This is a genomic window from Pseudoxanthomonas composti, assembly GCF_004122095.1.
GTDB lineage: Bacteria > Pseudomonadota > Gammaproteobacteria > Xanthomonadales > Xanthomonadaceae > Pseudoxanthomonas_A > Pseudoxanthomonas_A composti.
The window spans coordinates 1-115,343 of the sequence record NZ_SAWZ01000010.1 but is presented as its reverse complement, the minus strand read 5'-3'; the positions used below and the strand labels follow the sequence as shown (position 1 = coordinate 115,343).

89 protein-coding genes, 1 other RNA gene, 3 pseudogenes and 1 riboswitch (1 of these 94 running past the window's edge) are annotated in these 115,343 nt (G+C 68.6%); of the genes and pseudogenes, 16 read left to right on the top strand and 77 right to left on the bottom strand.

Going from position 1 to position 115,343, the window contains the following annotated elements:
• From EPA99_RS16180 to fhuE, 3 genes are all read right to left on the bottom strand, one after another.
• Window positions 1-997, bottom strand: partial view of a TonB family protein gene (locus EPA99_RS16180; RefSeq protein ID WP_129472279.1) — the 5' end (the start) only. It extends 1,088 nt beyond the left edge of the window; the window shows 997 of its 2,085 coding nt (coding positions 1-997); the start codon lies at window positions 995-997; the stop codon falls past the left edge of the window.
• Window positions 987-1,355: a BlaI/MecI/CopY family transcriptional regulator gene (locus EPA99_RS16175; RefSeq protein ID WP_129472278.1), complete on the bottom strand. Its 369-nt coding sequence runs from the start codon at window positions 1,353-1,355 to the stop codon at window positions 987-989. Before EPA99_RS16175 ends, EPA99_RS16180 begins: the two co-directional genes overlap by 11 nt.
• A 138-nt stretch (window positions 1,356-1,493) precedes the next feature.
• Window positions 1,494-3,677, bottom strand: a complete 2,184-nt coding sequence (gene fhuE, locus EPA99_RS16170) for a ferric-rhodotorulic acid/ferric-coprogen receptor FhuE (protein ID WP_129472277.1) — start codon at window positions 3,675-3,677, stop codon at window positions 1,494-1,496.
• Between the two features lie 317 nt (window positions 3,678-3,994).
• Here fhuE and EPA99_RS16165 point away from each other — a divergent pair, with 317 nt between their 5' ends.
• Window positions 3,995-5,956: an acetyl-CoA hydrolase/transferase C-terminal domain-containing protein gene (locus EPA99_RS16165; RefSeq protein WP_129472276.1), complete on the top strand. Its 1,962-nt coding sequence runs from the start codon at window positions 3,995-3,997 to the stop codon at window positions 5,954-5,956.
• A gap of 89 nt (window positions 5,957-6,045) precedes the next feature.
• On the opposite strand, the gene EPA99_RS16160 is transcribed toward EPA99_RS16165, so the two are convergent.
• The 4 genes from EPA99_RS16160 to EPA99_RS16145 all read right to left on the bottom strand — a co-directional run bounded on the left by EPA99_RS16160 (window position 6,046) and on the right by EPA99_RS16145 (window position 14,122).
• On the bottom strand, window positions 6,046-7,398 hold the full coding sequence (locus EPA99_RS16160; RefSeq protein ID WP_129472275.1) for a virulence factor family protein: 1,353 nt from the start codon (window positions 7,396-7,398) through the stop codon (window positions 6,046-6,048).
• Complete coding sequence (gene mprF, locus EPA99_RS16155) at window positions 7,395-9,977, bottom strand: bifunctional lysylphosphatidylglycerol flippase/synthetase MprF (protein WP_129472274.1); 2,583 nt, start codon at window positions 9,975-9,977, stop codon at window positions 7,395-7,397. The genes EPA99_RS16160 and mprF overlap by 4 nt, the downstream gene beginning before the upstream one ends.
• Before the next feature lie 351 nt (window positions 9,978-10,328).
• Window positions 10,329-11,933: a SulP family inorganic anion transporter gene (locus tag EPA99_RS16150; protein ID WP_129472273.1), complete on the bottom strand. Its 1,605-nt coding sequence runs from the start codon at window positions 11,931-11,933 to the stop codon at window positions 10,329-10,331.
• 260 nt (window positions 11,934-12,193) lie between these two features.
• Window positions 12,194-14,122: a CocE/NonD family hydrolase gene (locus EPA99_RS16145; RefSeq protein WP_129472272.1), complete on the bottom strand. Its 1,929-nt coding sequence runs from the start codon at window positions 14,120-14,122 to the stop codon at window positions 12,194-12,196.
• Window positions 14,123-14,462: 340 nt separating this feature from the next.
• Here EPA99_RS16145 and EPA99_RS16140 point away from each other — a divergent pair, with 340 nt between their 5' ends.
• A complete protein-coding gene (locus tag EPA99_RS16140) occupies window positions 14,463-17,471 on the top strand; it encodes a TonB-dependent receptor (RefSeq protein WP_129472271.1) in 3,009 nt (1,002 codons plus the stop codon).
• 34 nt (window positions 17,472-17,505) lie between these two features.
• Here the strand turns inward: EPA99_RS16140 and EPA99_RS16135 are convergent, their stop codons facing one another.
• From EPA99_RS16135 to EPA99_RS16125, 3 genes are all read right to left on the bottom strand, one after another.
• Complete coding sequence (locus EPA99_RS16135) at window positions 17,506-17,994, bottom strand: GNAT family N-acetyltransferase (protein ID WP_129472270.1); 489 nt, start codon at window positions 17,992-17,994, stop codon at window positions 17,506-17,508.
• Between the two features lie 84 nt (window positions 17,995-18,078).
• Window positions 18,079-18,930, bottom strand: a complete 852-nt coding sequence (locus EPA99_RS16130; RefSeq protein WP_129472269.1) for a hypothetical protein — start codon at window positions 18,928-18,930, stop codon at window positions 18,079-18,081.
• On the bottom strand, window positions 18,930-19,409 hold the full coding sequence (locus EPA99_RS16125; RefSeq protein ID WP_164978678.1) for a DUF3574 domain-containing protein: 480 nt from the start codon (window positions 19,407-19,409) through the stop codon (window positions 18,930-18,932). Before EPA99_RS16125 ends, EPA99_RS16130 begins: the two co-directional genes overlap by 1 nt.
• 200 nt (window positions 19,410-19,609) lie before the next feature.
• Between EPA99_RS16125 and EPA99_RS16120 the strand changes: the two genes are divergently transcribed.
• The gene (locus tag EPA99_RS16120; protein ID WP_129472268.1) at window positions 19,610-22,033 is read left to right on the top strand and encodes a TonB-dependent receptor plug domain-containing protein; all 2,424 of its coding nucleotides are present in this window, start codon (window positions 19,610-19,612) and stop codon (window positions 22,031-22,033) included.
• A 419-nt stretch (window positions 22,034-22,452) separates the two neighbouring features.
• On the opposite strand, the gene EPA99_RS16115 is transcribed toward EPA99_RS16120, so the two are convergent.
• From EPA99_RS16115 to rluD, 5 genes are all read right to left on the bottom strand, one after another.
• Entirely contained in the window at window positions 22,453-25,527 is a 3,075-nt protein-coding gene (locus tag EPA99_RS16115) for a ligand-binding sensor domain-containing diguanylate cyclase (protein ID WP_164978677.1), read from the bottom strand.
• Between the two features lie 153 nt (window positions 25,528-25,680).
• Window positions 25,681-26,190 (bottom strand): thiol-disulfide oxidoreductase DCC family protein, encoded by a 510-nt coding sequence (locus tag EPA99_RS16110; RefSeq protein WP_129472266.1) that lies wholly within the window; start codon window positions 26,188-26,190, stop codon window positions 25,681-25,683.
• Window positions 26,180-26,719: a DUF4166 domain-containing protein gene (locus EPA99_RS16105; RefSeq protein WP_129472265.1), complete on the bottom strand. Its 540-nt coding sequence runs from the start codon at window positions 26,717-26,719 to the stop codon at window positions 26,180-26,182. The genes EPA99_RS16110 and EPA99_RS16105 overlap by 11 nt, the downstream gene beginning before the upstream one ends.
• Complete coding sequence (gene pgeF / locus EPA99_RS16100) at window positions 26,704-27,456, bottom strand: peptidoglycan editing factor PgeF (RefSeq protein WP_129472264.1); 753 nt, start codon at window positions 27,454-27,456, stop codon at window positions 26,704-26,706. Before pgeF ends, EPA99_RS16105 begins: the two co-directional genes overlap by 16 nt.
• Entirely contained in the window at window positions 27,453-28,442 is a 990-nt protein-coding gene (rluD, locus tag EPA99_RS16095) for a 23S rRNA pseudouridine(1911/1915/1917) synthase RluD (RefSeq protein WP_129472263.1), read from the bottom strand. Before rluD ends, pgeF begins: the two co-directional genes overlap by 4 nt.
• Window positions 28,443-28,569: 127 nt before the next feature.
• Here rluD and EPA99_RS16090 point away from each other — a divergent pair, with 127 nt between their 5' ends.
• The gene (locus EPA99_RS16090; RefSeq protein ID WP_129472262.1) at window positions 28,570-29,448 is read left to right on the top strand and encodes an outer membrane protein assembly factor BamD; all 879 of its coding nucleotides are present in this window, start codon (window positions 28,570-28,572) and stop codon (window positions 29,446-29,448) included.
• A 304-nt stretch (window positions 29,449-29,752) separates the two neighbouring features.
• On the opposite strand, the gene EPA99_RS16085 is transcribed toward EPA99_RS16090, so the two are convergent.
• The 5 genes from EPA99_RS16085 to sucC form a co-directional block, all read right to left on the bottom strand.
• On the bottom strand, window positions 29,753-31,393 hold the full coding sequence (locus tag EPA99_RS16085; protein ID WP_129472261.1) for an NAD+ synthase: 1,641 nt from the start codon (window positions 31,391-31,393) through the stop codon (window positions 29,753-29,755).
• A 1-nt stretch (window position 31,394) separates the two neighbouring features.
• On the bottom strand, window positions 31,395-31,706 hold the full coding sequence (locus tag EPA99_RS16080) for a CcdB family protein (RefSeq protein WP_129472260.1): 312 nt from the start codon (window positions 31,704-31,706) through the stop codon (window positions 31,395-31,397).
• A gap of 7 nt (window positions 31,707-31,713) precedes the next feature.
• Window positions 31,714-31,962, bottom strand: a complete 249-nt coding sequence (locus EPA99_RS16075; RefSeq protein WP_206733785.1) for a type II toxin-antitoxin system CcdA family antitoxin — start codon at window positions 31,960-31,962, stop codon at window positions 31,714-31,716.
• 262 nt (window positions 31,963-32,224) lie between these two features.
• Window positions 32,225-33,100, bottom strand: coding sequence for a succinate--CoA ligase subunit alpha (gene sucD, locus EPA99_RS16070; protein WP_129472259.1), 876 nt, complete (start codon window positions 33,098-33,100; stop codon window positions 32,225-32,227).
• A gap of 24 nt (window positions 33,101-33,124) precedes the next feature.
• Complete coding sequence (gene sucC / locus EPA99_RS16065; protein ID WP_010342227.1) at window positions 33,125-34,294, bottom strand: ADP-forming succinate--CoA ligase subunit beta; 1,170 nt, start codon at window positions 34,292-34,294, stop codon at window positions 33,125-33,127.
• Between the two features lie 181 nt (window positions 34,295-34,475).
• Here sucC and EPA99_RS16060 point away from each other — a divergent pair, with 181 nt between their 5' ends.
• From EPA99_RS16060 to coaE, 7 genes are all read left to right on the top strand, one after another.
• Complete coding sequence (locus tag EPA99_RS16060) at window positions 34,476-36,095, top strand: sensor histidine kinase (protein WP_129472258.1); 1,620 nt, start codon at window positions 34,476-34,478, stop codon at window positions 36,093-36,095.
• A 67-nt stretch (window positions 36,096-36,162) separates the two neighbouring features.
• Entirely contained in the window at window positions 36,163-37,584 is a 1,422-nt protein-coding gene (locus EPA99_RS16055; RefSeq protein ID WP_129472257.1) for a sigma-54-dependent transcriptional regulator, read from the top strand.
• A 292-nt stretch (window positions 37,585-37,876) separates the two neighbouring features.
• Entirely contained in the window at window positions 37,877-38,296 is a 420-nt protein-coding gene (locus EPA99_RS16050; protein WP_129472256.1) for a pilin, read from the top strand.
• Between the two features lie 445 nt (window positions 38,297-38,741).
• Window positions 38,742-40,466 (top strand): type IV-A pilus assembly ATPase PilB, encoded by a 1,725-nt coding sequence (gene pilB / locus EPA99_RS16045; RefSeq protein ID WP_129472255.1) that lies wholly within the window; start codon window positions 38,742-38,744, stop codon window positions 40,464-40,466.
• 127 nt (window positions 40,467-40,593) lie between these two features.
• Window positions 40,594-41,856, top strand: a complete 1,263-nt coding sequence (locus EPA99_RS16040; protein ID WP_129472254.1) for a type II secretion system F family protein — start codon at window positions 40,594-40,596, stop codon at window positions 41,854-41,856.
• Between the two features lie 3 nt (window positions 41,857-41,859).
• The gene (locus tag EPA99_RS16035) at window positions 41,860-42,723 is read left to right on the top strand and encodes a prepilin peptidase (RefSeq protein ID WP_129472253.1); all 864 of its coding nucleotides are present in this window, start codon (window positions 41,860-41,862) and stop codon (window positions 42,721-42,723) included.
• 20 nt (window positions 42,724-42,743) lie between these two features.
• Entirely contained in the window at window positions 42,744-43,367 is a 624-nt protein-coding gene (gene coaE, locus EPA99_RS16030; RefSeq protein ID WP_129472252.1) for a dephospho-CoA kinase, read from the top strand.
• Window positions 43,368-43,431: 64 nt separating this feature from the next.
• Here coaE and EPA99_RS16025 read toward each other — a convergent pair whose 3' ends face one another.
• The 3 genes from EPA99_RS16025 to EPA99_RS16015 all read right to left on the bottom strand — a co-directional run bounded on the left by EPA99_RS16025 (window position 43,432) and on the right by EPA99_RS16015 (window position 48,657).
• Window positions 43,432-44,397 carry a Nudix family hydrolase gene (locus EPA99_RS16025; RefSeq protein WP_129472251.1) on the bottom strand — a complete coding sequence of 322 codons (966 nt, stop codon included), beginning with the start codon at window positions 44,395-44,397 and terminating at the stop codon, window positions 43,432-43,434.
• Window positions 44,398-44,800: 403 nt separating this feature from the next.
• Window positions 44,801-47,527, bottom strand: coding sequence for a preprotein translocase subunit SecA (gene secA, locus EPA99_RS16020; RefSeq protein WP_129472250.1), 2,727 nt, complete (start codon window positions 47,525-47,527; stop codon window positions 44,801-44,803).
• Window positions 47,528-47,706: 179 nt separating this feature from the next.
• Window positions 47,707-48,657: a M23 family metallopeptidase gene (locus EPA99_RS16015; protein ID WP_129472249.1), complete on the bottom strand. Its 951-nt coding sequence runs from the start codon at window positions 48,655-48,657 to the stop codon at window positions 47,707-47,709.
• A gap of 23 nt (window positions 48,658-48,680) precedes the next feature.
• On the opposite strand from EPA99_RS16015, the gene EPA99_RS16010 reads away from it, so the two are divergent.
• A complete protein-coding gene (locus EPA99_RS16010; protein ID WP_129472248.1) occupies window positions 48,681-49,154 on the top strand; it encodes a DciA family protein in 474 nt (157 codons plus the stop codon).
• Between the two features lie 176 nt (window positions 49,155-49,330).
• Here EPA99_RS16010 and lpxC read toward each other — a convergent pair whose 3' ends face one another.
• The 16 genes and pseudogenes from lpxC to mraZ all read right to left on the bottom strand — a co-directional run bounded on the left by lpxC (window position 49,331) and on the right by mraZ (window position 66,230).
• Complete coding sequence (gene lpxC, locus EPA99_RS16005) at window positions 49,331-50,245, bottom strand: UDP-3-O-acyl-N-acetylglucosamine deacetylase (RefSeq protein WP_129472247.1); 915 nt, start codon at window positions 50,243-50,245, stop codon at window positions 49,331-49,333.
• Between the two features lie 252 nt (window positions 50,246-50,497).
• Window positions 50,498-50,629, bottom strand: a pseudogene (locus EPA99_RS19175) (cell division protein FtsZ); the annotation flags it as partial.
• Window positions 50,630-50,715: 86 nt separating this feature from the next.
• Window positions 50,716-51,781: pseudogene (ftsZ, locus tag EPA99_RS16000) on the bottom strand (cell division protein FtsZ); the annotation flags it as partial.
• A gap of 122 nt (window positions 51,782-51,903) precedes the next feature.
• Window positions 51,904-53,139, bottom strand: coding sequence for a cell division protein FtsA (ftsA, locus tag EPA99_RS15995; RefSeq protein WP_129472245.1), 1,236 nt, complete (start codon window positions 53,137-53,139; stop codon window positions 51,904-51,906).
• Entirely contained in the window at window positions 53,136-53,900 is a 765-nt protein-coding gene (locus tag EPA99_RS15990) for a cell division protein FtsQ/DivIB (RefSeq protein WP_129472244.1), read from the bottom strand. Before EPA99_RS15990 ends, ftsA begins: the two co-directional genes overlap by 4 nt.
• Window positions 53,897-54,856, bottom strand: coding sequence for a D-alanine--D-alanine ligase (locus tag EPA99_RS15985; RefSeq protein WP_129472243.1), 960 nt, complete (start codon window positions 54,854-54,856; stop codon window positions 53,897-53,899). Before EPA99_RS15985 ends, EPA99_RS15990 begins: the two co-directional genes overlap by 4 nt.
• Complete coding sequence (gene murC, locus EPA99_RS15980) at window positions 54,853-56,298, bottom strand: UDP-N-acetylmuramate--L-alanine ligase (protein ID WP_129472298.1); 1,446 nt, start codon at window positions 56,296-56,298, stop codon at window positions 54,853-54,855. The genes EPA99_RS15985 and murC overlap by 4 nt, the downstream gene beginning before the upstream one ends.
• Window positions 56,298-57,347 (bottom strand): undecaprenyldiphospho-muramoylpentapeptide beta-N-acetylglucosaminyltransferase, encoded by a 1,050-nt coding sequence (murG, locus tag EPA99_RS15975; RefSeq protein ID WP_338325403.1) that lies wholly within the window; start codon window positions 57,345-57,347, stop codon window positions 56,298-56,300. The genes murC and murG overlap by 1 nt, the downstream gene beginning before the upstream one ends.
• A 68-nt stretch (window positions 57,348-57,415) precedes the next feature.
• Complete coding sequence (ftsW, locus tag EPA99_RS15970; protein ID WP_129472241.1) at window positions 57,416-58,771, bottom strand: putative lipid II flippase FtsW; 1,356 nt, start codon at window positions 58,769-58,771, stop codon at window positions 57,416-57,418.
• Entirely contained in the window at window positions 58,771-59,856 is a 1,086-nt protein-coding gene (mraY, locus tag EPA99_RS15965) for a phospho-N-acetylmuramoyl-pentapeptide-transferase (protein WP_129472240.1), read from the bottom strand. Before mraY ends, ftsW begins: the two co-directional genes overlap by 1 nt.
• Window positions 59,846-61,228 carry a UDP-N-acetylmuramoyl-tripeptide--D-alanyl-D-alanine ligase gene (locus tag EPA99_RS15960; RefSeq protein WP_129472239.1) on the bottom strand — a complete coding sequence of 461 codons (1,383 nt, stop codon included), beginning with the start codon at window positions 61,226-61,228 and terminating at the stop codon, window positions 59,846-59,848. The genes mraY and EPA99_RS15960 overlap by 11 nt, the downstream gene beginning before the upstream one ends.
• Window positions 61,225-62,712, bottom strand: coding sequence for a UDP-N-acetylmuramoyl-L-alanyl-D-glutamate--2,6-diaminopimelate ligase (locus tag EPA99_RS15955; protein WP_129472297.1), 1,488 nt, complete (start codon window positions 62,710-62,712; stop codon window positions 61,225-61,227). The genes EPA99_RS15960 and EPA99_RS15955 overlap by 4 nt, the downstream gene beginning before the upstream one ends.
• Window positions 62,713-62,717: 5 nt before the next feature.
• Window positions 62,718-64,574 carry a peptidoglycan D,D-transpeptidase FtsI family protein gene (locus EPA99_RS15950; protein ID WP_129472238.1) on the bottom strand — a complete coding sequence of 619 codons (1,857 nt, stop codon included), beginning with the start codon at window positions 64,572-64,574 and terminating at the stop codon, window positions 62,718-62,720.
• Window positions 64,571-64,834 carry a cell division protein FtsL gene (ftsL, locus tag EPA99_RS15945; RefSeq protein WP_129472237.1) on the bottom strand — a complete coding sequence of 88 codons (264 nt, stop codon included), beginning with the start codon at window positions 64,832-64,834 and terminating at the stop codon, window positions 64,571-64,573. The genes EPA99_RS15950 and ftsL overlap by 4 nt, the downstream gene beginning before the upstream one ends.
• Window positions 64,831-65,769 carry a 16S rRNA (cytosine(1402)-N(4))-methyltransferase RsmH gene (gene rsmH, locus EPA99_RS15940; protein ID WP_129472236.1) on the bottom strand — a complete coding sequence of 313 codons (939 nt, stop codon included), beginning with the start codon at window positions 65,767-65,769 and terminating at the stop codon, window positions 64,831-64,833. Before rsmH ends, ftsL begins: the two co-directional genes overlap by 4 nt.
• 14 nt (window positions 65,770-65,783) lie before the next feature.
• Window positions 65,784-66,230, bottom strand: coding sequence for a division/cell wall cluster transcriptional repressor MraZ (gene mraZ, locus EPA99_RS15935; RefSeq protein ID WP_129472235.1), 447 nt, complete (start codon window positions 66,228-66,230; stop codon window positions 65,784-65,786).
• Between the two features lie 419 nt (window positions 66,231-66,649).
• Here mraZ and EPA99_RS15930 point away from each other — a divergent pair, with 419 nt between their 5' ends.
• The gene (locus EPA99_RS15930) at window positions 66,650-67,210 is read left to right on the top strand and encodes an OmpA family protein (protein ID WP_206733784.1); all 561 of its coding nucleotides are present in this window, start codon (window positions 66,650-66,652) and stop codon (window positions 67,208-67,210) included.
• Between the two features lie 14 nt (window positions 67,211-67,224).
• On the opposite strand, the gene rnpB is transcribed toward EPA99_RS15930, so the two are convergent.
• An RNA gene (gene rnpB, locus EPA99_RS15925) (RNase P RNA component class A) lies at window positions 67,225-67,583 on the bottom strand.
• 89 nt (window positions 67,584-67,672) lie between these two features.
• Window positions 67,673-68,512 carry a 16S rRNA (cytidine(1402)-2'-O)-methyltransferase gene (gene rsmI / locus EPA99_RS15920; RefSeq protein WP_129472234.1) on the bottom strand — a complete coding sequence of 280 codons (840 nt, stop codon included), beginning with the start codon at window positions 68,510-68,512 and terminating at the stop codon, window positions 67,673-67,675.
• Between the two features lie 204 nt (window positions 68,513-68,716).
• Here rsmI and EPA99_RS15915 point away from each other — a divergent pair.
• Window positions 68,717-69,982: pseudogene (locus EPA99_RS15915) on the top strand (penicillin-binding protein activator); the annotation flags it as partial.
• Window positions 69,975-70,355, top strand: coding sequence for a YraN family protein (locus EPA99_RS15910; protein WP_241688428.1), 381 nt, complete (start codon window positions 69,975-69,977; stop codon window positions 70,353-70,355). The pseudogene EPA99_RS15915 and the gene EPA99_RS15910, both read left to right, overlap by 8 nt.
• A 65-nt stretch (window positions 70,356-70,420) precedes the next feature.
• Here EPA99_RS15910 and EPA99_RS15905 read toward each other — a convergent pair whose 3' ends face one another.
• The 10 genes from EPA99_RS15905 to EPA99_RS15860 form a co-directional block, all read right to left on the bottom strand.
• Complete coding sequence (locus EPA99_RS15905) at window positions 70,421-71,998, bottom strand: CocE/NonD family hydrolase (RefSeq protein WP_129472231.1); 1,578 nt, start codon at window positions 71,996-71,998, stop codon at window positions 70,421-70,423.
• Between the two features lie 343 nt (window positions 71,999-72,341).
• Entirely contained in the window at window positions 72,342-73,292 is a 951-nt protein-coding gene (thiL, locus tag EPA99_RS15900; protein WP_129472230.1) for a thiamine-phosphate kinase, read from the bottom strand.
• Between the two features lie 61 nt (window positions 73,293-73,353).
• Window positions 73,354-73,818, bottom strand: a complete 465-nt coding sequence (nusB, locus tag EPA99_RS15895) for a transcription antitermination factor NusB (RefSeq protein ID WP_129472229.1) — start codon at window positions 73,816-73,818, stop codon at window positions 73,354-73,356.
• Window positions 73,815-74,282, bottom strand: a complete 468-nt coding sequence (gene ribH / locus EPA99_RS15890; RefSeq protein ID WP_129472228.1) for a 6,7-dimethyl-8-ribityllumazine synthase — start codon at window positions 74,280-74,282, stop codon at window positions 73,815-73,817. Before ribH ends, nusB begins: the two co-directional genes overlap by 4 nt.
• Before the next feature lie 139 nt (window positions 74,283-74,421).
• Window positions 74,422-75,534 carry a 3,4-dihydroxy-2-butanone-4-phosphate synthase gene (ribB, locus tag EPA99_RS15885; protein ID WP_129472227.1) on the bottom strand — a complete coding sequence of 371 codons (1,113 nt, stop codon included), beginning with the start codon at window positions 75,532-75,534 and terminating at the stop codon, window positions 74,422-74,424.
• A complete protein-coding gene (locus EPA99_RS15880) occupies window positions 75,531-76,136 on the bottom strand; it encodes a riboflavin synthase (protein ID WP_129472226.1) in 606 nt (201 codons plus the stop codon). Before EPA99_RS15880 ends, ribB begins: the two co-directional genes overlap by 4 nt.
• A gap of 129 nt (window positions 76,137-76,265) precedes the next feature.
• Window positions 76,266-76,482: riboswitch (FMN riboswitch) on the bottom strand.
• A 109-nt stretch (window positions 76,483-76,591) separates the two neighbouring features.
• Window positions 76,592-77,674, bottom strand: coding sequence for a bifunctional diaminohydroxyphosphoribosylaminopyrimidine deaminase/5-amino-6-(5-phosphoribosylamino)uracil reductase RibD (gene ribD / locus EPA99_RS15875; RefSeq protein WP_129472225.1), 1,083 nt, complete (start codon window positions 77,672-77,674; stop codon window positions 76,592-76,594).
• 60 nt (window positions 77,675-77,734) lie between these two features.
• Entirely contained in the window at window positions 77,735-78,262 is a 528-nt protein-coding gene (nrdR, locus tag EPA99_RS15870; protein ID WP_129472224.1) for a transcriptional regulator NrdR, read from the bottom strand.
• Between the two features lie 131 nt (window positions 78,263-78,393).
• The gene (gene glyA / locus EPA99_RS15865) at window positions 78,394-79,647 is read right to left on the bottom strand and encodes a serine hydroxymethyltransferase (RefSeq protein ID WP_129472223.1); all 1,254 of its coding nucleotides are present in this window, start codon (window positions 79,645-79,647) and stop codon (window positions 78,394-78,396) included.
• A 270-nt stretch (window positions 79,648-79,917) separates the two neighbouring features.
• Complete coding sequence (locus tag EPA99_RS15860) at window positions 79,918-80,430, bottom strand: RcnB family protein (protein WP_129472222.1); 513 nt, start codon at window positions 80,428-80,430, stop codon at window positions 79,918-79,920.
• Window positions 80,431-80,658: 228 nt separating this feature from the next.
• On the opposite strand from EPA99_RS15860, the gene ettA reads away from it, so the two are divergent.
• Window positions 80,659-82,320 (top strand): energy-dependent translational throttle protein EttA, encoded by a 1,662-nt coding sequence (gene ettA, locus EPA99_RS15855; protein ID WP_129472221.1) that lies wholly within the window; start codon window positions 80,659-80,661, stop codon window positions 82,318-82,320.
• A gap of 391 nt (window positions 82,321-82,711) precedes the next feature.
• Here the strand turns inward: ettA and EPA99_RS15850 are convergent, their stop codons facing one another.
• The 26 genes from EPA99_RS15850 to EPA99_RS15725 form a co-directional block, all read right to left on the bottom strand.
• The gene (locus EPA99_RS15850; protein ID WP_129472220.1) at window positions 82,712-84,163 is read right to left on the bottom strand and encodes a DUF1501 domain-containing protein; all 1,452 of its coding nucleotides are present in this window, start codon (window positions 84,161-84,163) and stop codon (window positions 82,712-82,714) included.
• A gap of 15 nt (window positions 84,164-84,178) precedes the next feature.
• On the bottom strand, window positions 84,179-85,936 hold the full coding sequence (locus tag EPA99_RS15845) for a DUF1800 domain-containing protein (RefSeq protein WP_164978676.1): 1,758 nt from the start codon (window positions 85,934-85,936) through the stop codon (window positions 84,179-84,181).
• 139 nt (window positions 85,937-86,075) lie between these two features.
• Complete coding sequence (gene pncB, locus EPA99_RS15840) at window positions 86,076-87,272, bottom strand: nicotinate phosphoribosyltransferase (RefSeq protein WP_129472218.1); 1,197 nt, start codon at window positions 87,270-87,272, stop codon at window positions 86,076-86,078.
• A gap of 22 nt (window positions 87,273-87,294) precedes the next feature.
• Window positions 87,295-88,290, bottom strand: a complete 996-nt coding sequence (locus EPA99_RS15835) for a glycoside hydrolase family 113 (protein ID WP_129472217.1) — start codon at window positions 88,288-88,290, stop codon at window positions 87,295-87,297.
• Complete coding sequence (locus tag EPA99_RS15830; protein ID WP_129472216.1) at window positions 88,272-89,789, bottom strand: hypothetical protein; 1,518 nt, start codon at window positions 89,787-89,789, stop codon at window positions 88,272-88,274. Before EPA99_RS15830 ends, EPA99_RS15835 begins: the two co-directional genes overlap by 19 nt.
• Window positions 89,737-91,641, bottom strand: a complete 1,905-nt coding sequence (locus EPA99_RS15825; RefSeq protein ID WP_129472215.1) for a glycosyltransferase family 2 protein — start codon at window positions 91,639-91,641, stop codon at window positions 89,737-89,739. The genes EPA99_RS15830 and EPA99_RS15825 overlap by 53 nt, the downstream gene beginning before the upstream one ends.
• Window positions 91,642-91,645: 4 nt before the next feature.
• Entirely contained in the window at window positions 91,646-92,548 is a 903-nt protein-coding gene (locus EPA99_RS15820; protein ID WP_338325400.1) for a hypothetical protein, read from the bottom strand.
• Entirely contained in the window at window positions 92,545-94,401 is a 1,857-nt protein-coding gene (locus tag EPA99_RS15815; RefSeq protein ID WP_164978675.1) for a cellulose biosynthesis cyclic di-GMP-binding regulatory protein BcsB, read from the bottom strand. Before EPA99_RS15815 ends, EPA99_RS15820 begins: the two co-directional genes overlap by 4 nt.
• Before the next feature lie 262 nt (window positions 94,402-94,663).
• Entirely contained in the window at window positions 94,664-95,530 is an 867-nt protein-coding gene (locus EPA99_RS15810; protein ID WP_129472213.1) for a glycosyltransferase family 2 protein, read from the bottom strand.
• Between the two features lie 125 nt (window positions 95,531-95,655).
• Window positions 95,656-97,098 (bottom strand): DUF1501 domain-containing protein, encoded by a 1,443-nt coding sequence (locus EPA99_RS15805; protein WP_129472212.1) that lies wholly within the window; start codon window positions 97,096-97,098, stop codon window positions 95,656-95,658.
• An 8-nt stretch (window positions 97,099-97,106) separates the two neighbouring features.
• Entirely contained in the window at window positions 97,107-98,864 is a 1,758-nt protein-coding gene (locus EPA99_RS15800; RefSeq protein WP_129472211.1) for a DUF1800 domain-containing protein, read from the bottom strand.
• Between the two features lie 190 nt (window positions 98,865-99,054).
• Window positions 99,055-99,885 carry a glycosyltransferase family 2 protein gene (locus EPA99_RS15795; RefSeq protein ID WP_206733783.1) on the bottom strand — a complete coding sequence of 277 codons (831 nt, stop codon included), beginning with the start codon at window positions 99,883-99,885 and terminating at the stop codon, window positions 99,055-99,057.
• 14 nt (window positions 99,886-99,899) lie between these two features.
• Entirely contained in the window at window positions 99,900-102,125 is a 2,226-nt protein-coding gene (gspD, locus tag EPA99_RS15790; RefSeq protein WP_129472210.1) for a type II secretion system secretin GspD, read from the bottom strand.
• 14 nt (window positions 102,126-102,139) lie between these two features.
• Window positions 102,140-102,943 (bottom strand): general secretion pathway protein GspN, encoded by an 804-nt coding sequence (locus tag EPA99_RS15785; RefSeq protein WP_129472209.1) that lies wholly within the window; start codon window positions 102,941-102,943, stop codon window positions 102,140-102,142.
• Complete coding sequence (gene gspM, locus EPA99_RS15780; RefSeq protein ID WP_129472208.1) at window positions 102,933-103,577, bottom strand: type II secretion system protein GspM; 645 nt, start codon at window positions 103,575-103,577, stop codon at window positions 102,933-102,935. Before gspM ends, EPA99_RS15785 begins: the two co-directional genes overlap by 11 nt.
• Window positions 103,574-104,725, bottom strand: coding sequence for a PilN domain-containing protein (locus EPA99_RS15775; protein WP_241688427.1), 1,152 nt, complete (start codon window positions 104,723-104,725; stop codon window positions 103,574-103,576). Before EPA99_RS15775 ends, gspM begins: the two co-directional genes overlap by 4 nt.
• Window positions 104,722-105,570: a type II secretion system minor pseudopilin gene (locus EPA99_RS15770; protein WP_129472207.1), complete on the bottom strand. Its 849-nt coding sequence runs from the start codon at window positions 105,568-105,570 to the stop codon at window positions 104,722-104,724. The genes EPA99_RS15775 and EPA99_RS15770 overlap by 4 nt, the downstream gene beginning before the upstream one ends.
• Window positions 105,567-106,271, bottom strand: coding sequence for a prepilin-type N-terminal cleavage/methylation domain-containing protein (locus tag EPA99_RS15765; protein ID WP_129472206.1), 705 nt, complete (start codon window positions 106,269-106,271; stop codon window positions 105,567-105,569). Before EPA99_RS15765 ends, EPA99_RS15770 begins: the two co-directional genes overlap by 4 nt.
• On the bottom strand, window positions 106,214-106,636 hold the full coding sequence (gene xpsI / locus EPA99_RS15760) for a type II secretion system protein XpsI (RefSeq protein WP_129472205.1): 423 nt from the start codon (window positions 106,634-106,636) through the stop codon (window positions 106,214-106,216). Before xpsI ends, EPA99_RS15765 begins: the two co-directional genes overlap by 58 nt.
• 2 nt (window positions 106,637-106,638) lie before the next feature.
• The gene (gene xpsH, locus EPA99_RS15755; protein ID WP_129472204.1) at window positions 106,639-107,109 is read right to left on the bottom strand and encodes a type II secretion system protein XpsH; all 471 of its coding nucleotides are present in this window, start codon (window positions 107,107-107,109) and stop codon (window positions 106,639-106,641) included.
• 12 nt (window positions 107,110-107,121) lie between these two features.
• The gene (gene gspG / locus EPA99_RS15750; protein ID WP_206733782.1) at window positions 107,122-107,550 is read right to left on the bottom strand and encodes a type II secretion system major pseudopilin GspG; all 429 of its coding nucleotides are present in this window, start codon (window positions 107,548-107,550) and stop codon (window positions 107,122-107,124) included.
• 27 nt (window positions 107,551-107,577) lie between these two features.
• Window positions 107,578-107,964, bottom strand: coding sequence for a hypothetical protein (locus tag EPA99_RS15745; protein ID WP_129472203.1), 387 nt, complete (start codon window positions 107,962-107,964; stop codon window positions 107,578-107,580).
• 6 nt (window positions 107,965-107,970) lie between these two features.
• On the bottom strand, window positions 107,971-109,185 hold the full coding sequence (gene xpsF, locus EPA99_RS15740) for a type II secretion system protein XpsF (protein WP_129472202.1): 1,215 nt from the start codon (window positions 109,183-109,185) through the stop codon (window positions 107,971-107,973).
• 163 nt (window positions 109,186-109,348) lie between these two features.
• A complete protein-coding gene (gene gspE / locus EPA99_RS15735; RefSeq protein WP_129472292.1) occupies window positions 109,349-111,058 on the bottom strand; it encodes a type II secretion system ATPase GspE in 1,710 nt (569 codons plus the stop codon).
• Between the two features lie 160 nt (window positions 111,059-111,218).
• Window positions 111,219-113,096, bottom strand: a complete 1,878-nt coding sequence (locus tag EPA99_RS15730; protein WP_129472201.1) for a S8 family serine peptidase — start codon at window positions 113,094-113,096, stop codon at window positions 111,219-111,221.
• A gap of 147 nt (window positions 113,097-113,243) precedes the next feature.
• Window positions 113,244-115,343, bottom strand: a 2,100-nt coding sequence (locus EPA99_RS15725; protein WP_206733781.1) for a YadA family autotransporter adhesin, incomplete at its 5' end; no start/stop codon positions are given.

Here is a 115,343-nt window from a genome sequence, read left to right as displayed (position 1 = left end):
CGCTCGGACGCGCATGCACCTCGAACGGATGCGCCTGCCCCGCCGCATCGAGCTGGATCTGCAAGCCGTACATGGCTTCGTCAGCCGCGCCCGCCGGCGCCTTGACGGCCGGGGCCGAAGGCTGCTGTGCCCAGGCCGCGTAACCGCCACCGGCAAGCAGGGCCAACAACAGCACCGAGGAGACAGCACGCTGCCAACGACGGGGAATGGGACGTTTCAACATGGCGATCCGCTCCTTGATCGGGTGGGTATGCCAGTGACAGCCCACCGGCAAGGCAAGATCGTCCAGCTGGGTCTTGAGCATGGCCTGCGCGTAGGCGCGTCGCGCCTGTGGATGGCGCCGCAGCACGCGCGCATCGCAGGCCAGCTCCTGGTCGTGGCGGTAGTGCCTGGCGGCCAGGTGCAGCAGCGGGTTGAACCAGTGCAGGCAGCGCAGTAGCGCCAGCAGCGCGTTGCAGAGCAGATCGCCGCGGACGATGTGCTGGCGCTCGTGCGCCACCACCAGCGCGCGCTCGGCCGCGTCGTAACGCTGCAGGAAATCGGCCGGCAACACGATGCGCGGGCGCAGCACCCCGGTGACGGCCGGCAACCCGGCGCTGGTCGCGGCCACCTGCAAACCGGGGCGATGCATGCGCAAGGGGCCCAGCCTGCGCAGGAAGCGGCGCTGTTGCCAGACCTGCAGGGCCGCCACCACCAGCACGCCCGCAAGCCAGCACAGTCCCAGCGGCAGCGACCAGTCGAAGGCGGGCCCGGCAGGCAGTGCAGCCAAGGGCTGCGCGGCACCGACCTGCGCGGTCATCGCCAGCGGCACGAGCGGGCGCACCGGGGCGGGCAGCAATACGGCGCCCAGTGCCACCGGCACCAGCGCCCACAGCGCATAACCCGCGCCAGCCCCGCCCCAGGCGCGCACCGGCCTGCGCAGCAGCAGCACCAGCGCCATGGCCACACTGCTGGCCACGGCGGTCTCGGTCAGAAGAAAAATCAGTTCACGGAGCATCGTCCAGCTCCTGCACCAGGCGCTTGAGATCGGCGATGTCCTGCGCCGAGAGCTTGCCGCGCTCGGAGAAGTGCGCCACCAGCGGCGCCACGCGGCCACCGAACAGGCGCTCCAGCAATCCCTCGCTCTGCTGCTGCACCCAGGCCTGGCGCGTGAGCAAGGGCGAATAGAAATACCGGCGCCCTTCCTTGGTGGCCTGGATCGCGCCCTTGTTGAGCAGGCGGTTGAGCAGGGTCTTGACCGTCGGCTCGGCCCAGTCGCTGCGCCCGGCCAGCGCCGCCACGACGTCTTCGGCGGTCTGCGGACTCCGCTCCCACAGCACGTCCATCACCACGGCCTCGGCATCGCTGATCGCCATATCGTTTACGCCTGTAATTTTTATTTAAATTACACCCGTAAACGAAGCCGCGTCAACATCGCGCTGCGTGCTGCACATCCCACACACATGCAAAACGCCGGACATGCCGGCGTTTTGCGTGCGAAGACCGCGATGCGATCAGAACGACCAGATGAATGTCACCTGCCCGTTGCGCTTTTCGCCGAAGGCGCCGTAGCCGTTGATCTGGGAGAGATATTCCTTGTCCAGCAGGTTGTTGACGTTGAGCTGCACGCTGAACTGCGGGGCGATGCGGTAGCGGGCGAACACGCTGACCAGCGCGTAGGCGCCCTGCTCGATGCGGCCATAGGCCGGCACCGGGTAGTAGATGCGGTTCTGCCAGTTGGCGCCGCCACCGAAGGTCAGCTCGGTCAGCGAGCGCGGCGTATAGCTGGTGAAGAACTTCAGCGTGGTCTGCGGCAGGCGGCTGTTGATGTCCGCGCCATTGATGTCCTTGGCCACGTAACGCGAGGCGCCGAAGCTGGCGTTCCAGCCTTCGCGCAGCTCGCCATTGAGCTCCAGCTCGAAGCCACGGCTGACCGTGCCGCGCGCGGCGATGGAGGCGAATTCGCCAGGACGGCCGATGATGGGCTCGCCGGTGAGCTGGGCCACGTTGTCCTGCTCGATGCGGAACACCGCCAGCGAGGCGTTGAGGCGGTCGTCGAACCAGGCGCCCTTGACCCCGACTTCGTAGTTCTTGCCATCGACCGGGTCGAGATAGTTGTCGTTACGGTCGCGGGCGACCTGCGGTTGGAAGATCTCGGTGTAGCTGGCGTAGGTGGACCAGGTGTCGTCGATCGCATAGACCAAGCCGGCGTAGGGCGTGGTCGCCTTGTGCGAGCGGTCGGCCAGTTCGCCTTCGCTTTCCCAGTCGGTGTAGCGGGCGCCAAGGATGGCCGTCAGCGGATCGGCCAGCGCCAGGCGCACCGCGGCGTAGCCGGCCTTCTGGGTGATCGACCCCTCGCTGGCCAGGGCCAGCGGGTTCCAGTTGGGCTGGGAGATCGCGCCGGTCCAGCCCAGGTAGCTGGTGAAGGGGTCCCAAGCCAGGCCCGGCCCGCCCACCTGATAGTCGCCGTAGTTGGCGTAGTCGCGCTTGTTGTAGCTCAGCCCGGCCATGAACTGGTGCTGGCGTCCGAACAGTTGGAACGGGCCCTCCACGTAACCATCCACCGCATCGACCTTGCGCTCGGTGTTGTAGAAGCCAGCCGAGGGCGACACGCCGGTGCCGGTCACCGGGTCGAAGAACGAAGCGCCGGTACTCCAGTCGTTGTAGGCCGGGTAGAACAGCTTGTCGTCGGCCTTGGTCTCATCGTGGGTCAGGCCAAGCCGGATCTTCCAGTCGTTTTCGAAGGCATGGGCCAGGGTGGCGAAGGCGCGCTTGCTGGTGGTGTCCCAGTAGGTCCACTCGGCCGCGGAGTTGAAGGTTTCGTCGTACGGCGTGCGGCTGCCGTCGGAATACAGCATCGGGAAGCCACCCCAGGTGGCGCCGTTGGCGCGCTTGTGCTGGTAGTCGTAGCCCACGCTGAGCTGGGTGCGCGGGGTGAGGTCGGCGTCGATCACCGCATAGCCCAGCGTCTTGTACTGGTCGTAGCGCTCCATCTGCGATTCGGTGTCCAGGTAGCTGCCGATCACCCGGGCGCGCACGCTGCCGCTGGCGTTGAGCGGGGTGGTCACGTCCACCGTGGTGCGGGTACGGCCCCACTCGCCGACGTTCAACATGACGTTGCCGGTCAGCTCGGCGCTGTCGGCATGCTTGCGCACCAGGTTGACTGAAGCCGAGGGATTGCCCGCGCCGCTGAGCAGGCCAGTGGCGCCGCGCACCACCTCCACGCGGTCGTACAGCTGCAGGTCCAGGCCCGAGTCGCCATAGCTCCAGTTCTGCACCATCTGCGTGGGCAGGCCGTCGAACTGGTAGCTGTCGATGTAGAAACCGCGCGCGTAGAACTCGGTGCGCTCGCTATCGGACTGGGTGCTGCTCACACCCGTGGTGTTGGCCAGCACGTCAATGATCTCGTCCAGGTTCTGGTCCTGGATGCGCTGGTGGCTGATGATGCTGATGGACTGCGGGATCTCCCGCGCCGACAGATTGAAGCGGGTGCCGGCGGTGGTCTTGCGCACCGAATAACCTTCCGCGCGTTCGCCGCGGACCATCAAGGTATCCAGCGTGGTGGCCTGGTCCTCATCGCTGGCCGGTGTCTCATCGGCCAGGGCCGGGCCCAGGGCGGACAGGGCCAGCGCGCCCAGCAGGGCTTGGGACAGTACGCGGCGCGGCAGCAGCGGGGCAACACGGGGAGAACGGGTCATGGGCAATCCAAGTCGGTCAGTAGATGCAAAGGCACCCGAAAGGCACAGGCCTGCGGGGGCGAGGGACACACAGGGCCGGTGCGGGGACGTCCTGCCAGCAGGTCGCCATCGGCGTTCGACCAAGGCCGGGGCAGTCCATCGAGGTGGAGACCCAGCAATCGGACGATTTTAATGAAAACAATTCGCATTTGCCATGTCATTCGCGACACCGGCGCGTGGGCGGCCCTGGCAGGGACCTCGGGCGCCAGGCGCTCCCCCGGCCGCGCTTGCCACCACCGCGACAATGGCTGGACGGGGGCGCGGCCATGCTAGGCCCCATGCCTGAGCACCTCACCACCCTGTCCGACGCCGTCGACCTGCTCCTGTCCCGTGTCCCCGGTCCGCTGCGGCTTGCCGCGCCGCTGGGCCTGGGCAAGCCGCATCGCCTGCTCAACGCGCTCTACGAGCGCATAGCGGCCGATTCTTCGCGCGCGCTGCACCTATACACCGCCCTGTCGCTGGACCCGCCCGAAGTCGGCAGCGGCCTGCAGGCGCGATTCTTCGGACCTTTCGCCGCGCGCCACTTTGGCCAGGACTTCCCGCGGTTGCGCTACGTGCAGGCGCTGCGTGCCGATGCTCTGCCGGCGCATATCCGGGTGGAGGAGTTCTACATGCAGTCCGGCGCGCTGCTGCGCAGCCGCCAGGCCCAGCGCGCCTACACCAGCCTCAACTACACCGCCGCGGCCGATGCGGTGGCCCAGCGTGCGCCCAACGTGATCGTGCAGAAGGTCGCCCGGCAGCCGCACGGCACCGCGCTATCGCTCTCGTGCAACAACGACACCACCCAGGACCTGCTGGACGCCATCGCCCGGCGCGGCCTGCCGCGGCCGCTGCTGGTGGCCGAGATCGATCCGCACCTGCCCTGGCTGGGCGGCAGCGCGGCGGTGCCGGAGGATTTCTTCGATGTGGTCCTGTCCCCACCCGGCCCGCACCCGGCGCTGTTCGCCCTGCCGCGCCAGCCGGTGGGCGATGTCGATTACGCCATCGGCCTGTACGCCAGCGCCGTGGTGCGCGACGGCGGCACCCTGCAGATCGGCATCGGCGCCCTGGCCGACGCGCTCAGCCACGCGCTGGTGCTGCGGCATACCGACAACGCACGCTATCGCCAGGTGCTGGCGGCGCTGGACCCAGGGCTGCCGGAACATCCGGCGGTGGTGGAGAGCGGGGGGCTGGAGCCCTTCCAGACGGGCCTGTACGGCTGCAGCGAGATGCTCAACGAAGGCTTCCGCCAGCTGGTGCAGCACGGGGTGATCCGTCGCCGCGTGGTCGATGACCTGCCCCTGATGCAGCGCCTGCAGCAAGGCAGCGCCAGCGACGCGGACCGGCAGCGGCTGCTGGAGGAAGGTCAGTACCTGCACGGCGCCTTCTACCTGGGTTCGCCCGAGTTCTACGACTGGCTGCGCAACCTGGACCGCGAACAGCGCCGGGCCATCGGCATGCGCCGCATCAGCCAGATCAACCAGCTCTACGGCGGCGATGAGGCGCTGGAGCGTCTGCAGCGCCAGCACGCGCGCTTCTTCAACACCTGCATGATGGCCACACTGCTGGGTGCGGCGGTCTCCGACGGGCTGGAGGACGGGCGGGTGGTCTCCGGGGTGGGCGGGCAGTACAACTTCGTGGCCATGTCCGATGCGCTGGAAGATGCCCGCAGCGTCCTGATGCTGCGGGCCACCCGTGCCGAGGCTGGGGGCAAGGCCGCGTCCAACCTGCGCTGGAACTACGGCCACACCACCATCCCGCGGCACCTGCGCGATCTCTACGTCACCGAATACGGCATCGCCGACCTGCGCGGGCAGGCCGACGAGGACTGCGTGGCACGCATGCTGGACGTGGCCGACGCGCGCTTCCAGGCGCCATTGCGGCAGCAGGCGATCGCCGCGGGCAAGCTGGGCCAGGAGCACGCCGTGGCTGTATCGGCCTCCGGCAACACGCCCGAGGCGCTGGCCGCCGCGCTTGGGCCCTTCCGCCGCGACGGCACCCTGCCCGACTACCCGCTGGGCAGCGACTTCACCGCCACCGAGCAGCGCCTGGTGCGCGCCCTGGGCTGGCTGAAGGACCACACGGCCACACGCCGCGCGCGGCTTGCGAACTTGCTCGGCGCGATCGTCTCGGGCGGCACTGCGGACCCGGGCTGCCTGTCACGCATGGGACTGAATGCACCCGGCAGCCTGAGCGCCTGGATCGAGGCACGGCTGCTGGCGTTGGCGTTGGAACGCACGCGCCAACACCCGATGGGCTGAACACCTGAAGGCCAGAACGGCAGAGACCACTGGGGCCGCGAACCTTCTGGCGGCGCGGCCTTGTGGGAGCTGGGTCATCCGAGGCGCGCTCAAGGCGCCTTGGGCACCCGCTGCAGGATCACCTCGGCCAGGCGCGCGTAGTCGCCACCGAAGTGATGCCCGCCTGGCAGCGAGGTCACCTGCACGTGCGCCGGCGGGATGCGGTCGCACAGCGAGTCGTTCTCGCCCTCGCCCTTGACGCACAGCGTCTGCGCGGCACTGAGCTTGCTGGCCTCGGGCAGGATCGGCAGGCCATCGTCGTCGTCCACCGACATCCAGTTGGTGACATGGAACTCGAAGGAGGCTTTCTCGCTCAGACCCATCAGCACCGTCTGCGCGATCTGCGCGCGGGTGGACGCCGGCAGGCGATTGATGGCGAAGGGCAGCACATCGGCGCCCTGCGAATAACCCAGCAACAGCACGCGCTTCTTCTTCCACTGCGGGCCGTAGTAGCGCAGCACCCGGTCCAGGTCCTTGGCCAGTCCTTCGGGCTTGCGCGGCGTCCAGAAGTAGCGCAGGGAGTCGAAGCCCACCACCGGAATGCCCTTGGCCGCCAGCGCCGCCGCCACCTCCTTGTCCAGTCCCGCCCAGCCGCCATCGCCGCTGAGCAGCACCGCATAGGTGTCGCTTTCGGCGGCCGTGGCTTTGACCTCGATCAGCGGCAGGTCCTTCAGGCTGCCGGGGGCCGGCGGCGTGTCGTCCATCGCGCTGGTCTTGCCCAGCGCGCGGGTCGCCGCAAGCACGCCTTGCACGGAGGGTTTGCGACTGAGCGCCGCGCCCTTCATGCCCTGCTGGAACGCGCGCAGCGCTTCGACCTGCGCAGGCGCTGCCAGCGCGACCCAGGGCGCGGCCAGCGGCGTGACCGGCCGCAAGGCGACTTCGGTCTTGGATGCACCGGCTTGGAACAGGTCCGCCTGGTCCTTGCACGGCGGCTTGCCCCAGTCCAGCACCGGTTTGAAGCCAGTGGTGACCGCGCCGGCGAACACCGCCGGCTGCGCCTTGGCGCTCATCGCATAGGCGATCGAGCCCCCCGCGCCCACGCCCACCAGCACCGGCGTGCGGTAGCCCGGCAGGCGCGCATAGCCCTGCAGGTAATGCGACAGGTTCTCCAGGTCGCCGGCCGGAAAGGTGCAGGTGCCGCCATCGGCGATGAAGGCCTTGCGCAGCTTGGCCGTATCGATGCCGGCGACGAAGGCGCCATCGGCCGCCAGCGCGCTCGCCAGGGCTTGCGCGTGCGCATCCCAGCCCTGCGCGTCGGACAGCAGCAGCACCGCACGCGCGGCTTCGCCCTTGGGCCGATAGAGGGCCACGTCCTCGAAGAAGCCATGCGACAGCCGCTCCTGCGCGGCGCAGGGCGCAAGCGCGGCCAGGGACAACACCGCAGCGAGAAGCGGACGGATCATTTCGAGATGACTCCCTTGTAGCCGCCGCTGATCAGGGCCGCGATGTCGGCCAGCGTGAACAACGGGGTGATGCCCCCGGGCGAGGCCAGATAGCGCGCTTCCCAGCGGGGATCGAACTTTTCCTTGAACGAGCGCAGCCCGCGGAAGTTGTAGAAATTCTCGCCATGCGAAAACAGCATGCGGCCCAGCCGGTGCCACTTCGGCGCCAGAGCGTGTCCGGCCATGCCCGACAGCGGCGCCATGCCCAGGCCGAAACGCTGGTAGCCCAGCGCGGCGAAGTGCTGCATCAGGCGGGCAAACAGGAAATCCATGGTGCCGTTGGGCATGTCCTCGGCGTGGCGCATGAGATCCACGCTGGCCTCCTGGGCGGTGCCGGTGGACAGCAGCGAGGCGAAGGCGATGACCTTCTCGTCCTTGCGCACCACTGCCACCGGGTTGCGCAGGATGTAGGCATCGACGAAGGCGCCCACCGAGAACCGCTTCTCGGCGGTCTTGTGCTTGGCCAGCCAGGCATCGGAGACCGCGCGCAGTTCGGGCAGCAGGGCGGGCACGCGTTCGATCTCGATCACCTCGAAGCTCATGCCCTCGCGCTCGGCGCGATTGACCGCGGTGCGCAGGTTCTGCCGGCGCTTGCCCTGCAGGCTGAAATCGGCCAGCGGCACATAGGCGTACTCGCCCAGCTTGAACAGGCGCAGGCCGGCATCCAGGTACAGGGTGAGCGACTCCGGGCGCACCTGGTAGAAGCAGGCGCGCGCACCGGCATCGCGCGCTTGCTCGACCAGGCGCCACACCAGCTCGTTCCATTCCTCGCGCGGGCCCACCGGATCGCCCAGCGCCACCCACGAGCGGCCCTTGCGGCCGAAACTCAGGAACGCCTTGCCCGAATCGGAGAACAGCAGGTGCTTGTCGCCAGTCAGCGCCAGGCCGGCGTCGGCACTATCGCTGGCGCGGACGATCTCCGCCGCGCGGCTCAGCTCGGCCGGTCCGGGCAGGGCCAGCGCGGAGGGATGCCCGCGCAGCAGCTGACGGATGGCGATGGCCAGCATCAGGATGGCGATGGCCACCATCGCCCGCAGCGAACGGGGCGCCTCGGCATCGAACTCGAACCGCCACCACAGCTGCTGCCGGTACTCGACATCCTGGTAGGAAAAGAACAGCAGCCCGGTCACCGCCACGCAGATGGCCGCCATCGCCAGCAGCCAGCCGCCGCTGAAGGGCACGGCCAGCAGCGAGGCGCGGCGGTTGAACTGCTTGTGCGAGACCGCCAGCGCCAGGGTCAGCGTGGCCAGCAGCAGGAACTCGGTCAGCGCCACGCCCTTGGGCAGGGCCAGCAGCAGGGCCACGATGGTCATCACCAGCGCCGCCCACCACGCCGCATCCAGGCGCCGCAGCAGGGCCCGCGCCACGAACAGCAGCACCACGCCGATGATGGAGCTCAGGAAATGCGAGGCCTCCACCAGCGGCAGCGGCACGCTCAGCGACAGCAGTTGGATCGCCTCGACGGTCGAGGGCGTCACCCCGGACACCAGCAGCATCACCGCCACCACCAGGGTGAAGGCGGCAAGCAAGCGCGGCGCCAGGCTGGCCACCGCGCGCGCGACCGGCGTGGTGGTGGCATTGCCGACCTCGTGCGAGACCAGCACCAGCAGCGCCAGCAGCAGCGGCAACAGGTAGTAGATGATGCGATAGAGCACCAGGGCGCTGGCCAGGGCCTCCGGTGAGATACGCCCGCCCAGGGCAACCAGCATCACCGCTTCGAACACGCCCAGGCCACCAGGCACGTGGCTGATCACGCCGGCCACCATCGCCGCAGCGAAGAAGCCGATGAAGGTAATGAAATCGATGGTGCCGGCCGGCAGCAGGAACCACAGCACCGCGCCGGTAGCGACGATATCCAGTGCCGACAGCGCCAGCTGGCCCCAGGCCAGGGCCGGGGTGGGCAGTTGGATCGTCCAACGGCCGATCCTGGCCTGCCCCTTGTGGCACATCAGCAGCAGCCACAGCGTCACCAGCAGGGCCGCGCCACCAATGACCATCAGGATGCCCGGTGGCAGGCGCAGCACCGGCGCCAGCGCCTGCGCATCGACCATCAGGCCGACCGCGCCCACCACGCTGATGCCCAGCCCGAAGGCCAGGGCATTGAAGGCGATCGCCTTGGTGATGGTGCCCGGCTCCACGCCGGCCGCGCCGTACAGGCGCATGCGCACCGCCCCGCCGGTGAACACCCCAAGGCCGATGGTGTTGGCCAGCGCATAGGCGATGAACGAGGCCTTGGCCACGATGGGATAGCGCACCTTGGCGCCGACGTAGCGCAGCGAGGACGCGTCGTACCCGGTGAGGCTGGCGAAACTGACGGCGGTGGCGCCCAGGGCCAGGGCCAACTGCTGCCACGGGGTGGCGCGCATGGCCTCGACCACCGCCGCGTAATGGATCTGCGTCCAGAAACCGTGGAAGGCCTCGGAGACCAGCCCCACCAGCACAATGGCGCCGGCCAACAGCGCCACGGTCTTCCAACGCGCGCCGTACTGTAGCAGTCGGCTGGTCCAGACCTGGGAAAAGCGGCGTAACGTCAGGCGCATCGAATCCTTGGAACGCGTTGGCGTGACGGGCTGTGAGAAGCGGCACATGATGCGCGCAGGCATCGGCTGCCATCAATGGGCCGCCCCGTTTCGGCACCGCGGGCCATGATGCCAGTCAGGCGACAGCCAGTCTTCACATGTCGCGCCGGGCTGACCGCGACGCGGCGGCCACCGGCAGGTGGGCCAGCCCCTGACCCGCTGATCAACGGCAATGTGCCAAGCGCCCCGCTGCGCAATCCATCACAGGTGCAAGCGCAGCGGCGGCGCCTGCAATCCACAGGCGCGGCCGACCTGTGGGAGCGTTGATTCGAGGGGCGCGCCGGCCAGGCGCCGGCGCATCGGGTGCAAGCCTCAGTGCCCCGCCGCGCCCTTCCTGACCGGCAGCAGCGACAGCGCGGCCATCAGCGCCGCCAGGGCCAGGTAGGCGCCCACGAACTGCCAGCTGATGGTGCGGGCCAGCCCCTCCAGCTGCCACGGCAGGTAGACGCCGCCGCGCGGATCGACCGAATGGATCAGCCCGAACAGCGTCAGCAACGCAGCCACCAGCAGGAACCCCGCCCCGCGCAGCAGGCGGCCATCGACCATCGCCACCACCGCCGCGGTCCACAGCATCGCGGTGATGATGAAGCCGTTGCCCAGGGCCAGGATCACCGCCAGCTCCGGCAGGCCGTGACCGTCCAGCGTGGTGCGCATGGCCGCCATCTGTTCCGGCGCGATCCAGCCCGGCGCCTTGATCGCCAGCAGGTAGGCCACCGACGGCAGGAAGCCCAGCACCATCGCCCCGGCGTGCTTCTGCGGCGTGGCCTGGAACGCCTGCGTGGTGATGTCGATGGCGACATACACGATGATCGGCGCCAGCACCGCCATCGGCAGCCACTGCACCAGACCCGAGACGATGCCGAGCATGCCGCCGATGCCGATGAACACCCCCGTCAGCAGCGTGTAGCCACTGCGCGCGCCCATGTGCTTGTAGGCCGGCTGGCCGATGTAGGGCGTGGTCTGCGCCACGCCACCGCACAAACCCGCCACCAGGGTGGCGAAGGCTTCCACCAGCAGGATGTCGCGGGTGCGGTAGTCATCGCCGGCCGCGCGCGCGCTCTCGCTGACGTTGATGCCACCGACCACCATCAGCAGGCCGAAGGGCAGCAGCAGCGGCAGGTAGGGCACGGTCGAGGGCAGCCCATCGATGAAACCCAGGGTCGGCAGCGGCAGCACCACCTGCGGCGGCGTCCACGCCGGCAGCGTGAAGCCCGGTGCGCCCAGGCCGATCGAGCCAAGCCCGTAGTACAGCACCGTGCCGACGATGAAGGCCACCAGCACGCCCGGCAGCGGAATCGGCAGGCGCTGCCCGGCGATCAGCACGTACAGCAGCAGGCCCAGCGTCACCAGGCCGACGATGGGCGAGCGCAGGGCTTCCACCAGCGGCAGGAACCCCATCAGCACCAGGGCGATGCCCGCGATCGAACCCAGCAGCGACGCCCGCGGCAAGGCACGCGTGACCGCCTCGCCGAAGAAGGACAGCACCAGCTTCAGCAGGCCCATCACCATCAGCGAAGCCATGCCCAGCTTCCAGGTGGCCACCGCAGCGGCCTGCGGGTCCAGCCCCTGGGCCTTGAAGCCGAGGAAGGCCGGGCCCAGCACCAGCAGCGCCATGCCGATGCTGGTGGGCGCATCCAGGCCCAGCGGCATCGCGGTGACATCGGCCCGGCCCGTGCGCTGGGCCAGCCGGCGCGCCATCAGCGTGTACAGCAGGTTGCCGACCAGCACGCCGAAGGCGGTGCCGGGAAACATGCGGCCGAACACCACCTCGGCGGGGAACTGGAACATCCCCACCAGCGCCATGGCGATGAAGCCCAGGATCGACAGGTTGTCGACCACCAGGCCGAAGAAGCCGTTGAGGTCGCCGGCGACGAACCAGCGCGGGCGCTCAGGGGACTGCGATGAGGGGCTGGGCATGCAGGAAGGCACCACGAAGGGGGACAGCGATGCTAGGCGGCCAACCCGTCGTGGGCAACGACACCACTGGGACACAGCCAGCCGTTCTGCTGGCAGATCCGCCCACGCGCGCAGGCTTGGGGCGCAGCGCGCGCCTGGGCTGGTCCATCAGCCAGGTGGGTGAGGCCGCCAAGCGCGGCTGCACTGTTCGATCCGCCGGCCAGCGCGCTCACGCGCCCGTCTCCGGCCACGCCTGCGGCCGTGCGCTGCTGCGGGGCGGCTCAGCGATCGGCCGGCAGCGGCGCCGGCACCCCCTCGACAGGCAGGATCAACGCGCTTGCCTGCGGCCCACCCAGCTGCACGGTGATCTGCGCGGGCAGGTAGTCCTCAGGCTTGGCCTGGAAGATGTTCTCCACCCAGCGCTGCGGGTTGCGGTCGTACAGGGGGAACCAGCTGGACTGCACCTGCACCATCAGGCGATGGCCGGGCAGGAAGGCATGATGGGCCTGGGGCAGGGAAAACTTGAGGGGCGTGAGTTGTCCCGGCGTCATCGGCACGGGCCGCGCCGGATCCTGGCGATAGCGCGCGCGCAGGATGTCTGCCGCCACCATCAGCTGATACCCGCCCATCTCCGGTTGTCCGGGTACCGCATCGGGATAGACATCGATCAGCTTCACCACGAAGTCGCCATCCTGCGCGCTGGTGCTCACCGTGAGCTCCACCTGCGGCATCCCTGTGATGCGCAGGGGCTGGGTCAACGGCTCGGTCACGAACGAAAGAACATCCGGTCGCGCGCCCATCTCGCGCTGGTCGGTCACCAGCCAGTGTCCCCACGCGCTGTCCTTTTCGCTGGTCAAGATGGGCAGGGGCAGATACGGCACCGGCTTGGCCGGATCGGCGGTGTAGCCTGCCTGCCCCGTCGCGCCGGGCGTGAACCCCGCCCGCATGCCTGGCTGCAGGTACAGACGCCGGGGCTGTACCGGGCAACCGCTGGCGCACGCCCGTGGTAGCTCGGACATGGACTCCCATCGGTTCTCGCCGGTCCGGAAGGCGTTGACGTGCGCCAAGCTCAGCGCTGGCGCCTGGTCCTGGAGGAAATGGTCCAGGAACGGGCGCAGCATGTCGTGCACGAAAGTCCGGGAGGTATCGCTGCCCAGGCGGATGGCGCCCAGCGCGCTGCCCTCGCCTTGTTCGCCGCCGTGGTTCCAGGGCCCCATCACCAGCCACAGGCGCGCCCGCTCGGCCTCATCCCTGGCTAGCGCGCGGTAAACGGCCATGGCCCCGTAGATGTCCTCCTGGTCCCAAAGGCTGTGGACGAGCATGGTGGGGACCTCCAGCGGCTGCTGCGCCAGCACGCGGTCCACCGCCTGCTGCTGCCAGAACGCGTCGTAGGCCGGGTGCGCCAGCAGCTTGCGATAGAAGCCGATGTCCTCCATCCCCCGGGCGCTGGCCAGGGCGCCAGCCGAGCCGCCACGCAGGAACAGGGTGTACTGGTCCGGGGTGTCGTCCCACCAGGTGACGCTGTTGGCGCGCGTGCCCACCTGGCTGTAGATGTAGGGCAGGTTGATCTGGCGGAAGGCCCCGTTGTGGAACCAGTCGTCCCCTTTCCAGTTGTCGACCATCGGGTTCATGGCCGCCACCGCCTTCAACGCCGGATGCGGTTTGACCAAGGCCATCAGGCTGGTGAAGCCGTCGTAGGAGATACCCAGGATGCCGACCTTTCCGTTGCTCTCGGGCACATGGCGCGAGAGCCAGTCGACCGTGTCCCAGGTGTCGGTGGCGTGGTCGGTCGCACTGTCGTTGAGCGGCCCGCGCAGCGGACGGTTGACGATGTAGGCGCCCTCCGAGCCGTACTTGCCGCGGATGTCCTGCACCACGCGGATATAGCGGCCATCGGCGAAGAGCTCAGGGAAGTTGTCGTAGCCTTCCAGCGCATCGACCAGATGGCTGCTGCGCAGGTGCCCGGTCATGCCCTCGGCATCGTAGGGAGTCCGCGTCAGCAGCATCGGCAACTGCCTGCCTCCCCGTGGCAGCACGATCACCGTGTGCAGCTTGACCCCGTCGCGCATCGGGATCTCCACCGTGCGCAGGTCGTAGTCGAACCCTGCGGTCACCCGCTCGAATTTCTCCGGCATGTCGGCTGCGGCCTGCGCCAGCACCTGTTGCGGAGACCACATCAGCAGCGCCAGCAGCGCCAAGGCAATACGCATCGCACAGCTCCGAGTCACGGGTTTAAAGACCGCCTTAGATCTGCCTGATGCAAAAACCGGAGCCTCAGGCTGGGCGGGAGTGGAAGCGGTTACATCGAGCTTACATGAAACTGTTGTGAAAACGTTTGCAGGCTGATAGAAAGATGACACGACTGACAGCTTTGTCAGTCCGGGGCTAGGACCGATAGGGACGTCTGCAGTCGCATGACCCTGCAGGAACGTGCCGCGCGCGGCGCGTCGCAGGACCGCTTTTTTTCGACCCGCACCATCCGCCATGTCACTGGCCCGCACCCGGGCCGGTGCGGTGGCGCGCACCCTCACTTCCCGGAGAAACGCACTCATGTCCCCCACCCGTTCAACCCTGGCGCAGGCCCTCGGGTTGGCCCTCATGCTGTCCGTCGCGCCGTCGGCGCTTGCCCAGTCCACCACTGGCACCCTGTTCGGCCAGGCCCAGGCCGGCACGGTCATCCACATCCAGAGCGCCACCGGTGCCGGCCGCGATATCCCGGTCGAGGCCGACGGACGCTATCGCTCGCCGGCGCTGCCGGTAGGTCAGTACACGGTGACGGTGACGCGCGATGGTGTGGACGTGGGCAGCCGCCAGCAGGTGCTGGTCAAGGTGGGCGTGGCCACCGAAGTGTCCTTCTCCAGTACCGCCACCGATCTGGCGGCGGTCAAGGTCTCCGCCGCCACCGTGCCTGCCATCGACAGTTCCTCGGTCGATTCGCGCACGGTCATCACCGCCGAGCAACTCGCGCGTCTGCCGCTGGCCCGCAATGCCGAAGACATCGCCAGGCTGGCGCCGGGCGTGGTCGCCAACAGTGGTGGCTTCCGCAGCGACACCGGGAAAGAACTGGTGAGTTTTGGCGGCTCCTCGCCCACCGAGAACGCCTACTACATCAACGGCTTCAACACGACCGACCCCCTCAACACGGCCGGCGGCCTGACCCTGCCCTATGGCGCGATCGACCAGCAGGAGGTCTATACCGGCGGCTACAGCGCGCAGTTCGGCCGCTCCGATGGCGGTGTGATCAATGCCATCGGCAAGCATGGCACCAATGCATGGCACTACGGGGCGCAGGTGCTTTGGCAGCCCGACTGGGGCCGCGCGACGGCGAAGAACTCGCACTACGCCAACGGCGTGCCGGACTCGCCGTTGGCAGGCGATCTTTACCTCTACAACGGCGCCAGTCGAACCGACGACTACACCATGTCCCTCTACGCCGGCGGCCCCATCGTCAAGGACCACCTGTTCTTCTTCGCCGCCGGGGAACTGCAACGCAACTGGGGGGGCAGCACCAACACGCTGGACAGCGGCGGCAACTACGTGCGCACCACGACCAAGATGCCCCGCGGCTACGCCAAGGTGAACTGGAACATCACCGACAACCACATGCTCGAACTGACGGGCGTGCGCGACAAGTACCAGACCAGCAGCAACGTCTATGGCTACGACTACGACACCTTCCAGCGCAAGGACCTGCTCTACCGCAACGGCGATACCGAGCATGGCGGCGACATGTGGGTCGCCCGCTATACCGGCTATCTGACCGATGCGCTGACCTTGACCGCAACGTACGGCGAGATGGACACCAAGATGTACCAGGCCCAGCCGCCGGACTACGACCCGGGCGTGGCGCGCGTGGACAACTGGACCTATCAGAACCCGGCCTACAACGGTGGCAGCCCGATCTTCAACAACCAGGTCCAGAGCGACATCACCGAGCCCGACCGCGGCAACCAGTCCAGCAACCTGCGCCTGGACCTGACCTGGGTGCTGGGCGATCACACGCTCAGCGCCGGCATCGACAACATCCGCTCGGAGGCCATCGACCAGGGCGGCCGGGCGCCAGGTCCAGGCTACGTGTGGGTCTATCAACGCGCCGATGACCCCAGCCTGCCGCTTGATGCCTCCCACGGCATCGGCGCGGTCGCCAACTTCCCCAACGGCGCCCAGGGCTATTACGTCCAGCGCAACACCTGGAGCGGCATCACCTCGGTCAGCTCTTCGCAGAAGGCGCAGTACCTGGAGGACAAGTGGCGGGTGGGCGATACCCTGTTGCTGAGCCTGGGCCTGCGCAACGACCAGTTCACCAACTACAACTCCGATGGCGTGCCCTACATCCGCCAGACCAAGCCGCAGTGGGCGCCGCGGCTTGGCGCGGCCTGGGATGTGCATGGCGATTCGAGCTTCAAGGTCTACGCCAATGCGGGCCGCTACTACCTGGGCCTGCCGTTGAACCCCGGGTTGCTTGTCGCCGCCGGCTTCTACAACACCACCCAGCTCTACACCTACTCGGGCATTGCCGCCGACGGATCCCCGACCGGGCTGACCACCATCTCCGAGGAGTACTCAGCGCTCAACCAGTTCGGACAGGCGCCAGACCCGAAGACGGCCACGGCGCGCAACCTGGAGCCGGAGTATCAGGACGAATACATCCTGGGCCTGGAGAAAACCCTGGGCAGCGACTGGGTCTGGGGCGTCAAAGGCACGTTTCGCAACCTGCGCAACGCCATCGACGACTTCTGCTCGATGTGGCAGGTCGTGGAAGCGGCCAACGCCGCCGGGCACGACGTGGTCAACTACAACAGCTGTTACCTGATCAACCCGGGACGCTCCAACACCTTCACCATGGTCGATAGCGACGGTCGCTATTTCGACTTTACGATGAGCAACGACGCACTGGGCTTCCGCCAGCAGCTGATCCGCAAGTACTACAGCCTGGAAGCGGTGCTGGAACACCCGGTGGCCGACAACTGGTACGGCAAGGCCAGCTACGTCTTCTCGCGCAGCTATGGCAATACCGAAGGACAGGTCCGTTCCGATGCCAGCCAGGGCGGCACGTCCACCAGCTACGACTGGGACAACTGGACCATCATGGAGCACACCAACGGTCCGCAGAACAACGACCATACCCACCAGCTCAAGCTTTACGGCTATTACACCTTCTCGCCGGAGTGGCTGGTCTCGGCCAACTTCGCGGCGATCTCGGGAACGCCTAGGCACTGCCTCAGCTACTACGGCACCGAGCAACTGGATCCGCTTGGCTATGGCAGCGTCTACCACTTCTGCAACGGCGAGCCTTCGCCGCCCGGCAAGCAAGGACGCATGCCCTGGATGACGCAGCTGGATCTGGGGGTGACCTGGACGCCGGCCTTCGCCGCGCACCGCCTGGCCTTCACCGCCAGCCTGTTCAACGCGTTCGACCAGCAGGCAGCGTTGCAGCGCTACGCCTTCGCGCAGAACTCGCCCAGCAGCGATGCCAGCCCCAACAACCCGCTGTTCCAGACCGTGACCATTCGGCAGGCGCCGCGGGCGCTACGGCTCTCGGTCTCCTACGACTTCTGAGCATCCGCCCCCGGCCGCGACCCGGCCGGGGGCCTCACAAGGACAAGTGCAGGAACTGATTGAAGTCGCTGGCGACATAGTCGGAGAACGCCGGGCCGCTGGCGAAGCCGCGGCGTTGGTACAGCGCCAGCGCGGGCTCGAAGGCCGGGCCGCTGCCGGTCTCCAGGCTCAGGCGGCGCAGCCCCTGCGCCCGTGCCTGGGCGATGATGTGCTCCAGGATCGCCGCCGCCGCGCCCTGGCGCAGGAAGTCCGGATGGGTGCGCATGGACTTGAGTTCGGCCGCGCCATCGCCCAGCTGTTTCAACGCACCGACCGCGGCCAGCGCCTGGCCCTGCCAGGCACTCCACACCGTGACCTCCGGCGCCTGCAGGCCCGACAGGTCCAGCGCGAAGACACTGCCGGCCGGCGAGTTCTCATGCATCTGCCGTAGGTGATAGGCCAGCAGCGCGCGGACCGGCTCTGTCGTCAGGTCGTCCTGGCGGATTTCGAAGGCACAGCGTTGCAGCGGGCTGTCGGCAGGCATGGGAGGGGAAGTGTGATGGGGGTCCGCCGATCATGTCGCCTTGGCGCCTGACAGAAAAGCCATCTTTCGATAGCGCAGGCCTGTCTAAGGGGTCTGCAGCGGATCGAGCCTGAGCCAGCCGCTGATCGCGGCACGCCCAGGGCCCCCATGGCGGACCTGCAGCCAGGTGCCCCCATCATCGAGATCGAGCAGTTCCACGCGCTCGCCCGCACGCAGCATGCGCCGGGCGCGGCCTGCGCGCGGCGCGTCGTACAACGCCATTTCCGACACCGCCACGGTCGCGGTGGCGCCGGCCTGCGGCGTCTGGCCCAGGAACCGGTGCAGGACGCGGCCGTGGGCGTCGTAGGTCGTCCAGCGCGACAACGGCAGCGCATCGTCCTGGTCATCGGAGGGAAGCTCCAACGGCGGGAACGCGAGCTGCTCCAGCAGCTGCTGCGACTGGTAGACGTAGAGCTGACCATCGTCGGTATAGCGGTACACGTCCGTGTACCACATCGGACCGCCGCGACAGCTGCTGGTCAAGGTGCGCGTGGCCGCGTCCGGCAGCAGCGCCCAGAAGCCCTCGCAGCTGGTGGGTGCATTGGTCGGCACCTCCAGCAGGCCAAAGCGTTGCCGCGCCGGATCGAAGCGATAGACCACGTTGGCCAGGTTCACCTGGCCCAGCGTGGCGGACAGCACCAAGTCCTGCCGGCCGTCGAAGTCGTAGTCGTCATGGCCCAGCGCCACCTGGCCATCCCAATCCTCCACCGGCGCCTGCAGCACCTGCATCGCATCGCCGGGGAGGAAACGCACCTGGACGCGGCCTTCCGGGGTGATGGCGACCTCGGCCTGGCGGCCCGGCTCGATCTCCACACGCATCGTGTCGGCCGCCGCCGCGGCCGCGTGCAGGCGCAGGGCCAGCAGCAGCGCCAGGCAAGCCGCGCAGCGGGCGCGCATCAGAATGAGACGTCGACCGGCTGCCGCGACCACAGCACCGACTGGTGGCCGGTGGCCTGCTTCCATGCCAGGCGAATGGCCTCGATGTCGGCGCGGCGCTTGGGGCTGTCCTCGTGCAATACCACCAGCACCTTGGTCTTCAGGCGGTTGGGTTCGGCCGCGCCGCGGAACAGCCACTGGCCGTAGGCATCGAACACGGTCAGGCCATCGGGAAAGCGCGGCGTCACCTCCTTGTCCAGGAAAGCGCGCCACTTCTCGTCGCTGATGCCCTCGGTCTGCGGACGGTCGGCTGCGCCGCTTTCCTCGCCCACGCCGAAGTACAGCTCGCTGCGCACCCAGCCGCCCGCCTGGGCCGGGCGCAACGCGTCGCCCTGCAGGGTGGCGGTGGCGGTGGCGGCCGCCGGTGCGCGGGTCGCAGGCGTGGTGGTGCAGGCACCGAGCGCCAGCAGCGAGGCCAGCAGCAGGGGTCGAAACATCATGGAAGACTCCGGGGTGTGGGGACGGGAGGATGGGCCAGGCGCGCCGCCGCGGGTCATGGCCGGTGCGCATTGTCTTATTCGCCTCCGTCATGAGTCAGGCAGTGGCCCAACAATTAACGGCGGGATAATATATCGCTCCATCCGGATGAATGTAATGGATTAGTTCTCCGGGACCCCACCCTGCACACCGGAGCCGTTGCATGTCCCGTTTCGCCCTTGCCCCGCTTGGCCTGGCCATTGCCGCCAGCCTGTCCCTGCCCGCCCATGCCCAGGAAGCGGCGACCAACCTGGATACGGTGATCGTCACCGGCACGCGCGCGGCCGACCGCACGGTGCTGGAGTCGACCTCGCCGGTGGATGTGCTGACTGCCGAGGATCTGCGCCGGGCCGGCGTGGTCAATGGCGAGCTGGGCAGCGCGCTGCAGAACCTGCTGCCCTCGTTCAACTTCCCGCGCCAGTCCAACTCCGGCGGCGCCGACCACGTGCGCGCCGCGCAGCTGCGCGGCCTGTCCCCCGACCAGGTGCTGGTGCTGGTCAACGGCAAGCGCCGCCACGTCTCGGCCCTGGTCAACACCGACAGCAAGATCGGCAAGGGCACCACCCCGGTGGACTTCAACGCCATCCCGATCAGCGCGATCAAGCGCATCGAGGTGCTGCGCGATGGCGCCGGCGCCCAGTACGGCTCCGATGCCGTGGCCGGGGTGATCAACGTGATCCTGGACGATGTCCCGGAGGGCGGGGCCTGGGAAGCCAGCTTCGGCGCGCACCACACCGACGTCGAGCCGATCGACCGCACCGTTACCGACGGCCAGACCAGCTTCGTCAGCGGCAAGGTCGGCACGCGCCTGGGCGATGACGGCGGCTTCTTCCGCGTCGGCCTGGAGCTGAAGAACCGCGAGGCGACCAACCGCGCCGGCTTCGATCAGATCCCGCCGTGGGAACAGACCGATGCCAACCTGGCCGTGCAGGGCCAGCGCAACTACGTGCTGGGCGATGGCGCCACCAAGGGCCTGAACGCCTGGCTCAACGGCAAGCTGCCATTCGGCCAGAGCGGCGAGTTCTACTTCTTCGGCACCTTCAACCAGCGCGACACCCAGGGCGCCAACTATTTCCGCTATCCGGAAGGTGCCTCCAACTGGCCGCAGGTGTATCCCAACGGCTACCGCCCCATCTCGCTGGGCGAGAACCGCGACACCCAGGCCGTGGCCGGCGCCCGCGGCCAGTGGGGCAGCTGGGCCTACGACGCCAGCCTGGACTACGGCCGCAACGACTTCACCTACCGGCTGAAGAACTCGCTCAATGCCTCGCTCGGCCCGGACAGCCCGACGCGCTTCAAGACCGGCGACTACGCCTTCGACCAGACCGTGGCCAACCTGGACCTGAGCCGGGTCTTCGACGCCGGCGGCGCCACCCACACCCTGGGCACCGGCGTGGAGCTGCGCCGCGAGCAGTACCAGACCGGCGCCGGCGACCCGGCCAGCTACGCCGCAGGCCCCTACACCGATCGCCCGACCGGCTCGCAGGCCGGTGGCGGCCTGACCCCGCAGGACGAGGCCGACCTGTCGCGCAATGTGGTCAGCGCCTACGGCAACGTCTCCAGCCAGTTCGGCGAGCGGCTCTCCACCGATGCGGCCGTGCGCTACGAGCACTACCAGGACTTCGGCGGCCAATGGACCGGCAAGCTGGCCGCGCGCTATGAATTCGCCCCGGCCTTCGCGCTGCGTGGCGCGGTCTCCAACAACTTCCGTGCCCCGTCCCTGAGCCAGATCGGCTACGAGGCCACCTCCACCGGCTACGACGCTGCCGGCCGCCTGACCCAGGGCCGGCTGTTGTCGGTCAACAACCCCATCGCGCGCGCGCTGGGGGCCAGCGATCTCAAGCCGGAGAAGTCGCTGAACTACAGCCTGGGTTTCACCAGTCGCCTGGGCGAGCACTTCGACCTGTCGCTGGACCTGTTCCAGATCGAGATCGACGACCGCGTCGCCTTGTCCGAGGACATCAGCGGGCCGGCCTTGACCAGCTTCGTGCAGGACAACTTCGGCGTCAGCGGCGTGCAGAGCGCCAGCTACTTCATCAACGCGGCCGATACGCGCACGCGCGGTGCCGAGTTCGTCGGCAACTGGCGCCACGCGCTGGGCGATGGGGAGCTCCTGCTCACCGGCACCTGGAGCTACGCCAAGACCGAGCTGCAGAACATCGTGGCCACCCCGGGCCAGCTGCTGGCGCTGGACCCGGACTACGTGCTGTTCGGCCTGGAGGAGAGCAACACCCTGACCGAGGCCACCCCGCGCACGCGCGCGGCCATCGCCGCTAGCTGGAGCAATGCGCAGTGGTCGCTGCAGTCGCGCCTGACCCGACACGGCAAGGCCACGCGCGTGTTCGACTTCGGCGGCGGCTACGTCCCGCGCCAGACCTACAGCGCCGAGTACCAGCTGGATGCGGAGGTGGAGTACCGCATCACGCCGAAGTGGAGCGTGGCGGTGGGTGGCCAGAACCTTACCGACCAGTACCCGGACAAGTCCAACGAGGACATCTACTACTTCGGCAACCTGCCCTACGACGTGCTCTCGCCGATCGGCAGCAACGGCGCGTATTACTACGGCCGGGTCCGGTACACGTTCTGATCGTTGCCGGGTCGCGGGCGGCGCGGGGGCGGCACTGCCAAGACGCGCCGCTGCTCGCGCCACGGGACCTTCCGTTATTGCGGGAGGGGGATGGCGATGGTGGATGGAGAAGCGTAATCCACCCTACGTCGCTGACGGCGATGGTGGATGGTGAAGCGTCATCCACCCGATGTGCTGCGCAGGGTGGACAACGCGAAGCTTGTCCACCATCGATCAGACGCCCCGTCGCGCAACGATGCGCTGCCATGCCCTACTCCAGGCAGGCGTCCATTCGCAACGACCAGGCCGCTTTGACACTACGCTGTGGGAGCGGCTTCAGCCGCGAAGAGTCCTTCCCAGGAAAGCCTCTTCGCGGCTGAAGCCGCTCTCTTACGATCCTGCAGCTTGCGTGCAAGGGAGCGCCGCCCCCCGCTCGTCACTCAGACCCGGCTATCCGGCGGCACGCGCAAGCCCCGATCGCTCGCGCAACGCACCTGGTTGCGCCCGCCTCGCTTGGCCGCATACAACGACTCGTCGGCGCGTGCCAGCAGGGCAGTGAGGCTATCGTCCTCCGGCATCAGCGTCGCCACCCCGAAGCTGGCGGTCACGCGCAGCAGCTTGCCATCGATCGGCACCTCCAGCCGCTCCAGCGAGGCACGCAGGCGCTCGGCGAACTCACAGGCGCCCCGCGCCGGCGCGCCCGGCAGGCAGATCAACAGCTCCTCCCCGCCGTAGCGACCGACTGCGTCCTCACCGCGCAAGGCCTGCCGCGCGGCCACCGCGCAGGCACGCAGCACCGCATCGCCGGCCGGATGGCCGTGGGTATCGTTGACGCGCTTGAACTCGTCCAGGTCCATCATCACCAGCGAGAAGGGGCGGCCGCAAGCGCGCGCCTGGGCGAACTCGCCTTCGGCGATCTCCAGCACGCGACGTCGGGTCAGCACACCGGTCAGCCCATCGACATTGGCCATCTCGTCCAGTCGCGCGTTGGCATCGCGCAACTCCCGCGTGCGCGCATCGATGATGCGCCCCAGCTCGGCGGCCTTGTGCCGCGACCAGCGCTCGCGCAGGTACAGCAGCAACAGCATCAGGCCGAGCACGCTGAGCACCATCAGCGCGCGCGCCCAGCGGGTCTCGTAAAGCATGGGCTGCAGCACCAGCGGGATCTCGGCCTGCACGGTGCGGGCCCCCAGGCCCGACGTGGTCGCCCGCAGCTCCAAGGTGTACTGCCCCGCGGGCAGGTTGGTGTAAACGGCCGTGGGCGGCATGCCGGCTTCCACCTGCGTCCACTCGCGCTGGAATCCGGACAGGCGATAGGCATAGGTGGTCTCGCGCACGGCGCGGAAATCCAGCAGAGCGAAGTCCGCGCGCAGGTCGCGCTCCCCTGGGGCCAGCGTGATGCGCTGGCGGCCCTGCCCGTCGCGGAGCAAGGCGCGGGCCGCGCCGTTGACGCTCAGGCCGGTGAGCACCAGCGGCAGCGCGTGGCGGTCCTGGAGGCGCGTATCGACCCGCTGCGGACGGATCACCACCAGGCCCGAGGCACCGCCGAACAGCACTTCACCGTTCGGCCCCAGCGTGCCGGAATCGTAGGAGAAGCCCCCCGCCTGCAGGCCATCGCGCTTGCCGATGCTGCGCAAGGACAGCGCATGGCCGTCGATCCGCGCCACGCCGGTGCCGGTGCTGAGCCAGACATCGCCCTGTCGGTCGACCACCACGCAATTCACGTGCAGGTCGGGCAAGCCATCGCGGATGGGGTGGAACTGCAGGTCGCCCTCCGGCAGCGGGGTCCGCAGCCAGGCGATGCCGCCGAAGGTGCCGATCCAGACCCGGCCGTGCTTCGGGTCCGCCTTCAGCGGGGTGATGTAGTCCTGCGGCAGGCTGTCCGGGCGCGCCGGGTCGTGGCGATAGCTGTCAAACCCCTCGCCATCCGCCCACTGGCGCGAAAGGCCACCGACCGTGGAGATCCACCACCGCCCCTGCACCCTGCTGAGCGCCTGGATCTGGTCGTTGACCAGGCTGGTCGGGTCGCCAGGACGATGGACGAAGCGACGAATGCGACCCTCGCGCAGGTCCACCCGGTACAAGCCGTCGTAGGTGCCAACCATCGCCTCGCCATCGGCGTGGGCCAGCGAAATGACCCGCGTGTCGATCTGCGGCAGGACACGGCCGGTGACGGTCAGCGTCTGCGGGTCGATGCGGTACACGCCTTGCGCGCCGACCCAGATGCCACCATCGGGCGCCATCATGATCGCGCGGATGTACTGTGATGCCTGGCTACCGGGCAGGTCGATCTTGCGCGAGGTGCCGGCCTTGAGGTCCAGCACGCTCAGGCCGCCGCGACTCAGGCCCAACCAGATCCGGCCACGCGCATCGACCATCACCGCCGAAACGCGATTGCCCACCAGCTCCGGCACCTTCGACTCGCCGCCGCTGATGAGGGTGGCGACCGGCTCGGTTTCCTCATAGCGCGAGAGCCCCAGCTCGGTGGCCAGCCACACATTGCCCGAGCGGTCGCGCAACATCTGTCGGATACCGTCGCCGGACAGGGACGAGGGGTCGGTGCGGTCCGAACGCAGCAGGCTCGCGCTGGCGCAGTCGGCGGTGCAGTTCACCATGCCCATGCCGTCGATGGCCACCCACATGCGGCCGTCGTCGAATTCCAGAAAATCGCGCACGGTGCGCGCCCCAGACAGCGAGCTCGGCCCGGACAGCGTGGGCGGGCTCCACTGGCGTCCGTCGGGGTCGATCAGGATGACGCCGCTGCGCCCGGTGCCGACCCACAGCCGTCCCTTGCGGTCGCGGTGCAGCGACCAGACCAAATCCTCGCGCAGGGTCTGGGCGAATGCGCCCTGCCCCTGGACCCGGTCGAACGTGGCCTGACCTGGCCGGCGCACGAACAGGCCCGGATTGGCCGCCAGCCACAGCGAACCATCGCGCTCCTCCAGCGCACGGAAGATGCGCGGCGAATACCCTACAGGAAAGCCTTCCAGCGCGATCGGCACCGCCTTGCCGGTGGCAGGGTCGTAGCGATCCACGCCCTGCTCGGTGGTCACCAGCACGGTTCCCGCCTGCGCATGGCTGAGAGAAAACACCTTTTGCGTCAGCAGTCGCTGGCGGCCCAGCGCCACCGGTTCGAAGCGGCGCGTGCGTGGCTGATAGACCACCAGGCCGCCGGTATTGGTCCCGACCAGCACGCGGCCATCGTCCAGGGCGAGCAGCGCGCGCACGTAGCCATCGGGCAGCTTGCCGTCGGCATCGTCCACAGGCTGGGAGAACACCGTCATGCGGTGCCCATCGAAGCGCGCCAGACCGCCGAACGTCCCGATCCACAGTGCGCCATCGGCGTCCTGGGCCAACGCGCTCACCGCTTCGTGCGGCAGGCCATCCTGGGTGGTGATGCGTTCGAACCATGGCCGCTCGAACGCTGCCCAGGGATCTTCGGCCGCGCGCGCAGGCGCAACCGCAGCTGCGATCAGCAACAGTGGCCACAGCGCATAGCGCGCCAAGGCCCTCATGCGGACAGCGTCCATCGCGCCTCAGCCGTACCGTCGGGCCGGAAGCGGAAGCTGGCGGGCGTTCATCACGCTGGCGTGTCCTTCGAGTACATCTGCGGACCTTATCGGCTTCTCGAACAGACGCTTGAGCATGGAGCGCGATGCCTCGCCGGACTATGGGAGGAAGCGATGCGCCTGCGCCGGATCGGGCAGCGGACACCGGTCGCGGCGACCGAACAGCCGATAGCGATGGCGGGCGATGCACCGGTACGCCGGGTCGCGCAGGGCGCGTGGCAACAGGCGCAGCGGCGCCAGCAGGCGCCAGAGGCCTCCCAGCCCGGTGAGCACCCGCAGGACCGCATCGCTGTCGGTCCAGGCCCGCCGCGGTTGGTCGGCCTGTGCATCTTCCACCAGGAGGAAGGACACAGGATCCTTCGGGTCCAGCCCCTGCGCGGTCAGCAGGTCAGCCCCCGCACGGCCCTGCATGGCGGCGAACCGGTAGCGGCCGGCCTTGTCGTGCCGGAGCAGGAAACGCACCCAGCCCCCGCAGAGCACGCAGACGCCGTCGAAGACGATGATGCCGCCAGGGCCAGGCGCGGATGCGACAGACGCATGTCCAGCGACACCGGCGCGTTCACGCGGGAGCCCCTGCCGCAGGCGCTCGCGCTCAGTCTCACGGGACATCGAGCCAGCCCCGGTAATGCACCAGCAGCCCCAGCATCGGCAGCCGCGCGTACACATCGAAGGTGTAGCGCGCCTCCAGCGCCGATTCGCGGGCCACCACGCCGCCAAACCAGCGCGCCGGCAAGGCCAGCCACCCCCACAGGCGCACCCGTGCGACCGTCCAGTGCAGGTCGCCGTCGCAAACCGCCAGGCCGAAGCCGAATTCCACCGGGCCCAGCCGCTCGCACAGCAGGCCATCTTCTGCCCACAACTGCGAGGGCATGGCGCGGCCGCCGATGTGCCGGACCCAACGCTCGCCGGACCCTTCCGGGACGATGTTCACCTCAACGCGCCCTTCGCCGGCCGGCGGCAGGTGCGTCAGCCACGCGCACAGCCGCGCCAGCGGATGGCCGCCACGGCGTACGCGCACCAGGCCCGCGTAGCGGCGCGCCGGTCCTGGCCGGTGCAGCGCCAGGACCGGCGCCCGCAGCGCCCCGGCCTGCTCGCCCAGCACACGCAGGAACAGGGCGGGCGCTAGGGCTGGATCCATGCCAGGGTCGCCATCCGGCCGGTGCGTGCATCGCGGCGATGGGAGAAGAAGCGGCCGGCCTCGGTGATCGTGCAGTGCCCACCTCCATGCACCTGCCACACCCCGGCAGCGGCCAGGCGCCGCCGTGCCAGGGCGTACAGATCCACGTGCCAGTGGCCGGGGCGCGTCGGGACGAAGGCCACCTGCGCACCGGGGTCCGTCCCGGTGAAGGCGTCGTAGACCTCCTGCCCGATTTCATAGGCCTTGGGTCCGGCCGCAGGGCCCAGCCAGGCGACCAGCTGATCGGCCGGTGTCCGCATCGCCGCCACGGTGGCCTCCAGCACGCCATCGGCCAGGCCGCGCCAGCCCGCATGGGCCGCCCCGATCTCCCCGCCCGCGCGCGCGGCCAACACCACCGGCAGGCAATCGGCGGTCAGGATCGCCAGCACCACGCCAACCTCGGAGGTCATCGCGGCGTCGGCTTCCGGCTCATCGCCGGTCGGGCGCGCGCCCATGCGCACCACCTGCGTGCCGTGCACCTGCCGCAACCAGCGCGGCGCCGACGGCAGGGCGAAGGTGGACACGGTCAGGGCGCGGTTGGCTTCCACCATCTCCGGGCGGTCGCCCGTGGCGGTGCGGTGGTTGCCCAGGTTGAAGTGGTCGAACGGCGCGGCCGACTGCCCGGCGCCGTGGCGCAGGGTGGTCAGCGCCCGCACGCCGGGCACGCCCAACTCCGCCTGCAGCGCCGGCCCGCTCACGCCCGCTGCGCCTGCTGATCCTCGCGCAAGGCCGCCAGCAGCGCCAGCATGTCCGCCGGCACCGGCGCGCTGGCGCGCACAGGCTGCCCGCTGACCGGATGCACGAACTCCAGCGTCTCGGCATGCAGGGCCTGGCGCTTGAATCCGCGCAACGCGGCTACCAGCGTCTCGCTCGCGCCCTTGGGCAGCTTCAGCGGACCGCCGTAGAGCGGGTCGCCCACGATCGGGTAGCGGATGTGCTGCATGTGCACGCGGATCTGATGCGTGCGCCCGGTCTCCAGGCGGCATTCGACCGCGGTGTGGGCGCGGAAGCGCTCGCGCAGGCGGTAATGGGTGACCGCATCGCGGCCATCCTCACGCACGGCCATCTTCAGGCGATCGCGCGGGTGGCGGTCGATCGCCGCCTTGGCCGTGCCGCCGGACACCATTGCCCCCACGCACACCGCCAGGTACTGACGGTGCACCTCGCGCGCGGCCAGCTGCGCCACCAGGCCGGTGTGCGCCGGCAGGGTCCGCGCCACCACCATGACCCCGGAGGTGTCCTTGTCCAGGCGGTGGACGATGCCCGCGCGCGGCAGCGCCGACAGTGACGGGTCGCGGAATAGCAGCGCATTGACCAGGGTGCCGGTGGGGTTGCCGGCGCCGGGATGGACCACCAGCCCGGCGGGCTTGTCGATCACCAGCACGTCGGCGTCCTCGTACAGCACCTGCAGCGGGATGTCCTCCGGCAGGGCGTGGGTCTGGGTCTCCAGCACCGCCTCCAGGGTAGCCAGCTCGCCGCCGCGCAGCAGGTCGCGTGGGCGCGCGATCTCGCCATCCAGGCGCGCATCGCCGGATTTGATCCATTCGGACAGGCGGGAACGGGAGAACTCGGGGAACAGCTCGGCCAGGACGGCGTCGAAGCGGCGGCCAGCGGCGCTGGCCGGCACGCGCACGCTGCGCGGACCGTCTTCGTCCTGGGGATCGGTGAGGCGGGAATCGGACATGGGAAACCGGAATCTGGACGGCCTGGGGCCGAAATGCGGGCAATGTTGGCCGGGATTCATGGCCCGGTCAGTGCCTAGGCTATCATCGCGCTCTTGTTTCCCCTGATGCGGCCCACTCCGCCTGCTCATGTCCCAGCGCCTCAACGCCCGCTTCTCCTCCCCGTCCTCGCTGTTGCGCACCGCTGGCCTGTTGCTGCTGGTGGTGGCCGCCGTCACCGGCTGCGGCCGCACCAAGAAGGATCCCAACGCGACCCGTCCGGTCGAGGAGATCTACAACGAGGCCCACACCTCGATGACCCGCGGCAACTGGGATGTGGCCACCCGCACCTTCAAGCAGCTGATCGCCCAGTACCCCTACGGCCCGTACAACGAGCAGGCGCAGATCGAAACCGCCTACGCCCAGTACAAGTCCGGCAACATGGACGAGGCGGTGTCCACCATCGACCGCTTCCTGCGCACGTATCCGACCAACAAGAACGTCCCCTACATGTACTACCTGCGCGGCCTGGCCAATTCCAGCCGCGATACGGTGTTCCTGCAGAAGGTCTGGAGCCTGGACGCCAGCCGCCGCGACCTGTCCACCCCGCTGCAGGCCTATAACGACCTGAACGTGGTCAGCGAGCGCTACCCGAACAGCCGCTACGCCAACGATGCCCGTGCGCGCATGACCAAGCTGCGCAACCAGTTCGCCCGCCACGACCTGGATGCCGGCCTGTACTACCTGCGCCGCGACGCTTACACCGCCGCCATTGGCCGCGCCAAGTACCTGCTGGAAACCTATCCGGGCAGCGAGTACCAGAACGACGCCATCGCCCTGCTGGCCGATGCCTACACGCACCTGGGCAACAAGGCCCTGGCCGACGACGCGGTGCGCGTGCTCAAGCTCAACGATCCGCAGCACCCGTACCTGACCGGCGATTGGCCGAACTACCCCTGGAACATCCGCAAGCTCAACCCCTTCGCTGGCGAGAAGTCCGCCGTGGACAACGACCCGCGTCGCAACTGACCGGACCGCAGCCCGGTCGAACGCCTCGGTGGACAAGCTCCGCGTTGTCCACCCTACGTAGGGTGGATGGCGCCTTTCCATCCACCATCGCCGCAAAACGAGCAGCGCTGATGCATGGAGGCATGTGGGCCTCCTCGCCCAAACGCCCCCGCGCGCAGCTCCCGCGTTCTCCAGCCACAGCCGGCGCGCCGGTGGACAAGCTTAGCGTTGTCCACCCGACGTAGGGTGGATGGCGCTTTTCCATCCACCATCGCCGCGATACGGACAACGGGGACATGACGTCGGTCAGCCCCGGCCGCCAGACTCACCCGATGTAGCGGTTGGTAATCGGATAGCGCCGCTCGCGACCAAACGCGCGCAGCGACAGCTTCGGCCCCGGTGCGGCCTGGTGACGCTTCCATTCGTTGATGCGCACCAGCCGCAGCATGCGGTCCACCGTGGCCGCATCGAAGCCTTCGGCCACGATCTCCTCCCGCGACTGCTCCAGGTCCACGTAGCGGAACAGGATCGCGTCCAGCACCTCGTACGGCGGCAGCGAATCCTGATCCTTCTGGTTCTCGCGCAGCTCGGCCGACGGCGGCCGGTCGATCACCGCCTGCGGGATCACCTCCCGCCCTGCCTGGCGATTGCGCCAGTTGGCCAACGCGAACACCTCGGTCTTGTACAGGTCCTTGATCGGCGCGTAGCCGCCGCACATGTCGCCATAGATCGTCGCGTAACCCACCGCGTACTCGCTCTTGTTGCCCGTGGTCAGCAGCAGGCCGCCGAACTTGTTGGCCAGCGCCATCATGATCGCCCCGCGCGTGCGCGACTGCAGGTTCTCCTCGGTCACATCCAACGGCATGTCGCCGAACAGCGGCGCCAGGGCCGCCAGAAACCCCTTGAACGGGGCCTCGATCGACACCGCCTCCAGCTTCACGCCCAGCGCATCGCACTGCACCTGCGCCAGATCGTTGGAAAGCCCCGCCGTGTAGCGCGAGGGCAGGCGCACCGCAGTCACATTGCCCGCGCCCAGCGCATCGACCGCCAGCGCCAGCACTACGGCCGAATCGATCCCCCCGGACAGGCCCAGCCACACCTTGGAAAACCCGTTCTTGCCGCAGTAATCGGCGATGCCGCGCACGATGGCGCGCCAGGCCAGGCCATCGCGGCTCTCATCGGTTTCCTCCTGCCACTGCACCGAGGTGAAGCGGCGCGCGCCGGGCAGGTAGTCGGCCACCAGCCACTGTTCGGAGAAGGCGGCCGCGGCGTTGTGCACGGTGCCATCGCCATCGGCCATCACCGAGGCGCCATCGAACACCAGCGCGTCCTGCCCGCCGACGACATTGAGATAGGCCAGGGCTACCCCGGTCTCGCGCGTGCGCTCGACCAGCAAGGCATCGCGCTGGGCCAGCTTGTCGCGCTCGAACGGTGAGGCGTTGGGCACCACCACCAGCTCGGCGCCGGCCCTGGCGGTGTCGGCCAGCGGCTCTGAGAACCACAGGTCCTCGCAGATCACCACCCCGACCGGTGTGCCCTTCACCTCGAACACCAGCGGGCCGCCGTCGGGATCGACATGGAAATAGCGCCGTTCGTCGAACACGTTGTAGTTGGGCAGCTCGCGCTTGCGATAGGTCTGCGCCACCGCGCCATCGCGCAGCACACTGGCCGCGTTGTAGAGCACGGTGCCGGCCGCCTGCGGCCAACCGACCACCGCGACGATTCCGCGCGCCTGCAGCGCCACTGCCTCCAGCGCCGCCTGGCAATCGGCCAGGAACGAGGGCCGCATCAGCAGGTCTTCCGGCGGGTAGCCACTGATGGCCAGCTCCGGAAACAACACCAGGTCCGCCTTGAGGACATCGCGCGCGTGCACAATGCCTTCGGCGATGCGTCGCGTGTTGCCGGCCACGTCTCCCACCGGGAAATCGAATTGGGCCAAGGCGATGCGCAGCGTCTTTTCGCTCATTTCATATCCCGGAAATCAAAAGGTCCAGCGCCGCCATGATGGTGGCGCGCTCGGAGGAAAGATCGGTGACGGGCTTGCCCAAGGCCTTGCAGGGAATGCCCGCCAGCAGCGGCGTGTCCAGCACCCAGGGCTGCCCTTCCACCCATAGCGTGGGCATCAACCGCGTGGCGGCCACCCCGGCCAGGTCCGGTGGAATCAACGGAACCACCACCCGCGACCCCATCGCGCCGATCAGGTCGCTCTGGACGTCGAGCAGGTAGGGCACGCGCAGGCGCGAGCGAGGATCGGCATTGGCATAAACGGTGAACTGCATGGCGTTTTCAGAACCCCCGCACGCCCTCGCTCCATACCCCATCACGCTCGATGCGCTCGTTGTAAGCCTGAATGGCGCGGTCATTCTCCTGCAGCCACTGCGCACGCAGGCGCGCACGCACTTCCTGCTCTAGGGCGCGCTCCAGGGTCGCGGACAGATTGATCTCCAGGGCGCGGGCCTGGTCGAGCAGCTCGGCGCTGACACTGAGATTGGCCGGACGCTTGGCATAGGCGACCCGCTCTTCCTTCATGCGCATGGCAGAACTCTCCTCACAAGCGATGCGCATCGAGTATGCGCATGCAGCGCACCACTCGCAACCCGCCCAGGCCATCCGAGTGGCATGGGTGACTGCTACCTTGCGGCCACGGGGCCACAGGCAGCCGCCCAGCCTTGATCATCCGCCGCACCCTGCCGCAGAAGAAGGCGCTCAAGGGGAGATCGGATGCGGGCTTCGCCCACGAAAAAGGCCGCCCGGGGGCGGCCTTTCCCAACACCGACAGCAAGCTGCCAGGCGCTACTTACTTCACCAGCTCGGCGATCGCCGCGCCCAGGTCGCCCGGCGAGCGGACGGTCTTGACGCCAGCGGCTTCCATCGCCGCGAACTTGCCCTCGGCCGTGCCCTTACCGCCCGAGGCGATCGCACCGGCGTGGCCCATGCGCTTGCCGGCCGGGGCCGAAGCGCCGGCGATGAAGCCGACAACCGGCTTCTTGACGTGCTTGGCGATGTACTCGGCACCGGCTTCCTCGGCGTCGCCGCCGATTTCGCCGACCATGATGATGCCTTCGGTCTGCGGATCCTCGTTGAACAGCTTGAGGCAGTCGACGAAGTTCAGGCCATTGATCGGATCACCACCGATGCCGATGCAGGTGGACTGGCCCAGGCCGACCTCGGTGGTCTGCTTGACCGCTTCATAGGTCAGCGTGCCCGAACGCGAGACGATGCCGATCTTGCCCGGCTTGTGGATGTGGCCCGGCATGATGCCGATCTTGCACTCGCCCGGGGTGATCACGCCGGGGCAGTTCGGCCCGATCAGCACGGTCTCCGGGAAGGAGCGGGTCAGCACGTTCTTCACGCGCAGCATGTCCAGCACCGGGATGCCTTCGGTGATGCAGACGATGACCTTGATGCCGGCCGCGGCCGCTTCCAGGATCGCGTCGGCCGCGAACGGCGGCGGCACGTAGATCACCGAGGCGTCGGCGCCGGTGCTCTGCACGGCATCGGCCACGGTGTTGAACACCGGCAGGTCGATATGGGTGGTGCCGCCCTTGCCCGGCGTGACACCGCCGACGACCTGGGTGCCGTACTCGATCATCTGGGTGGCGTGGAAGGTGCCCTGCTGGCCGGTGAAGCCCTGCACGATCACCTTGGTGTTCTTGTTAATCAAAACAGACATGGAAAGTTCCTTCGGTGTCGTGGATCAGGCGGCGTTCTTGACAGCTTCAACGACCTTCTTGGCGCCGTCGTTGATGTTGTCGGCCGGGATGATGGCCATGCCGCTGTCGCGCAGCAGCTGCTTGCCTTCTTCCACGTTGGTGCCTTCCAGGCGCACCACGACCGGAACCTTGACGCCCACTTCCTTGACCGCCGCGATGATGCCCTCGGCGATCATGTCGCAGCGGACGATGCCGCCGAAGATGTTGACGAAGATGCCTTCGACCTTGTCCGAGGACAGGATCAGCTTGAACGCTTCGATCACGCGCTGCTTGTTGGCGCCGCCGCCCACGTCCAGGAAGTTGGCCGGCTCGCCGCCGTTGAGCTTGATCACGTCCATGGTGGCCATGGCCAGACCGGCGCCGTTGACCATGCAGCCGATGTTGCCGTCCATGGTGACGTAGTTGATGTCCAGCTCCGAAGCGGTCACTTCGGTCTCGTCTTCCTGGGACTTGTCGCGCATGGCGACCAGTTCCTTGTGGCGGAAGTTGGCGTTGTCGTCGCTGTTGAACTTGCCGTCCAGCGCGTACAGGTTGCCGTCGTCCAGGATGGCCAGCGGATTGATCTCCACCAGCGCCAGATCCTTCTCGTTGAAGATGCGGTACAGGTTGACCATGATGCTGGCGAACTGGCCGGCCTGCTTGGCGGTCAGGCCCATCTTGAAGCCGATGTCGCGGCCGTGGTAACCCTGCACGCCCTCGACGAAGTCGACGTTGAGCGTGTGGATCTTGTCCGGGGTTTCGGCGGCGACCTGTTCGATCTCCATGCCGCCTTCGCTCGATGCGATGTAGCTGATGGTGCGGGTGCCGCGGTCGACCAGCACCGACAGGTACAGCTCCTTGACGATCTCGCCGGCGGTGGTCACCAGCACCAGGTTGATCGGCAGCTCGACGCCGGCGGTCTGGTAGGTGGCCATCTTGGTGCCGAGCAGCTTCTCGGCAACGGCCTTCACATCGTCGGTGGTCTTGCAGAACTTGACGCCGCCGGCCTTGCCGCGGCCACCTGCGTGGATCTGCGCCTTGACCATCCAGGGGCCGGCGCCCAGCGACTTGGCGGCCTCAACCGCTTCTTCCGGAGTAGCCGCGACCTTGCCGGCCGGGACCGGGATGCCGTACTCGGCAAGCAGTTGTTTTGCCTGGTATTCGTGAAAATTCATGCGTCACCGTGGGAAATGGAAACGACCGCTGCGGCCTGGGGCCACCGTCGCCTGACGGCAGCCCGGTTGGGGCGAGCGGGCCGCCCATTCTCGCCCAGGCTCTGCTGTGGCGCAAAATCGTCAAAACGGAAAGGCTGGGGTTTTTCCTATACTGTGGGCGTCTCAGCAGGGAAGTAGACGCTTGTTCAAGCCCGCATCGCTGATCGCCCGCGTCCAGTCCGTCCCCAGCCGGGAGCTGTACTTCTTCGCCCTGTACCGGGTCCTGGAAGCCGGGATCCTGGCCGGACTGCTGTTCAGCCCCCTGGCCGACCTGCTGGGCGAGGTCCAGAACCAGACCCTGGTCGTGGTGACCTCGGTGGTCTACCTGCTCTTTGCCGCCTTCATGCTGGTGTTCGGCCGACGCGAACGCTGGCTGGTCCCGGCGGTGCTGTTCGGCGCGGCGGTGGATATCGTGGTGGCGGGGATCGTCACGGCCAACCTGCCCAGCGCGACGGCCGGCATCGCCATGCTGCTGCTGTTCAATGTGGCTGCGGCGTGCTCGATGCTGCCCCTGCAGCTCGGCCTGGGCGTGGCGAGCCTGGCCGCGGCAAGCGCGCTGCTGGAGTTCATCACCGGGCTGTTCACCGGCCGGGCGGTCGGGCGCTCCCTGGCCGAGGTGACGATGTTCGCCATCACCTACCTGGCCGTGGGCGCCCTGGCCGCGCAGATCGGCATCCGCGCCCGCCGCAACCAGGAACTGGCCGACCGCCGCGGCAAGGAGGTGGAGAACCTGTTCGAAATCAACGAGCTGATCATCCGCCGCATGCGCACCGGCGTGCTGGTAGTGGACGGGGAAAACCGCATCAAGCTGGCCAACGAGGCCGCCAACCTGCTGCTGACCGAGGATGACAGCCTGGCCGAAGGCGATGGCCAGGGCGTGCACCTGCCGCAGGTCGCCCCAGAGCTCGCCCGCCGCCTGCAGGCCTGGCGCAATGGCTGGGAGGTCAACGAGAGCCCGATGACCATTTCCGCCGAACAGCCCGAGGTCCAGCCGCGCTTTGCCCGGCTGCTGGCCGGCAGCGAGCTGTCCATCGTGTTCCTGGACGATGCCACGGTGGTCTCGCGCCGGGCCGAGTCGCTGACCCTGGCCGCGCTGGGCCGCTTCTCGGCCAGCCTGGCCCACGAGATCCGCAACCCGCTTGCGGCCATCAACTACGCGGTGCAGCTGCTGGAAGAGTCCGACGACATCAATGTCAGCGACAAGCGCCTGCTGGAGATCATCCACCAGCAATGCCAGCGCACCAACGGCATCGTCGAAAGCGTGCTCGGCCTGGCCCGGCGCGAACGCGCCAGCCCCGAGCATGTGGACCTCAACGCCTATGTGCGCCGCTTCGTGGACGACTACCGGGCCTCGATGTCCATCGAGACCGACAGCCTGGAGAGCGTCCCGGCCCCCAAGGTGGTCTCGGCCCTGGTCGATCCGCGCCACCTCAACCAGGTGCTGACCGTCCTGGTCACCAACGCCTTGAACTATGGCCGCATGCCGGAGGAGCCGGCGCGGGTGCGCCTGCGAGTGTTCCAGGTCGACCATCGCTCGATGATCGACGTAATGGACCGCGGCCCGGGCATCCCTCAGGCAGTGGCCGCGCAGCTGTTCCGGCCGTTCTTCACCACCTCTTCCCACGGCACCGGCCTGGGCCTGTACATCGCCCGCGAGCTCTGCCGGGCCAACCAGGCGACGTTGGAGTACGTCTCCATGCCCGGCGGCGGCAGCTGCTTCCGCATCGCCCTGCCCGGCCCGCACACCCTGCTGCCGGCCTGACCGACGCCATGGGTCGCAATCCGCCGCAAGCGGTTAGACTTTGACGCGTGGCACATTCGAGCAGACCATGACCGAGACCCGTAGCGCCCTGATCGTCGACGACGAACGGGACATCCGCGAACTGCTGACGCTGACCCTGGGGCGCATGGGCTTGCGGATCGATACCGCGTCCAACCTCGCCGAGGCCCGCGAGCAGCTGTCCCGCAACCGCTACGACCTGTGCTTCACCGATATGCGCCTGCCCGACGGCAACGGCATCGAGCTGGTGGGCGAGATCGCGCGCAAGTATCCCAAGACCCCGGTGGCCATGATCACCGCGTTCGGCAACGTCGAGCTGGCAGTGGACGCGCTGAAGGCCGGCGCCTTCGACTTCGTCAGCAAGCCGGTGGACCTGTCGGTGCTACGCGGCCTGGTCAATCACGCCTTGCAGCTCAGCAGCAACGAGCGCAAGCCGGCCACGCCCGCCCCGCCGCAGCACGCCATGCGCCTGCTGGGCGACTCCCCGGCCATGGCCAGCCTGCGCGAAACCATCGCCAAGGTCGCCCGCAGCCAGGCCCCGGTCTACATCCTGGGCGAATCGGGCGTGGGCAAGGAACTGGTCGCCCGCACCATCCACGAGCAGGGCGCCCGCGCGGCCGGCCCCTTTATCCCGGTCAACTGCGGCGCGATCCCGGCCGAGCTGATGGAAAGCGAGTTCTTCGGCCACAAGAAGGGCAGCTTCACCGGTGCCCACGCCGACAAGCAGGGCCTGTTCCAGGCCGCGCACGGCGGCACGCTGTTCCTGGACGAGGTGGCCGAGCTTCCCCTGCCCATGCAGGTCAAGCTGCTGCGCGCCATCCAGGAAAAGGCCGTACGCGCGGTCGGCGCGCAGGGCGAAGCCCAGGTGGACGTGCGCATCCTCTCGGCCACCCACAAGGACCTGGGCGAGCAGGTCCACGACGGCCGCTTCCGCCACGACCTGTACTACCGCATCAACGTCATCGAGCTGCGCGTCCCGCCGCTGCGCGAGCGCAGCGGGGATCTGCAGCAGTTGGCTGCGGCCATTCTCTCGCGCCTGGCCGAAAGCCAGGGCCGCAACACGCCCGGCCTGACCATGGCGGCGATGGACGCGCTGGCGGCCTACCCGTTCCCGGGCAATGTGCGCGAGCTGGAAAACGTGCTCGAGCGTGCCCTGGCCATGGCCGATGGCGACCAGATCGACGCGGCGGACCTGTTGCTGCCACAGACCCTGCCCCGCAGCGCCGGCGCCGCGGCGGTGACCAGCGGCGCGCCAGCGCCCGCCGCCGCAACAGCCCCCTCCATGACCGAGCCCGCGTTCGGCCTGTCCGATACCGAGGGCGACCTGCCCAAGCATCTGGAACAGATCGAACGCGCCAGCATCCAGAAGGCCCTGGAGGAAAACCGCTGGAACAAGACCAAGACCGCCGCCCAGCTCGGCATCACCTTCCGCGCCCTGCGCTACAAGCTCAAGAAGCTCGGCATGGAGTGACGCAGGCGGACCCTGAGATGTGCCCGCCGTCACTCCGTGACCAAAAAGCGCCAGCGGCCATCGTTCACGCAGACCTCACGCGTCAGAAAGTGACAACAATCGTCATCCGCGTTCAGCCAAGAGTGTGCTGCGAGTCAAAACCCTGCCACGAAGCACGCCAGCGCAAAGTTGGCACGCCTTCTGCGTACTCCATCCTGCCCGTGGGATGAACCAGGGCACCCACGGTCCAGCATTGGGGGGACACGGGGGAAAACGTGTCCACACCAACACTCCATCGAAAGAGGAATTCCAAATGAAGAAGACCCAGCAGGGCTTCACGCTGATCGAACTGATGATCGTCGTGGCCATCATCGCCATTCTGGCCGCCATCGCGCTGCCGGCTTACCAGAATTATGTTGCCAAATCGCAGGTTGCTGCGGGTCTGGCGGAAATCACCCCCGGCAAGACCCAATATGAAGTGATGGTCAACGAGGGCAATGCCGCGAACATTACGCCCGCGCTGATCGGCTTGGCTAACTCTCAGCGATGCACGGTCACCACGCCAACTCCGGGCGAGACGGGCTCGATTGTCTGCGCCTTCCAAAATGTTAGCCCCAGGATCGCGGGCAAGAAGATCACCTGGACTCGCGCCGCTACTGGCGTGTGGACCTGCTCCACAGATATTGCTGCGGCAGACAAGCCCAAGTACGCACCGGCCACCTGCCAGGGCTAACCAAAGCTATTTAGAAAGACCCTGCTTAGGCGGGGTCTTTTTTTTTAAAGATATCGAATCCCGCATGTTGATCCGGTACGACGCCGCCCGCAGCGGATTTGCACTGACGGATTTGATGCTTACTGCTACGATTGCCAACATAAGGCACTCCTCCATCAAGCTTCTTTAAGGGCGAGCTCAGGCTGTTCAGCAAGCCAGATGGCACTGCAGTTGATACGTAGCAACTTCGGGCTCGGAAAATCTGAAAAGCAGAGAACTTGGACACTTCGCTTGGGCGAAGCTGCATATGTCCGCTGCCTCGCGAACGAGTCACAGGTATCGCCAGAGAAAACTGCCGCTTCAATTTAGCATCAGTGAATTTTAGACTTCCAGTGCAACGTCATCGGCCATCTGTTACTGACCCAGAGACTGCGATTAGCACTTGCAATATGCAACGGAAACATTCATGAGCATAGCCACATCTCATAATCTGGTTGGCATAACCGGCATAGCACGCAGATTAGTGACAGACGGCGCAATGGATGAAACCTCTGCGCGCAAAGCCATGGCCGATGCAGCACAGGCGAGACAGCCGTTGACCCAGTGGCTTAGCGAGAAAAAACTCGTCTCATCAGCGGCGATGGCTGCCGCCAACTCTATCGAGTTCGGCATTCCAATGATGGACACCAATGCGTTCGACCCTAGCTACAGCGCGATCAAGCTGGTTAGCGAAGAACTGCGCGAAAAGCATCAGGTTTTGCCGCTATACAAGCGTGGCAACCGGCTTTTTGTAGGCATCTCTGACCCGACACTGACGCGGGCTCTGGATGATGTGAAATTCCACACTAATCTGGTGGTGGAACCCATTCTTGTACCGGAAGACCTGCTGAGGCGAGCACTGGAACAGTGGAGCAGTGCCAACGAGGGCTTCGGCAGTGAAGGCAATGACGACGACGGACTAGAGAACCTCGAAAGCAGCGGTGGCGATGAAGACGGCGAAAGCACGGGCACCCATGCAAATGGCGACGACGCGCCGGTGGTGAAATTCGTTAACAAAGTACTTATTGACGCCATCAAGAAGGGCGCTTCCGACATCCACTTTGAGCCTTACGAGACAGACTATCGCGTTCGCCTGCGTATCGATGGCCTGCTCAAGCAGGTCGCTAAGGCTCCACAAAAACTCAATCAGCGCATTGCCGCGCGCCTGAAGGTGATGTCGCAGCTGGACATTGCCGAGAAGCGCGTGCCACAGGATGGTCGAATCAAGCTCAATCTTTCCAAGACCAAGCAGGTGGACTTCCGTGTCAGCACGTTGCCAACCCTATTCGGAGAGAAGGTGGTCTTGCGCATCCTGGACGGCAGCGCTGCCAAGCTGGGCATCGACAAGCTGGGCTACGAGCCAGACCAACAGAAGCTGTTCATGGATGCCATCCACAAGCCCTACGGCATGGTGCTGGTGACAGGCCCGACCGGCTCGGGCAAGACCGTGTCGCTGTACACGGCCTTGGGCATACTCAACGACGAGACCCGCAACATCTCTACCGCCGAAGATCCGGTGGAAATCCGCCTGCCAGGCGTCAATCAGGTTCAGCAGAACAACAAGCGGGGCATGACCTTCGCCGCTGCGCTGCGCAGCTTTCTGCGTCAGGATCCGGACATCATCATGGTCGGCGAGATCCGCGACCTGGAGACGGCTGAAATCGCAATCAAGGCCGCCCAAACCGGCCACATGGTGCTCTCCACCCTGCACACCAACGATGCACCTCAAACCATCGCGCGTCTCATGAACATGGGCATTGCGCCTTACAACATCACCAGTTCGGTCACGTTGGTAATCGCTCAGCGCTTGGCGCGCCGCCTTTGCAACAATTGCAAGCGCCCGGTCAAGATGCCGGAGCACGCCCTTCTCGCGGAGGGTTTTACCCAGGAAGAAATCGACACCGGGTTCACGTTGTTTGAGCCCGCCGGCTGTGACGAGTGCACGGAGGGTTACAAGGGCCGGACGGGCATCTATCAGGTCATGCCGATGAGCGACACGATTTCCAGCATCATCCTGGCTGGCGGAAATGCCATGCAGATCGCCGAGGCTGCGCAGACAGCAGGAATTCGAGATTTGCGGCAGTCGGCGCTCTGGAAGGCCAAGCAAGGCCTGACCAGTCTGGCCGAGATCAACCGCGTCACCAAGGATTGATCGGTTTTTTGCCGCTCTCCGCGCCGATAATCGTGTACGTTAGCTGAAAAAGCCCTTTCGTATAAATATGCCGCTAACATGCGGCCATACACCTGGCGTGGGATGCCGGGTTCCACGGGGAGACATCATGGCCGCCACGCGCACCGCAATGAAAAAGCCTAATCCCATCGGCGGAGGCACCAAGGAATTGGCAACCTTCGTGTGGGAAGGCGCCGACAAGCGCGGTGTCAAGATGAAGGGCGAGCAGCAGGCACGCAATGCCAACCTACTGCGCGCGGAGCTGCGTCGACAGGGTGTCACCCCGACCGTGGTGAAACCCAAGCCTAAGCCGCTGTTTGGCGCTGCGGGCAAGACGATCAAGCCCAAGGACATTGCCTTCTTCAGTCGCCAGATGGCGACGATGATGAAGTCTGGTGTTCCGATCGTTGGCGCGCTGGAGATCATCGGCGGGGGCCACAAGAATCCTCGCATGGCTAAGCTGGTCAATGGCATCCGGGCAGACATCGAGGGCGGCTCCTCGCTTTCGGAAGCGATCAGCAAGTATCCGGTTCAGTTCGACGAGCTGTATCGCAACTTGGTGCGCGCCGCAGAGGGCGCCGGCGTACTGGAAACGGTCCTGGACACCATTGCCAATTACCAAGAGAACATAGAGGCCATCAAAGGCAAGATCAAGAAGGCGTTGTTCTACCCGGCGATGGTCATGGCAGTGGCCCTCTTGGTGAGCGCTATCCTTCTCGTCTGGGTAGTGCCGCAGTTCGAGGATGTCTTCAAGGGATTCGGTGCCGATCTGCCCGCTTTCACTCAGATGATCGTCAACCTTTCACGATTCATGGTGGCCTACTGGCTGCCGATTCTTGTCGTCTTGGTGGGCGTGGTCGTCGGCTTCATTTTCGCTTACAAGCGATCAGTTCCAATGCAGCATGCGATGGACCGATTCGTTTTGAAGGTGCCGATCATCGGTCAGATCATGCACAACAGCGCGATCGCGCGTTTCTCACGCACTCTGGCGGTGACGTTCAGAGCGGGGGTGCCGCTCGTGGAGGCCATGGAAACCATTGCGGGCGCAACCGGCAGCTCAGTGTATGAGAAGGCCGTGCTACGGATGCGCGATGATGTCTCGGTAGGCTATCCAGTCAATCTGGCGATGAAGCAAACCAACCTGTTCCCGCATATGGTGATCCAGATGACGGGGATCGGCGAGGAAGCGGGCGCGCTGGACACCATGCTGTTCAAGGTCGCCGAGTATTACGAGCAGGAAGTGAACAACGCGGTCGATGCGCTAAGCAGCCTGATCGAGCCGATGATCATGGTCTTCATCGGCACCATCGTCGGTGGCATGGTGGTCGGCATGTATCTGCCCATCTTCAAACTGGCATCGGTGGTCGGCTAAAGCATGTCGTTCCTCGATCAGAACCCCGAGCTCGGCTATCCGGTCGTGGCCGGGTTGGGGCTGCTGGTTGGCAGCTTTCTCAATGTGGTGATCCTGCGCTTGCCGCGGAGGATGGAGTGGCAGTGGAAGACCGATGCCCGCGAGATCCTGGAGCAGCCGGAGATCTATGACCCGCCGCCGCCGGGGATCGTGATCGAGCCCTCGCACTGCCCACACTGCAAGCACAAGCTGTCCTGGTACGAGAACATCCCGGTGTTCAGCTGGCTGGTCCTGCGTGGCAGGTGCCGGCATTGCCATGCGCCGATCTCGCCGCAGTATCCGCTGGTGGAGTTGATCACCTGCCTGCTGGCAGTGGCGGCGGTGGCCCGTTTCGGTTTCGGCTGGCAGGGGTTCGGGGCCGCGGTGCTGAGCTGCTTTCTGGTGGCCCTGGCCGGGATCGACCTGCGCACGCGGTTGCTACCGGATTCGCTGACCCTGCCGCTGATGTGGCTGGGGCTCATCGGCAGCATCGACTCGCTCTACATGCCCACCAAGCCTGCCCTGCTCGGTGCGATGGTGGGCTATCTCTCGCTGTGGTCGGTGTGGTGGCTGTTCAAGCAGCTTACCGGCAAGGAGGGCATGGGGCATGGCGACTTCAAGCTGCTGGCGGCGCTGGGCGCCTGGGTCGGGCTGAAAGGCATCCTGCCGGTGATCCTGCTCTCGTCCCTGGTCGGGGCGATCATCGGCTCGATCTGGCTGGCGGCCAAGGGGCGCGACCGCGCCACTCCCATTCCGTTCGGTCCGTACCTGGCCATCGCGGGATGGCTGGTGTTCTTCTTCGGCGATGAGATGATCGGCGCCTACATGCGCTTTGCCGGGCTGCGCTGAGTAGCAACGATCGCAGCGGCATGAGCGACTACATCATTGGCCTCACCGGAGGAATCGCCTCGGGCAAGAGTGCGCTGGAAGCGGCCTTCCTCCGGCGCGGGATCGCCGTGCTCGACGCGGACGCCGTCGCGCGCGCGGTGGTCGAGCCGGGTCAGCCCGCACTCGCCGCAATCGTGGCCCACTTCGGCCGGGACGTTCTGACCGAAGACGGGCGGCTGGATCGCGCACTGCTGCGCCGGCGCGTGTTCGAGGACGAGGCCCAGCGCAAGGCGCTGGAAGCTCTGCTACACCCGCCCATCCGGGCCGCCCTGCATGCTGGTTGCGTCGCCACTGCCAGCCCTTACGCCGTGGCCATGATTCCGCTCCTGACCGAAGGCGGTGCCCGCCAGGCCTATCCCTGGCTCGACCGCATCCTGGTGGTGGACGTGCCGGTCGAGCTGCAGCACCGACGGCTGATCAACCGCGATGGCATCGACGCGACCCTGGCCGATCGCATGATCGCCGCCCAGTCCACGCGGGCGCAGCGTCTGGAGGTGGCCGACGACGTGGTCGGCAACGATCAGGACCTGGACGCCCTGGAGGCGCACGTCGAAGAGCTGGATCGTCGCTATCGTCAGCTGGCGGCGGCCAAGGCCAAGCGCTGAGGCGGCCGCCTTGGGGATGATCGATCTGATCCCGAGCGGCATACCCTTACCGCGTCACCGCGTCTCAGCTCGCGCCATGCAGGGACTCGCCAGTCAGCGCGACACCCTGCCCGCCATGACGACGCACCTCATCCACCCCCAGCGCATCGGCCCCAGCCGCTGCATAGAGCGGAAGGGACGACGCTTCACGCAGGCGCTCGAAGTCCGCCCAGGCCAGCGCCATCTCACGCTCCGGTGAGGTTTCATCGACCTGGGCCTGGACCTCGGTCACCGCGAAATCGCAACGCAGTCGCTCGGCCGCGGCCAGGTGCTCAGCGGTGTCGCAGGCTGCGGCCAGCAGGCCGTCCGCCGCGAGCGGCCGCTCGCTCAGCTCAACCAGGCGCGCACCGGACAGATAGAGCCCCGTCCCCAGCGCGGCGGCCAGCGCCGCGTCCTCGCGCACCAGCGCCTGCGCCCCGTGACGCTTGCACAGGGCGACCGCCTGCGTGCCCAGGGCCTGCGAGCGCGCTTCATCAGTCCCGGGCAGTGAGAGGACCACGCGCTGGATGCCATCTCCCAATGCGCGCTCCAGCGACGTGAGCCAGGCCGCATCATTGGCGTCAGCTGGGGCCAGAGTGACCAGAATCCGATCCGGCTGCAGCAGGGCGCCCACCACCGGCTTGTCCGCAGGCGGCATGTCGTAGCGGCCGAGCTTGTCCGGCATCACCCAGACCATGGCCTGGCCTTCGTGCCCGCGTGGCGAGCCCTTGAAGCTGCGGATGCGCCGCACTTCCAGGCGCAGGCGCTTGTCGGGATAGCGCTGGGGCACGTCGATGATCCAGTCGCCAACCTCCGCCCGGATCCCCAATTCCTCTTCCAGTTCGCGCACCAGCGCCTGCTCGGAGGTCTCGCCGGGCTCGCGCTTGCCGCCTGGAAACTCCCAGCGCCCGGCCAGGTCACGTCCCTCGGTGCGTCGGGTCAGCAGGATGCGCCCGCGGGCGTCGGTGATCAGGCCGGCCACCACGTGTATGGATCTCAGAGCTTCAGGCATGCACGGACTTTGCCGTGCCAAGGCGCCGCCGGGCAAGAGCTGTGGGCCTCATCCAGGCCAACGTCCCTCAACGCACATTTTTGGCCCGGTCCCGACCCACCTCCCTCAGTGCGCCGTCACACGACCGGCGACCACGGCGCCGGGCCGCAGAGATCGCATTTTCCGGCATTCACAGGGGGGGCGTATTCCCAAACAGCTAGTCAAGACCCGCTCCACATCGCTGTAAGAACAGGCCCACATTTTCCAACACCCGATCACGTGTCTGGAGCAAAGCCCCCTTGGTAAGGGGGGCGCGGCGACAGCCGCAGGGGATCGGAGGAAAGTCCCCGTCACCCAGGTCCGCTCCGGACCTGGGTGCTCCTGGCCCCCCAACTCGGCGAGTCGGGAGCACGGGCAGCTCAGCTCAGCTGAGCTGCCCGTGGCAATGCTTGAACTTCTTCCCGCTGCCGCAAGGGCAAGGATCGTTACGGCCGACCTTGGGGCCTTCGCGCTGGATCGAGGGCTGCAGCGCGGCTGCGGCCTGCTCCTCGGCCTCGTCCTCGGGTCCGAAGCCGGCGGCCTGGGCGTGCTGGAACTGCATCCGCTGCGCCTGCGCCTGGGCGGCGGCCCGCTCCTGGGCTTCAGCCGCGGCCACTTCCTCCTCGCTGCGCACGCGAACCCGCGCCAGGATGGTGACCACCTCGCGCTTGACGCTTTCCAGCATCTCCGAGAACAGCTCGAAGGCTTCCTTCTTGTATTCCTGCTTGGGCTGCTTCTGCGCGTAGCCGCGCAGGTGGATGCCCTGGCGCAGGTAATCCATGCGCGCCAGATGCTCTTTCCAGCTCTTGTCCAGCACGGTCAGCATCACGTGCTTTTCCAGCGCGCGCATGGTCTCGCCGCCGATCACCGCTTCCTTCTCGGCGAAGTGGCTGTCCATGGCCTCCAGCACGCGTGCCTCGATGCGCTCGGCATCCAGTTCGCCGGCTTCCTGCGCCCACTGCGTGACCGGCAGGTCCAGCGCCGCTTCGGCGGCCAGCTCGGCCTGCAGGCCGGGCAGGTCCCACTGCGCGTCGACCGAGTTAGCCGGCACGTAACGGCCCACCAGGTCGGCCACCACGTCGGCACGGATACCGTCGATGTTCTCCTTGACCGACTCGGCCTCCAGCAGCTCGTCGCGCTGGGCGTAGATCACCTTGCGCTGGTCGTTGTTGACGTCGTCGAAATCCAGCAGGTTCTTGCGGATATCGAAGTTGTGCGCCTCGACCTTGCGCTGGGCCTTCTCGATCTGGCGGCTGACGAGACGATCTTCGATCACGTCGTCCTCCTTCATGCCGATCAGCTTCATCGCCTTCTGCACCCAGTCGCTGGCGAAGATGCGCATCAGGTTGTCTTCCAGCGACAGGTAGAAGCGGGACGAGCCCGGATCGCCCTGGCGGCCGGAACGGCCACGCAGCTGGTTGTCGATGCGCCGCGACTCGTGGCGCTCGGTGCCGATGATGTGCAGGCCGCCGGCGGCCTTGACCTGGTCGTGGCGTGCCTGCCAGTCGGCGCGGATCTTGGCCTTGGTCGCCTCGTCGGCGTCCTCGCCCAGCTGGTGCAGTTCAGTTTCCAGCGAGCCGCCCAGCACGATGTCGGTGCCGCGGCCGGCCATGTTGGTGGCGATGGTCACCGCGCCGGGACGGCCGGCGTTGGCCACGATCTGCGCCTCGCGCTCGTGCTGCTTGGCGTTGAGCACCTCGTGCGGCACCTTGTTCTTGCGCAGGTGCTCGGACAGCAGCTCGGAGGTCTCGATCGAGGTGGTGCCCACCAGGACCGGCTGGCCGCGCGCATAGCAGTCCTGGATGTCGGCCAGCACCGCGTTGAACTTGCCCTTGCGGTTGAGGAACACCTGGTCGGAGGCGTCCTTGCGGATGGTCGGGCGGTGGGTCGGGATGACAATGACTTCCAGGCCGTAGATGCTCTGGAACTCGTAGGCTTCCGTGTCGGCCGTGCCGGTCATGCCGGCCAGCTTGCCGTACATGCGGAACAGGTTCTGGAAGGTGATCGAGGCCAGCGTCTGGTTCTCGCGCTGGACCGGCACGCCTTCCTTCGCTTCCACGGCCTGGTGCAGGCCGTCGGACCAGCGACGCCCGGTCAGGGTGCGGCCGGTGAACTCATCAACGATGACCACTTCGCCGTCGCGCACGATGTAGTCCACGTCGCGCTGGTAGATGGCGTGCGCGCGCATGGCGGCATTGAGGTGATGCACCACGCTGAGGTTCTGCGGCGCGTACAGCTCGTCGCCTTCCTCCAGGATGCCGGCCTCGCGCAGCAGCTGCTCGGCGTGCTCCTGGCCGGCTTCGGACAGGTGCACTTGCTTGCCTTTCTCATCGACCCAAAAGTCGCCCTCGCCTTCCTCGCTGTCCTGCTTGATCAGCGCGGGCACGATGCGGTTGACGCGGATGTACAGCTCCGGCGAATCGTCGGCCGGGCCGGAGATGATCAGCGGGGTGCGGGCCTCGTCGATCAGGATCGAGTCGACCTCATCGACGATGGCGTAGTGCAGGCCGCGCTGGTAGCGGTCCTCCTTGGCCATGGCCATGTTGTCGCGCAGATAGTCGAAGCCGAATTCGTTGTTGGTGCCGTAGGTGATGTCCGCGGCATAGGCCTCGCGCTTGTCGCTGTGCGGCATGCCCGGGTACACAACGCCCACGCTCAGGCCCAGCCAGTTGTACAGGCGGCCCATCTGCGCCGCGTCGCGACGCGCCAGGTAGTCGTTGACGGTGACGACGTGGACGCCCTTGCCTTCCAGCGCATTGAGGTACACCGGCAGCGTGCCGACCAGGGTCTTGCCCTCACCGGTGCGCATTTCGGCGATCTTGCCCAGGTGCAGCACCATGCCGCCGACCAGCTGCACGTCGTAGTGGCGCAGGCCGAGCACGCGCTGGGAGGCCTCGCGGCACACGGCAAAGGCTTCCGGCAGCACCTTGTCCAGTCCCTCGCCCTTGGCGATGCGCTCGCGCAGCTCGGGGGTCTTGGCCTTCAGCGACTCGTCGGAGAGCGCCTTCATCTCCGGCTCGAGGCTGTTGATCTTGGCGACGATGCGCTCGAGCTGTTTGAGCAGGCGTTCGTTGCGGCTGCCGAAGACGCGGGTGAGCAGGCTGTTGATCATGTACGCAAACCGGTAGTGAAGGAGCGCCGGGACCGACAAGGCGGCCGGGATCCCGCACCGGAAATCCATCGCCTGCCTCAAAGTCCCCAAAAGCAGAACAGGGCGCACCGCGCCCTGTCCGGCAACATCACATTGTAACTTGGGCCGGCGCTCTGGGAATCAAGCCCGTGCCCGCGGACTCAACCGCGCTTGGGCGCGCCCACCGGGGTGGGGCCTTCGCCGAGGAACTTGCGCGGGTTCATCACGCGCCCGTCCTGCCAGACCTCGAAATGCACATGGGCGCCTGTGGAACGGCCCGTGGAACCGGCCTTGGCCACCTGCTGCCCGGCGCGCACCAGGTCCCCGGGCTGCACCATCAGCCGCGAGTTGTGCGCGTAGCGGGTGATGTAGCCATTGCCATGGTCCACGTCGACCACGTTGCCATAGCCGCTCTTGACGCCGGCGAAGCTGACCACGCCATCGGCCACCGACAGTACCGGATCGCCCACCGAGGCCTTGAAGTCGATGCCCTTGTGGTACTGGCCACCGCCGCCGAACGGGTCGGCGCGGCCGCCGAAGCCGGAGGTGATGTAGCTGTTGGCGATCGGCAGGCGCGAGGGCGTGGCGTTTCGGTCGAGCTCGCGGTTGAACAGCAGCGATTCCAGCACCGACAGCTGCTGGCCGGAGGTGGCAAAGGACTTCTCCAGTCCATCCAGGCCCTTGGACAGCTCACGCGGCGCCATGTCGTAGGAGGCGTCGGCACCACCCTGGCCCACCGGTTCCTGGAAATCGAACTCGCCGTCCTGCAGCTTGCCCATGCGCGTCAGGCGTTCGCCCAACGCGTTGAGCCGGTTGGCCTGGGCCTGCAGTTCGCCCAGACGGGCGGACATGGCGTTGACTTCCTGCTGGGCGCCACGGCGCACCTGGTCCAGTTCGACCTGTTGGCGCTCGGCGCGCGCCTGCAGCAGCGACACCTGGGCCATGCCGAAGGCACTGCGCCCGGCCAGGCCAAGCACCAGGCCGCCCACCAGCAGCACGCCGGCGCTGGTCAGCGGGCGAAGATGGATGTGATAACGCGCTTGCTCGGAACGGACCGCCAGATGGTGCGCGAACCAGGTCCGCGCATTGTTTAGGATGGTGTGGAAACTCATTTGCACATGCGCTCTAAATCCTGATGTCAGATTCGAAGCCCCGTTCGCGTCGCCCCGCCCAACCCATCCCAGCCCTTCAGGCCGCAATGGCAGGTTCGGCAGCCGACCCGTTGCGTCGCGCCCTGTGGCTCAACGCGTTGGGACATCAGTTCCGCCCGGTCCTTCCGCCTGCGCTGGCAAACCACTGCCGGCTGGCGAACGTCACGGACAGACGCCTTGTCTTTCTCGTTGACTCCCCGGTGTGGAAGGCGAAACTGCGCCTGGCCACGCCCGAACTGCTGCAACTGGCCGCATCCCTTGGCCTGAGCGCGACCGACGTTGCCGCCAAGGTCACCACCCAACCGCTCTGGGCTCCCCAGCCCGAAACGCGCCCCGCACCCGCTGGCTCGGCCACCGCGCACAAGGCGTTGGCTGAGGTCCTGGCATCCCTGGACGACACCCTGTCCAAGATTCCGGCACCAGACCCGATGCGACGTTATCGGCCAAAGAAGTCTTGACCTGACCCTCACAGCGACGGGGCATGGTACCGACGTGCGTAGGCCGGGTCGTTAGCTAGAAATTAGGAATTGGTTAAACCGGGCCGAAAAAGCCGACATGGTTCACACTTCAGCGACTTCAAGCCTGTGTGAGTGGACTGCCCGGATCAATGCACGGGGCGTGCCACAGCGCAGCGTCAATGCGCGAGCGTCGGCGTTCCGTAGACGACAGGCGCCGCGTCGCTGGCCTGTTCGAAGGTCACTTCTTCCCAGGCCTCGGGCTGCTCCAGCAGCGCACGGACCAGGGTGTTGTTGAGCGCATGGCCGGACTTGAAGCCCTCGTACGCCCCCAGGATCGGGTGACCGGCCAGGTACAGATCGCCCACGGCGTCGAGGATCTTGTGGCGCACGAACTCATCGGCGTAGCGCAGGCCGTCCTCGTTGAGCACGCGGTACTCGTCCAGGACGATGGCGTTGTCCATCGAGCCACCCAGGCCGAGATTGCGCTCGCGCATGTACTCCAGGTCGCGCATGAAGCCGAAGGTGCGGGCGCGCGAGACCTCGCGGATGTAGGCGGCGGTGGAGAAATCCACTTCCGCCCGCGATTGCGAGGCCGGGATCATCGGGTGGTTGAACTGCACGGTGAAACCGAGCTTGAAGCCGTCGTACGGCTCGAAGCGGGCCACCTTGTCGCCATCGCGCACTTCCACCGGCTTGAGGATGCGCATGAACTTCTTCGGCGCGTCCTGCTCGACGATGCCGGCGGACTGCAGCAGGAACACGAACGGACCGGCCGACCCGTCCATGATCGGCAGCTCAGCCGAGGACAGTTCGACATAGCAGTTGTCCACGCCCAGGCCCGCCAGCGCGGACATCAGGTGCTCCACGGTCTGGATCTTGGCGATGCCGCAGGTCAGCCCGGTGCACAGCGTGGTCTCGGTGACCAGGGTGGCGCTGGCCGGCACTTCCACCACAGGTTCCAGGTCCACCCGGCGGAACACCACGCCGGTGTCGGGCGCAGCCGGGCGCAAGGTCATATAGACCTTCTCGCCACTGTGCAGGCCCACGCCGGTCGCGCGGATCACGTTCTTGAGGGTGCGTTGCTGGGTCATGGTGGGAAATGCGACGCAAAGGCGTCAAAACGGCGGGAGAATACCATCGGAGACGCTGAATCTTAAGGGAAGCGTCATGTTGTCCCGTGATTGCAACGTTCCGTCGGCACGCTGGCCGGTTCGGAACGGGAAAACCTGCCGGGTCGTAAGCGACCCGGCAGCAAAGGACAGGACAGCCCCTCCCTGCGGAGTGCGGCGCCGGCAGGACCGGCACCGGACGCGGCGGGCAACCGCGCCGGATGCAACGATGGATCAGTCGGCCTGGCGACGCAGGAACGCCGGAATGTCCAGGTAGTTGTCCGGCAGCTCGGCCGCCTGCGGCGCAGCGGCCGGGCTGCTCGGCGCGGCGGCATCGCCGGCGTTGCGACGCAGGCCCAGGCCACGGGTGGCGTTGGCGATCTGGTCGGCGCGGCTCGGGGCCGGGGCGGCCGGGGCCTTGAGGCCGGTGCCATCGGCCATGGCATCGATCGCCATGCCGGTGGTGGCATCGCGCACGAGCTTGATCGGCGCACGTGCCGGCTCGCGCTGGAAGCCGCCCAGGTCGGTGTTGCCGCGGACCGGCTGACGCACGGCGGCGCGGTTCAGGCCGGTGGCCACGACGGTCACGCGCACCTCGTCCTGCATGTTCGGGTCGAGCACGGTGCCGACCACGACGGTGGCATCGTCCGAGGCGAAGCCTTCCACGGTGCGGCCGACTTCGTCGAACTCGGCCATGGTGAAGTCCGGACCGGCGGTGATGTTGACCAGGATGCCGTTGGCGCCGGCCAGGTTCACATCGTCCAGCAGCGGGTTCTGAATGGCGGCCTCGGCGGCGGCCTGGGCGCGGTCATCGCCCTTGGCGGCGCCGGTGCCCATCATGGCCAGGCCCATCTCGCTCATCACGGTGCGCACGTCGGCGAAGTCGACGTTGATCAGGCCCGGACGCACGATCAGGTCGGCGATGCCCTGCACGGCGCCCAGCAGCACGTCGTTGGCGGCGCGGAAGGCCTGGATCATGGTGGCGTTGCGGCCCAGGACGGTGATCAGCTTCTCGTTGGGAATGGTGATCAGCGAATCGCAGTGCGCCGAGAGCTCTTCGATGCCCTTCAGCGCCACCTGCATGCGGCGACGGCCTTCGAACGGGAACGGCTTGGTGACCACGGCCACGGTCAGGATGCCCATTTCCTTGGCCAGCTGCGCCACCACCGGGGCTGCGCCCGTGCCGGTGCCGCCGCCCATGCCAGCGGTGATGAACACCATGTCCGCGCCGGTCAGCGCCTCGATGATGCGGTCGCGGTCTTCCAGCGCGGCCTGGCGGCCGACTTCCGGGTTGGCGCCGGCGCCCAGGCCCTTGGTGACGTTGCCGCCGAGCTGCAGCTGCTGCTTGGCGCCGCAGTTCTTGATCGCCTGCGAGTCGGTGTTGGCGGTGATGAATTCCACGCCGTCCACGCTGCTGCTGACCATGTGGGCCACGGCGTTGCCGCCGCCACCGCCCACGCCGATGACCTTGATCACCGCGTTGGGAGCCATCGTTTCAACCAATTCGAAATGTGCCATGTCCGTTGTCCTCGTGATTTTTATGATGTTTGTGTCGTTGCCTTGCTGGGTACCGCTCAAGCCCGTTTCCCTCCCACCGCACGTGTCGGCGCCCTCGCCGCCACGCTCGTTTCGCTACCGCGTCAGAACTCGCCGCGGTACCAGTTCTTGAGTTTCTTGAAGAGGCTGCCGGCCTTGCCCGTGGGCAGGCTGGGGCGCCTGGGGTGTTCGATCTGGCTGCCCATCAGCAGCAGGCCCACGCCGGTGGCGTGCACCGGGTTGCCGACCACCTCGCCCAGGCCGGTCACGTGCTGGGGGATGCCCACGCGCACCGGCATCTGCAGCATCTCCTCGGCCAGTTCCACCACGCCTTCCATCTTCGAGGCGCCGCCGGTCAGCACCATGCCGGCGCGCACCAGTTCCTCGAACCCCGAGCGGCGCAGTTCGGCCTGCACCATCTCGAAGATCTCCTCGTAGCGGCCCTGCACGGCCTGCGCCAGCGAATGGCGCGGCAGCCGGCGCGGCGGACGGTCGCCGACGCTGGGCACCTGGATGGATTCCTCGGCCGTGGCCAGCTGCGCCAGGGCGCAGGCGTAGCGCACCTTGATCTGCTCGGCTTCCGGCGTGGGCGTGCGCAGCATGTGCGCGATGTCGTTGGTGACATGGTCGCCGGCGATCGGCAGCGAGGCGGTGTGGCAGATCGCGCCCTGGGCGAACACGGCCAGGTCGGTGGTGCCCGCGCCCATGTCCACCAGCACCACGCCCAGCTCGCGCTCGTCGGCGGTCAGCACCGCCACCGAGGACGCCAGCGAGGACAGGATGAGGTCGTCGATCTGCAGCCCGCAGCGCTGCACGCACTTGGAGATATTGGCCGCGGCCGACTGCGCGCAAGTCACCAGATGCGCGTGCACTTCCAGGCGCACGCCGGTCATGCCGACCGGGTTGCGGATGCCTTCCTGCGAGTCGTCCAGCACGTACTCGCGCGGGATGGCGTGCAGAATCTTCTGGTCGGCCGGAATGGCCACGGCCTTGGCCGCATCCAGCACGCGGTCCAGGTCGTTCCAGGTGACCTCGCCATCGCGGATCGGCTGGATGCCCTGGGAGTTGCGGCACTGCACGTGCGCGCCGGAGATGGAGGCGTAGACCGAGCGGATCTCGCAGCCGGCCATCAGTTCGGCTTCCTCCACCGCGCGCTGGATCGATTGCACGGTCGACTCGATGTCCACCACCACGCCGCGCTTGAGGCCGCGCGATTCGTGCGTGCCGATGCCGATCACCTCGATCGGATTGCCCGGCGAATACTCGCCGACCAGCGCGGTGACCTTGGAAGTGCCGATGTCGAGTCCGACGATCAGCGATTTGTCGCCTTTGCGATTCATGTCGTTGCCTGTGCCTGACCACGGCCAGCGGGCGCCGGCGCAGGAGTCTTGGGGTCTTCGTGTACGGCTTGGCCCCAAACCAGGGCAAATCCATTGGTGTAGCGCAGATCGGCGCGCTCCAGCGGCTGCTCCGGGTTGCGGATCAGCTGCGGCAGCAGGCGGGCGAAGCGGCTCAGGCGCGGGCGCGCGTCGGCGCGGCCGACGATCACCTGGGTGCCGTTGCTCAGCTGCAGGGACCAGCTGCCGCGCGCGTCCATCACCAGGGTGCGGACCTGCATGCCCATCGCGCCGAACAGCTGCGTGGAGTCGTTGTAGAGCGCCACCACTTCCGGCACCTGCGACTCGGGGCCACCGAGCTGCGGCAGGGCACTGGCGTCGAGGTTGCGCGGGGTGGCGAACAGCTTGCCCTCCTCCGACAGCAGCTTGCCCTCGCCCCAGCGCGCGAACGGGCGGTGCTCGACGATGTCGATCTCCAACGTGTCCGGCCAGCGCTTGCGCACTTCGGCCTTCTCCACCCACGGCAGCTGTTCCAGCCTGGCCTGGGCCTGCTGCAGCTGCACGGCGAAGAACCCGCGCTGGGCGTACGGCAGCACCGCGCTGCGCAGCATGGCCGGGTCCACGCGCTTGAACTGGCCGTGCACGCGCAGCTTGGTCAGCGGCCAGCGCTCGGCGCCAATCCAGCCGTTGACCACGGCCACCACCGGCAGGGCGACCAGCGCCAACGCCAGGATCCAGGCCAGGATGCGCAGCACCGCGTTCATGCCGAGGCCACCTCCGGCAGGGTCTGCTCCAGGATCCGCCAGCACAGCGCCTCAAAATCGATGCCCAGCTGCGCGGCGGCCTTGGGCACCAGCGAATGGCTGGTCATGCCCGGGGCGGTGTTGACCTCGATCAGCTGCAGGCCGCGCACGCGGTCACGCATCACATCCACGCGGCCCCAACCGCTGCAGCCGGCGCTTTCGAACGCGGCCAGCGACAGCTGGCGGATCTGCAGTTCCTCATCGCCGGACATGCCCGGGCACAGGTACTGGGTGTCCTCGGCGATGTACTTGGCGTGGTAGTCGTACCACTCGCCGGCCGGCACGATCTTGATCGAGGGCAGCGCGGTGCTGCCGAGGATGCCGACGGTGTACTCCTCGCCCTGCACCATCTGCTCCATCAGCAGCTCGCCGGCATACCCGGCGGCGAAGGCGATGGCCGGCTCCAGGTCTTCCTCGCGCAGCACGCGGAACACGCCCACGCTGGAGCCTTCGGCCGAGGGCTTGACGAACACCGGCAGGCCCAGCTCGGAGGCGGCCTGGCGCAGGTCGCCACCGCGGGGAATGCGACGGAACGCCGGGGTCGGCAGGCCGGCGGCGATCCACACCTGCTTGGTGCGGATCTTGTCCAGGGTCAGCGCGCTGCCCAGCACGCCCGGCCCGGTGAAGGGCACCTGCAGCGCCGACAGCAGGCCCTGCAGCACCCCATTCTCGCCATCGCCGCCATGCAGGATGTTGAAGACACGCTCGATGGCACCGGCATGGATCTGCTGGAGCAGCGCGTCCAGGCCATCGACCGCGTGCGCCTGCACGCCGCGCGCCTGCAGCGCGGCCAGCACGTTGGCGCCGGAGTTGAGCGAGACCTCGCGCTCGCTGGACGTGCCGCCCATGAGCACGGCGACGCGGCCGAACACAGCCGGATCGGAAACGCGCGGCGCGGGCAGCTGCACGGCGTTCACGCACGCACCTCCAGACCCTGCGCGGCGATCTGCTGGGCCATGTGGCCGATGTCGCCCGCGCCCATCATCAGCAGCAGGTCGCCGTCCTGCAGCACGTCCGGCAGCACGCCCGGCAGGTCGGCCACCTGGCTGACCACCACCGGCTCGTTGCGGCCGCGCGCACGGATCGCACGCGCCAGCGACTTGGCATCGGCCCCGGCAATCGGCGCTTCGCCCGCGGGATAGACCTCGCTCAGCACCAGCGCATCGACTTCGCTGAGCACCGCAGCGAAGGCGTCGAACTGGTCGCGGGTGCGGCTGAAGCGGTGCGGCTGGAAGGACACCACCAGCCGCTTGTCCGGCCAGCCACCGCGGGCGGCGGCGAACACCGCGGCCAGCTCACGCGGGTGATGGCCGTAGTCGTCGATGAGCTGCACCTGGCCGCCACCGGGCAGCGCGATCTGGCCCAGGTCGTTGAAACGGCGACCAATGCCGGAGAAGTTGCGCAGCGCCGTGGCGATCGTGCCCGGCTGCACGCCCAGCTGCCAGGCCACCGCGGCAGCGGCCAGGGCGTTGAGCACGTTGTGCTTGCCCGGCAAGGCCAGGGTGACACCGACGGAGACATCCTCCGGCAGGCGCAGGGTAAAGCGCATCTTTCCGCCGTCCTGCACCAGGTTCTCGGCGCGCACGTCGGCGTTCTCGGACAGGCCGTAGGTCATGACGTGGCGCGGGGTTTCCGCGGCCAGCGCCGCCACTTCCGGGTCGTCGATGCACAGCACGGCCAGGCCGTAGAACGGCAGGCGCTGCAGGAACTCGGCGAAGGCGGCCTGCACGCGGGCGAAGTCGTTGCCGTAGTTCTCCAGGTGATCGGCATCGATGTTGGTGATGATGGCGATCAGCGGGCTCAGGCACAGGAAGCTGCCATCGCTCTCGTCGGCCTCGGCCACCAGCCACTGGCCATCGCCCAGCTTGGCGTTGGCGCCGGCCGAGAGCAGCTGGCCGCCGATCACGTAGGTCGGGTCCAGCCCCCCCTCGCTCAGCACCGCGGCGGTGAGGCTGGTGGTGGTGGTCTTGCCATGCGTGCCGGCCACGGCGATGCCGCGGCGGAAGCGCATCAGCTCGGCCAGCATCATCGCGCGCGGCACGATCGGAATGCGCTGGCTGCGCGCTTCCATCAGCTCCGGGTTGTCGTGCTTGATGGCGCTGGACACCACCACGCAATCGGTGCCCAGCACGTTGGAGGCGTGATGACCGCGCATCACCCGCGCGCCCAGCGCGGTCAGGCGCTTGGTTGCGGCGTTCTCCGAGGCGTCCGAACCGGACACCTCGTAGCCCAGGGTGCACAGCACCTCGGCGATGCCGCTCATGCCCGAGCCGCCGATGCCCACGAAGTGGACGCGGCGGAACTGCTGGGCCAGGTTGCCGGTGTTCTGCAAGCGACGCTCGCGTGCGGCCGCGATCATCATGCGGCTTCCTCCAGGATGATGTCCGCGATGCGATCGGCCGCATCGGGCTTGGCCAGCGCGCGCGCGGCCACGGCCATGGCCAGTCGCTGCGGCACATCGTTGGCCAGGGTGGAAAGGACCTGCTGCAGACGCACGGCCAGCTGGTTGTCCTGCTTGAGCAGGACGGCCGCGCCGTGTTCGACCAGGTATTCGGCATTGCGGGTCTGGTGGTCGTCCACCGCCGCGGCAAAGGGCACCAGCACGCTGCCGACGCCAGCAGCGCAGAGTTCGGCCAGGGTCGATGCACCAGCGCGGCAGACCACCAGATCGGCCCAGGCATAGGCTTGGGCCATGTCGCCGATGAAGCTTTCCACGCGTGCGGCCACACCGGCTGCGGCATAGGCGTCATCGGCTTCGGCGCGCAGCTTCTCGCCGCACTGGTGGCGCACCTCGGCCTGCAGCTGCAGCGCCGCCAGCGCCTGCGGCACGGCGTTGTTCAAGGCGCGCGCGCCCTGGCTGCCGCCCAGCACCAGCAGGCGCAGCGGGCCGCTGCGGCCGGCCAGGCGCTGGGCCGGGGCGGCGATGGCCGCGATCTCCTCGCGCACCGGGTTGCCGACCGCCTCCTCGCCTGCGCCGAAGCTGCCCGGGAAGCCGGTCAGCACGCGCCGCGCGAAACGGGACAGCACCTTGTTGGTCATGCCCGGCGCGCGGTTCTGTTCGTGCACCACGAGCGGGCGGCCGACCAGTCTGGAGGCCAGTCCACCAGGGCCGGCGGCATAGCCACCGAAGCTCACCACCGTGCGCGGCGCGCGCCGACGCAGCACGCCAGCGGCGGCCATCACCGCCCGCGCCACGCGCAGCGGCGCGCCCAGCAGCGCCAGCTTGCCCTTGCCGCGCAGGCCGGCGATATCCAGGGTGTCCAGCTCGATGCCGTGCTGAGGCACCAGACGGGTTTCCATTGCCCCGGTAGCGCCCAGCCAGACCACCGGCACCGCGCGCATGCGCAGCACCTTGGCCACGGCCAGCGCCGGGAAGATATGACCGCCGGTGCCGCCGGCCAGGATCATCACCGGTGCGCTTGCCGCACCCACGGAAGGCTGCGAGCGCGGTGACGAGGGATTGGCTTGATGGCCGGTCATGCGATCCGCTCGAAGGTCGGTTCGATGCGGGACTGCAGGCGGCTGGTGCCGCGCAGCGCGCTGGCGGTGGCCGCCGAGGACGGCGCCGAGACGGTCACCGCGGACTTGCGGGTCTTCTCGTTGGCCGCCGCGCGCGGGGCCTTGGCCGCCAGCGTTGCGGCCGCTTCCGGCGCAGCCGCCGGGTCCTGCGCGCTCTCGCCACGCAGCAGCGCGACCTGCTTCTCGGCCCGGCTCAGCTCGTAGGACACGCGCAGCAGCAAACCCATGGCCACGCAGGTCATCAGCACCGAGGAGCCGCCGGAGGAGATCAGGGGCAGGGTCAGGCCCTTGGTCGGCAGCATGCCCAGGTTCACGCCCACCGAAACGAAGGTCTGCATGGCGATCCACAGCGCAATGCCGAAGGCCACATAACCGGAGAAGTGGCGACGCATCTCCACGCAGCGATAGCCCAGCCACAGCGCGCGCCCGACCAGCAGGGCATACAGCGCGATCACCCCGCAGACGCCGGCAAAGCCCAGCTCCTCGCCGATCACCGAGAAGATAAAGTCGGTGTGCGCCTCGGGCAGGTAGTTGAGCTTCTGCACCGAGCTGCCCAGGCCCACGCCGCTCCACTGGCCGCGGCCGATGGCCATCAGCGCGTTGGACAGCTGGTAACCCGAGCCGAGCTGGTCGGCCCAGGGGTCGACGAAGGAGGTCACGCGGCGCATGCGGTAGGGCTCGAAGATCACCAGCGCCACCAGCCCCACCAGTCCGATCAGCACCGGGGTGGACATGCGCGAGAGATTGGCCCCGCCCAGCACCAGCATGCCGGCGGTGATGGCCAGCAGCAGGGTCGAGGACCCGAAGTCCGGCTGCACCAGCAGCAGGGCCACCAGCAGCGCCGCCACGCCCAGCGGCTTGAACATCGCCGCCCAGGTGGCATTGACCTCGTCGCGAAAGCGCGCCAGGTAGCTGGCGAGCCAGACGATGTAGAGCACCTTGACCGCCTCGACGGTCTGGAAGCGGGTCACCACCAGGTTCACCCAGCGACGCGCGCCGTTGACCGTCACGCCCACGCCCGGCAGGAACACCACGATCAGCAGCGCGAAGCAGCCCAGCAGCAGCAGGCGGTTGTACTTCTCGATGGCCCGAAGCTCGATGCGCATGGCGACGAAGGCCAGCACCAGGCCCAGTCCCACGAACATCACATGGCGCGTCAGGTAATAGAACGGCGTGCTGGCCATGGCGATGGAGCTGGACCCCACCATCACCACGCCGAGCGCGGCCAGCGCCAGCGCGGCGCTGGCCAGCCAGAAGTCGTAATGGCCTTCGATCGATTCCAGGCGCGTGGCCTGCCGGGTATTGGCGTTCATCAGCGCACCTTCAACGTGGCAAGGCCAACGAGCACGAGGATCACCGAGATGATCCAGAAGCGGACGATGACGCGCGGCTCGGGCCAGCCCTTGAGCTCGAAGTGGTGGTGGATCGGCGCCATGCGGAACACGCGCTTGCCGGTGAGCTTGAACGAGGCCACCTGGATCATCACCGAGAGCGTCTCGACCACGAACACCCCGCCCATGACCACCAGCACCAGTTCCTGGCGCACGATCACCGCGATGGTGCCCAGCACCGCGCCCAGCGACAGCGCGCCGATATCGCCCATGAACACCATCGCCGGATAGGTGTTGAACCACAAAAAGCCCAGCCCCGCGCCGGCGATGGCCGCGCAGATGATGGTCAGCTCGCCCGCGCCGGGCACCTGCGGGATCTGCAGGTAGTTGGAGAACACCGCGTTGCCCGAGGCATAGGCGAACACCGCCAGGGCGCAGGCCACCAGCACCGTGGGCATGATCGCCAGGCCGTCCAGGCCATCGGTCAGGTTGACCGCATTGGAGAAGCCGACGATCCAGAAATAGGCGATGGCGATGAAGCTCAGCCCGGCCAGCGGCAGCGCCACCGACTTGAACAGCGGGATGTAGAAGGTGGTCGCGGCGGCCACATCGGCGGTCTTCCACAGGAAGATGCCGGCAGCCAGGCCGAACACCGACTGCAGCAGGTACTTCCAGCGCGACTTCAGGCCGTTGGGATCGCGCTTGACGATCTTGATCCAGTCGTCGTACCAGCCGATCACGCCGAAGGCCAGCATCACCGCCATCACCAGCCACACGTAGCGATTGCGCAGGTCGCCCCACAGCATCACCGACAGCAGCACCGTCATCAGGATCAGCGCCCCGCCCATGGTCGGCGTGCCGGCCTTGGAGAAGTGGCTCTGCGGGCCATCGGTGCGGATCGGCTGGCCGCCCTTGAACTGGGCGAGCTTGCGGATCACCGCCGGGCCCATCCACAGCGACAGGAACAGCGCGGTCAGCGCCGCCAGGATGCTGCGGAAGGTGATGTAGTTGAAGAGCGCGAAGGTGCTCTCCAGCTGCTGCAGCCAACGGGTCAGTTCAAGCAGCATGCGATGTGTTCTCCCCGCCACCGCCTGCATCGGACGACAGCACTGCGGTGACGATCCGGTCCATCGCACTACCGCGCGAGCCCTTCACAAGACAGCGCACGCCCGGCTGCAGCGCCTGGATCAGGGCCTGCGCCAGGGCGGCGTGCGATTCGAAGACCTGCCCGCCCGGGCCGAAGGCGTGCGCCGCGTGGGCGGCCAGTTCGCCCAGCGCGTACAGCCGGCCCAGCCCGGCCGCGCGCGCCTGCACGCCAGCCTGCGCATGCAGGGCCGGGCCTTCCGGGCCGAGCTCGCGCATGTCGCCCAGCACCAGCCAGCCCTGCTTGCCGGCCACGGACAGGCTGTCGATGGCCGCGGCCAGCGATCCGGGGTTGGCGTTGTAGCTGTCGTCCACCAGCACCGCGCCATTGCGCAGCGGCGTGGCGATCTGCCGGCCCTTGACCGGCGCGGCGGCCTGCAGCCCCTGCACGATGATCGGCAGCGACACCCCAGCACCCAGGGCCAGACCGGTGGCGGCCAATGCGTTGCGCACGCTGTGTCGGCCCGGCAGCGGCAGCAGCACCTCGGCGTTGCCGGCCGGGGTGATCAGCTCGAAACGCGAGAATTCCGGCGTGGCCTGCAGGATGCGGGCATGGATGTCGGCGCTGCTGTCCAGGCCGAAGCGCAGCAGCTTGCGGCCGGCGGCCAGGGTTTCGAACCACGGTCCGAAGGCGTCGTCGGCATTGATCACCGCAGTGCCGCCCTGGCGCAGCGCGCTGTAGATCGCGCCCTTGGTGCGGGCCACGCCCAGCAGGCTGCCCATGCGCTCCAGATGCGCCGGGGCGATGTTGTTGACCAGGGCCACGTCCGGCGCGGCGATGTCGGTCAGGTAGGCGATATCGCCCGGCTTGCCGGCGCCCATCTCGTAGACGGCGAACTCGGCCTCGTCCGGCGCGTCGATCACCGACAGCGGCAGCCCGATCTCGTTGTTGCGGTTGCCCGGGTTGGCGTAGGTCTGCCCGGCGCGTTCCAGGATCGCGCACACCAGCGCCTTGACGCTGGTCTTGCCGTTGCTGCCGGTCAGCGCCACCACGCGGGTGCCGCGGCCGCGCTGCAGGCCGGCGGCCAGACGCGCCAGGGCGTACTCGCTGTCCTGGACCACGATCTGCGGCAGTTCCACCGGCAGCAGGCGCTGGACCAGCAGGGCGCTGGCGCCGGCCTGGGCTGCGGCCTGGGCGAACTCGTGCCCGTCGAAGCGCTCGCCACGCAGGGCCACGTACAGGCTGCCCGGCGCCAGGGTGCGGGTGTCGTTGGACACCGCATCGATGGCCACGTCCTCGCCATGCAGTTCGCCGCCGGCGTAATGCGCCAACTGGGAAATGGGCAGGCGCCTCATGCCTGCGCCTCCATGTCGCGCGCGGACAGCGCCAGGCGTGCCTGCACCGTGTCGTCGAAGGCGTGGCGCACGCCGGCGATCTCCTGGTAGGGCTCGTGGCCCTTGCCGGCGATCAACACGATATCGCCCCGCCCCGCCGCGCCGACTGCGCGGGAAATCGCCGCGGCACGATCGCGCAGCACCTCAAAGCGTGCCTGCGCGGAAAAGCCGGCGACAATGTCGGCCACGATCGCATCGCCATCCTCGTTGCGCGGATTGTCGTCGGTGACCACGACCACATCGGCGACCTGCTCGGCGATCGCCGCCATCTGCGGACGCTTGCCGCGGTCGCGCTCGCCACCGCATCCGAAGACGCAGAACAGGCGGCCGGCCACGTGCCCACGCAGGCTGCGCAGCGCCTGCTCCAGCGCATCGGGGGTGTGGGCGTAGTCGATGACCACCAGCGGCTGGCCATCGACACCGCCGAGCCGGTTCATGCGGCCATGGATCGGCTGCAGCTGGGACAGCGTGGCGGCGATCTGCGCCGGCGCCGTGCCCGTGGCATGCAGCACGCCGGCCACGGCCAGCAGGTTGTCCACGTTGAAGCGGCCCAGCAGCGGCGAGCGCACCGGGTGGGCGGCATCGCCGATGCGCAGGGTGAAGCCCATGCCGGCGCCATCGAGTACCAGATCCTGCGCCTGCACGATCGCAGCGGCCACGCCACGCGCACTGACGCCGATGGCCTGCACGCCGCTGCCGAGCTGGCCCGGCAGCGTCGCACCGAAGCCGTCATCGAGATTGATGACCGCGGCCTTCAGGCCAGGACGGGCGAACAGCCGCGCCTTGGCCGCGCCGTAGGCCGCCATGTCGCCGTGGTAGTCCAGGTGGTCGCGGGTGAGGTTGGTGAACACCGCCACGTCGAAATGCACGCCATCCACGCGGGTCTGCGCCAGGGCGTGCGAGCTGACTTCCATCGCCACCGCCTGCGCGCCGGCCTGCCGCAGCTGCGCCAGCAGCGCATGCAGCTGCAGCACCAGCGGCGTGGTGAAGCCGGTCGGCTCGACCTGGCCGTACAGGCCCGCGCCCAGGGTGCCGATGCTGCCGGAGCTCACCCCAAGCAGATGCCAGGCCTGGCTGAGCAACTGGACGAACGAGGTCTTCCCGTTGGTGCCGGTGACTCCGACCATGGTCATGTGCCTGGACGGCTGGCCATGGAAGGCATCGGCCATCGCGCCCAGGCGGCCACGCAGGCCGGGCACGGCGATGGCGTCGGCCGGGGCCGGCAACGATGCCGGCGCCGGCGGGTCGAACAGGATCGCCACCGCGCCACGCGCGCGCGCCTGCTCCACATAGCCCAGGCCATGATGCGTAGACGGGCTGTTGTCGACCGGCCCGATCGCCACGAAGGCATCGCCCGGGCGCACCGCACGGCTGTCCTGGACCAGGCCGCTGATGCGCAGATCGGCGGGCAGGTCGATGTCGGGCAGCAGCTGGGCCAGCGGCATGGCGTTCAATGCAACACCTCGCCCTGCTCTTCCTCGATCACCGGCGCCACCCCCACCGGCACCGGCTTGCCGGCGCGCTTGGCCTCGGCGCGCGCCTGCGCGGCCAGCCAGCTGTCGATATCGTCCGGCGGCACGTCCATCAACCGCAGCGAGCCTTCCATGACCTTGCGGAACACCGGCGCGGCGATCGGGCCGGCGTAGTAGCTGCCGCTCTTGGCGATGTCCGGCTCGCTGATGCTGACGACCATGGCAAAGCGCGGGTTGTCGATCGGCACCACGCCGGCGAAGGTCAGCACGTACTTGCGCGCCAGGTAGCCGCCGTTGCCGGCCTTGCGCGCGGTGCCGGTCTTGCCGCCGACGTGGTAGCCCAGGATCGAGGCGATGGTGGCCGTGCCGCCCGGCTCGGTCACCGTCTGCATCATCTTCAGCACTTCGTGCGCGATCTTCGGGTCCAGCACCTGCTCCGGATCGCTGCGCTCGCCCTTGACGAAGGTCGGCTTGAACATCTTGCCGCCATTGGCCAAGGCCGAATACGTGCGCGCGATCTGCAACGGCGTGGCATTGAGGCCATAGCCATAGGACATGGTGGCCTTGGTGGTGCCGTACCAGTTGGGCGCACCGGGTGAGGGCACCACGCCGGTGGATTCGCCAGGGAAACCGCTGCCGGGCTTTTCGCCGTAGTGGAAGCGCTTGACGAAGTCGTAGAAGTAGGTGTCCGGCAGCTTGGCCGCCAGCTTGGCCGCACCAACATTCGAGCTCTTGGTGATCACGCCGGTCACCGTCAGCACGCCGTTGTTGTGGGTGTCGGTGATGCGGTAGCGCCCGTTGGGCATGGAGCCGGGACTGGTGTCGACCAGCGTCTGCGGCGTCACCACGCCGGCGCTCAGCGCCGCGGCCACGGTGATCGGCTTCATCGTCGAGCCCGGCTCGATCACGTCGGTGACCGCGCGGTTGCGGTGCGCATCAGGCTTGCCCAGGCTGGCCGCGTTCGGGTTGAACGTGGGCAGGTTGGCCATGGCCAGCACTTCGCCGGTGGCGATGTCCATCACCACGGCCGAGCCGCTGGCCGCGCCGGTCTCGACGATGCGCTGCTTGAGTTCCTTGTAGGTCAGGTACTGGATGCGCCGGTCGATGCTCAGGGTCAGGTCGCTGCCCGGCTGCGCCTGGCGCACCAGGTCGATGTTCTCCACGATGCGGCCGCGGCGGTCGCGGATGACCTTCTTCAGGCCCGGCTTGCCGCTGAGCCAGTCGTCGAAGGCCAGCTCCAGCCCTTCCTGGCCGTGGTCGTCGATGTTGGTGAAGCCCAGCACATGCGCCATCGCCTCGCCCTGCGGGTAGAAGCGGCGGAACTCGCGCTTGGAATACAGACCGGGAATGTTGAGGGCGACGATCTTGCGCGCGGCATCGGGGTTGATGCGGCGCTTGAGGTACATGAATTCCTTGTCCGCGCGCTGGGTGACCTTGCGGGTCAGCTCATCGGCGGGCATGCCCAGTGCCTGGGCCAGCGCCGGCAGGCGGTCGGCGCTCTTGATCAGTTCCTTGGGATCGCACCACACCGACTCCACCGGCGAGGACACCGCCACCGGCTCGCCGTTGCGGTCGGTGATCATGCCGCGCGAGGTCGGAATCTCCAGCTCTCGCACGAAGCGCGCGTCGCCTTCCTTCTGGTAGAAGTCGCTGCCGATCAGCTGCACATAGGCGGCGCGCCCGATCAGGCTGACCGAGCACAGGCCCAGGGTGGCCACCACCAGGGTCAGGCGGCCGCGCAGGTTGAAACGCGCGCGGTTGCGGTTGCGCGGCAACGGCTGGCGCTCGCCATCGCGCTGGAGGATGCGGTTGATCGCCTCGCGCAGCTTGTTCATGGGCGCACCACCACCACATCGCCGCTCTCGGGCGTCTTCATGCCCAGGCGCTCGCGCGCGATCTGGTCGATGCGGGTACTCTCGGCCACGGTGGCCTGCTCCAGCTGCAGGCGGCCGAACTCAATGTTCAGCTCGTCGCGGTCGCGCTCCAGGCGCGAGAGCTCGACGAACAGCACGCGGTGCTCATGCCTCGCGTAGACCACGGCGATGGCGGTGGCGACGATGAAGGCGAGCGCGATAGCGATCAGCACGCGGGTCATGCGTCCTCCCTCAGCTTCTCGGCCACGCGCAGCACCGCGCTGCGGGCACGCGGATTGGCCTGGGTTTCCTGCTCATCGGCGCGCATGGCCTCGCCGATGATCTTCAGCATCGGCTCGAAATCCTGCGCCACCGGCAGCCGGCGATTGCCGGCCGGAGCCTTGGCATGGCCGGCGATGAAGCGCTTGACGATGCGGTCCTCCAGCGAATGGAAGCTGACCACTGCCAGGCGGCCACCGACCTTCAACCGCGACAGCGCCGCGTCCAGCCCGGTTTCCAGGTCGGACAGTTCGCGGTTGATATGGATGCGGATGGCCTGGAAGCTGCGCGTGGCCGGGTGGATCTTGTCTTTGCCACGCGGCATCACGCTGGAAATCAGCTCGGCCAGTTGCGCGGTGCGGGTCAAGGGCGTCTCGGCGCGCCGGGCGACGATGGCACGGGCGATGCGGCGGTTCATGCGCTCATCGCCGTAGTGGAACAACACGTCGGCGATCTCGGTTTCCTCGGCACGCGCCAGCCACTGTGCCGCGCTCTCGCCCGCATCCGGATCCATGCGCATGTCCAGCGGACCATCCTTGCCGAAGGAAAAGCCGCGCTCGGCCACGTCCAGCTGCGGCGAGGACACGCCCAGGTCCAGCAGCACCCCGTCCAGGCCCTGGGCGGTGGCGTCCCACTGCGCCATCTGCGCGAAGCTGCCGCGATACACCGACACGCGCGCATCGCCGTCGAAGACAGCGTGGGCGTGGGCGATCGCTTCGGGATCCTTGTCCATCAGCAGCAGCCGGCCTCCCGGGCCGAGTTGTTCCAGCACGCCGCGCGCATGGCCGCCGCGACCGAGCGTGCCGTCCAGATACGTGCCGTCCTCCTTCACCTGCAGCCCTTCCATGCACTGCGCGAACATCACCGGGAGGTGGCCGGCCTGCGCATCGGGGCGCATCCGGGCACCGTCCGTCACAGCTTCAGATCGAGCAGTTCGTCGCCCAGATCACCGTCAGACAAGGTCTGCTGAATCTGCGCGCGGTGTGCCTGCTCGCTCCACAATTCGAATTTGTCGCCCATGCCCAGCAGGACGGCTTTCTTTTCCATACCGACGGCATTGCGATGGCTGGGCGGCACGGTGACGCGGCCGTTGGCGTCCGGCTCCAGGAACGCAGCCGAGCCGACCAGCTTCTGCTGCAGCAGGCGCACGCTGGCCTTCATGTTGGGCTTGGCCATCACGCTGTCGCGCACCTGCTCCCACACCTTCTGCGGGTAGATCCACAGGCAGCCGGCGTCGAACGGGCTGTAGGTCAGCACCAGGCGGTTGTCGCAATCGCGCGCGACCAAGTCGCGGTAGGCGGTGGGAACCGCCAGCCTGCCCTTGTCGTCCACGGTGATGGCGGTTTCGCCCTGGAACACGTCTGTCTGCTTGCCCGAAGATCGCTGGAGGGGTATTCAACCACGAAAAACCACAAAAGACCCCGGTTTCCCGCTGGTGCCCACCTTAGGTACCGCCCACAACGTTGTCAACAGGCTGTGCGCGGGAAAATCACTTGCGGGATCAATGGCTTGCAGCGAACTTCACAGACTTGTTCAAGACTTATCCACTAAGCTTTGTTTCGTCTCAAATTTTGAGATTTCGAGGTGATTCAGGGTGGTGACGGGCGCGTCGTTTATGAATTGGACGCGCACTTGTGGCGCCGCCGGTTGGTTCAACGAGTGCGCAGGTAATTCCAATTACTCCAGTGGCAAAGGGATGTTGCAGGCCTGCTTCGACGCGATCTCGACCCGCTTCGGCCCACCCTGCTGACCCCTGTTGCGCTGAAGACTGCCCGCCGATGTCCCGCCTGTCCGTCACCTCGTTCGCTCTGCTCGCCCTGCTGACCGCCTGCCAGCGCGAGGCAGCCAGCCCGGCTGCCGCGCCCAATGGCGCCCAGGCCCAGGCCGAGGCACAGGCGCAGGTCGAGGACACCCCCGCCAAGCCCGGCCAGTTGGCCGCCAGCAGCGATGCCACGGGGCTGGATGCGTCCGCGGAGCTGCAGCCGCTGATCGAGCGCGCCGGCGGCCAGCGCCGGGCGCATGACATCGCCGTGACCCTGCCGCCGACGCAGCTGTTCGAGCCGGATCGGGCCGACCTGCGGCCGGACGCCATCGACCGCCACCTGCGCCCGCTGGCCGATCTGGCCAATAAGACCCACGGACAGCTGCAGATCACGGCCCACGCCGATCCAGGAGGCGACCGAAGCGCCGCCCTGGCGCTGTCCAAGCGCCGTGCCGATGCGGTGGCCGACTTCCTGCAGTCGCAGGGCGTCGCGCCCGACCGGCTGCACACCTCGGCGCTGGGCGCAGCCGCCGGCAGCCCGCGCATCGAGGTCGTGCTGCCGATTCCCGGCACCTGAAGGAAAGAGGGAAGTGGCGGAGCCGGCCGATAAGCCGGGTTCTGTCTGGGACAGTCATTCCTCTAGGCGCATCGTCACCAATACGCTCAAGCAACCTACCCGGAGACACCGCGGGCCGCGGCAATGTCTCCCTATTTGGTCTTGCTCCCGGTGGGGTTTACCGTGCCGGTCTGTTGCCAGACTCGCGGTGCGCTCTTACCGCACCGTTTCACCCTTACCTGATCCGCACCCGAAGGTGCGGCCATCGGCGGTTTGCTTTCTGTTGCACTGGCCGTCGGCTCGCGCCGCCCAGGCGTTACCTGGCACCGTGCCCTGTGGAGCCCGGACTTTCCTCGGCATGCTGGAAGCATGACGCGACTGTCTGGCCGGCTCCGCCGTGGCCGATTCTACGGCATGCGGTGGAGGAGTGAGCGGAGAGGAGTGAGGAGTGAGCAAAGGCGAGAACGGGCTTGCGCTCACTTCTCACTCCTCTCCACTCACTTCTCGACTTCCGTACAACGCCTTCCGCGGCGCCCCGGTGATCTCCGCGGCCAGCTTGGCCGCGGTGGACGGCGGCAGGTGCGCGTTGAGCAAGGCGTAGACGCGGCGACCTTCGGCGATCTGCGCGCCGGCGTCCTCGCCGGCACCCTGCACCATGACCACGAACTCGCCCTTGCGCTGGTTGTCGTCGGCCTGGACCTTTGCCAGCAGCTCAGCCAGCTTGCCGGCCAGGACGGTCTCGAACAGCTTGGTCAGCTCGCGCGCGATGGTCGCCGGCCGCTCCGGGCCCAGCGCCCGCACCAGGTCGGCCAGGGATTCGGCGATGCGGTGGGAGGACTCGTAGAACACCAGGGTGCGGGACTCGCCGGCCAGGGCGGACAGCCGCTCGCGGCGCGCGGCGGACTTGGCCGGCAGGAAGCCCTCGAAGGCGAAGCGATCGCTGGGCAGGCCGGCCACGCTCAGCGCGGCGATGGCCGCGCACGCCCCGGGCACCGGGCTGACCGCCACCCCGGCCGCGCGTGCGGCCTTGACCAGCCGGTAGCCCGGATCGGAGACCAGCGGGGTGCCGGCATCGCTGACCAGCGCCAGGGACTGCCCAGACTGCAGGCGGGCGACGATGCGCTCGGCCATGGCGTCCTCGTTGTGCTCGTGCAACGCCACCAGCGGCGTGGCGATGCCGAAATGCGACAGCAACTGGCCGGTGCGGCGGGTGTCCTCGGCGCAGATGGCATCCACCGTGCGCAAAGTCTCCAGCGCGCGGGCGGACAGGTCGGCGAGGTTGCCGATGGGGGTGGCGACGACGAACAACGTTGCTGCGGACATGAACGGCGGGTCTTCGAGGCGGACGGGCAGGCAGGGGTAGAATCGTAGCCTGTTCAACAAGGCTGGCCCTCGAACCCCATGGACAAGCGTTTTGCGTGGATTGCCCCGGTGCTGGTATCGGCGTTGCTGCTCGGCGGCTGCGCCACCACCCAGACCAGCGGCGGTGGCGGCGGTCCGCATCCCTCGGCGGCCGGCAGCGCCGCATTCCGGCAGGCGGCCGACCTGGCGCGCAGCGGCGCCCAGCTGACCGGCCAGGCGCGGGCCGAGAATGTCCGCAAGATCCAGCAACTGCTGCAGGGTCTGGACAATCCCACCCTGTCCAAGGAGACCGGCGCGCTGCCGGTGGGCGACCCGCTGTACCCCTATGCCGGCAAGCTGATGGCCGACCGCGGCCTGGCCCTGCCGCGCCCGTTCGACCGCGCCACGGCGTGGAACTTCGAGGCGGCCCAGCGCCCGCCGGCCGATCGCGATGGCTACCGCCCGCCGGTGAAGCTGGCAGTGCTGCTGCCCTTGTCCGGCCCGCTCGCCGTGGCCGCCGCGCCGGTGCGTGACGGCCTGCTGGCCGGCTACTACGGCGAATCCCGCCGCCGCCCCGAGATCCAGTTCATCGACACCACCGGCACGCCCGCCGGCGCGCTGGCCGCCTACGGCAAGGCGCAGCAGGCCGGGGCGGATTTCGTGGTCGGCCCGCTGGGTCGCGATGAGGTCGGTGCGGTGTTCGGCCAGCCGTCGCTGCCGGTGCCGCTGCTGGCCCTCAACCGCGGCAGCAGCGAGCCACCGGCTACCGCCGTGGGCTTCTCCCTGGCGCCGGAGGACGACGGCATCGGCGCGGCCGACTACCTGTTCCAGCGCGAGCACAAGCAGGTGCTGGTGATCCGTGGCCAGGACGACAACGCCACGCGCGCGGCCACCGCCTTCGCCGAACACTTCACCGAGCTGGGCGGCAATGTCACCCAGACCATCGCCGTGGCCGATGCACCGCCGGACATGCTGGCCGCGCTGACGGCTGCCGCCTCGCAGGGCGTGGACGCGGTGTTCCTGTCGATCAAGGGCAGCACCGCCCGGGTGCTGGCGCCGCAGCTGGCCATGTCCGGCCTGGCCGGCAAGGCGCGGGTAGGCAGCTCGCAGCTGACCCAGGGCACCGGCAAGGCCGAAGAGGACCGCGTGCTCGACGGCATCATCTATCCGACCGAGGCCTGGACCGCGCGCGGGGTGGAAGGCCTGCCGGCGGCCAGCAGCGTGGCCAGCACCTTGCCGACCGCGCGTGGCGGTGCGGCGCGCCTGTTCGCCTTCGGTTTCGACGCCTGGCAGCTGACCGCCTACCTGGAGAAGCTGAGCCTGGGCGCCAACGCCACCTTGCGTGGCGCCACCGGCGTGCTGTCGCTGGACGGCTTCGGCAATGTGCAGCGCGCGCCGGCATGGGCCACCTTCAGCGGCGGCCGCCCGACCCCGATCGCCGAGGGTGGCTGAGGCCACCGGTGCGGCGGTCGAAGCCGCCGCACAGGCCGAACTGCAACGCGCCGGCCTGAAGCCGGTGGCTGCCAACGTGCGGTTCCGCGGCGGCGAACTGGACCTGGTGATGCTGGACCCGAACGCGCGCGGCGGGCCGACCCTGGTGTTCGTGGAAGTGCGCTACCGGCGCTCGTCAGCCTTCGGCGGCGGCGCGGCCTCGGTGGATGCCGGCAAGCGCCGCAAGCTGGTGCGGGCCGCCTCGCTGTACCTGGCCCAGCACCCGCGCTACGCGGACCTGCCCTGCCGCTTCGACGTGGTCGAAGCCAGCGGCGAGGCGGCCAAGCCCATCCTCAACTGGCTGCGCGATGCCTTTCGCGCGGACGAGGTCTAAAGGGCATCGTCGTTCACGGCCGACGCGTCCGGTGAGCGCGTCGACCCACCAGCCCGTTTGCCTGGTCAGCGCAGCGGCACGCTCAGCCGCGACGGCGCCGCGGCCGGCGAGGAAAAGGTCACCGAGCCGAAGGGTCGCGTCACCGCGCTGTAGCGCGCATCCAGGGTGTCCACGACCAGCACCAGCCTGCGCCCGGCCGGGATCTCCGCCGCCGCGGCCTCGAGCTGGATCTCAAGGGTCTGCGGCTGCCCCGGCGCGACGCCGCGCAGGCTGTAGGGCTTATGGGTGATCAGGTCGCCCATCCCCAGTCCATCGACGCTGTAGAGATAGGCGAACAGGCTCAGGTCGCGCTGGCTTGGCGTCACCGTGACCCGCAACGCCGCGGCGCCAGCCAAGGTTCGCGCGCGCGACAGCGCTGGGCCCGCCCAGACCGTCGCGCCGGTCCTGGCGACCAGCGGAATCGAGGTCCTCACCGGCTGGCGCAGGTATCCCTGCAGGGCGCCGCTGACCAGGACCACGCCGGAGGTGGCCGCGGTCGGCACCGCGGTGCCGATGCGATGGCTCCAGCCCGTCGCATCGCCCTGCACCAGGGCGCCAGTGGGTTGCAGCCCGGTCGGCCGACCCAGGCCGTAGACCGTGGGATCGGCCTGCACCTGGGTCCAGTCCCGGTAATCCAGCGGCCAGCCGCCCAGGGTGGTCAGGCGGACCGAGGCAGGCGCCAGTCCTTGCACCTGCCGGCCCTTGAGGTGATGGTCGAACCACACCTGCACTTCCTCGTACACGCTGTTGGGCAGGCCCAGCGCACCGGGCAGCTCGGCCGTGGCATGGTCGCCCTGTCCCAGCAGCAGCCGCTTCGGCCCGCGCAGACGCTGGTAGAAGTCCACGAGCTGGTTGGGCGGGAACAGTCCATCGTTGAAGGCGTTGGCCAGCAGAATCGCGGTGCCGCTTTCATTGAGCTGGTCGACCTCGAAAGCTGCGCTTCGGCTTGCGGCCTTGGGCACGAACCCCTGCACGGCGCCATCGAAGTCGCCCACGGCGACCTTGGCGTTGATCGCCGCAAGCTCCGGCCCGGGGCGGCCGGTCAGCGCGCCGGAGCCCACCAGCAGTCCCACCCCTTGCGAGCTGACCGTGTCGTTGGCGTACAAGGAGGCCTGCAGGTCCGCCCAGCCGCTCAACGCCGCGACCGCCTTGATGCGCGGGTCGCGCGCGGCCGCCAGCAGGCTGGTGCCGGCGCCATAGGAAATCCCCGACACGCCGATGGCGCCGGGGCTGGCCGGCGTATGGGCCAGAGCCCAGTCGATCACTGCGCTGACATCCTCCACCGTCGCCTCGCCGGCGATGTCGATCAGCCCGGCCGAATCCCAGAAGCCGCGCGAGGTGTAGCTGACCACCACGTAGCCATCGGCGGCCAGCTGATTGGCGCGCCCGAGGTACTCCAGGTTGGGCAGCGACCAGCTCGCCGGCATCACCACCAGGGGAAACGGCCCACTGCCCTGCCCGCTGGGCACCAACACCAACGCGCCCAGCTCGACCCCATCGAAGCTGGGCACCCGCTGATAGGTTTTGCGATAGTCGCCGGCCAGGGACGTGGCCGACCAGGCCAGCAACACCATGCACATCAAACCGCGGAACAGGCTGCGCATACGACATGCCTCCACTGCTTGGAAGCGGGCCGGGGTGACCCGCGCGAGAAGCGCCTTCTGGCCATCACGTCGGCGGAGGCGCGGCCGAACCATACGCATACGCATGGCCGGTCACCAAGCTGCACCGCAATAAGCGATCCTGAACTACCTGCCTTCGCCACACCGGGCCCGAGCGGGAGCGGCTCGAGGTGGCCTCGGGCCATCAGCCGCGCATGGCATTCCCGGGAAGCCCCTCTTGCGGCCGATGACCCGAGGTCACCCCGCACCGCTCCCGCAGCATGCTCCAGACGTTATTCGAGATGGCTGCAGGGCAACGTGCCGCCTGGACCGGCGCCCGTCCTGCTCAGCTGAAATGCTGGAAGCTGGGGCGGCCGGAGTTCCAGGGCTGTCCGTCCCCATCCAGCGCGATCACGCCCTGGCCCTGGACGATGCGACCGATCAGGGTCGCCTGGGTTTGAGCGCCCGCCATCGCCTGGACGATGGCCTCGCGCTGCGCGGCCGGTGCGCTGAAGCACAACTCGTAGTCGTCGCCGCCACTGGCCTGCCAGGGCCAACGCACGGCCGGCGCGAACCGAGACAGCGCGCGCGAGGCAGGCAACTGCTCCAGCATCACCTCCGCGCCCACGCCGCTGGCCTTGCAGATGTGGCCCAGATCGCCGAGCAAGCCATCGGAGATATCCACGCAGCTGTTAGCCAGGCCGACCAAGGCCAAGCCGGCGGCGTTGCGCGGGGTCGGACGGTTCATGCGACGGCGCAATGCCGGGTCGGGGACCACGCCGGCCCAGATCGCGTGCAGCGCGCTGCAGGCATCGCCCGGCGTGCCGGTCACCCACAGGTCGTCGCCCACCTGGGCGCCGGAACGTCGGATCGCCCGCCCCGCAGGCGCCTGCCCCATCGCGGTCACGGAGATGGACAGCGGCCCGCGCGTGGTATCGCCGCCGACCAGGGCGATGCCGGCGCTCTGCGCCAGCTCCAGGAAACCGCCGATGAAGCCATCCAGCCAGGCCGGATCGCTCTGCGGCAGGGCCAGCGCCAGCGTGCACCACGATGGCGAGGCTCCCATCGCAGCCAGGTCGGACAGATTGACCGCCAGCGACTTCCAGCCGATGTCCTCCGGCGCGGTGTCCTCCAGGAAATGCACGCCGACATTGAGGGTATCGGCGGTCACCACCAGCTCGCAGCCGGGCTGCGGCTGCAGCAGCGCGGCATCGTCGCCGATGCCCAGTACCACGTCGCCGCGCGTGCGGGCGCGGGCGCGGATGCGATCGATCAGGTCGAATTCGCCGACTGGCATGAGGCAGGAACGAGTGGAGAGGAACGAGGAACGAGTGAGAACAACGCGGATGCGGCGCCCGTTACGGGGTTCTGGCCCGGGTTTCCGGGCCGCGCCAGTCCAGGGCGGCGCGGTCGAGCACGCCATTGACGTAGGTGTGGCCATGCTCGGCGCCGAAGCGCTTGGCGGTCTCGATGGCCTCGTTGATCACCACGCGATACGGCACGTCCACGCGATGGCGCAGCTCGTAGGCGGCGATGCGCAGCACCGCACGCTCGATCGGGTCGACCTCGTCCACGGTGCGGTCCAGATGCGGCAGCAGGGCCTGGTCCAGCTCGGCGGTGTGCTGCATGGTGCCGCGCACCAGATCCTCGAAATACTCCAGGTCGGCGATCTCATGGGCCTGCTCATGGGCGAACTGCGAGATCACCTGCTGCGGGTTGCCGCCGGAGACCTGCCAGGCGTAGATGGCCTGCAGCGCGCGGCGACGCGCGCGGGTGCGGTGCACGGGGTCGACGCCGTCGCGACGCTGTCCGGGACGGTTCATGGCAGTTGCTCCATCAGGTTGACCATTTCCACCGCGGCCAGGGCCACTTCCTCGCCCTTGTTGCCGTGGCTGCCGCCTGCGCGGGCTTCTGCGTCCTCGATGCGCTCCACCGCCAGCACGCCATTGAGCACCGGCACGCCGTGCTGCAATTGCGCCTGCAGCAGGCCTTCGGCACAGCCGTCCGCCACGTGCTCGTAATGGCGGGTATCGCCCCGGATCACGCAACCCAGCGCGATCACCGCCGCGTGGCGTCCGGCCTTGGCCAGGCGCATGGCCACCAGCGACAGCTCCCACGCGCCGGGCACGCGGACCACGTCGATGGCCGACTCATCCACGCCGTTGCCGGCCAGTTCCTTGCGCGCACCGGCCACCAGGGCATCGACGATGCGGGCGTTCCAGCGGCTGGCGATGATCGCGTAGCGGGCGCCTGGCACGGCACGCAGCTCGCCTTCGTAGTGGGTCATGGGCGGGGGGGATCGGGAAAGTCGGGCAGTTTAGCGTCTTGGAGCTAGGAACGAGTGGAGAGGAACGAGGAACGAGCGAAACGCCGAGCGCCCACGTGGGCACGCTTTCACTCGTTCCTCGTTCCTCGTCGCTCGTTTCTCAAGCAGGGTTCCCCGGCTCGAACATCTCCACCACTTCCAGCCCATACCCCGCCAAGCCCACCTGCCGCCGCGGCGTGCCCAGCACGCGCAGCTTGCCCAGTCCCAGGTCGGTCAGGATCTGGGCGCCGGCGCCGTTGCGGCGCCACTGGCCCACGTCCTTGTCCTTGCCCGGCGGCCGGACTTCCGGCTCACGCAGCAGGCGCGACAGCAGGGCCTCCGAATCGCGTGGCGCGGACAGCACCACCATCACGCCCTGCCCTTCGCCGGCGATGGCGCGCAGCGCATCGGTGGCGGCCACGCCGAAATCGTCGCGGCGCCAGTGCAGCAGATCGGCCAGCGGGTTTTCCACCTGCACCCGCACCAGGGTCGGCGTGGCGGCGTCCGGCGTGCCCTTGACCAGGGCGAAATGCAGGTCGCGGGCGATGCGGTCACGATAGGTGACCAGGCGGAACGGGCCGAACTCGGTCTCGATCTCGCGCTCGTCCACCCGCTCGACGGTGTGCTCGGTGGCCAGGCGATGGGCGATCAGATCGGCGATGGAGCCCATCTTCAGGCCGTGCTCGCGCGCGAACACTTCCAGCTCCGGGCGACGCGCCATGCTGCCGTCGGCGTTGAGGATCTCCACCAGCACGCCGGCCGGCTCCAGCCCGGCCAGCATGGCCAGGTCCACGCCCGCCTCGGTATGGCCGGCACGGGTCAACACGCCACCGGGCTGGGCGATCAACGGGAAGATGTGGCCCGGCTGGTGCAGGTCGGCCGGCTTGGCATCGGGCTTGACAGCCGTGCGGATGGTGTGGGCGCGGTCGTAGGCCGAGATGCCGGTGGTCACGCCCTCGGCGGCCTCGATGCTGACGGTGAAGTTGGTCTGGAACTGCGCGGTATTGGCCTGGACCATCGGTGCCAGGCCCAGCTGCGTGGCGCGTTCGCGGGTCAGCGGCAGGCACACCAGGCCACGGCCGTGGGTGACCATGAAGTTGATGTCCGAGGGCTTGACCAGCTCGGCGGCCATGATCAGGTCGCCTTCGTTCTCGCGGTCCTCGTCGTCGACGATCACCACCATGCGGCCCTGGCGGATGTCCTCCAGGATCTCCTGGATCGGCGCGAAGTTCACAGCGCACCTCCACGCTCGCCCAGCAGGCGCTCGACATAGCGCGCGACCAGGTCGATCTCCAGGTTCACCGCATCGCCCACGCCGGTCTGCGAGAAGCGGGTGTGCGCGACGGTGTGCGGGATCAGCGCGACCTCGAAGCCTTCAGCATCGACGTCATTGACCGTCAGGCTGACGCCATCGACGCAGATCGAGCCCTTCTTGGCGATGTACTTCAGCAGCGCGGGCGGCGCTTTGAGCCGCCAGCGCTGCGCGCGTGCGTCCTCCTGCACCGACAGCACGCGGCCCAGGCCATCGACATGGCCGCTGACCAGATGACCGCCAAGACGATCGCTCGGACGCATGGCGCGCTCCAGGTTCAGCGCCGCACCCAGCGGCAACTGGCCCAGCGTGGTCAGCGACAGCGTCTCGGTGGATGCATCGGCCTGGAAGCTGGCTGCGTCGAACGCGATCACGGTCAGGCACACACCATTGACTGCGATGCTCTCGCCCAACTGCACGGCCTCGAACGGCAAGGTGCCGACCTGGAACGTGAAACGGGTATCGCCGCCCAGCGGCTGCGCGGCGGCCAGGCGGCCGACGCCTTCGATGATGCCGGTGAACATCTAGCGCACCTCCTGCTGGAGGGCGGACTGCAACATGCTGCGGTGGGACATCACGTTTCTCGCAAGAAGTCGAAGCGAAAAACGCCACAAGGCAATGACCCACACGCGGCCATCGCTGGCCGCGTTGGGGGTCGTCTTCTTTCATCCGGACTTTCTGGCAGCTCGGGAGTTGCCAACCGTCGGCTCCGGCGTCGGACCGGATCTGCTGACCTGGGCTGGCGCTGAGCGGTTCGCACCCGCCATGTGGCGCAAGCGAACCACCATTGCCGACCCAGCGCTCGCGGGCTCATGCGCGATCAGCGCATCTACCGCCGGTGGGGAATCTCACCCCGCCCTGAAGACGTTCATGGATGCCGGAGGACCGGCCTAGGCATTCTACCAGCGCTTGCGAACCCGGCCGGGCCGCGCATCGGATTGATGCGTTCTACCAGGTCTCCCTGGCGGGTGCGGCTTATTCACATCGACCGCAGCAACAGCCGCAGATCCGGTCCCACCTGACGCGTGTCCACCAACTTGAGCGCGTGACGCTGCTGCATCTGGGTGATGCCCAGGCCGCCGAACAGGCCACGCCCGTCATCACCCAGCAGCACCGGGGCCATGTACAGCAGCAGCTCATCGACCAGGCCTGCCTTGAGCAGGGCACCACTCAGGCGCGCCCCGGCTTCGACCTGGATCTCGTTGACCTGGCGTTGCGCCAGCACCTGCAGGGCCGCGTGCAGGTCCAGCCTGCCGTCGATCGCCGCGATGGCTTCGCGTTCCACCTCATGCTGGGTGCTGGCGCCTTCGGCGTGCAGATACAGCGTGGGCGCACTGGCATCGCGCACCTTGGCCTGGCCCAGCGAGGTCAGGCGCGCATCCAGCACCACACGCAGGGGCGGCTGGAACGGCGTGTCGTCCCCCAGCCGCACCGTCAGCGCAGGGTCGTCCGCCAGCACGGTGCCAGCGCCGGTGAGGATGGCGCCGCTGCGCGCGCGCCAGCGCTGCACGTCCGCGCGCGCGGCAGCGCTGGTGATCCACTTGGATTCGCCGCTGGCCAGGGCGGTGCGTCCGTCCAGGCTGCAACCCAGCTTGACCCGCACCCACGGCCTGCCGTGCTCGAAGCGCAAGAGAAAGCCACGATTGAGCTCGCGTGCCTGCGGCTCCAAAAGGCCGCTGCGCACCTGGATCCCGGCCGCCCGCAGCAGGTCGAAGCCGCCGCCATCGACCTTGGGGAAGGGGTCGCGCATGGCCCCCACCACCTCGCTGACGCCCGCTTCGATCAGCGCCAGCGTGCACGGCGGCGTGCGGCCGTAGTGCGCGCACGGCTCCAGGGTGACGTAGGCGGTGGCGCCGCGCGCTTGGCCACCGGCCTGGCGCAACGCGTTGACCTCGGCGTGGCCTTCGCCGGTGCGCACGTGAAAGCCTTCACCGACCACCTGGCCCTCGCGCACCAGCACGCAGCCGACCATCGGGTTGGGCCGTGCGGTGTAGGCGGCGCGTTTGGCCAGCTGCAGCGCGCGCCCCATCCAGCGGTGGTCTTCGACAGAGAACTCGCTCATCGCCCGCACCTGCCGGCAGGCTTGGCGCGCCATGGCATTGGCCTCACACCGCCCACGGCCTCAGCGCTTCTTGCGCTCGGTCTTGTCGAAGGGCACCACGCCCGTATCGAGCAGCGGCAGCTGGTCCTCGCCCGGCAGGTCGCGCTCCAGCCGGTCCAGCTCCTCGCGGAAATCGGCCACGTCCTCGAAGCTGCGATACACCGAGGCGTAGCGCACGAAGGCCACGTGATCCAGCTTGCGCAGCTCGGCCATGACGAACTCGCCGACCCGGCGCGAAGGCAATTCGCGCTCGGTGGTGCGGCGCAGCTGCTGGATCACCGCACGCACCGCCGCCTCGATCTGCTCCTCCGACACCGCGCGCTTGTGCAAAGCGCGGTCGAAACTCTGTCGCAGCTTGCGGGCATCGAACTGGTCGCGGCGGCCATCGGACTTGATGACCGCCGGCAGCTTGAGCTCGATCGTCTCCAGCGTGCTGAAACGCTCCCCGCAGGCCTCGCACTCGCGACGCCGGCGGATGGTCGCGCCATCCTCGGACACGCGCGAATCGATCACGCGGGTATCGCTGCTCTGGCAGAAGGGGCAATGCATGGGGCTAGGAACGAGTATGCAGGAACGAGGAACGAGTTAGAGCAAAGACAACGGCCCGGGCCGAATGCACAAGCGTACATGCGGCACGGCTTTCCACTCGTTTCTCGTTCCTCTTCACTCGTTCCTCGCTCTCAGCCGTACACCGGGAACTTCCGGCACTGCGCCGTCACCGCCTCGCGCACGTGGGCGATCACCGCCTCGTCGGCCGGGGCGTCGAGCACGTCGGCGATCCAGTTGGCCAGCTCGATGGTGTCCGCTTCCCGGTAGCCGCGGGTGGTGATGGCCGGGGTGCCCAGACGCAGGCCCGAGGTCACGAACGGCGAGCGCGGGTCGCCCGGCACCGAGTTCTTGTTGACGGTGATGTGGGCCTTGCCCAGCGCGGCCTCCGCGTCCTTGCCGGACACCTCCTTGCCGATCATGTCCACCAGCATCAGGTGGTTCTCGGTGCCGCCGGAGACGATCTTGTAGCCGCGCTCGATCAGGGTATTGGCCATGGCCTGGGCATTGGCGACCACCTGCTGCTGGTAGGTCTTGAAGCCAGGCTCCAGCGCCTCCTTGAAAGCCACGGCCTTGGCTGCGATGACGTGCATCAGCGGACCGCCCTGGATGCCGGGGAACACGATCGACTGCAGCTTCTTGGTCAGCTCTTCGCTGGCGCCCTTGGCGATGATGATGCCGCCGCGCGGACCGCGCAGGGTCTTGTGGGTGGTCGAGGTGACCACGTGGGCATGCTTCACCGGGCTCGGGTAGACGCCGGCCGCGACCAGGCCGGCCACGTGGGCCATGTCCACGAACAGGTAGGCGCCGACCTTGTCGGCGATGGCGCGGAAGCGCGCCCAGTCGATCTTCTGCGAGTACGCGGAAAAACCAGCCACGACCATCTTCGGCTTGTGCTCCACGGCCAGGCGCTCGACTTCGTCGTAGTCGATCAGGCCGGCGTCGTTGACGCCGTACTGCACGGCGTTGAACAGCTTGCCCGAGGCATTGACCTTGGCGCCGTGGGTCAGGTGGCCGCCGTGGGCCAGCGACATGCCCAGGATGGTGTCGCCCGGCTGCAGCAGCGCGAAGTACACGGCCTGGTTGGCCTGCGAACCGCTGTGCGGCTGCACGTTGGCGTAGTCCACGTCGAACAGTTGCTTGAGCCGGTCGATCGCCAACTGCTCGGCGACATCGACGTATTCGCAGCCGCCGTAATAGCGCTTGCCGGGATAACCCTCGGCGTACTTGTTGGTCAGCTGGCTGCCCTGGGCCTCCATCACCGCCGGGCTGGTGTAGTTCTCGCTGGCGATCAGCTCGACGTGGTCCTCCTGGCGACGGACTTCGTTGGCGATGGCCTGGGCCAGTTCGGGGTCGTAGCTTTCGATGCGGACGTCGCGCGGGAACATCGGGTCTCCGGGGCGTGAAGCGGGCGATGAGGGGGCAAAATTGTAAGCCGGACAGGGGGTTAAAGACCAATTTGGCGCAATGCGCGCTCGCCTCCCCCGCGCCCCAGCGGCGGATCGGACCGCCGCTGGTGCGATTCCCGCTTCGCACCAGCCTATCGCCCGCCCCGCCGCCACGGCCCGGATGCGCACCGGGCAGTCCATCGGCGGCGCCAAAACGGCAGCGGGCCGCACGCTGGCGGCCCGCTGCACCTCTCCACCAGGCCCCTGGGCTCAGCGCAGGAGCAGGTCGGCGATGATGCCGCTGGCGATGGCGACCATCAGCATGTTGCCGCGGTCGTCGCGCACCCAGTGGTAGCCCGGGGGCGGCCGGCGCACGTGGTAGCGGCCGTAGTCGCGCACCACCACGGTCGGGCCGCGGTAGTAGTCGCGCACGTAGCGGCAGCGGGAGTAGCCGTAGGGGCGGTAGACCACCCGCGGCGGCGGCGCATGGTGGTAGACGACCCGCGGCGGCGGTGCCGGGTAATAGACGCGCGGCGGCGGACGGCGGTCGTGGCGGTAACCCCAGTCGCCCCGGCCATCGCCGTGGTAGCGGCCGCGGTCGCTGTAGCGTCGGTCGTCATGCCAGCGGCGATCGTCCCGCCGATCATCTCGGCCATGACGTTCGTGGCGCTCGTGGCGGTCATGCCGGCGGTCGCCGTCATGGGCCGAGGCCGAAAGCGGAGCCGCGGCCAGGCCCATGGCCATCAGCGGGACCGCCAGCACACTCAGGAAGAAGGATTTCATTGCAGCTCCGTCACAGGTTGACACAGTGGCGTTATCGTCCGCAGCGGCTGAACGCGTGCCCGCTGGAACCGCTTCCCCCACGCGCCAGGGCGGCGACGTTAATTTCCCAGCCAGCCGGGCCATTCGGGCTGGCGGGGGCGAGCCGCTATAATCGCCTCATTCCCAACACCGACTGCCGCCCGCTCCGCAACGGAACGGGCGCCGGTTCTGCGCACTGCCGGAGCTCCCATGTCGCAATACATCTACACCATGAACCGCGTGTCCAAGGTGGTCCCGCCCAAGCGGCAGATCATCAAGGACATCTCGCTGAGCTTTTATCCGGGCGCCAAGATCGGCCTGCTGGGCCTGAACGGCGCCGGCAAGTCCACGGTGCTGAAGATCATGGCCGGCGTGGACAACGACTTCGAAGGCGAGGCCCGTCCGCAGCCCGGCATCAAGGTTGGCTACCTGGCCCAGGAGCCGGAACTGAACCCGGAGCACACCGTGCGCCAGGCGGTGGAGGAAGGCGTAGGCGAGGTGCTGCAGGCCCAGGCTGCCCTGGACGCGGTGTACGCGGCCTATGCCGAGGAAGGCGCCGATTTCGACGCGCTGGCCAAGGAGCAGGAACGCCTGGAGGCCATCCTGGCCGCCGGCGATGCCAGCACGCTGGAGCAGCAGCTGGACATCGCTGCCGATGCGCTGCGCCTGCCGCCGTGGGACGCCATCGTCGGCAAGCTCTCCGGCGGTGAGAAGCGCCGGGTGGCGCTGTGCCGCCTGCTGCTGCAGAAGCCGGACATGCTGCTGCTGGACGAACCGACCAACCACCTGGACGCCGAATCGGTGGAGTGGCTGGAGCAGTTCCTGGCGCGCTACACCGGCACCGTGGTGGCCGTGACCCATGATCGCTACTTCCTGGACAACGCCGCCGAGTGGATCCTGGAACTGGACCGCGGCCGCGGCATCCCGTGGAAGGGCAACTACACCGAGTGGCTGACCCAGAAGGACGAGCGCCTCAAGCAGGAAGACAACCAGGAGAAGGCACGCCAGAAGGCGATCCAGAAGGAGCTGGAGTGGTCGCGCCAGAACGCCAAGGGCGGCCGCACCAAGGGCAAGGCGCGCCTGGCCCGGCTGGAAGAGCTGCAGTCGGTCGACTACCAGAAGCGCAACGAGACCAATGAAATCTTCATCCCGCCGGGCGAGCGCCTGGGCAATGCGGTGATGGAGTTCAAGAACGTCACCAAGACCTTCGGCGACCGCGTGCTGTTCGAGAACCTGAGCTTCCTGGTGCCGGCCGGCGCCATCGTCGGCATCATCGGCCCCAACGGCGCCGGCAAGTCGACGCTGTTCAAGATGATCACCGGCAAGGAAAAGCCGGACTCGGGCGAGATCGTGGTCGGCCCGACCGTGCAGCTGTCCTACGTGGACCAGAGCCGCGACGCGCTGGAGGGCAACCACAACGTGTTCCAGGAAATCTCCGGCGGCCTGGACATCCTCAACATCAACGGCATCGAGATCCAGTCGCGCGCCTACATCGGCCGCTTCAACTTCAAGGGCCAGGACCAGCAGAAGCTGGTGGGCTCGCTGTCCGGTGGTGAGCGCGGCCGCCTGCACATGGCCAAGACCCTGCTGCAGGGCGGCAACGTGCTGCTGCTGGACGAACCGTCCAACGACCTGGACATCGAGACCCTGCGTGCGCTGGAAGACGCGCTGCTGGAGTTCCCGGGCAACACCTTCGTCATCAGCCATGACCGCTGGTTCCTGGACCGCATCGCCACGCACATCCTGGCCTTCGAGGGCGACTCGCACGTGGAGTTCTTCCAGGGCAACTACCGCGAGTACGAGGAAGACAAGAAGCGCCGCCTGGGCGATGACGCCGGCCCGAAGCGCCTGCGGTACAAGGCGCTGAAGTAAGGCGGCGGGTGAGGCAGGAGTGCTTGAGGCAGGAGTGAGCGGGGAGGAGTGAGGAGTGAGCGGGTGACGCGTGGCTCCGCAGCTTCCCCGCCAGATTCAGCCTGAAAAGAAGCCCCGTTCGCGGGGCTTCTTTTTGCGCGGAATTTCATTTGCGCAAGTGGCTTGGCGCTCCAAAACGGCGGCGTCTTGTCGGGCCGCATCGGCTTTGGCCGTGTCAGGGCTTTGGCCCGACCTTGCGGGCACTTCGAGCAACCCTTCCTCGCTGAGATCGAGCCGCGCGCACGTTCGCCCTGTGGGAGCGGCTTCAGCCGCGAAGGGGCTTTACCGAGAAGCGGCTTTACTGGGACAGCCCATTCGCGGCTGAAGCCGCTCCCACGGATGCTTGCGGAGATCAGGTGCCGAGGAAGCCCAGGGTCTGCTGCGGGAAATTGCCCAGGCCGGGAAAGATCGTCGGCAGGTCGGCATTGCCCACGCCCATCCAGCGCGCGAAGGTCGCGCCGAACTGGTTGGTCGAGGTGGTCGGGATGATGCGCCCGCGGTCGATGGCCTGGTCGCCGTCCAGTTCCAGCAGCGGATAGCTGCCGTGCACGCGGCGGCCCTGCAGCGGACCGCCATTGGCGGCCGCCCCGCCCATCATGAACTGCACGCCGCCCCAGGCGTGGTCGGTGCCATTACCGTTGCTGTTGAGCGTGCGGCCGAAGTCGCTCATCGAGAAGGTCACCGTGTCGTTCAGCGCGCCGATCTCGGCCAGTGCCGTGCGGAACGCGCCCAGCGCGGCGCTGACCTGGGCCAGCAGGCGCGGCTGCCCATTGGCCGACATCTGGCTGTCGTGCGTATCGAAGCCGCCCATGCTGGCGAAGTAGATCTGCCGGCTGTGGTTGATCGCGCTGGTGCGGCTGGCCTTGATCGAGCGCGCGATCATGCGCAGCTGCGCGCCGAGGTTGTTGCTGGCCGGAAACACCGTGGCGATGTCGCCACCGTTGGCCGGGTCCAGCGCCGTGCGCAGGCGGCTGCTGAGGTACATCGCGCTCTCGCCCAGCATCGAGTACTGGTCGGCCATCAGCGGCGTGTAGCTGCGCGCCATCATCGCCGCCAGCGCCTCGCGCCGGGTGCGATCGGCGGTGTTGTTGACGTTCTCGAAGTTGCGCAGCGCCGCCGGGCCGCTGCTGGCCATGACGTAGGGCGTGGTCGAGGTGCCGTTCTGGAACAGGTTGTTGCCGCTGACCGAGATGGTCGGCGGCAGCTGCGTCAGCCCGGCGCTGTTGGCGCTGCGCAGGCGGTCGGCCAAAGTGCCGCCCCATCCGGTGCTGGCGCTGGGCCGCTCGGATTCCCCGCGCATCCACAGCCGCTGCTGGTCGTTGTGCGAGAACAGGCTGGCCGGCACGCGCTTGCTGCGCGCCACGTACTCGGCCTTTGTGATCGGCTGCACCAGCGTGCCGACGTTGGCCATGAAGGCCAGCTCGCCCGCATCGAACAGCGTCTTCATCTCCGGGCAGGCCGGATGCAGGCCCCAGGTCTTGTTGGCCGTGTCGGTCACCGGCAGCAGCGCATCGCGGGCGATGCCCAGGCCCTGGCCGTTGCTGCTGGCGTCGTACACGCCGCCGCGGCTGCGCAGGTACACCTCATGCTCGCTCTGAGCATGCGGGACCAGCAGGTTGAACGAGTCGTTGCCGCCCAACAGGAAGATGCACACCAGCGCGCGGTAGTTGCCCGCCGGCGCCGATTGCGCCAGGGCGCGGCCCACCAGCTCCAGCTGCGGCACGGTGGCGGCGATGGCGCCCCCGGCCAGGGCCAGCTGCATCTTGCGCAGGAATTCGCGGCGATCGTTACGAAACTCGTTCATGTCCTGTCCCCGCACTCAGCGCTGGATGACGAAATCGGGCGAGGCCAGCGCCAGCTGCACCAGCGAACGCACGCGCTCGTCGCTGTTGCGGCCCTGCGCCTTGAGGTCGTCCATCAACTTGACCAGCGCCGCGCGCGTTTCGGTAGAAGCGCCATTGCTGAACAACAGCGGCGCGATGGCATCGACCATGGCGGCGTGGTTGCCGGCCTCGGCCAGCGCCAGCAGCGGCTTGATGTCCAGCACCGGCGCACCGGTGTTGGCCGTGGGCGCATCGGCCTTGAAGTTGTTGCAGCCGGCGTCGCAGAGCTGGTTGAAGATGCTGACGAAGGTCGCCTCGTTGTAGAGCTGGAACTCCGGCGCATAAATGCCCTGCGCACCGCCGCTGGCCTGCAGCCGGTAGTCCGGCTCGAAGAAGTTGAAGACCGACGGCGAGCGCAGCGAATCCTGCGCCAGCGAGGTGGAAAAATCCCAGGCGGCGTTGAAGTTGAAGTAGTACTGGCCATCGCTGCGCGGCACGTACTTGGCATCGAAGGCGCGCCAGAGCGTGGCCAGCTGGACCAGCGGCTCGCGCGCCTTTCCATAGGTGGCGTTGTCGGCCGCCGGTGGCGTGCGCGCCTCGGTATCCAGCAGGATCGCCTTGATCACGCTGCCCAGGTTGCCGCCGCTCTTGTCCCAGGCATCGCTGACCCGGGCGATGTAGGCCGGGCTGGGATTGCTGGTGACGAAGCGCTGGATCAGCTGCCGGCTGATGAAGGGCGCGGTGTTGGGATGGGCCGACAGCGCGTCCAGCATCCTGGCCAGGCTCTTGCTGCAGTCGTTGCCCTCGTTGATGACCACGCCGCGAAAGATCGCCTTGGGCTGGTCGTCATGGTAGCGCGGCACGCAGGTCATGGGCCGCGCCTCGTTGTCCGCGCCCCACTTCCAGTAGTTGCTCTCGGTGTTGCCGTACCAGGTCCAGCCGGTCAGCACACGGGCCATGGCGCTGACCACCGCCTGGTCGTAGGTCGGGATGGGTTGGCCGGCCGCATCGGTCTTGAGGCTGAAGTCCGGGTTGCGCTCGAACAGGCCGATGGAGAACAGCTGCATCAGCTCGCGCGCGTAGTTCTCATCGGGTACCACGTTGATGGTCACGCCCTGCCCGTTGCGATAGCTGACCGCCTTCTGATTGGCCAGGTGGCTCAGGTACAGCCCCATCGACGGGTGCCGGGTGACCTTCTCGATCGCCTCGCGGTAGGTGCCGAAGGCGCTGCTGGCCAGCATGTCCTGGTAATTGCTGATGCGGCCGAAGTTGGCCGTGTTGTAGTCGCGATCGGAGACCACGAAGATCTCGCTCAGGGCCATGCCCATGCGCATGCGCAGCTGATCCTTGCCCACCACGGTCTGCCAGAGCCAGTAGTTGCGGCGCTCGGCGTAGCTGAGCGAGGCCACCGGGATGGACAGGATGTGCGGCTCCACCAGGGTCACCGGCGTGCGGCTGGTGTCCATCTGCTCGTCGAGCCAGGCGCGGTAGCCGATGGCCTTGACCCGGGCGATGGACTCGGTGGTGGGGCCAAAGGTGGCCTGTGCCAGGAAGCGCGCGGCCTCGGCATCGGTGGCCGGCTTGTCCGAAGGGGTGGGAGTGGGCGCAGGTGCGGGGGCCGGCGCGGGGGCCGGTGCCGGTGGGGTGCCCCCGGGCGCAGCCGAGCCAATGGCGCTCTCGCCACCGCCACCGCCGCCGCACGCGGCCAACAGGAACAGCAGACCCACCGTGGCGCCTGCACGTGCATGCGTCATCACCGACTCCATCGAAGCACAGCCAGGATCCCCCGGCCACGATGTTAACAGCGGGTGACAATTCCGGCGCCAGGCTGCGACACGGACGACACGTTTTCCCGGGTGGCGTCACATTGCAACGCCTGTTCAGCAGGCTCGCTCAGGCGTGACTACGCGCCTGGTCGTCCGCCGGCAGGCCGAAGACCTGCCGCAGATACTGCACATAGCCCGGGTCGTCGCACATGCTCTTGCCCGGCGTGTCCGACAGCTTGGCCACTGGCTGGCCATTGCAGCGGGTCATCTTGATCACGATGTTGAGCGGCTTGGGACCCACGTCGTTGGTCAGGTTGGTGCCGATGCCAAAGGCGAGTTTGCAGCGTCCACGGAAATGGGCGTACAGGCGTTCGATCCGGTCCACGTCCAGGCCATCGCTGAAGACCAGGGTCTTGGCGCGCGGATCGGTGCGGTTGGCCTGCAGATGCGCCAGCATCCGCTCGCCCCAGTGGAAGGGGTCGCCCGAGTCGTGGCGCAGGCCGTCGAACAGCTTGCAGAAGTACATGTCGTAGTCGCGCAGGAAGGCGTCTGTGCCGACGACGTCGCTGAGCGCGATGCCCAGGTCGCCGCGATACTCGCGCGCCCAGGCCTCCAGCGCGGCGGCCTGCGAATCGCGCAGGCGCGGGCCCAGCGCCTGGAAGGCCTGCAGCCACTCGTGCGCCATCGTGCCCAGCGGGGTCATGCCGTACTGGCGCGCGAAATGCACGTTGCTGGTGCCGACGAACTGCCTGCCCAAGCCCTGCTGCAGCAGCGGCAGCAGGTGTCCGTGCCAGTGCCGCGAGTAGCGGCGGCGCGTGCCGTAGTCGGCGATCGCGCAGCCCTCGGCCTCGGGCAGGGCCTTGAGCGTGTCCAGCTTCTGGCGCAGGCGGCGCTCGCCATCGACCAGATCGCCCTGCCCCAGCGCCTGGAAGTACACCTCGTTGACGATGGCCAGCAGCGGCACCTCGAACAGGATGGTGTGCAGCCAGGGGCCTTCGATCTCCAGCTCGATCTCGCCGGGTACCGCGCGCGAGGCGCGCAGGCGCACGTACTTGCGATCGAAGTGGAACAGACCGAGGAAGTCGACGAAGTCCGGCTTGATGAAGCGCAGCCCGCGCAGGTAGTCCAGCTCCTCCGGCGCAAAGCGCAGCGTGCACAGCGCATCGATCTCCTCGGAGATGCGCGGCAGGTGCACGGCCAGGTCGATGCCCGGCGTGCGGCACTTGAAGCGGTACTGCACCTGTGCGGCCGGGTATTGATGCAGCACGGCCTGCATCATCGTGAACTTGTAGAGATCGGTATCGAGCAGCGAGGGAATGACCATGCGGCCATTATGCGCCGCGCGGCTATTGCGCCTCGTTACGGCCGGCCCTGGCGAACACCGCCTGGGCGGGCTTGTTCTGCGGGGTGAAGTCGCTGTCGCGCGGGCCGCCCGCCCGTGGGTCGGTGTACCAGCACCAGATGGCCAACCCGGTGATGCCGGGCTGCTGCTCCAGGACCTGGCGCCAGCGCTGCAGCACCTCGGCCTGCAGGGCCAGGTCCACCGGCGCGGTGCGCTGCTCTGGGCTTTCCCAGGGGCGGCGCAGGCTGCCACGGGCCGAGCGCAGGCCCAGCTCGGCGATCCACACCGGGCGCTGCACCCGCTTGCCCAGTTCCGCCAGCTCGGCGGCGATCTCCTGCATCCGCGCGTCGCGGCTGCGGCTGTCCTCGGGCAGCACCGGATACAGGCTCAGTGCCACGGCATCAAACAGCGACCAGTAGCGGAAGGTCCTGGCGTGATCGATGCCATCGGCCACGTACAGCAGCTTGCCCTTGAACTGCGCGCGGATCGCCCGCACCAGGCCCGGCCATTGAGGCTGGCCCTGCAGGCGGCGCAGCTCGGTGGCCAGCACCAGGGTCTGCACGCCCTCCTCCACCGCGACCTGCGCCAGCTGCTGCACGCAGCGCTGATAGGCGGCGAACCAGGCGGTGCGATCGCCGGGGTCGGCATCGCCGGCCCAGTGGCCGGGAATCCACAGGTGGATCTTCAGCACCGGCTCCAGGCCGGCGGCGCGCATCTGCCGCAGGCCCGCGCGGACCAGCTCAGGCGTGCTGTCGCTGCCCAGCACGGGATCGCTGCTGTGCGGATCGGCCTGCCAGACGAAGGCCACCAGCAGCGCCTGGGTGGCGCCGGCCCGTGCCAGTTGCTGCAGCGAGCGTGCCGCAGGCTCGCTGCCCCACGCCGCATCGGGCGAGACCTTGACGTTGGCGCCCAGCACGAAGCCCTCCTTCGAGCTGCATCCCGATGGCAGCGCCAGCAACAACAGCCACAGCAATCCGGCGGTCAGGGCGCGCGTCGCCATACCCGGTAAGGCCCTTGTTCGTGGACGAGGAAGTAGCCCGGACGGCCGTGCTCCCACAGGCCAGGGAAACGCAGGCTGACCGCGTCGCGGCTGCCGGCTTCCGAGCGCGGATCGGCGACCACGATCTGCGGCGGGGTGCGCGCCGGGCTCAACAGGGCGAGCTTGAAGCGCTGGGAGAACGGCAGGATCAACTCGTGCGCGCTGCCGTACCCGGCGATGACGGCGAAGGCGGCGCGATCGTCGATCAAAGTCGGCATCGGCTCGCGCGCCAGCCACTGGCCCAGCGTGCGCTCTTCTTCCAGGGTCGGCGCCACCGGCCGGGCCAGGGCGGCCATCCACTCGGTCACCGCGGGCGAGGCGCGGTAACCCAGGGTCATCCAGCCGCCGCAGATGCCCAGCAGCGTCGCGAACGCGACCCCGGCCAGCATCGGCCGCGCCACCGAGCGCATCACCAGCATGCCGGCCGGCAGCAGCAGCAGGATGAAATCCGCCGGCTGCGCGGCAAACCGCCAGTAGGCCGCCAGCGCCGCGGCGGTGATCACCGTGCCGGCTGCGACGATGCCGTCGTACTGGTCGCGCGCCCGCGCCACCAGCAGGGAGAACACCAGCACCGGCACGGTCATCAGTCCGGCCAGCAGGGTCACGCCGGCCGGATACCAGAAGCGGCCGCCGGCGTCCTCCAGCCAGGGCAGATACGCCGAGGCGGAGAACGCGCCGCGGAAGCTGGAGCCGGGATCGGACAGGAAGCCGAAGCCGTCGCGCAGGAACAGCCAGTTCAGATAGACCCACCCCAGCGCGGCGAAGACCACCGGCACGTAGGTCACCAGATAGAACGCCAGCGGCGAGCGCTGCAGCACCTCGCGCGGCGCCACTAGGATCAGCCACGGGGCCAGCGCCAGCACGATGTACATGCCGCGCTCGTCCACGAACAGCAGTGCGCACAGCCAACCGCCCAGGCGCATGTAGGTCATCGGCTCGGGTCTGCCGGCGACATCGGCGAACACGCGCAGCAGGCGATAGAGCAGGAACAGGCCCAGGCCCTGCTGCTGCCCCGAGGTCGCCGCCCACCATAGGTACGGATGGGCAAACAGCAGCAGCACCAGCAGGCTGGCCCAGCCCGCGCCATGACGATGCGCGATGTCCCGCCAGACCGAGGCGCCGAGCAGGCTGATGGCCACCAGGTCCAGCACGTAGGGCACCGCCTCGGCGTGCACGCCCGGCAGCGCCGCCAGCAGCGCGCCCAGGTAGGTCGTTGCCTGCGGATACTCAAAGCCCAGGTATTCCAGGCGGAAGCCGGCCGCATCCCGCAACACGTAGAGCTTGGCGGTCATCGCCAGCGCATCGGCGCTGACCAGGCCGTGCATGCGCGTGAGCCAGCACAGCGCGCCCAGCGCGGCCAGCAGCAGCGCGAACACCAGCACCGCCGGCCAGGCCGGCGGCGCGCGTTCAGCCGTCGAGTGCGGCCTGACGCTCAGCGGCCATGTGCTTGCTGATGCCATGCGTGGTCTTTTCCCAGTAGAACGGATTGTGGATCAGCTGCCACAGGCCCTTGTAGGCGGAGATGGACTGCAGCACCCAGTAGAACGGCACCGTCAGCGCGTACGGCACCAGCTGCTCGTAGCCGCGCTTGAAGCCGGCGATGAGCGTGATGTAGATGAAGAAGCCGTTGCCGACGATGAGGTTGAACAGGCTCATGTACAGCAGCGAGGGCGGGAACACCGGATCTGCCACGCGAGTGCCGGTGGCCAGCACCACGATGCACAGCGCCCACAGGATCGGCGCCACCAGCGCGGTGAAGAAGCCGCCGCCGATGAAGAACTGGAAACCCCAGAACCCGCGAAAACCCGTGGACCGGTACAGGTGCAGCGGCTTGCGCATGTGCACCAGCCAGGTCTGCATGTAGCCCTTGAGCCAGCGCGAGCGCTGCCGGATCCAGTTCGGGATGCTGACGTTGGCTTCCTCGAAGGTGGTCGAATTGACCACGCTGACGCGGTAGCCGTTCTGGATCAGGCGCACGCCCAGGTCGGCGTCCTCGGTGACGTTGAACGGATCCCAGGCGTGGATCTTGCGCAGTACGTCCAGGCGGAAATGGTTCGAGGTGCCACCCAGCGGGATCGGGATGCGCAGGTGCTCCAGCGCCGGCAGGTAGAAATCGAACCAGAGCGTGTACTCCAGCGCGAACATGCGCGTGAGCCAGTTCTCGTTGGCGTTGTAGTAGTTCAGCCGCGCCTGGATGCAGGCCACGTTGTCCTCGGACTTGCGGAAAGCGGCGACCACGCGCTTGAGCTGGTCCGGCTCGGGCTTGTCCTCGGCGTCGTAGATCGTCAGCAAGGTGCCGCGTGCGAAGCGCAGGGCGTAGTTGCAGGCCTTGGGCTTGGTCTTGGGCTGCGAGGGCGGCACCCGGATGATCTCGAAGAACGCCTCCAGGCCCAGCGCCTTGGCCGCCTCGATGGTCTCGGTATCGCCGGCTTCCAGCACCAGCTTCACGTCCAGCTTGGAGATCGGGTAATCCAGCCGGCGCAGGGCGTTGGCCAGGATCGGCAGGACATCCGGCTCCTTGTACATCGGCACCAGCACGGTATAGACCGGCAGGTCCTCATCACGCAGGGCGGCCACGTCCTGCTCGGTGACCTTGATATCGATGTGCCGGCGCGCGCCGTACCAGACCAGCAGCAGCTTCAACACGAAGGTCGCGATGAAGGCGAAGGACACCAGCGCGTTGAAGGCGATCAGGGTCGGCAGCGGCCAGATGGCCAGGGCCGCCACCAGCGCGCTGATCAGGCCGTACAGCCACAGCACCTGCGGCACGGTGATGACCTTGCGCGCGGACATCTCCGGGTTGTGGCCGGACAGCAGGTTCAGTGCGTCGTCGGTCAGGCGATCATCGGCGTGGCGCTGCACGCTCCAGACGATGTCGAACTTGGAGGTGCCGACGAACAGCACGTCCTCGCCATAGACCGCGCGCGCCCAGCGGAAGGTGTCCTCGCTGGGGTCGGCCACGGCCAGCACCGTGCGCCCTCCCTCGCGCCGCCATGGCAGGACCAGGCGTTGGGAGTAATCGTTCAGGCGCTGGTAGTCGAACAGCGCCGGATCGGGCCGCTCCTGCAGCAGGTTGACGAAGGCCAGCCCGAACTGCCCCGCCAGCACGCTGTAGAAATCGAAGGCGCTCATCCAGCGATGCGCCATCAACACATCGCCCAGACGCGAGTTCCAACGGCGCTGCAGGCCCAGCGCGGTGGCGAGTTGTTCCTCGGTCAACAGCCCGGCGTCCACCAGGCTGCGCCCGATGGGCTTGTCGGCCATGGCGGTGGGCCGGCGCCCGAGCAGGGGCGTTTGCGCGGTCGTGCTCATCGGATCAGTAGCGCCACCAGAACCCCAGGAAGGGGCCGCCACCGGTGCCGGTGTTGCGGCCCAGGACCGGCTGCTGCCAGCCGACCTGCAGCTGGGTGGACTGCGACAGGTTGGCGATGGCCGACAGCTGCAGCTTGGTCAGGCTGTAGTTGTTGGCCACGAAACGACCTACCGTGTCGGCGTTGGCGCCATCGTCCTTGCCATTGCCCAGGCTCTGGATCTGGTTGAGCTCGCCGATCAGCATCCAGCGCTGGGACAGTCCGACGCCAGTGGAGATGTCCGCGCGCAGCTCGTCGGCCGCGCCACCGCCGCGCAGGCGAACGGCCGCGCCCATGTCCACATAGCCGCTGCGGCTGCCCAAGGCATAGCCACGGCCGACGCTGTAGCGCAGCTCCACGCCGCCACCGCCCAGCCCGAGGGCCGGCTCGGAACTGGTGCGGGCAGGCCGGTCATAGCCCGGCACCACCACCAGGCCCTGCACGGCGCCGACCCAGGGCCCTTCCGAGCCGGGGTCAAGCCGGTAGCGCAGGCCGATCTCCTGGTCGTTCAGACCCGTCGCGGTGTCGTCCACGCCGGCCTCGGTCCTGGAGCGGTCGTTGGTGTACTTGAACCTGCTGCCGAAGAAATTGCCGACGAAGGTCAGGTTCTCGGTGAGCCCGTACTCGACGTAGAGGTTCAGCTGGTCCTGCCGGCTGCGCCCGCGATCGGGGAAATCCCGACGGTCGTGGGAATCGTCGAAATAGGCATCGCTTTCCGAATGCAGGACCTTGGCGATCCACAGGGACTGGCCCTGCTCCTGCACCCAGGCCCCGGCCCAGGCCGTGGAGCTGGCCGAGGCCAGCGCCAGGGTGATCCCGGCCATCAGCGCCAGGCGCGCGGGCTTGTTGCCCGATGCGGACTTGTTCATGCCTGACTCCTGCGCAGCTTGCGGACGACCAGCACCACCAGCACGGTCAGCAACACCCAGCCCAGGGCGAACAGCCAGCCCTTGTACTGCAGGGCGCGGTCCCACCAGGTGGTGTAGTCCGGATAGTCCACGGTCATGACATCGTTCTGGCGCGTATCCAGCGAGGTCAGCACGCCGCGGGCATCACCGAACATCAGGTCGCCAGGGCTACCCTTCATCTCCGGCGGCGCTACCGGCACGCCCTCGCCCAGCTTGCGCAGCCACAGGCCGCGCGCATTGCCGTTGCGCAGCAGGCTGGTCGCGGTGATGTCCGGCAGCGTGTCGGTGTCCAGCAGGTTGTTGCCTTGGCTGTCCTTGACCTGGATGCGCCCGCGGTCGAAGGCGATGGGCGCGCTGAAGCCCGCCGGAAGCGCGGTGCCCAGCCACACGAAGGGACGATCGGCCTGCGGCGCCTGATCGGTGGTCTGCACCACGGCCGTGCGCGGGTCCAGATCCAGCGACTTGCCCAGCCCGGCCAGGGTGCCGATCCAGGTGGCCGGCTCGGCCAGGGCCACGGCCGGCACATGCACGCTGTAACCACGGCCCACGCTGCCGGCGAAGGCGGCGATGGTCTCGGCCGCCGCATCGTTCGGCCGCGTTTCCAGGGTGGAGGACGGCAGCAGTTGCGCGTAGGCGTTGGGCACCGGACCGTGGCACAGGCTGGTGGTGGTCTGGCGCATCAGCACCACCCGCACCGGGCCGGAGGTGATGGGGCCGCCTTCCACCAACGGCACCGTCACCGTCTGCGTCCCGCCACGCTGCGGCATGGTCTCCAGTCCGCGCAAAGCGTTGTTCTGGAACACGTACAGCACCAGAGCGTGGTCGTCGCTGGGCGGCACGATCAGGTTCAGGCGCAGCTTGGACAGCGCGCGGCCGGCGGGCAGCGCATCGACATTGAAGGTCCATTCCGCCGCGTCGGAAAAACGGCGGGCGCTGGTGTCGGCACCCAATTGCGTCAACGGCACGACATCGCCACCGACCGGCTTGGCGTGCCCGGCCACGGACTGGGCATACGCACGACCGGCGAGCAGACGCGACCACGGCTCGGCCAGGGTATCGATCTGGAACGGCTCGGCGATGGCCAGCTGCGTGCCGTTGGCGCCCTCGGTCAGCGCCATGGTCTGGCCGTCGCTCAGCGTCACACCATTGAGGGCCAGCTGCGCGCGTGGGCCGATGACGATATCGCCACCTTCGGCAAGCGAAGAGAATGCCACCTGGTGGCCGTGCGCCTGCAGGGTGCTGGCCAGCATCCATCCGGCCCGCAGCTCCTCCGGGCCCGGCGCGGGCGCGGCGACGGCGATACGCACCTGGTGCGGGAGCGTGGTCAGGAAGCCGCGGATACTGCGCGGCGCGGCGGCCGGCACGCCGAAGGCCAGGCGACTTTGCGGCAGCACGGTCACGAAGTCCTGGCCAGTACCCTGCCAGGTGCACTTGGTGTCATCGCTGGAGAAATTGGCGCGGACCCGGACTTCCAGGTAAGGGCGTCGCAGGTCTTCCTGGCTTAGCGGCAGGACCAGCGAGCGCGGTGCGGTCTCGCCGATGGCGCCGGCCAGGGCCACGGTCTGCCGTGGCGTGCCGTTGAGCGCGACCTGCAACGAGGCCGACGGCCCCAGCATCGCCGAACTGGTGAACAACAGTTCGAGGCGGGGGTTGGAGACCTCCACGTCCTGGGGAACCGGCAGGTAGAAGGACACGCTGCCCTCCTGCGTGCTCTGCTGCAGGCCTTCGCGATAGCCGAGATCGGACAGTGAGCGGCTGACCTCGGTGCGCGCCGCGACCGAGGGTGTTGGCCCGGACGTTGCGTCTGGGGCCACGTCCTGTGCGTAGAGCGGGATGACTGCTGCAAAAAAGCTGCACAACAACAAGCGCGACCGAAGGCCGTGGAAGAACGTCATCTGAATTCCTGTGGGGGCAAAAGCCCTTGCGGGCCGGGAGATCAGCGGCGCTGGCACGCCGCGGCCACGGTATTCGGTTTGATCCGCCGTGTACATCGCCCCCGCCTCTTCGGCCGGGCACCGCCACGCCTGAGTCCGCACCAACCCCGGGTTACGTGATCGTACGTACGTTGTGCCCGAATCAGGCCAGGCTGCGCAGCAGGCGCGGCACCTGGGCCAGGGCATGCAGCCAGATCACCGCCCACACCAGCCGGCGCATCAGCCAGCTGCGCCGGGGCGCCTCGAACTTGCGGAAATAGCGCCACAGGCCGCGATGCTTGTGCCATTCCACGAAGAACGGCCGCGAGCGGCTGGACACGCCGCGCAGATGGACCACGGCAATGTCGTTGGCCACGCCCACCTGCCCGCCCGCCAGGCGCACCTTGCGGCACAGGTCCAGGTCCTCGGCATGCAGACGGTAGCCTTCGTCGAAGCCACCCACCCGCTGAAACAGCGACCGCGGCACCAGCATCAGCGCCCCGGAGACCGCCTCCAGCGGCTGCAGCGCCTGCGTCGGGTCCGGCGCCACCGCCAGCTTGGGTGCGCGCAGGGGGTAACGCACCATCGCCGCGAAATCCGGGTCGCGCCGGCGCGCGGCACCGTCGGCCACGCCGGCCTCATCGACCAGGTGCACGCCCAGCAGTCCTTCCCCGCCCAGGGCCAGGGCGTGGTCCTGCAGCCGGCGCAGGCTGTCGGCCTGGACCAGCAGGTCGGGATTGACGAAGGCCAGCCAGGGCGCGGTGCTGTCGCGCGCGCCCTGGTTGCAGGCCACGGAAAAGCCTGGGTTGTCGGGATTGGCGATGAAGTGCACGCGCGGGTCGCGCGCGGCATGGCGCTGGATGATCTCCAGGGTGCCATCGCGCGAGTCGTTGTCGACCACGCGGATCTCGCCCACGCCCTGGGCCAGGCGCAGGCGACGCAGGCAGTCCTCGATGGTCGAGGCGCTCTGGTAGGTCACCACCACCACCGCGATGTCGCGCGGCGTCGCCGCCCCTGCGCCCGCACTCATCGTGCGGCCGTTCCCGGCGCAGGGCGCGAAGCGCATGGCAGGCTGCCTTGCGGCATGGGCGGGTCTCTGTGGCGCGAAGGCGCACAGGATACCCGCCGCTGCGAGGCCGGTCAGCGCCGTTGTGGTCAGCCCAGGAACGGCAGCCTGGCCGTGGCGAAGTTGTTCAGGCCGGGGAAGATGGTCTGCAGCTCGCTGTTGCCTACGCCGAACCAGCTGGACACGGTGGCGCCCAGCTGGCCCACCGACATGGTCGGGATCATGCGGCCGCGCCCCAGCGACTGCGGGCCGTTGAGCTCCAGCAGCGGGTAGTCGCCCCACACGCGGCCGCCCTGCAGCGGCCCGCCGTTGGCCGCACTGCCGCCCATCACCAGCTGCACCCCGCCCCAGGCGTGGTCGGTGCCGTTGCCATTGCTGTTGAGCGTGCGACCGAAATCGCTCATGGAGAAGGTCACCACATCGTTGAGCGAGTTGATCTCGGCCAGCGCCGTGCGGAACGCGGCCAGCGCGTCGCCCAGCTGGCCCAGCAGCGCGCCATGGCCGTTGGGCGCCATCTGGTTCTGGTGGGTGTCAAAGCCGCCCATGCTGGCGAAGAACACCTGGCGGCGATGGCCGATGGCCGAGCTGCGCCCGGCCTTGATCAGCCGCGCGATCATGCGCAGCTGGCTGGCCAGCCCGTTGTTGGACGGAAACACGGTGGCGATGTCGCCGCCATTGGCCGGCAGCAGCGCCGTCTGCAGGCGCAGGTTGAGCTGGATGGCACTGTCGCTGACCACGCCGTACTGGTCGGTCAGCGCCGGCGTGTAGTCGCGCTGGATCAGCGCCTGCAACGCCTGGTCGCGGATCTTGTCGGCGGCGTTGCCGGTGGCGGAGAAACGCCGGGTGGCGGTGGGCCCGCTGGAGGCCACCGCGTACGGCAACGTGCTGGCGCCCAGCTGGTAGAGGTTGTTGCCGGCCAGGCTGATACCCGGCGGCAGCGCCGGCGTGCCGGTGTTCAGGCCCTTGAGCCGATCGGCCGCGCGCCCGCCCCAGCCGGTGGACATGCTCTGGAAGGACGAGCCGCCCATCCACTGCTTCTGCTGGTCGTTGTGGGAGTACAGATAGCTCGGCAGCTGCTTGGTCTTCTTGTTGACCTCGTCCTTGGTGACCGGCGTGGCCAGCGTGCCGATGTTGGCCAGGAACGCCAGCTCGCCGGCGTCGAACAGGCTTTTCATGCCGCCGCAGCTGGGGTGCAGGCCCCAGGTCTTGCCGAAGGGGTCGGTGACCTGCAGCAGCGCATCGCGGGCGATGCCCAGACCGAAGGGGTTGCTGGTGGCGTCGTACACCCCGCCGCGGCTGGCGTTGTAGATGTCGTACTCCCCGCTGGCGTGCGGGATGAGCATGTTGTACGAGTCGCTGCCGCCGAACAGGAAGATGCACACCATGGCGCGGTAGTCGCCCGGGGCTTCGGCGGCGACGGCGCGGCCGGCCAGTTCGAGCTGCGGCAGCAGCGCGTAGGCGGCGCCGCCGGCCAGCATGGTGGACAGGCCGCGCAGGAAGGAGCGGCGGTCTTCGCGAGTGGAATGGGACATGTCGGTTCTCAGCGCTGGACAGCGAATTCGGGGGAGGCGAAGGCGAGCAGCACCAGCGAGCGCGCCTGTTCGTTGGCGCTGACCTTGGCCGTGGCCAGGTCGGTCAGCATTTTGGTCATCACCGTCTTGGTCTCGGCCGGCATCGCGCCGTAGAACAGCAGCAGGTTGACCTCTTCGACCATGCCGGCGCGGTCGTTATTGGTGGCCATGGCGGTCAAGCGCGACAGATCCAGCACCGGCGCATTGGTGGTGGCCGTGGGCGCCTCGCCGGCGAAGCTCCACACCAGCGCCTCGTGCTGGTTGAGCGAGCTGATGTAGGTCGCCTCGGTCAGGATCTGGAACTCCGGCGCATACAGGCCCGGCGCGCCATTGATGCCGGGCAGGCGGTAGCCGGGTTCGAAGAAGTTGAACACCGACGGCGCGCGCACCGATTCCTGCTGCAGCGAGCTGGTTAGATCGCCCGCGTTGGTGAAGGAGAACTTCACCAGCCCGTATTCGCCCGGGATGTACTTGGCCTCGAAGCTGCGCCACAGCGTGGCGATCTTCACCAGCGGCTCGCGGGCCTTGCCGAAGCTGGCATCGGTGGGCGCCACGCGCGCCTCGTTGTCCAGCAGGATCGCCTTGACCACCTTGCCCAGGTTGCCGTTGCTGTCGGTCCAGGCCTTGGACACGCGGCCGATGTAGGCCGGGCTGGGGTTGCTGGTGACCAGGCGCTGGATCAGCTGGCGGCTGATGAAGGGCGCCACGTTCTTGTGCGCGGCCAGCGCATCCAGGGTCTTGTTCAGGCTGGCGGTGCAGTTGTTGCCCTCGTTGATGACGATGCCGTTGAAGATGGTCTTGGGCTGGTCGTCGTGGAACTTGGGGTGGCACTCCATCGGCGCGAAGCTGTTGTTCTCGTTGCGGCCGTACTGGGCGTCGGTCTGGCCGGCGTAGGTCCAGCCGGTGAACACCCGCGACATGCCGCTGACCACGTCCTGGTCGTAGGTCGGCAGCGGGTTGCCGGCGCTGTCCTTGACCTCGGAGAAGTCGGCGTTGCGCTGGATCAGGCCGATGGAGAACAGCTGCATGACCTCGCGACCGTAGTTCTCGTCAGGCGTCAGGTTCTTTGCCGGGTCGGCCTTGCGATTGCCGACGTGGCTGAGGAAGTACCCCATCGCCGGGTGCACGGAGACATCGCCCAGTACGGCGCGATAGCTGCCGAAGGCATCGCGGTTGAGCATGTCCTGGTAGTCGGCGATGCGGTACAGGGTCTGCTTGCCGTCGGCCACTTCGCGGTCGGACACCACGAAGATCTCGCCCAGGGCGAAGCCCACGCGCATGCGCAGCTGGTCGCTGGCGGTGGCCGCACGCCACAGCCACAGGTTGCGGCGGAACTGCGGCTGCAGGGCATCGCGGGCCATGCCGGCCGCTTCCACCGCCTGCAGCCCGGCCAGCACCGAGTTCACCGGCGTGGCGCTGCTGTCCATCTGCTCGTCGATCCACTTGCTGTAGCCGATCTGGCGCACGCGGGCGATGTCGGCACGGGTCGGGCCGAAGGTGGCCTGGGTCAGGAAGCGCGCGGCCTCCGCGTCGCTCTGCGGGATGTCCGAATAGGCCGCCGGTGTCGGCGCCGGGGCCGGCGCGGGGGCGGGTGCAGGTGCGGGCGTGGCGCCGCCGGGCGCCGGCGAGGCCGCGGGCGCGTCCCCACCACCGCCGCCGCCGCAGGCAGCCAGGGTCCCCAGCGCGCACACGAGCATGCCGTGGCGCATCAGCGTCAAGTGCTTCATCGATCGATCTCTCCAAGTGCCACCGTGGCTGCGGTGGCGTGTAGCTGTCACTCCGGACGGCGCATTGAATGGCGTCCAACCCGGCGTGTGTCTCCCCGGACTGGAGTCTATGTCACAACCTGTTGCGGAATGGCACGAAGTGACGCGCCATGCCCAGATGGGAATGCATGCGGCGTGCCAGCGCGGGGCGTCAATCGAACAGCGCGCGCTGGGGAGTGTCCGAATTGCTGGCGGCCAGGGCCGCAGTCAGGTTGGCGCGCAGGGGATGCAGGGGGTCGTGCATCAGGAAGGTGGCGATCCGGGCCTGCCAGGCGGGCCAGCGCGTGGCCAGGCGCTCCAGCTCGCCCTCGGCCGGGCCGCCCTCGCCGCTGCGGCCGACGAAGGCGGTCTCGCACAGCACGTTGCGCCAGCCCAGGCCGGCCAGTCGCAGCGACAGATCGATCAGGGCGGCATACCAGGAATCGAACGTGGCCATGTCCAGACCGCCAGCGCGTTGACGCGCGCGGCCATTGATCCACACCGCGTGGTCCACCGCGGCGGGAAGCTCGGGAAGCGTGGGCGCCAGCCGCGCGGCGGCCTGCGCCAGTGCGTCCAGGTCCGCGGGCAACGGGAAGACCTCACCCAGGCGCGGCCAGCTGGCGGTCTGGCCGGCATTGCACCAGGGCGTGGCCGTGGCGATGGCGGCATCCTGACGCCCGCAGGCCGCCAGCCGATTGGCCCAGCCAGGGGTCGGCACCGCATCGGGCGCCAGGACCAGCACATCGGCCTCGCCACACGCCGCCAGCACCTGGTCCAGGTGCGCCACCGCCCCGACCGGCTGGGCGCGCCGGCTGTATTCGGCCTGCAGCGGCGTGGCGGCCAGCCAGCGCTGGATGACCGCCTGCCCGCGCGGCCCGGCCTGGGCGTCGTCGGCCAACCACACCGGGGTCCCGGCCGGTGTGCCGGCATCCAGCGCCGCCAGGCAGGCGTCCAGGGCCACATCGTCGGTGCCCACGGGCAGGACGATCACCGGCAGGCTCATGCGGGTGGGCGCCCTCAGCGCCGGGGCTTGGCGCCGCGCTCGGGCAGCGGGTCCATGGCGCGGAAGCGGCGGCCGTATTCCTCGGTCAGACGGCTGGCCTGGCCGGGGTCGCGGATCAGGGTCGGGGTCAGCAGCACCACGATTTCGCTGCGGCGCGTGTTCTGGTTCTGCTGGCCGAACAGGGCGCCGATCACCGGGATCCGGCTCAGCCCCGGGAAGCCGGAAGAGCCGCGCTCGGTGGTGTCCTGGATCAGGCCGGCCAACAGCACGGTTTCGCCGCTGTTGACGATGGCCGTGGTCTTCAGGCTGCGATTGTTGATGGTGAAGTTGCCGTTGGCATCGCCGGTGCCGGTCGGCGAGCTGACTTCCTGGATCACGTCCAGGAACACCGTGCCCTCGCGGGTCACGCGCGGGCGCACCTTGAGGATGGTGCCGGTATCCAGATACTGGACCTGGCTGTAGGTGTTGTCGTTGCCCACCCCGGTGCTGACGTTCACCGAATTGATCGGGATCCGGCTGCCCACGGTCAGCGAGGCCTCGTAGTTGTTGCGCACCGTCAGCGACGGCGTCTGCAGCATGTGCACGTCGGACACTTCGTCCAGCGCCCTGACCAGGCCCACGCCGTTGTTCACGCCGAAGGTATACAGCAGGCCGCCGGTCCCGTTGGGGCCGGCGGGGGTGAGGTTGCGCAGCCCCACCCCGTCGGGAACGGTGGGGATGGTGCCGTCGGCGTTGCGCAGGAACCAGCTCACGCCATAGCTCAGGTCACCGGTCAGCGCCACTTCCATCACCTGCGCCTCGATATGCACCTGCAGCGGCATGCTGTCGAGCTTGTCGATGACATCGCGGATGGACTTCCAGGCCGAGGCGCTGGAGCGCACCAGCAGGGTGTTGGTTTCCTCCACCGCCGCCACGCCGACCCGGTCGCCGTCCACGTCCAGGGTCACGCTGCCGTTGCCGCCGCTGCGCTCGCCCAGCTGCAGGCTGCCGATGCCGCCCGAGCCGCCAGCGCCGCCACCCAGGCCCGAGGACGACCCGCCCAGCCCGCTACCGCTGCCGAAGGCGCTGCCATCGCTATTGCCGCCGATGGTGGCCGAGCTGGTGCCCATGCGGCCGTCGAAGCCGCCATCGTTGATCGTGGTGGAGTTCAGGCCCGGCATCAACGACACCGACTCGTTGCCGGCGCTGCTGCCGCGCCCGGCCCCGCCGCCGTAGACCTCGGCCAGGCGCTGGGCCAGGTCCTTGGCGGTGATGTACTTCAGCTCGTGCGAATACAGCCGCACGCCGTCGCCGGCCCCGTCGATGCGGTCCACCCACTGCTGGATCTGCTCCAGGTAGGCCGGCTGGGAGGTGATCGCCAGCACTGCGTTGGCGCCGTCCAGCGGCATGAAGCGGAACATGCCGGCCACCGGCGACTTGCCCTGCTCGCCGAAGATCTTCTCCAGGTCGGCGGCGACCTTGGCCGCGCGGCTGGTCTCCAGCGGGAACACGCCCACGGACATGCTGGACATCCAGTCCACGTCGAACACCTCGATAGTGCGCAGGTAGTTCTCCAGCTCGCTACGGGTGCCGGCCACGGTGATCAGGTTGCGGCCGCTGTCGACGTTGACGATGGCGTTGGGCTGCGCATAGGGCTTGAGCAGCTTTTCCATCTCCGCCGCGGCGATGAAGCGCAGCGGCACCACCCGCGATTCGAACCCGCGGGCGTTGCTTGCCGGGCCGCTGCGCGGGGCGATGGAGCCGCTGGCCAGGGCGCGATCGGCCGGCACGATGTTGTAGCGGCCATCGCGATAGACCATGCGCGCGTTGTTCCAGCCCAGCACCATCTCCAGCAGCGACAGCGCCGCCGAGGCGTTGACCGGGTGCGGCGTGGCCAGGGTCACCGTGCCCTGCACTTCCGGGGCGATGACGTAGTTCTGCCCCAGCATGTCGCCCAGGATCGCCTTGACCACCGCGTGCACCGATTCGCCTTCGAAATTGAAGGTGGCCTCGCCCGAGGTCGCCGCCAGCTGCGGCGGCGGTGCGGCGGCCACGCTGCGGTTGATCACCTGCCCGGTGCCGCGATGCAGGCGCGCGGCAGGCGCTGCGCCGTCGTCGGGCAGCGCCTCCTGGCGCACCTGCTCGGGCACGGCCTGCGGGTCTGGCTTGCGCAGCTCCGGGCGCGGATTGCTGGCGCAGCCGGACAGGGCCGTGGCCAGCGCGGCGAACAACAGGGTGTGGGCGGTCAGGCGTGGCGTCATCGATGCGATTGGGATCATTGGCCGTTTCCGGAGGATTGCTGCTCGCGCCGCAGCTCCGCGCGTCGCTGCTGGATGCGCGCACGGATGGCCTGGACCTGCTCATCCGAGGGCGTGGGCGCGTTGTTGGCGGGCGCGCCAGGGGTGGGGGTGTTCGCCGGCGGCTGTGGCGGGCGCGTGTTGGCGGTCTGTCCGGACAGCGCGGGCACCGGCGCCTGCTGCGGCGCATTGGCCGCGGGCTGGCGGCGCTCGGCCTGCTGCGCGCTGGCGTTCTCGCCATTGCCCTGGAACTGCTGCAGCTGGGTGGCGCGCTCGCCGCCCTTGCCGTCGAACACCCGCAGGTCCAGGGTGCGCACGCCCTCGGGGCCTTCGAAGGTGGCGCTGCGCGCGGACAGCGTCACCAGGCGCCAGTCCGGGTAGGCCTCGGCGCTTTCTCCCAGCTTGAAGCGCACCGAGCTGCCGCCCTCGGGCGGTTGCAGGATGGCCAGGCGGGTCTGCCCGGCCAGCAGCACGCTGGTCAGCACGAAATTGAAGGCACCGCCGCCCTCGGCCGGGCCCTGGCCTTCGATGAAGAACGGCTGCGGCTGGCGGTTGTCGGAAAACAGCGGCCGCTGCGCGATGGCTGCGTAGGCCTCGCGCGACTGCAGGCCGATGTCGGCACTAGGCAGGGACGCGGTGCTGGGCAGGGGCGCGGGGTCTTCCGGCGCGGAGGTCGGCAGGCGCGCGCCCATGCCCGCCAGTGCCAGCAACAGCACTAGCACCGACAGGCCGGCGATGGCCGCCAGGATCCAGGTGCGCAGGGTCCAGCCGTCAGCGCGCATCGGCGCCTCCCTGTGCAGGCACGGCCGTGGCGCTGGCCGAGGGCGCCAGGAACCCGTAGAGATCGAAGCTGATGTCCAGGCCGCCACTGTTGCTGCCGCGCCCGGCCTCCACCGGCAGGTAGCTGGTGCGCAGGGCCAGGATGTTGAGGTTGTCCACGAACAGCCGTGGCGCGCCGCTTTCCAACGCGTACAGCACCGATGCCAGCTCCGGCGTGCCGCAGCGCAGCCGCGCCTGCACCACCACGCGCGCATAGCGGTCGGCCACCATGTCCGTCATCGGCGAGCGGTTGGTGATGGCGCAGCTGCGGTTGCCCGGGCTGGCCTCGGCCACCACCTGCTCCAGCCGCTGCACCAGGCCGGCGGTGGCCAGCTCGACGGTCGATTCGGGCAGGAAGCCGGGGCGATCGGCCAGACGCGCACGCAGGGCGGCCAGCTCGCGGTCGATCTGCGGCGCCTGCCGCAGCGCGGCTTCCACCCGCTGGCTGCGCGCCTGGGCCTGGGCGATGCGGTCCTGTTCCACCAGCATCGGCTCGGTCCACCACGGGTGCACGCACAACAGGTAGACCAGCGCCAGTACCGCCAGCAGCAGGGCCAGCGCCAGCCAGCGGTCGTGCTTGTCGCTGCGCGCGCTCATCGGCGCGCCCCCGGTGCAGCCGCGCCAGCCGGCGTGCTGGCCGCGGACAGCCGTGGCGGCGGCACCAGCTCGGCCACCATGCTGAAGCGATCGCGCCGCACCCGCGGGTCCGGCTGCAGGGCACCGCTCAGCGCCGGGTTGCGCCAGTACGGTGCGCCCTCCATGCGCCCGACCAGCGACGCCGCCTCCGAGCTCAGGCCGATTACCAGCAGGCGGTTGTTCTCGATGCTGACCTTCTCCAGGTAAGTGCCATCGGGCAGGCGCTGGGTCAGCTCGTCCAGCACCTGCAGCGTGGCCGGCAAGGCCGTGCGGCGCTGGGCCAGGAAGGTATTGCCGTCGATCAGGTCCACCAGCTGCTGGCGCTTGAGCGCCACCGTGCGCGCCGCCTCGGCGCGGCTGCGCACCTGCGCCTCCAGGGCGGTGGCGGCATCGCGGCGGTTGTCCAGCACGATCGAGGCCGCCCCGAGCAAGGCAATCACCGCCACCGCGGCCAGCACCAGCGAGATGCTGCGCTGGCCGCTGCCACGCCGGCCGCGCTGGGCCGCCGGCAACAGGTTCACGCGCAGCGGCTGATGCAGCTCGTCGAACACGTCCACGCCCGCCAGTTCGCCGCTCAGCGGCGTCAGCTGGGTCACCACGCGCTGCACCGCCTCGCGCGGCACCACCACCAGCTCCACCTCCAGACGCCCGTCCTCGCGCCGCTCCAGCACGCGCGCGTCGTAATGCACCGCATCGGCGGTGAACGGGGTCTGCCGGTCGATCTCGAAGCCCACCACGTCGCGCAGGCGTCCGGCGGCCGCGGCCGGCAGGCGCAGCCGCCGCCGCAACGCCACGTGCGCCGGCAGTACCGCCCAGCGCGGCAGCGCGGCCAGGCGCGCGCCCAGCAGGGAATCGGGAAGCGCCTGCGCCTCGGCTGGCAGCTCGGCCAGGGCGGTCACCGCATCGCCGGTGTCGCGGTCCAGGACCAGCGCCGCATCGCGCAGGTAGATCAGCACGCGGTCATCGCCCAGGCCCAGCACGCGCCGCCAGCTGCGCGGCAGGCACAGCAGCAACGAGCGCTTCCACCATGCCAGGAACAGCCGCACGCGCTCGACCAGCGCAGCCCCTCGGGCCTCCATCGCATTGGCTGGCGTCGTCACGGTGTTCATCGGGGTGCCCACGTTTCCTCCCAGCGCAGCGCCGTATACATCGAACCCGGCACCGGGCCCTCGCCCAGTCGCACCACCGTCCGTAGAACCGCCACGCGTCCATTGGCCAGCCGCGCGCGGCTCTCAATACTATACGTGCCGCTGCCGCGCTCCGCCGCCGGTGCGCCACTGACGCCGGGTAGCAGTCTCTGGGACTGCACCAGTTCGGCGTCCATGCCCATCGCGGCCAGCACCGGCGCCTGCGCAAAGCGCATCTCCGGCTGGGCCAGGTTGGAATAGAGCGTCACGTTGGGCAGCAGGCGCTCGTAGTCCTGCGGGGTCACGCCCAGCACCTGCTGCAACTCGCCCAGGCTTTCGAACGGCGCGTCCTTGGCCCCATAGGGCAAACCGGCCGCGGCATAGTCCGGATCCTCGGCGCCGCCACCGGGCTGGGTCAGCGGATCGCCGTCGCGCCAGTCCACGATCGCCCCGGCCAGCTGTGCGGCGCGCTCGGGCGCGATGCCCACCGCGCGGCACAGCTGGGTCAGCAGTTGCACATCAGCCAGGTTGAGATCGACCTTGCCGCTCTCATCGACGATGCGCACTTCCAGCGCGCTGTCGTGGAAGCGCCAGGCATAGGGCCGGCCATCGGGCTGCCAGTGGCTGCGCGGGTCCATGTCCTCCAGCCGCAGCAGCGCGTACTCCACGCCGGCACGCGCGCTTTCGTAGGCGCCCACGCCATCGATCGCCACCCGCCCCTGCAGCGCCTCCACCCGCGCCGACAGCGCGAAGCTGCCGATCAGCGCGGTGGCCAGCACGATCAGCCACAGCACCAGCACCAGCGCGGCCCCGCGCATGCGCGTCATCGGCGCAGCCCCGACGGCGCGCTGGCCGCGGCGCCGCCGCCATTGCCTTCGGCCAGCGTCACCACCAGCTCCGGCCACGGCGCTTCCTGGCGCGGCTGCACCAGGATGGCCACCTGCACCGGCAAGGCGTCGACCTGGTCCCAGCGCTCCTGCCAGGGGCCCAGGCCACCGTTCTCGGCCAGCCCACGGTAGCGAAAGCGCACGCTGTCCAGGCCTTCGGCCAAGCGCTCGGGAGGGCGCGGGCTGCGCTCGGGCATGGGCTGGCCGCCCTGCACCAGGGTCATGTCCAGCATCAGCATGCCGTAATCGGCATTGGCATAGACATCGTGCAGATAAGGCCCGCCGCGTCCGAGATAGTTGGGCAGATCGGAAACGAAGCGCATGCGCTGCGGCTCGCCGACGAACAGGTACGGCCGCAGCGTGTCGGCCTCGGTGGCAAAGGCGATCGCCCGCGCGCTGGCCAGGCGGCGGCGCAGCAGGCCTTCCACCGCGCGCATGCGCTCGTTGCGCTGGGACATGACCTCCCCGCGCGTGGTCATTGCCGAAATCGACCGGATCGAGGCCAGCGCCAGCGCCAGGCCGGTGGCCAGCAGCACCGTGGCCAGCAGCACTTCGATCAGGGTGAAGCCCTGCGCATGGCGCTTCACCGGGCCGCTCCAGGCAGGCTTTCGGGCCCCTTGACCAGGCGCAGCCCGCGCCATTCGCGCACGGCCGCCTGGCCCTGCTGATCCCAGCGCACCTGCAGCACCAGCTCCATCAGCTGCCGGCTGCCGGCGGCCACTGGCGCATCGCCGCGCTGGGCGGGGTCGCGAAACGGCCGCACCTGCAGCTGCCAGCGATAGCGCCCCTCATCCCAGCTGCCGTTCTGTTCGCCCGGTTCCAGGGGCGCGCCCACCCCGACCTGCGCCAGCAGCGACTGCGCATGCAGGGCCACGCGCCCGGCATCCTCGGCGCCGCGCACCTGGCGCACCGCCCCGGTCAGCGATCCCAGCAGCAGGGTCAGGCCCAGCGCCAGCAGGGCGGTGGCGACGATGACCTCGATCAGGGTGAAGCCGCGCTGGCGCATGCTCAGGACCTTCCCACCCGGCGCAGGCGCACATCGCCCATCAGCCAGCCCACGTCCACGCGCCAGCCGGCATCGCCGGACAGCAGCTCGATGCGCCCGCCGGTGGAGGCGCCGTCGGGGAAGAACAGGATCGCGCCCTGCGCGTCGGCGGGGGCGGCCGCGCCAGCCGCCTCGCGCGCACCGGTGAAGGCCACCGACAGGGCCGCGGGAATCTCGCCGCGGCGCCCTTCCGCCCCGGTCCAGCGATGCGCGCGCGGCTCGATGGTGAAGCGCTGCGGCTCGCCGCTGGCGATGGCGCGTGCCCGGGTGTAGCGCAGTTGCGCGGCGATGTCCTGGCTGGCCGCACGCAGCTGCATGCCGCGCATGCCACCGCTCAGCACCATCCCCGCCAGGGCGGCGGCGATGGCCAGCAGCGCCACCACCAGCAGCATCTCCAGCAGGGTGACGCCCGCGCTGTCGCGACGACGGTGCATGCGCGCCTGCGTTTATTCGTAGCGGATGTCGGCGTTGTAGCTGTCGCCGCCGGGCTGGCCGTCCTTGCCCAGGCTGATCAGCTCGTAGGGCTGGCCTTCGCCGGGCACGCGGTATTCGATGGGGTGGCCCCAGGGGTCGTTGAGCTCGGCCGGCTTGGCATATGGCCCCAGCCAGCCGCTCACGCCGGAAGGCGCGGCCACCAGGTCTTCCAGACGGCTCGGCAGGCGGTTGGTGTCCAGCTGGTAGCTGTCGATCTTGCCGGCCAGGGTCTGGATCTGCGACTTGGCCAGGTTGGCCTTGCCGCGGTCGGCACCGCCCAGCACGCGGCTGCCCACCAGGGTGAGCACCGCGCCGATCAGCACGATGACGATGATGATTTCCAGCAGGCTCATGCCGGCCTGGCGGGCGGGCGAGCGACTCAGCGAATAATGGCGACGCATGGGCGGATCCTCTTGCAAGTGTTGCCGTCAGGGACGTCGGGTGTCGGGGGACACCGCGGTGGGAGAAAGGGAGACCATTGAAACAGGCGCTTCGGTCACGCGTGCAGCGGCCAGGTCCACCTGCCAGCGCGCCAGCGCCACGCCATCGACGTGATAGGTGACCTGCAGCAACCCGCGGGTATCGATGAAGCCGGGTGCGATGGCGCGTTCGACCGACCACGCACGGGTAAGGGTGTCGTGCTCGCGCGGCAGCTCGCGGTCCATCGCCTCGATCTGCGCCGCCTGCGACTGCAGCACCAGCTGCAGGGCCAGGGCATGCGGGGAAGCCGAGGTTGCCTCGGCCGCCGCAGCCGCGCCCGGCAGCAGGCAGGCCAAGGCGGCGAAAAGGAACGCTGGGCGGGCGGGTTGCAGCATCGCGGACTATCCGATGGCGTTGGTCAGGTCGTACAGCGGCACCAGCACGGCCACGATCACCAGGCCCACCACCGAGGCCAGGATCAGGGTGATCAGCGGCACCAGCGCGGCCAGCATGCGATCCATCGCCTGGGCGGTCTGCAGCTCGAAGGTGTCGGCAGTCTTGAGCAGCATGGTGTCCAGCGCGCCGGATTCCTCGCCGACCTGGATCATCTGCAGCGCCAGCCGCGGGAAGCGCTGGTGGCGCGACAGCGCCGTGGCCAGGGCGCGGCCGTTCTTGACCTCATCGGCCGCCGCCTCCACGTCGCTGGCCAGGGCGCGGTTGCCCAGCACGTTGCGCGCGATCCCCAGTGCCGACAGCAATGGCACGCCGTTGCGCAGCAAGGTGCCCAGCGTGCGCGCCAGCCGCGCGGTTTCCAGCTTGGCCAGCAGCGAGCCAATGCCCGGACGCTGCAGCAGCCAGTGGTCCAGGCGGTCGCGGAAGGCCGGGTCGCGGCGCTTGCGGTCCAGCAGCAGCACCGCCACGCAGGGCACCACCACCAGCAACAGCCACCAGTCGCGCACGAACAGGCCCAGGGTCAGCACCGCCTGGGTGAACCAGGGCAGCTGCACGTCCAGGCTTTCGTACATCTGCGCGAACTGCGGCACCACGTAGCCCAGCAGGAACAACAGCGCCGCGCCGACCACCACGAGCAGGATCGCCGGGTAGATCAGCGCGTTGATCACCCGGCCCTTCAAGGCACGGCTGCGCTCCAGGTAATCGGCCAGGCGCTGCAGCGTATCGTGCAGGCTGCCGCCGGCTTCGCCGGCCCGCACCATGTTCACGTACAGGCGCGAGAACGTGCCGTGCTGGCGCTCCAGCGCGGCCGACAACGGCGCACCGCCGCGCACGGTGTCGCGGATGTCGCCGACGATGCGCTTGGCGCGCTCGCTCTCGGGCAGGTCCAGCAGGATGGTCAGGGCGCGGTCCAGTGGCTGCCCCGCGCCCAGCAGGGTCGCCAGCTGCTGGGTGAACTGCACCAGCCGTTCGCCATCGAAGGCCTTGGCCGAGAGCAAGGTGCGCAGGCTGCGCCCCCCGCCGGCCCCGGCCAGCCGCGCCTCCATCGGCAGGTGACCCTGCTCCTGCAGCCGCGCGATCACCTCGGCATCGCTGGCCGCCTCCATCTGCCCTTCCAGGATTTCGCCCTGCGCGTCCAGGGACTTGTAGCGGTACAGGGGCATCAGCAGTTCCGGGACCGGGGACCGGGGACCGGGGACCCGGGGAAGGCAAAGGCAGAAGTGCGCGCGCGTGTGCCGGACAGGCAGGCGCGCATGCGCCTGCAGTGGACGCTGTTTCCCGGGTCCCCGGTCCCCGGTCCCCGGTCCCGGCTGCTCAACACGCTGCTCATGCGTCCTCGGTCACCCGCAGGACTTCCTCCAGCGTGGTGTAGCCGGCCAGCGCCTTGGCGATGCCGTCCTCGTACATGGTGCGCATGCCGGCCTGGCGCGCCAGCTGCTCCAGCTCGCCCATGCCGGCATGGCGCATGACGGCGCGGCGCAACTCGTCGTTCATCACCAGGAACTCGGTGATGGTGGTGCGGCCCAGGTAGCCGGTGGGCGCCAGCGCCGAGGGCTGCGGGCGATACAGGTGAATCGGTCCGTCGGGCTGGTAGCGACGCAGGCTGAATTTTTCGATCTCCTCCGGCGAGGCGACATAGCGCTCGGCATGGGTCGGCTCCAGCCGGCGCACCAGGCGCTGGGCGAGGATGCCGTTGACCGTGGAGGTCAGCAGATAATCCTCCACGCCCATGTCCAGCAGGCGGGTGATGCCGCCGGCTGCGTTGTTGGTGTGCAGAGTGGACAGCACCAGGTGGCCGGTCAGCGCGGACTGGATGGCGATACGCGCCGTCTCCAGGTCGCGCATTTCGCCGATCATGATGATGTCCGGGTCCTGGCGCACGATGCTGCGCAGCGCGTTGGCGAAATCCAGGCCGATCTGCGGTTTGACGTGGATCTGGTTGATGCCCTCGATCTGGTACTCGACCGGGTCCTCGACGGTGATGATCTTGACGTCGGCGGTATTGAGCTGGCTCAGCGCGGTGTACAGCGTGGTGGTCTTGCCCGAGCCGGTGGGGCCGGTCACCAGCAGGATGCCGTGCGGCTGCTCCAGCACGCGCAGGAACTGCGGCAGGAACTCGTCGGTGAAGCCCAGGCGCTGGAAGTCGAACACCACCGTTTCGCGGTCCAGCAGGCGCATCACCACGCTCTCCCCGTGCGCGGTGGGCACCGTGCTCACGCGCAGGTCCAGCTCCTTGCCCTGCACGCGCAGCTGGATGCGGCCATCCTGTGGCAAACGGCGCTCGGCGATGTTGAGCCGGGCCATGATCTTGATGCGGCTGATCACCGCGGCGGTGAGGTTCACCGGCGGGCTTTCGCCCTCCTCCAGCACGCCATCGACGCGGTAGCGCACCTTCAGGCGGTTCTCGAACGGCTCGATGTGGATATCCGAGGCGCGCAGCTCCACCGCGCGCTGGATCACCAGGTTCACCAGGCGGATGACCGGGGCCTCGGAGGCCAGGTCGCGCAGATGTTCGACATCGTCCAGGTCGGCGGCCTGACCATCGACGTTCTCGATGATGGTGCCCATGGCGCTGCGGCCCTGGCCGAACCAGCGCTCCAGGGTGTCGTCGATCTCCGCCCCCAGGCCGGCCGCGACGCGGACCTGGCGGCCGGTGGCCAGCTGTACCGCCGAGCGCGCGTAATCGTCGTAGGGCGCGGCCATCCACAGCTGCAGGTGCTGCGCATCGCCACCGACCACGCAGGCCTGGAACTGCTTGAGGAAGCGCAGCGACAGCGCCGGCAGTTCCTCCAGGTCGGGGGCCAGCTCTGGCAACTCGCGCGCGGACAGCAGCGGGATGTCCAGCACCTGCGCGCAGACCTCGGCATGGTCGCGCTCGGACACCAGTCCCAGGCGCAGCAGCAGCGCCAGCAGGCTGCCGCCTGCCTCTTCCTGCACCCGGCGCACCCGCGCCAGGTCGGCGTCCTTCAGGCGGCCGCGCGCGATCAGGGCATCGACCACGCGCAGTTCCGCGGGAGAAGACAGGGTCGCAGGCATGTGTTGCTGAACGGCGTTCACGAATCGGCTCCTTGCGTGGCGCTGACTCTAGCAGCTTGCCGCCGACAGTCGCCCGCGCGCGGCGCCGATCGAGTCACAGAACCCTGAACGACGAACCCCGGCAGGTGCCGGGGTTCGAAGGACTGCATGGCGATAAGGCTTACTGGCGCGCGACCACGCTCACGCCGCTGTACGACGCGGCGCCGACCAGCTTGACGTAGTAGGTGCCCGCCACCGGCGCGGTGAAGCGCACGGTCTCGCTGTTGCCGGTGCGCGCGGACTTGGCGTCGAAGTCGCTGGTGGTCGGCTCCTCGCCCACGCTGACGTAGACATCCACGTTGCCGCGGCCGCCGTAGGTCATGAAGCTCAGCGTCGCGCCGGCCTTGGCCTCGAAGCTGTAGAGCGTCTCGCTGCCGGTTGCGCCGGCGACATTGCCCACGGCCACCTTGTTGACCAGCGGCGTGGCGTCCGGCGCGCAGCTTTCCTCGGTCGGGTCGCAGGGTTCCTTCAGCGCTTCCTTCAGCGCCGCCGCGGCATCGACGATGCCCGAGCCGATCGGTGTGCTGGCCGGGATGCTGACCGGGAACGGACGCGCGGTCTTGATCAGCAGCGCGCTCAGGTCGGCCGGCTTCAGCGGCTCGCGGCCGGCTTCAGCCAGCGCGCTCTGCACCAGGGCGGCCACCGCGGCCACGTGCGGGGAGGCCATCGAGGTGCCAGCCATGCCCATGTAGCTGTAGGCGCCGGAGGTCGGCGTGGTGGTGCCGTTGTAGCCGGCCTGCCACACGTAGCCCGTGGGCGAGCCCTCGTTGACGCCGCCACCGGGGCCGGAGATCTCCACGGTCGCGCCGTAGTTGGAGTAGTAGGCCATGCCGCCGGTCACGCCGGTGGCGCCCACGGTCACCACGTTGTCGCAGTTGCCCGGGGAGTGGTTGGCCGCGTTGGCGCCGGAGTTGCCGGCCGCGATGACCACCAGGCTGCCGTTGGCGATGGCCAGGTCCACCGCATCCTGCTCGGCGGCTTCGCAGGCACCGCTGCCGCCCAGGCTCAGGTTGATGACTTCGGCCGGATTCTGGTTGGCGGGAACGCCGTCCACGGTGCCGCCTGAGGCCCAGATGATGGCGTCGACGATATCGGAGGTGTAGCCGCCGCAGCGGCCCAGCACGCGCACGGGGAGCACCTGCGCATCGTGCGCCACGCCGGCCATGCCGACGCCGTTGTTGGTCAGCTCGGCCACCGTGCCGGCCACGTGGGTGCCGTGCCAGGAGCTGTCATCAACCCGGCACTGGGAGGCGTCGTCGTTCCAGTCGCCGTAGTCCAGCGCGCCCGGCGCGCGCGCATCGGTACCGCGGCGTGAGACGAAGGCGTCGCTGATGAAGTCGTAGCCGGCCAGCAGGTGGTTGCCGGACTTCATGTCCGGGTGGTCCGGCAGGATGCCGGTATCCAGCACCGCCACCACCGTGCCCGCGCCGGTGGACACATCCCAGGCCGCCGGGGCGTTGATGCCGCCGGTGGGGCTGGACAGGTGCCACTGGTACTGGGCGTAGTACGGGTCGTTGGGCGTCATCGCCGGCTGCACGCCCGGCGCGGCGGCGGTCTTGAAGTCGCGGAAGGCGTACATCTTGCGGTCCACCTGCACCGACTCGACGGCCGGGTCGGCCTTCAGTTCGGTGATCAGGCTGGTCAGCTCGGCATCGGACAGCTTGCGCGAGATGCGCACCAGGTCCGAGCCGGTGCCGAGCTTGCGGCCATAGCGCGCGGTCAGCGGCGAGGCGGCGCTGCGACCGGCGGCGCGGGCCTGCACCACGCCTGCGCGGGCGGCGGCCGTGCGCACGGTGGTCAGCTTGGAGGAGACGCTGCTGGCCGCCACATTGCCAGCGCGGTACTTGATGATCAGCCGGTCGCCACCGCCGGACTGCGTCGCCGGCGATGACAGACCCTTGACCAGCGGCGTGTTGTTGGCCGCCTGGGCGCCGGTTGCCGCCAGGCCCGCGGCAAACACGATACCGGTGACCGCTGCACTGAGTTTCCTGATTTTCATCTCGATGGTTCCTTTCGATTGGTTGTACGAGCCCGGCCTGTCCACTGCATCAACCCGCGATTGCCCCTGTCCCTGACCGGCCCGTCAAGGCGCATCGCGACCTGCAAATTGAGCGGTCGACGGCCTTGGCCGCCGACCGCGATCGCCTTACCAGCCGAAGCCGGCACCCACGCCCACCGAGCGCTCATCGCCGCTGAAGGCGCCGCCCACGGTGACGGTGGCGCGCTCGCTGATGGCGCGCTGGTAGCCCACCGACAGCGCGCGCTGCCCGCTCTGGAAGCCGACGCCGACGCCGACGCGGTTGTCGGTGCGGATGCCCGCGGCGCTGACCGCCATGTTGAGCATCGCCGCACTCATCGCGCCCTGGCGGTTGATGCGCTCATCGGTACTGCGGAAGCGCTGGTCGACCTCGCCCCGGACCTGCAGCAGGTCGTCTTCCCACGCATTGATGCGCGCGTCGGTGTAGGCGTTGGCCGAGGACAGCGTCTGCGCGTTGGCGCTGCGCACCTGGCCGACGTTGGCCGCATCGGTCTCGGCCGTGCCGGCGGCCACGTTGGCCACCTGGCGTTCGGCGCCGGCCGCGCCCACCGAGACGGTGTTGGCGCGATCGGCCACCGACCCCTGCCCCAGGGCCACGGCGCCCTGCGCGGTGGCCGAGGCCCCCTGCCCGACCGCGGTGGCCGAGGCCGAGGTGACCTGCGTGCCCTCGCCCATGGCCACCGCATTGGTGGCCACCGCCGCCACGCTGGCATTGGCGCCCACCGCGGTGCTGCCGTCGGCATTGACCTTGGCGTTGCTGCCGATGGCGGTGTCGTTGGGGCCGTGCGCGTAGGAACTGCCGCCCACGGCCGTGCCGGATTCGGCATTGGCCTGTGCCTGGCTGCCGACCGCGGTGGCGCCGCTGGCAGAGGCGGCAGGCGCCGTTGCGGTCGCGGTCGCCACCCCGGCCTCGCCCGCCTCCGCAGGTGCGGCAGTGGGTGTCGCCGTTGCCGCCGCAGCGGTAGGCGCGGCGCTGGCCACCCGTGCGCTCCGCGCCTGCGGTGCCGCAGCGGTGGCGGTGGAGGCCGTGCGCGCATCCAGCTCGCTGACCTTGCTGTCCAGCGCGGTCAGCGCATCGCCCACGCTGTAGTAGCTGTCGCCCTGGATGACGAAGGTCGGCGCAGTGAAGCCCCTGGCCCCGAAGGACGCGCCGCCGCCCAGGAAGGAGGCCACCGCCGTCCCGCCCTGGAACAGCTGCGCCCCGGTGACCGCGTCGCTGCTGGTGGCCGACAGCGTGCCGGCGGAGAGATTGATCAGCCTGCGCGTAGCCGGACCGCCGCGACCATTGCCGCTGCCGAAGGACACCGTGCTGGCTTCGTCGGTCCGCGAGCCGGAGCCGATGGCCACCGATTCCACGCCGGATGCACCGGCATTGGCGCCGATGGCCACCGCGTTCTTCATGCCCGGGCGGACGAAGGAGTTGAAGCCCAGCGCCACCGAGCCCTCGCCGGCGGCATTGGTCTGACGACCGACCGCCGTGCTGTTGCTGCCGGCGGCCTGGCTGTTCACGCCCACTGCCGCGCCACCTGCCCCACGCGCGGTGCTGTTGGCGCCCAGCGCAATGCTGCTCGCCCCGCTGGCCGTCGCCCCGCTGCCCACCGCGGTGCTGTCCTTGCCGGTGGCGCTGGCCACGCCGCCGCCATTGGTCTGCAGGCCGGCGCTGGCCGAAGCCGCCGTGGCGGCCACCGCGTCCAGCTGCGACTTGTTCACCGCGTCGGTGGCTTCCGTACCGGCGGCCACGCTGGTGATCTGCCGCTCGTTGCCGGCAGCTCCCACCGCCACGGTGTTGTCGCGCGTGGCCGTGGAGTTGGCGCCCAGCGCCACGCTGTTATCGCCCAGGGCGGTGCTGTAGAAGCCCACCGCCGTGCTCAGCTCGCCGCTGGCCCAAGTCTCGGCGCCCAGTGCCGTGGCGCCATCGCCCGGTGCGTAGGAGAAGTAACCCACCGCGGTGGATTCGATGCCCTCGGCCGCCGCCAGCGTGCCGTTGGCCACGCTGTAGTCGCCGGTGGCCTGCGCGCCGCTGCCGAAGGCCGCCGAGGCCTCGCCGGTGGCTTCGGTGTTGACGAAAAAGCCCAGGCCCGGGATCAGGTCCACCGGACCGCCCACAGCCACGCTGCTGGTGCCGCCAGCGGTGGTCTGGGTGCCGACCGCGGTGGCGTAGTCGCCGATGGCGTTGGCCACCGCACCGATGGCGGTGGACTGCGCGCC

Coding starts and splice junctions, on each gene's coding strand:
- EPA99_RS15745 (WP_129472203.1), bottom strand. CDS start 107,964: ATGCTGCAACCCGCCCGCCCAGCGTTCCTTTTCGCCGCCTTGGCCTGC.
- ftsL (WP_129472237.1), bottom strand. CDS start 64,834: ATGACCCGCGTGCTGATCGCTATCGCGCTCGCCTTCATCGTCGCCACC.
- EPA99_RS15950 (WP_129472238.1), bottom strand. CDS start 64,574: ATGAACAAGCTGCGCGAGGCGATCAACCGCATCCTCCAGCGCGATGGC.
- mraY (WP_129472240.1), bottom strand. CDS start 59,856: ATGCTGCTTGAACTGACCCGTTGGCTGCAGCAGCTGGAGAGCACCTTC.
- EPA99_RS15860 (WP_129472222.1), bottom strand. CDS start 80,430: ATGAAATCCTTCTTCCTGAGTGTGCTGGCGGTCCCGCTGATGGCCATG.
- EPA99_RS16075 (WP_206733785.1), bottom strand. CDS start 31,962: ATGCGCATGAAGGAAGAGCGGGTCGCCTATGCCAAGCGTCCGGCCAAT.
- EPA99_RS15930 (WP_206733784.1), top strand. CDS start 66,650: ATGTCCCGCCTGTCCGTCACCTCGTTCGCTCTGCTCGCCCTGCTGACC.
- EPA99_RS16050 (WP_129472256.1), top strand. CDS start 37,877: ATGAAGAAGACCCAGCAGGGCTTCACGCTGATCGAACTGATGATCGTC.
- EPA99_RS15960 (WP_129472239.1), bottom strand. CDS start 61,228: ATGAGGCGCCTGCCCATTTCCCAGTTGGCGCATTACGCCGGCGGCGAA.
- EPA99_RS16130 (WP_129472269.1), bottom strand. CDS start 18,930: ATGCGCGCCCGCTGCGCGGCTTGCCTGGCGCTGCTGCTGGCCCTGCGC.
- EPA99_RS15820 (WP_338325400.1), bottom strand. CDS start 92,548: ATGAACAAGTCCGCATCGGGCAACAAGCCCGCGCGCCTGGCGCTGATG.
- EPA99_RS15830 (WP_129472216.1), bottom strand. CDS start 89,789: ATGGCATCAGCAAGCACATGGCCGCTGAGCGTCAGGCCGCACTCGACG.
- EPA99_RS16160 (WP_129472275.1), bottom strand. CDS start 7,398: ATGATCCGTCCGCTTCTCGCTGCGGTGTTGTCCCTGGCCGCGCTTGCG.
- sucD (WP_129472259.1), bottom strand. CDS start 33,100: ATGTCTGTTTTGATTAACAAGAACACCAAGGTGATCGTGCAGGGCTTC.
- mprF (WP_129472274.1), bottom strand. CDS start 9,977: ATGCGCCTGACGTTACGCCGCTTTTCCCAGGTCTGGACCAGCCGACTG.
- EPA99_RS15795 (WP_206733783.1), bottom strand. CDS start 99,885: ATGAGCCTGCCGGTGATCGTCCTGCCCGTGGGCACCGACGATGTGGCC.
- EPA99_RS16135 (WP_129472270.1), bottom strand. CDS start 17,994: ATGCCTGCCGACAGCCCGCTGCAACGCTGTGCCTTCGAAATCCGCCAG.
- thiL (WP_129472230.1), bottom strand. CDS start 73,292: ATGCCAGTCGGCGAATTCGACCTGATCGATCGCATCCGCGCCCGCGCC.
- EPA99_RS15850 (WP_129472220.1), bottom strand. CDS start 84,163: ATGAACGAGTTTCGTAACGATCGCCGCGAATTCCTGCGCAAGATGCAG.
- rluD (WP_129472263.1), bottom strand. CDS start 28,442: ATGTCCGATTCCCGCCTCACCGATCCCCAGGACGAAGACGGTCCGCGC.
- EPA99_RS16080 (WP_129472260.1), bottom strand. CDS start 31,706: ATGCAGTTCACCGTTTATGCCAATGCCGATCCTCGCTCGCGCCTGCGC.
- EPA99_RS16110 (WP_129472266.1), bottom strand. CDS start 26,190: ATGTCCCGTGAGACTGAGCGCGAGCGCCTGCGGCAGGGGCTCCCGCGT.
- pncB (WP_129472218.1), bottom strand. CDS start 87,272: ATGGTCATTCCCTCGCTGCTCGATACCGATCTCTACAAGTTCACGATG.
- EPA99_RS16025 (WP_129472251.1), bottom strand. CDS start 44,397: ATGCCTGAAGCTCTGAGATCCATACACGTGGTGGCCGGCCTGATCACC.
- EPA99_RS15825 (WP_129472215.1), bottom strand. CDS start 91,641: ATGAGCACGACCGCGCAAACGCCCCTGCTCGGGCGCCGGCCCACCGCC.
- EPA99_RS16120 (WP_129472268.1), top strand. CDS start 19,610: ATGTCCCGTTTCGCCCTTGCCCCGCTTGGCCTGGCCATTGCCGCCAGC.
- gspG (WP_206733782.1), bottom strand. CDS start 107,550: ATGCGTCGCCATTATTCGCTGAGTCGCTCGCCCGCCCGCCAGGCCGGC.
- murG (WP_338325403.1), bottom strand. CDS start 57,347: ATGATCCTGGCCGGCGGCACCGGCGGTCATATCTTCCCGGCGCTGGCC.
- EPA99_RS15955 (WP_129472297.1), bottom strand. CDS start 62,712: ATGCCGCTGGCCCAGCTGCTGCCCGACATCGACCTGCCCGCCGATCTG.
- EPA99_RS15905 (WP_129472231.1), bottom strand. CDS start 71,998: ATGCGCAGCCTGTTCCGCGGTTTGATGTGCATGGTGTTGCTGGCCTGG.
- ribD (WP_129472225.1), bottom strand. CDS start 77,674: ATGAGCGAGTTCTCTGTCGAAGACCACCGCTGGATGGGGCGCGCGCTG.
- EPA99_RS16150 (WP_129472273.1), bottom strand. CDS start 11,933: ATGCCCAGCCCCTCATCGCAGTCCCCTGAGCGCCCGCGCTGGTTCGTC.
- coaE (WP_129472252.1), top strand. CDS start 42,744: ATGAGCGACTACATCATTGGCCTCACCGGAGGAATCGCCTCGGGCAAG.
- EPA99_RS15845 (WP_164978676.1), bottom strand. CDS start 85,936: ATGACGCATGCACGTGCAGGCGCCACGGTGGGTCTGCTGTTCCTGTTG.
- EPA99_RS15805 (WP_129472212.1), bottom strand. CDS start 97,098: ATGTCCCATTCCACTCGCGAAGACCGCCGCTCCTTCCTGCGCGGCCTG.
- sucC (WP_010342227.1), bottom strand. CDS start 34,294: ATGAATTTTCACGAATACCAGGCAAAACAACTGCTTGCCGAGTACGGC.
- glyA (WP_129472223.1), bottom strand. CDS start 79,647: ATGTTCCCGCGCGACGTCCGCATCGAAAGCTACGACCCCGAACTGGCC.
- EPA99_RS16015 (WP_129472249.1), bottom strand. CDS start 48,657: ATGAGTTTCCACACCATCCTAAACAATGCGCGGACCTGGTTCGCGCAC.
- EPA99_RS15810 (WP_129472213.1), bottom strand. CDS start 95,530: ATGAGTGCGGGCGCAGGGGCGGCGACGCCGCGCGACATCGCGGTGGTG.
- EPA99_RS15880 (WP_129472226.1), bottom strand. CDS start 76,136: ATGTTCACCGGCATCATCGAAGGCGTCGGCCGCCTGGCCGCCGCGCAG.
- EPA99_RS16140 (WP_129472271.1), top strand. CDS start 14,463: ATGTCCCCCACCCGTTCAACCCTGGCGCAGGCCCTCGGGTTGGCCCTC.
- EPA99_RS15785 (WP_129472209.1), bottom strand. CDS start 102,943: ATGCGCGCTGACGGCTGGACCCTGCGCACCTGGATCCTGGCGGCCATC.
- ribH (WP_129472228.1), bottom strand. CDS start 74,282: ATGACCCACTACGAAGGCGAGCTGCGTGCCGTGCCAGGCGCCCGCTAC.
- EPA99_RS16165 (WP_129472276.1), top strand. CDS start 3,995: ATGCCTGAGCACCTCACCACCCTGTCCGACGCCGTCGACCTGCTCCTG.
- EPA99_RS16105 (WP_129472265.1), bottom strand. CDS start 26,719: ATGGATCCAGCCCTAGCGCCCGCCCTGTTCCTGCGTGTGCTGGGCGAG.
- EPA99_RS15775 (WP_241688427.1), bottom strand. CDS start 104,725: ATGAACACCGTGACGACGCCAGCCAATGCGATGGAGGCCCGAGGGGCT.
- xpsF (WP_129472202.1), bottom strand. CDS start 109,185: ATGCCCCTGTACCGCTACAAGTCCCTGGACGCGCAGGGCGAAATCCTG.
- EPA99_RS16145 (WP_129472272.1), bottom strand. CDS start 14,122: ATGCGTATTGCCTTGGCGCTGCTGGCGCTGCTGATGTGGTCTCCGCAA.
- secA (WP_129472250.1), bottom strand. CDS start 47,527: ATGATCAACAGCCTGCTCACCCGCGTCTTCGGCAGCCGCAACGAACGC.
- EPA99_RS16040 (WP_129472254.1), top strand. CDS start 40,594: ATGGCCGCCACGCGCACCGCAATGAAAAAGCCTAATCCCATCGGCGGA.
- EPA99_RS16010 (WP_129472248.1), top strand. CDS start 48,681: ATGTCAGATTCGAAGCCCCGTTCGCGTCGCCCCGCCCAACCCATCCCA.
- EPA99_RS15800 (WP_129472211.1), bottom strand. CDS start 98,864: ATGAAGCACTTGACGCTGATGCGCCACGGCATGCTCGTGTGCGCGCTG.
- fhuE (WP_129472277.1), bottom strand. CDS start 3,677: ATGACCCGTTCTCCCCGTGTTGCCCCGCTGCTGCCGCGCCGCGTACTG.
- nrdR (WP_129472224.1), bottom strand. CDS start 78,262: ATGCATTGCCCCTTCTGCCAGAGCAGCGATACCCGCGTGATCGATTCG.
- EPA99_RS16055 (WP_129472257.1), top strand. CDS start 36,163: ATGACCGAGACCCGTAGCGCCCTGATCGTCGACGACGAACGGGACATC.
- EPA99_RS15990 (WP_129472244.1), bottom strand. CDS start 53,900: ATGAACGCGGTGCTGCGCATCCTGGCCTGGATCCTGGCGTTGGCGCTG.
- EPA99_RS15730 (WP_129472201.1), bottom strand. CDS start 113,096: ATGAAAATCAGGAAACTCAGTGCAGCGGTCACCGGTATCGTGTTTGCC.
- EPA99_RS15765 (WP_129472206.1), bottom strand. CDS start 106,271: ATGGCGCGGGCTGCGCCTGGTCAAGGGGCCCGAAAGCCTGCCTGGAGC.
- EPA99_RS16115 (WP_164978677.1), bottom strand. CDS start 25,527: ATGAGGGCCTTGGCGCGCTATGCGCTGTGGCCACTGTTGCTGATCGCA.
- ftsW (WP_129472241.1), bottom strand. CDS start 58,771: ATGAACGCCAATACCCGGCAGGCCACGCGCCTGGAATCGATCGAAGGC.
- gspD (WP_129472210.1), bottom strand. CDS start 102,125: ATGACGCCACGCCTGACCGCCCACACCCTGTTGTTCGCCGCGCTGGCC.
- gspM (WP_129472208.1), bottom strand. CDS start 103,577: ATGAGCGCGCGCAGCGACAAGCACGACCGCTGGCTGGCGCTGGCCCTG.
- lpxC (WP_129472247.1), bottom strand. CDS start 50,245: ATGACCCAGCAACGCACCCTCAAGAACGTGATCCGCGCGACCGGCGTG.
- ettA (WP_129472221.1), top strand. CDS start 80,659: ATGTCGCAATACATCTACACCATGAACCGCGTGTCCAAGGTGGTCCCG.
- EPA99_RS16035 (WP_129472253.1), top strand. CDS start 41,860: ATGTCGTTCCTCGATCAGAACCCCGAGCTCGGCTATCCGGTCGTGGCC.
- murC (WP_129472298.1), bottom strand. CDS start 56,298: ATGATCGCGGCCGCACGCGAGCGTCGCTTGCAGAACACCGGCAACCTG.
- gspE (WP_129472292.1), bottom strand. CDS start 111,058: ATGCCTGCGACCCTGTCTTCTCCCGCGGAACTGCGCGTGGTCGATGCC.
- EPA99_RS16085 (WP_129472261.1), bottom strand. CDS start 31,393: ATGAGCGAAAAGACGCTGCGCATCGCCTTGGCCCAATTCGATTTCCCG.
- pilB (WP_129472255.1), top strand. CDS start 38,742: ATGAGCATAGCCACATCTCATAATCTGGTTGGCATAACCGGCATAGCA.
- EPA99_RS15835 (WP_129472217.1), bottom strand. CDS start 88,290: ATGGCGACGCGCGCCCTGACCGCCGGATTGCTGTGGCTGTTGTTGCTG.
- EPA99_RS16090 (WP_129472262.1), top strand. CDS start 28,570: ATGTCCCAGCGCCTCAACGCCCGCTTCTCCTCCCCGTCCTCGCTGTTG.
- xpsI (WP_129472205.1), bottom strand. CDS start 106,636: ATGCGCCAGCGCGGCTTCACCCTGATCGAGGTCATCGTCGCCACCGCC.
- EPA99_RS16125 (WP_164978678.1), bottom strand. CDS start 19,409: ATGATGTTTCGACCCCTGCTGCTGGCCTCGCTGCTGGCGCTCGGTGCC.
- xpsH (WP_129472204.1), bottom strand. CDS start 107,109: ATGCACCGTCGTCGCGACAGCGCGGGCGTCACCCTGCTGGAGATGCTG.
- rsmH (WP_129472236.1), bottom strand. CDS start 65,769: ATGCGCCCCGATGCGCAGGCCGGCCACCTCCCGGTGATGTTCGCGCAG.
- nusB (WP_129472229.1), bottom strand. CDS start 73,818: ATGAACCGTCCCGGACAGCGTCGCGACGGCGTCGACCCCGTGCACCGC.
- EPA99_RS16175 (WP_129472278.1), bottom strand. CDS start 1,355: ATGGCGATCAGCGATGCCGAGGCCGTGGTGATGGACGTGCTGTGGGAG.
- rsmI (WP_129472234.1), bottom strand. CDS start 68,512: ATGTCCGCAGCAACGTTGTTCGTCGTCGCCACCCCCATCGGCAACCTC.
- EPA99_RS15770 (WP_129472207.1), bottom strand. CDS start 105,570: ATGACGCGCATGCGCGGGGCCGCGCTGGTGCTGGTGCTGTGGCTGATC.
- ftsA (WP_129472245.1), bottom strand. CDS start 53,139: ATGAATCGCAAAGGCGACAAATCGCTGATCGTCGGACTCGACATCGGC.